This window comes from Paenibacillus sp. NPDC058071 (assembly GCF_042885235.1).
GTDB lineage: Bacteria > Bacillota > Bacilli > Paenibacillales > Paenibacillaceae > Pristimantibacillus.
Genome location: NZ_JBHVSK010000012.1, coordinates 1 through 115,343, shown reverse-complemented (window position 1 = coordinate 115,343; position 115,343 = coordinate 1). Strand labels below are relative to the sequence as shown.

The following is a 115,343-nucleotide window of genomic DNA, read 5'->3' as shown; positions in this document are numbered from 1 at the left end:
AAGGGAGTTTACCGAGACGGTCACTCGGCTCTGGGATACGTGGGAGGACGGTGCGCTTGTAATCGATCGCGAAGCGGGTGTTTTTGCCGACGATTCAAAGGTTCGGGAGACTGAGTTCAGGGGACATTGGTACGGGACAAAAGGGACGCTTAACGTTCCCCGGCCGCCGCAAGGCTATCCCGTACTGATCCAGGCTGGCTCTTCAGAGCCGGGGCAGTCGTTTGCGGCAGAGTTTGGTGAAGTCATTTTCACGGCGCAGCAGTCGCTTGAGGCGGCTCAATCGTTTTATCGAAGCGTAAAAAGCAGGCTGGCCGCTTTCGGCAGATCGCCGGACAGCTTGAAAATTATGCCCGGCTTGTCGCCGGTCATCGCCGAGACCGAGGAAGAGGCGCAGCGGAAATACCGGGAGCTGCAAGAGCTGATTCCGCCGAGTATGGTCGTTGGCGCGCTGTCGGGCATGCTGCAGTTCGACCTATCCGGCTATCCGATCGACGGCCAACTGCCTGATATTCCGGACCCAGTAGAGGCATCAAATGGCATGAAGAGCCGTGTACAGCTCGTCATGGACATGGCGCGTAAGGATAGACTGTCGATCTTAGAGCTGGGCAGACGGTTAATCGGCGCTCGCGGCCATATGCAGTTCATCGGCACGTACGAGCAACTGGCTGACTTTATACAGCATTGGTTTGAAGAGTACGGCTGTGACGGCTTCAACATTATGCCGCCCGTGCTGCCGGGAGACTTAACGGAGTTTGTCGATCATGTCATTCCGATTTTGCAGCAGCGCGGCTTGTTCCGCAAGGAGTACGAGGGCAGCACGCTTCGCGAGCATCTCGGCTTGGAAAGGCCGGGTCTCGGCCATTTCCAAGCGGGCGCAGCGAAAGCTGCAACCGGCGGAGCTGAAGCGGCGACTGTCGCAGCAGCGGTTGAGGGAGAAGCAGCGGCAGATACGCTGCCTACCGGAGTGTAGGGTGTGAAGCAGCAGATATGTTGCTTATGTGGTGCAGAATGTGAAGTGGCAGGTATGTTGCATTACGGTGTGTAGGATGTGCAGCGGCAGGTATGTTGCTTTTACGTTTCTTAATACAAGGGCGGACAGTTATAATACGTCAACCAACCTATCACGTATGCTGCTAAGTACGCTGGGCGGAAAAGTGCAGCGCCGGAACTCCGAGCTATCAGTTGCAGATACTTTCATATCTCGCGCGCTGGTAAGAGGTAGCTAGACTATGAGCCAAGAGAGTGCTTGGAAGCAGATATGTAGCCTTGCGTGTGAATGTGCAGAAATCTGTGGCTTAGCGGATACACGGTGCGCAGGCACGTGTGTAATAGTTGTTACTCAAGAAAAACAGTCAATCCCGCGTAATCGAGGGGGTGACTGTTTTTTTTATTCGTTTAACCTTGTGTACTCTATCTTAAATGTCTCCATGCAAAGTAATAACTGCTTTTTTGCAGTTATTACTTTGCAATCGGCACATATCTGTCCATATAACTGCAAAAAGGCAGTTATTGGGCTGCTCATCGCCACATGAAGAGGGATTTTAAGGAAATAACTGCAATTTAGCATTTATTCTGCTCAACTGAACCATATAGGCTCCCAATAACTGCGAAAAGGCAGTTATTCTTCTCAGTCGCATATGTTTTGCCCCGCAACTAACTATCGTTCTGCTAACTTTACTGACTACCGCCCCTGTTTCTCCTCAACCTGCCAATTATCACTGCTGATTGGGTGGGAGTGCGTATTGGTGAATAGAAAAACTGCCCTCGGATACGCTATGAATGGAAAAGGAGGGGATGGCAAATGACTGATTCTACAGGTGAATTCGTATCGAAAGTAAAAGATACGCAAAACAAGCAACAAGCAAATAAAGAGCGGTATGGAAAAGGCAAACCTGCGGGTAAGCTGGTCAATAAGCAGCATACAAATAATCCATAAAAGAGAGGGCTGGCGGACGACTTGCTTGCCATATGGCAGTGGGGTAGTCGGCGGCCCTCAGCTTTTTCAATCGAACATTTCTAAGCATTGACAATTACAAATTAAAGCGTCATTATATACATATGAACAATTGCTCATATATTGAATATATTAAAACAAAACAATCACTTTTTGGGATACAACTGGTGTACGGGAGGCGGAGACACAATGAACGATAAAAGGAATAAAGATGACCTTTCCAGCGATCACGCAAGGGGTACGGCGAAGCAACAAGGGAGCGGTCATTCCTGCGAAGGCGGCCATGGCAATGATTCACACGGCCATGACCACGCCCACAATCACAGCGACTCTCATGATCACAACCACGATCAGGGTCACGGACATCATCACGGCCACGACCACGGTCATTTAGGGCATCATCATTACGATACAAAGGGCAATAAAACGGGGTTAATTATAGCGTTAATTATTACTTCCGGTATTATGATCCTGGAGTTTTTCGGAGGATTAATTACGAATAGCTTGGCACTGTTATCGGATTCCGGTCATATGCTGAGCGACGCCAGCGCGCTCGCACTGAGCCTAGTGGCAATCTGGTTTGCCTCGCGTCCGGCGTCGCCGAACAAAACATACGGTTTCTACCGTTTTGAAATATTGGCAGCGTTATTTAACGGCATTACTTTATTTGTTATCGCCGGTTTTATCGTATGGGAGGCCATTGGCCGCTTCTTCGATCCACCGGCTGTATCGAGCCTGTCGATGATGGTCATTGCGTTCATCGGCTTGCTGGCGAACCTGGCAAGCGCTTGGGCGCTTATGCGCAAAGGAGACGTTCACGGCAACCTGAACGTGCGCAGTGCTTACTTGCATGTCATCGGAGATGCGCTTGGCTCAGTTGGTGCGGTAGTGGCCGGACTGCTCATCTACCTTTTCAATTGGAATATCGCCGATCCGATCATTTCCGTCGTTGTCGCCTTGCTGATTTTGCGCAGCGCATGGGGCGTCATTAAGCATACGCTTCATATTTTGATGGAGGGGACGCCGACTGCTGTCGATCAGCAGGAAGTGAAGAAGACGCTGAGTGAAATCGAAGGCGTCGTCGACGTGCATGACTTGCACATTTGGACAATTACGTCAGGTCTCGATTCGTTAAGCTGCCATCTGCTGGTCTCCGAGGGAACGAATTGCCAAGAGGTGCTTCAGCAGGCTATTCGCCGCATCGAGGAACGGTTCAAAATCCAACATTCGACGATTCAAGTGGAAAGCTCCATCATTCGGCACATGGAACTAAAAGTTTGATAACCGCACTTCCCATTCAAAAAGGACCGTTCGCTGCGCATCAAATGCGGCGAACGGCCTTTATTGATTTATGCCTCACTGTTAGGCTTGCTTCTGCCCAAAAGCCGGCGATTTAAGTACATTTTATTGATTAATGTAACGTTCGAAAATAGATCCGAAGTCCTTCACTTTAAACTGTCTATGCGTGTCGGAAAGCCAAGCGAAAGCCGATTTGTTCAAGCGGTCGAATGAATCGGCAATGTCGAAATCGCCTTTATGCGCATGACTGAGCGTCGAGGAGGCGAGCTCCAAGCTTTGTCGCGCATAGCCGAGTTTTGTCTCATTGTCGTACGTTATCTCTGAAATTTTCACTAATGCTTTATAAAGGTCCTTGACCTGCTCTAGAAACTTTTTGTTCACGTCGATCGAGAATACCGAATCGCCGATCGAAAACTTAATTTCGACGTCAAGATCGACCGTTCCCGCCGTTTCTAGTGAGACGTTCGTGATGCGGTGTGTACCGTAAGGGTAGCGGCGCAACGTTCTTTTCTTGCTGATGGCGCTGGTTCCGTCCAGGTGTATGAAGGCTTGGTTGGTGAAGCAGTATTCATCCGATTTGGACTTGATGAGAAAATAAATTTTCTCGTTGTCCTCGTGCATGACGTAGTCGTCGGAATCGACTTTGTTGTAATTTTCCGGCGTAATGACGGCGCCAATATCGCTGATGCCCAGCAGATCAGCCGCTACTTTTCCGAACATGATAACCAGCCCTCTCCCATAAATAAATGAAATTCCAGTACCATTATATAGGCTTTAAACAAATATATTCAATCCTTATTTCTTCTGGTTTCGCGATAAAACGGCATATTTCGCATACATCTCAGCCAATCGAAGCAAGTTGACTGGCCGCCCTCCCTCGCTGTACACTTTGTTCAAAATCGGACCGAAGGGGAAGATGACGCTTGGCGCTCTTATATATCGAGGATGACAAAGAAATTGGCGGCTTTGTGCAGCGGCTTTTACAGGACAAGGGCTTCGAAGTCGTTTGGCTGATGAACGGTGAACAGGCCGTCGAAGAGGCGGGAAATTGTGAATTGGCGATTCTAGACGTCATGCTGCCGGGACTGGATGGCTTTACGGTCGGGCAAAAGCTGAAAAAGGCGTTTCCGTCCCTGCCGATTTTAATGCTTACTGCAAGGACCGGAATCGAAGATAAGCTTCATGGCCTGCAGTTTGCCGACGATTATTTGACGAAGCCCTTCCATCCGGACGAGCTGGCGGCAAGAGTAGAGGTATTGCTCCGCCGTTTCGACGTGCATGCTGCTTCCACGCCTCTGTCGATCAAGCATCTTCTCGTGTACGAGAAGGAAAATCGAATTGTGGATCGCCGGACCAAAGAGGAAGTGGCGCTGACAGGCAAGCAATTTCAAATTTTCAGCTATCTGGTGCGCCATCTCGGACATATTCTGACGAAAGAACAAATCTATGAGGCAGTCTGGAACGAGCCGTACATAGAGGGTGATAAAACGCTGATGGTTCACATCCGTTATTTGCGGGAAAAGCTGGAGAAGGACCCGGCTGCCCCCGAAATCATTGAGACGGTGCGGGGCATCGGCTACAGGGTGAGAGCATGACGGACAAGGACAAGGCGAACAAGCAAAAGCACTCGGACGGGCTGCCGACCGAATCGCCGCGCAACGATTCTATCAAGCAGAAACGGAGCAGAGGCTTTTTCAAAAATCGATCATCACTCCAAACCAGATATATCTTGCTGATGCTGAGCGCGTTTCTGTTTTTGCCCTTGGTATTGTCGGGATCGGGCATTGTGTATTCGCTAACCGCGACGCTGTTTAACGGAGCCAAAGAACCGTTAAAGTACGGAGGCAAAACGGAGCTCGAAAAAGCTTGGCACCGCGAAGCGGGGGAGCTTTGGGACAGCTCTGGCGAAGAAGTCGACAATCGGTTGCGACAGCTTAAGGAGGCATATCCGGAAGCGTCGTTGTTCTGGGTAGATGACACAGGCAAGCTGCGCTTGCAGCTGGAAGGACAAGAGCGGCGGGAGGAGCCGTTGCCCGACGACTGGTCGCCTGCCGATGCGATACGCTTTATGAAATCGGGTGTAAAAGGCGATCCATTTACCGTCGTTGCGTTTATTGGCGGCTCGCAGACGATAGAAAGCTCTTTTATGGTGCTGCAAATGCCGCGCGAACTGCTGCAGAGAAGCCAGCCGGCAGGCTGGGAAACGCCGTTTTACGGGATATTCACAATCGTGATATTTGTTCTGTTCATCGTGCTCTCCCTGCTGTTCATTCGTCAACTGCGCAAACGTCTGCTGCGTCTGCAGAAAGCGATGGGGCAGAGCGGCGCCAGCGGAATTCCGAACCCCGTTGAATTAACGAGAGACGACGAGATCGGACAGCTGGAAATTTCTTTTAACCGTATGGTGGAGCAACTCGAGGATAGCGTAGCCAGGGAGAAAGAGGAAGAGGAGCTGCGCAAGCGGTTGATCGCCAATCTGTCGCATGATTTGAGGACTCCTCTTACCGTAATGGGCAGCCATTTGTACACGCTTCGCGGAGAGGAGCTGAGCGCCGAGGGGCGTGAGGCGGCTAAGCAGCTGACGGCAAAAATATCGGACATGAGCGAGCTGATTGAAAACTTGCTCTCTTATACGCTGATGACGAGCGGTAAATATCCGCTGAAGCTGGAGAAAATCGATGCTGCCAGACTTGCCAAGGAATGCGCGGCCGCCTGGTACCCGCTTTGGGAGAAGGAAGGGATTGACGCGGAGGTCGATTTGCCTGCTGGCAGGCTGATGTGGGAGATTGACCGCGAAGGCTTCAAGCGTCTATTGGACAATTTGTTTCAGAACGTCGTTCGCCATGCGGCTGCAGGCTGTTATATTGGGCTCACGGTTGAACCAACTGCGGATGGCGACATGCTCGTCATATCCGATCGCGGCCCGGGCCTCGCAGCGGCTTCTGAGCGAAGAGGGTCGGGGATCGGCCTCGCCATCGTCGATTATTTAGCACGGGAGATGGGATTGGACTGGCGTACGATATCGAACGAAGACGGCACGCGTGTCTATTTACGGCAGGCGGGAGCCAAGGTACAGCGTTGATGGAAAGAAGCCGGACTCTGGCGAGTAATAATCGCCGGAAGTCCGGCTTTTTTTAAACCAATTTTAAACTTGGCCTTTTCCTTGCTTTAACCTTCATCCGTTAACCTTAATGGCGAGGTGATGAAAATGAGCCAATGGGTCATTGAAACGAAAGCATTGAGCAAACGCTACAAAGGCCGCTTCGCCGTATCGGATTTGAATTTACGGATCGGCAAAGGTGAAATATACGGCTTTCTCGGGCCGAATGGAGCCGGTAAAACAACGACGATTCGCATGCTGCTAGGCTTAATCAAGCCTTCTTCGGGAAAGGTGGAGCTATTCGGAAGACCGCTCGCCAAAGAGAGAATTGCTCTGCTGCGAAAAGTCGGCGCGCTTGTGGAATCTCCGTCTTATTACGGTCATCTGACGGCGGTCGATAATTTGGAGGCGATCCGTAAAATCATCGATGCTCCAAAAAGCCGAATTGACGAAACGCTGCATATCGTCGGGCTGACGAAAGAGGCGCGAAGAGCGGTCAAAGGCTACTCGCTCGGCATGAAACAGCGCCTTGGCATCGCCAGCGCCCTGCTCGGAAATCCCGAGCTGCTCGTACTGGACGAGCCGACCAACGGACTCGATCCATCCGGCATTTTGGAGATTCGCGAGCTGATTAAGTCTATGCCTAAGCAGCATGGCGTTACCGTTATGATCTCCAGCCATCTGCTTGGTGAAGTCGAGCAAATGGCAAGTACGGTCGGCATCATTCGCCAAGGGAAAATCGTTTTTCAGGATACGTTCGAAAGCTTGCGCAAGCAGGCGCGCAGTACGGTTGCAATTCGCGCATCCGAGCCGTCGGAGGCGGTTCAAACGCTTCGCGGGCTCGGGTTGGATGCGGAATGCCACGAAGGCTTGATCGTCCTTAACGATGCGGTCTCCGACAGCGCAGTTGGCACAGTTGTCCGCAAGCTGGTCGAACGCAATCATGACGTCTATCGAGTCGAGGAGAGACGCAAATCATTGGAGGAGCTGTTTCTGCGCATCGTCGAAGAGGGGGGAGGGCGATGAAGTTTTGGGCCGTGCTGGCATCCGATTGGATCAAAATACGCAAGAGAGGCTTATGGCTGCTGGCTGTGCTGGGTCCGGTCGGCACGGTCGCCATGCAGGCGCTCAACTACGGCTTGCGATACGATTATTTGCTTAAGCTGTATGAGGAAGATCTATGGACAGGCTTGTTGGATAGCGTGATGATGTTCGTGCCAATCTCGTTGTATCTCGGCATTACGCTCATTTGCTCACTGCTCGCCGGCATTGAGCATCAGACGAATTCGTGGAAGCAGCTGCTGGCGCTGCCGATCGGCCGCTTCCCCGTCTATGCATCGAAGCTGACCGTCGCCTTTGCTTTGCTCTTATTTTCTTGCGTCCTGCTTGCCCTGCTTACCATAGTGCTCGGTCTTTTGCTGGGTTTTGGGGCAGATGCGATTCCTTATGCAGGCATTCTGAAGCTGAGCTTCCTGCCTTTCCTCGGGTCCTTGCCGGGCCTTGCGGTGCTGCTATGGTTTTGCCTGACTGTAAAAAATCAAGGATTGCCGATTACGTTCGGCGTCGTTTGCGCGGTGTTTGCCCTCGTTCCGAAGTTCGACTGGCTGCCGGTCAACTGGCCGGGATTCGCTTATTTTCACCCGCAAAGCGGATGGTTTGCAACCGCCGGGCTTGCAGCCGGAGTTGTCCTGTTTGCGATGGGCGCGCTCCATTTTGGACGAAAGGATGTGGAGTAGTTGATGCGTTCCTTCTATTCGTTGCTGGCGTCGGAGGGGCTGAAGCTAAGGAAGTCGCCAATTTGGCTGCTTGTGCCGATCAGCCCGTTCCTTATGCTGCTCATTGGCATGCTGATGAACTTGGACGGCATTGGGGAGGCTGACCGGGCAAGCACTGTGCTTTCTACCATGGCAATGATGCACAGCATCCTGCTGCTCCCCATCATGACGGGCGTCTGGTCGGCGTTTGTGTGCCGCTACGAGCATGGCGGAGGAGGCTGGAAGCAGCTGCTCGCCTTGCCGATTTCCCGAACGGAGCTGTATCTTGCCAAGCTTGCGGTTGTGGCGCTGCTCGTGTTGGCGGCCCAATTGCTTTTCCTTGCGGCGGCATGGCTGGTGATGATTCGGCACGGTATTGAGCCGTCTTGGAGGCTGTTGCTGGGGAGTGTTGTCGGCGGTTGGGCGGCATGTCTGCCGCTAGCTGCGCTTCAACTGGCTGTATCGACGCTATGGAGCAGCTTTGCGGCTCCGCTTGCGTTGAATGTCATGCTGGTGCTGCCCAATATGATGGTTGTTAATTCGGCGGATATTTCACCGTTTTATCCTTGGGCGCAGCCGACGCTGCTTATGATGTCGGGCGGTACCATGGACTTCGGCGGCTATACCATTCCGTATTGGCAATTGCTAACGACTGTAATTGGGAGCTTTCTCGTCTTTCTGACTGGCGGGCTAGCTTATTTCAACCGAAAGGAAATATAAAAAGAAAAAAGCTGCATGCGCTACTTCGATACAGAAGGCGCATGCAGCTTATTTTCCATTTTGCGGCTTCGCAGCAGGATGGCGGCCGAAATGAGCAAAACACCGTTGACGACGAATACCCAGCGGATTGGAATGAGTCCGCCCAGCACGCCGCCAATAACGGGTCCGAGCATAGTCGCAAGCTGAGTGGACGACTGGTTGAGGCTAAAAGCCCGGCCGCGGAACTCGCTTTCCGTTACTTTCACGATCATGGCGTTAAGCGCGGGGTATACGCCGGCGAAGAAGAGACCGTAAACGAATCGCAAGGCGCCGAACTCGCCAAAGCCGCCGACGAAAAATTGCAGCAGGTTGCCGATGCCGCCGCCCAACAAGCCGATTAGCAGCACGTTGGAGAAGCCGATCCGGCCGCCGATTTTACCCCATTGCGGAGCAGCAATCAATGTGGCGATGCCGACGGCGGAGAAAATAATGCCGGATTGCAGCGAAGCGTTGCTTCGGTCCGCTCCCAGCTCCATTACATATACCGTCAGCAGCGGCTCCAAGATCATGACGGAGAAGGTCGCGACGCCGGTAAGAACAAGCAGCGTCATAAACGTCCGATTTTCCAGCGCATGCTTCAAATCTTCCTTGACCGACGATCTTGGCGCGGAACGGTTAAACGATTGTTCCTTCGTGAAGAAGGTGGCGATTAAAGCGGAAACCAGCACGATGCCGCCGGAAAACAAAAAGGATTCCCGGTTGCCAAGCCAGTGGCTAACCAAGCCGCCAATCAACGGGCCAATAATGCCGCCGGTAGCGCTGGACGTCGCCATAATACCGAGCGCATAGCCCGTTTTTTCTTCTGGCGTGTTTGTCGCGACCATGGCGATCGCCGCTGGAATGTAGCCGGCCAGCAAGCCTTGAAAGACACGCAGTCCGAGGAACAGGTACGGATCGTGAATGAAATAAGTCATAAAGTAAAGCGCCGCCAAGCTGAAGCCGGATCGGATCAGCATGGGCTTGCGGCCATATTTATCAGCAAGCGAGCCCCAATAGGGGGCTATAAGCGCGCTGGCCAGAAATGTGATGCCGAAGGCGATGCCTGACCAAGCTTCCAGGTGCTTCTCCACGCCAAGCTCTGTATGTAGAAACAGCGGGATAAAAGGAATCGAAGTCGAGAATGCCGTGCTGCAAAAGAAGACGCCAAGCCAAAGCACGAGCAGATTTCTTTTCCAGGGAAAATCGTTCATGGTGAAGGTCACATCCTAAGTTAACGGTAGTCCGTTTCCTTCCCCATTGTAGTCCTATTGCTCCAGAATCACCATCTTTTTTCGCCCAACGCCGTTTAATGAATCAGATCGCTTTCCTTTGCCTTGCGAACGAAGCCGGCGGAGAGGCGGTTGATCGGCGCTTTTAGGAAGAGACCAATAAGCAGTGCGACAGCGGCAAATGTGATAAGCGCAAGCATGTCCATTCTCGCTACGTCCCAAAGGATGCCTCCGACCGCTTCGCGCATTAGGCTAATCGCATAGGTAAACGGCAAGAAGGGATGAATCGCTTGGAAGAACGGAAGCGCCACCTGAATCGGAAATGTGCCTCCAGAGGCTGCGAGTTGCAAGACGAGTAACACGATCGCCAGCGCTTTTCCGACGTTGCCGAACACGGATACGAGCGTGTACACAATCAGCATGAAGACAAAGCTGAGCAGCAGGCCGAACAGAACGAACGAGAGCGCGTCAGAAGCATAGGCTCCGATTAGTACGATATCGCCCGTCGTGATAAGAGCCGATTGCAGCAAAGAAGCGGTAAGGAACGTCAGGAAGCGTCCGAAATAAATGTGATGGCTGCGAAAGTTGTCTCCATCTCTTAAATGCGGGTCGGTTGACAGCAGAGACACGAGCAATAGAGCGCCAACCCATATGGACATGGTGGAGAAAAAGGGCGACATGGCGGAACCGTAATTCGGAATGGGATACAGGCGGTTTTCCTTCAACAGCACCGGCTCGGCGAAAAAGGCGCTTTCCCGCTGCGCATTATTGCGAAGCAGGTCGATAACCTCTTCGAGGCTGCCTTCCTTTTCGAGCTGGCGGATGCGCGCGGCTAAGCTGTCGATTTTCGTTTTCGCGACGGGCATTTTCTTCTCAATCTGCGTCAGAGCGTCGCGTCCGAAGCCTAGACCTTTGGAAGCGTGGCGAAGCAAGCTTTCGATGCCAGGCATATCAGCCGCCGCTTGCTGGAACAAGCGATTTGCGTTTTGCGCGGCGGTTTGGGCTTTGCCCAAGCCTTTTAAAATTTGCGGCTTCAGCTCGCTGTCGAAGCGTCCCAGCAAATCGTCAAGCACTGCGCTCGCTTTCGACGCGCCTTCCTCCAGCTTATCGAGCAGTTCCTTTGCCGGTTCCTCGCCCCGGTCTATCGCTTGGACAATCTGATCGGCCGCTTTGCGGCTGTCATCCAAGCGGGCGCTTATTTGATTCAGTTTCGTGCGAGCATCGGCAAGCCCGCTCCTGCCGGTCAGATCGGCCAGCTTGCCGAAGAGAGAAGCGGCGCTGCTGGTAATGCGAATCGCTGTTGCTAGGCGGGTGGAGAGAGCGGTCAGCGCCTTTTTCGCTTGCTCTGGATCGATGCCGCTCGTCTTCAGACCGGCAGCAATATCCGCCACAGATTTGGCCGTAGCATTGACGAGCTCCAAGTCCTGCTTAATGGATGGAGCGAGCCGGTCGAATGCCTGTGAGCTCTCAGCGAGTAAGCCGTTCACCCTCTCGGCGAGCTGCCGCCCGTCGTTGGCGAGGCTGACCGCCGTCGGCAGCGCCTCATTTGCTTTTTTGACGATTTGCTCCGCTTTACCCGCATCGTCCGACGCCGTTCGAACGGCGTCTTGCAGGTCGGGGAATAGCTCTTCCAGCTTAAATACAAGATTCCGTGTATTTTCGATCGTCGGTTTTTCTTTTTCCAGCTCGACGCCGACCTCGTTAAGCAGGCTGAAAATAGCGCCGTTCGCTGTTTTGATGAACGTGCTGCGAATTTGCTGAACAATGCCGCTGGCGCCGGACGCCGCTATTTTCGGCGAAACGGCATTTATTTTTTCATTGACGAAATATTCGATTTCGGCCTGAATTGGCTTGTCGTTCAGAACGGTTGCGATCCGGGAGGAGAAGTTGTCCGGGATGATGATGCTGGCGTAGTAATCGCCGTGCTTCACGCCCTTGAGCGCCTGCTGCTCGTCGGTGAACACCCAGCCGATTTTATCGTTACTGTGCAGCGACTCAATAATTTCCGCTCCCGCGTTCAAGGCTTGGCCGCGAATGGTCGCGCCCTTGTCATTGCTCGCGACGGCGACGGCCAAGCCGCTTGTATTGCCGTAAGGGTCCCAGGAGCCTTTTATATTAAACCAGGCGTACAGAGAAGGCAGACAGATAAGTCCCAAAATCGTAATGAGTGCCGCCCAGTTGCGGACGATTCCACTTATATCGCGTGCGTACAGTCGGAAAATAGGTTTCATGGAAGCCTCCAGCTTTGGCTGTATTTTCCGGTTAGTATTGCTGAATGACGGGCGAAAGATGCGTCGCGGGCGAAAGTGGTCCTGTGAAGTATTTGAGGAGAGCGGTATGGCGGGGGTTGTTGGGAGTAGCGTAGGTGTGTGGTTGAGGTAATCGTGTGTGAATGTTTTGATGAGAGCGGTATGGTGAGGGGGTGTCGGGAGTAGCGTAGGTGTGTGGTTAAGGTAATCGTGTGTGAATGTTTTGGTGAGAGAGGTATGGTGATGGGGTGTCGGGAGTAGCGTAGGTGTGTGGTTGAGGTAATCGTGTGAATGTTTGGTGAGAGCGGTATGGCGGGGGTTGTCGAGAGTAGCGTAAATGAGTGGTTGAGGTAATCGTGTGAACGTTTGATGAGAGAGGTATGGTGATGGGGGTGTGGAAGTTTTCGTGGGAAGGGACGACGATTGCAGGAACGAAATAACTGCAAAAATGCAGTTATTTCGTTCCTTGAAGCGGCAAATATAGAAAATAACTGCCAAAAGGCAGTTATTTTCGGCACTTCCAGCTAAATAGAGAGTTTCAGCAGGAAATAACTGCAAAAAAGCAGTTATTTCCAATTGAAGGGTTGTTACTGTGATAAATAACTGCTTTTTCGCAGTTATTTAGTGAGCGGGTGGGGGGTGTAGCACACCATACGGCGGGCGAGGTGAAGAGTGGTGTGAAATAGCTAGGCTAGGTTGCTCTTGAACAGGTAGGTCGGCGCTGCCAGGCCATGTGCAAAGCAATGGAACACTGGGCACAAAACTGCTGCTGAGTCATAAGGCAAATTGCAGCGCAGTCTAGCCGCGAAGCGTTGCGCCCCCGGCGGCTTCTCTAGCCGCGAAGCGCTGCCGCCCCCGGCGCTACTCTAGCCGCGAAGCGCTGCCGCCCCTGGCGGCTTCTCTAGCCGCGAAGCGCTGCCGCCCCGGCGGCTTCCCTACCCAACGATACCTTTATCTGCGACGTCCTCCATCTCACTATAAAGAACGGTGCGATTGCGTCCTTCGTGTTTTGCCCGATACAGCGCTTCGTCGGCGCATTTGAACAGCGTCTGAAGGTCGTTGGACGTTTTCGGATAAGAGGCGATGCCGAGCGAGACGGTAACAGGGCGGCCCATAGGCGTCGGAACCGTCTCCATTTTTCGGCGAAGCGTCTCGGCTACACGGAACGCCTGCTGTTCCGAATCGAGCGGCAGCAATAGGGTAAACTCTTCGCCGCCGAAGCGGCAACAGTAATCTTTATCCTGTTTGACGGACAGCATCGTGTCTGCAAGTAGCTTTAGCATTTCATCGCCCATCTGATGGCCGAATTCGTCATTGACGCTTTTGAAGTGGTCCAGATCCAGCACAATAATGGAAAATGGCAGATGCTGCTTATGCCAGGCGTTCATAATCTCGTCCATCATCCGCCGGTTGGAGAGACCGGTCAACGAATCGGTATGCGCTTCTTGCGTCAGCGTCTCCGTTTGCTTTTGCAGCTTGCTGAACGCCAGAGCTACGGTGCTCATCAGCTGGTTAGCTTCATAATTCCAGTACACTTTATTCGAAAACTTCATAGCTGTGCTGTCTCCCATGGATAAGCGGTACGCGTCGCGGGCCAAACGATTAAGCGGCTCCACCAACGTCCGCGAGAGCCAGAGAGTCAGCGTCAGCAGCAAGATAAGAAAAGGCGTGGAGTAAACGGCCATTTGCGTAATCATATTGCGCGAGGTCGAAATAACATAAGCTTCGGGCGTTTGCGAGACAATCCCCCAGCCAATCTCCGGAACGGGCGAAAAACCGGCGAGAAAGCTTTTTCCTTCGGAATTGATGACTCGCTGATGGCCCGCTTGGCCGTTCATTAATTTAGCAACGACGGGATTGTTCTGCACATTGTCGGCAATTCTCTTTTTCTCCGGGTGAAAAATGATCGTCCCATTGGAATCGACAACGTAATAATAAGTACCGCTGTTGTTCTTCGTTTGAACGCCCAATATATCCTGAAAAATGTTGGGTTGATGCAAATAGATCGTTCCCGCAACAAAGCCTTTATAGTTTCCGTTGCTGTCAAAAATCGGATGACTGACCATCACGAGCAGCCGCTGAGTCAAAGCGACATAAGGCTCGGAAATGTAAGGTTTGCGCGTCTCCAGCGATTCCTTAGCGGCCTTTGAGGTCAATTTCGCACCGATAATTCCTAAATTGTTAGGCGAGGTTGAGACGACGGTGCCTTGTGCATTGATAACGGCAATAGAATTAAAGTAGTGATTCGTATTCATAAAAAAATCGAGCTGTGTGAGCACCGACGCGTCCGACAGCTCGGAATCGGCCAAATAATCGGCTGTCACCCGGATACTGTCTTTCATCGATCGAATGAGAGAGTATGTAGTTTTGCTTAAGTCTCCCGCTGTAATCACATTTAGCTCGATGGTATTGGTGGTCAGAGAACTTTTTTCGGTCTGATAACCGACGATTATATTAATGAGGATTGCAATTAGAACGGAAAGGAGTACGACAAGCGAAATGATGGTAAACAGCCTAAAACCTTTGGTTGGCTTCAAAACTTTAATCATTGACGGCTCCTTTGCATAAATTACCTCTCATCTTACCATCTTTTACTGGATGTTTCGAGATGATTCTACAAATATTTCGTCAAAAATCGACTGATATTCCAGTTGCATATCAATGCCATATAAGCGAGTGGTTTGAGGAGGTTTTTCTATATGGCAAGGACCATTTCAGAAACGATAAGCTTTTTCATTTCACGGTTTAGCAGGATCCGTTTCTTCTATTTATAAAGGGGGAGAATGGGATGGCTGTCGGACCGTCTTTTTTTGCTGGAATAGGGCTTGGACATCCTGGAAAAGCGATGATACGATGATAAAAGCAGTTTATTCCTAGTGCGTTACTTAAAATAACACAAAATCTATTGACGAGATCCAAATCGTCTGATAATTTATTGATAAATAGAAATATATTATTGAATATTGATAATAAGGAGTGTAGAACATGGACAGAATTACGGCGGCCAGAGGCACTGAGCTTCGCTGCAAAGGGTGGAGACAGGAAGCGCTGCTGCGCATGCTGGAAAATGTGCTCGAGAACGGCGAAAATCAGCAGGAATTAACCGTTTATGCCGCGCTTGCAAAAGCGGCCCGCAACTGGGATTCCTATCATGCCATCGTGAATACGCTCAAATCGCTGGAGGAGGACGAAACGCTCGTCATTCAATCCGGCAAGCCGATCGGCATTATGCGTACGCACAAATACGCGCCGATTGTCGTTATGGCGAATTGCAATATTGTAGGACGCTGGGCGACCAGCGACAACTTCTATAAATATCAAGAGCAAGGCTTGATCGTATGGGGCGGATTAACGGCTGCGGCTTGGCAGTATATCGGCTCCCAAGGCGTCATTCAAGGCACCTATGAAATCTTCCAATCCATTGCGAGAATGCACTTTGGCGGCAGCTTAGCCGGCAAGTTCATCCTGACCGCCGGACTTGGCGGCATGGGCGGGGCGCAGCCTCTTGCGGGCACGATGGCCGACGCGGCCATTTTATGCGTCGAGGTAAACGAAGCAAGAATCGACAAACGCATTGAAGTAGGATACTTGCAGCGCAAAACGGCCGATTTGGACGAAGCGCTCGATTGGATTCGAGAGGCCGTTGCCAAACGTGAAAGCGTCTCCGTCGGCTTGCTCGGCAATGCAGCTGATATTTATCCGGAGCTGGTGCGGCGCGGCGTGCAGCCTGACGTCGTGACGGATCAAACTTCGGCGCATGATTTAATGTACGGTTACATTCCGAGCGGCTACAGCCTCGAAAAAGTGGCCGAAGCGCGTAAAACGGCGCCAGAACAGCTGCGTAATGACGCCGGTGCATCCATCGCAGTTGAAGTGGAAGCGATGCTGGAATTCCAGCGCAAGGGAGCGGTCGTTTTCGATAACGGCAACAACATCCGCTCGCAAGCGGTGCAGTATGGGGTGCCTAATGCGTTCGATATCGCCGTCTTCACTGAAGCGTTTCTGCGGCCGCTATTCGCACGCGCGATCGGCCCGTTCCGTTGGGTAGCTCTGAGCGGCGATGCTGAAGACATTCGCAAGATCGACCAATATATATTGAAGCATTTCAGCGACAATGAAGTGGCTGTTAACTGGATCAGCCTAGCCAACAAGTATGTTCCAGTAGAAGGACTTCCAGCGAGAATCGGATGGTTCGGGCACGGCGACCGCACGAAGCTGGCGCTGGCAGTGAATGAAATGGTGCGCTCGGGCGAGCTGAGCGGCCCGATTGCTTTCTCCCGCGACCACTTAGACGCAGGGGCGATGGCGCATCCGAATATTATGACCGAGAACATGAAGGACGGAAGCGATGCGATCTCCGACTGGCCATTGCTTAATGCGATGCTGAACTGCTCGTCGATGGCCGATCTCGTCGCCATTCATTCGGGCGGCGGCGGTTATGCCGGTTATATGACGAGCGCAGGCGTCACGCTTGTAGCAGACGGCTCGGCGGATGCCGATCTCCGTTTGAAAACGACGCTGGACAACGATACGGGGCTGGGCGTGCTGCGCTACGCGGACGCCGGCTACGAGGAATCGCTAGATGAAGTGAGCAAAAAAGGAATACGTCGAATCGATACAGATCGGAAGGGGAATGTGTAATGCGCGAGTTAACGATAAATGATGTCCGTGCGGCAGTAAGAGGAGGAGCCGTTTTTGCCGCGGGCGGCGGGGGTTGGGTCGATCACGGCCTTGAAATCGGCGGAGCGGCAGTAGGTATCGCTAAGCCGAAGCTCGTCTCGGTGGATGAGCTTCCAGACGACGCAATCATTATTACTTGTACGGCAATTGGAGCTCCGGCAGGTAACGAATGGGAAATGTGGGGAGTCGATTATATCAAAGCGGTTCAACTGCTGATGGATAACTTCGACGGTAAAGTCGTAGGCGTCATGACCCCGCAAAACGGGATGTCGAGCACGATCAACGGCTGGCTGCCGGCTGCGGCGCTAGGCCTTGTAGTCGTTGACGCAACGGGCGACATCCGGGCGCATCCGACAGGGAAGATGGGCTCGATGGGACTTGCATCCCGCCTCGACTATGAGACGATTCAGGTTGTCGTAGGCGGAAGACGGGACACAGGTTCCTACTTGGAGCTGGTTGTAAAAGGAACGCCTGCGAAAACCTCGAACATTTTGCGGACGGCTTCCGACATGTCCGGCGGTTTTATCGCATCCGCACGTCACCCGATCCCAGCTTCTTATATTAAAGAGCATGCGGCAATCGGAGGCGTTTCGATCGCGCTTGAATTGGGTTATGCAATGATTGAAGCGGAGAAGATTGGTCCGGAAGCGATTATAGAGACTGTGTGTGAGAAAACAAAAGGCAAGATTTTAGGGCGCGGAAAAGTGCTGAAAAAAGACGTACATTATTCCGGCGCATTCGATATCGGGACGATTACGATGGAAGATGGCAAGGGCGGGCAGCTGACGCTGCATGTCATGAACGAATATATGGCTGTTGACGACAAGAAAGGCAAACGGCTGACGACTTATCCGGACGTTATTACAACGTTCGAAGCGGCAACAGGTCTGCCAATCAGTGTTGGCGGCGTGCAGGAAGGAATGGAAATCGCGTTGTTAGCGATCGATAAGCAGCATGTGCCGCTTAGCTCCAGCGTTAAGGATCCGACCGTTTACCCGGAAGTTGAGGAAGCGCTGGGCATTCCGCTGGCGAAGTACGGGTTGAAAGGCATCTCGAAGTTGCGCAATAAATAATGGCATTAAAGTTGGCTTAACGGCATTAAAGTTCGCAGCTCCTATATAAAAAGCAGAGGCAAACGAATTGGAAAAGCGGCGGCCAGGATTGGGCGGTCAGCAACAAACAATAAGAAGGTGTGGCTATGGAAGGCAACGCTAACGGCGGACGAATGGATGCGGAAAATGGAACAGTGAGCCGCCATGCTATCGAGTTGAATGGGCGGCAATTGACGGTTAGAGAGCTGGAGCATATTGCTGACGGCTGCCGCGTCGTCATTGCTGAGGAGGCAATCACGCGGGTCGAGCAAGCTCATCGCTTGATACACGAGCTGGCTGCCGAAGGCGTGCCGATCTACGGCTTGAACCGCGGAGTAGGCTTAAACAAAGACCACGAAGTGACGCCGGAGATGCTGGAAACCTTCAACCGCAACCTTATTTACTCGCATAGCACTGCGGTAGAACCGAACGCATCTGAACGGGAGGTCCGAGCTATTCTGGCCGCTCGGCTGAATACGCTGTTGACCGGCGGCTCGGGCGTAAGGCCTTCCGTCGTTCTTATGTACCGCGATTTGCTGAACGCGGGCATTCACCCGGTCATTCCGCTGCGCGGTTCGGTCGGAGCGGGTGATATATCGGTGCTGTCGCATGTGGGTCTCACCATTCTCGGCGAGGGAGAGGTACTGTACAAAGGTGCGCGCATTCCGGCCCAAGAAGCGTTCCAAGACGCCCGCATTGAACCGCTGACGGAGCTGGGACCGAAGGGCGCTTTATCTATCGTCAGCTCCAACGCGCTCTCGGCCGGTACAGCCGCGCTCGTCGTTGCGGATACTTGGCGGCTCTTGAACGCCGCTGACGCCGTATTTGCTCTATCGCTCCAAGCGTTGCAGGGCTGCATCAGCCCGCTTGACGAATCGCTGTATTGCGCTAGGCCGTTCGAGGGAGCGGCTGCCAGCGCAGCCAACGTGCGCGGACTATTGAAAGGCGGGGCGCTTGCTGATATGGATCAGCGGGATAAAATTCAGGACCCGCTCAGCTTCCGCAGCGCTTGTCATGTCCATGGCGCGGCGCGTGATGCGCTCGCCTATGCCGAGAAGCAATTGCTGATTCAGTTGAACAGCTCCGACGATAATCCGTGCGTCTTGCCGGATGAGCGCAAGCTTGTGCCTTCCTCCAACTTCGATGTCACCGCATGGACGGTCGCTTTCGAAATGGTCGCCATCGCACTCAGTCATGTTTCGAAAATATCGTGCTACCGCTCGCTGCGGCTGGGCACTCCTTCTTTCACCGGACTTGGACGCTTTCTGTCGCCTGCGCCGGGGACGATTGCCTTCGGTACGATGCAAAAGACATATACGTCGCTCGACGCGGAAATCCGGCTGCTGTCCAATCCGGTATCGGCTGACTATTTCTCGTTGGCGGGCGATATGGAGGATCATGCGAACAATACGCCGCTTGTCGTCCGGAAGACGGCTGACCTGATAGACAGACTTTATTACATTCTCGGAATCGAAGCGATCCATGCCGCCCAAGCTATCGACCTGCGAGGCTCGCAGGCAGATTTGGGCACAGGCTCGGCTGAGGTGTACGAGCGGATTCGCGGCATCGTGCCGCCAATAACGGAGGACCGTCCGCTGACGCCCGACATCGCTGCCGTTCACGCATGGATTCGCCAAGGGATTTCGACAGAAGGCGGGGAATAGGCATGAGTACGCATTATGATGCAGTCATTTATGGAAATATCGTGCTGCCGGAAGGCGTCGCCTACGATTCGGCGATTGCAGTGAAGGACGGAACAGTCGTTGCCGTCGGCGGTAAGAAGGAAGCGGCTGAATGGGAAGGGCAAGCAGAACGGACGTACCGCGCCGAAGGCAGCTATGTGCTGCCGGGAGCGGTAGACGCTCACGTGCACTGCTACAGCTCGCTGGACGAAGGCTTTGAGACGGCGAGCCGCTCTGCGGCTGCAGGCGGAGTCACAACGATTATCGAAATGCCGTACGATGCGACCGGCATGGTCTGCACCCTTGACATGTTCGAGGAAAAGAAAGAGCGCCTGAACCGCGAATCGCTCGTCGATATGGCTATGCTGGTGACCATACACAAGCAGGACGGGTACGAGCATATCCGTGCTTTGGCGAATGCAGGCGCTTGCGGTTTTAAAGTATCGATGTTCAACACCGATTCTTTCCGTTTTCCGCGTATTGACGACGGTCAACTGCTCGACTCGTTCGCTGTTATTGCCGAAACCGGCTGTCCGGTTGGCGTGCATGCCGAGAACGACGAAATCGTTCGCCGATACATCGGGAAATATGAGAATGAAGGGCATGATCCCAAGTCTCATGTGCGCAGCCGGCCGAAAGTGAGCGAGTCGGTAGCCGCGCTCACCGTTATGGAGCTGGCCTACGAGACGGGAGTCAAGCTGCATTTGTACCATTGCACCTATCCCCGCATCTTTCAACTGGCGGATTACTTCCGTTCACTTGGAGCGCGGGTGACGGCGGAGACTTGTACGCATTACTTGACGCTGAGCGAGGACGATATGCCGCGCCTTGGAGCGAAGGGGAAAATCAATCCTCCGCTGCGGACGAAAGAGGACGTAGATGGATTGTGGGAACTTGCAAAAACGGGAACGATCGATATGATCACTTCCGACCATGCGCCTTGGCTGATTGAGCGAAAGTCGAATCCCGATATTTTCAAAAATTCGTCCGGCGCGCCGGGCGTCGAGCACTTGCTGCCGATCATCTATAGCGAGGGTGTAGCGAAAGGAAGATTGGCGATCAACGATTTGGTGCGGCTGCTTGCGCAGAGACCTGCCGATACGTTCGGACTCGGCCATCGCAAAGGACGGATTTCCGCCGGCTATGATGCCGATATCGTCATTCTCGATCCGGCCGTCGCATGGACGATGGACGAGAAAGACCTGCATTCCAGCGCAGGCTGGAGCGCTTATCACGGAATGGGCATGCAAGGCAAAGTAACGCATACGTTCGTACGCGGCAAGCTTGTATACGAAAACGGCGCGATCGTAGGGCAACCAGGCGACGGGCAATTTGTGAAAGCCGAGCATTCGAAATAATGAAATGAATCCCGGATTCAAGGGAGGGACAGATATGGAAAAAGAAACGGAGCCTATCCGTTTGCATCCGCAGACGGCAAGGCTGCAGACCGACATCGAGCGGCTGTCCGAGCTGGTCGACCGCGCTAAGCCCGGCTGGACGAGACGTCCGTTTACGCCGTTTTACGAACAAGGACGGCAATGGCTGACGGAGAAGATGACTGAGGCGGGGCTTGCCGTCTCGATCGATGCGGCATCGAATTTGATCGGCAGCTTGCCGGGCGTCGATCCATCTTTGCCGCCGATTATGATCGGCTCCCACACCGATACAGTAACGGGGGGCGGACGCTTCGACGGCATTATCGGCGTGCTGGCTGGAATTGAGATTGCGAGGATGCTGAAGGAGTCGGGTACAAAGCTGCGCCATCCGCTGCAAATCGTTGATTTCACTGCAGAAGAGCCGAGTGAATTCGGTATTTCCACAATCGGCAGCCGCGGCATGGTCGGAAATCTGACTGACGCGATGCTGGAGCTGCGGGACCCTGAAGGGCTGCAGCTGAAGGACGCGCTGAACCGCCAAGGCGGGAACGTCGAGTCGCTCGCGGAGCAGGCAAGGAAGCAGGGCGATGCTGCGCTCTATCTGGAGCTGCACATCGAGCAAGGGCCGGTGCTGGAACAGAGCGGTCATCGTCTGGGAGCGGTGATGGGCATCGTCGGCATTCACCGCTATCGCGCCGTTCTTGAGGGAGCGCCGAATCATGCGGGCACAACGCCGATGGGGCTTAGAAACGACGCGCTTGCCGGTTTTTGCGAGCTCGGGCTCGCTTTCGAACGGCACTGCCTGGGGCATGCGGAGAACGCAGTCGGCACGATCGGCAAGCTGACGAACGAGCCGAACGCCTCCAATGTCGTTCCGGGACTTGTCCGTTTCGATTTCGAAATTCGTTCTTTGGATCGTTCGGTTTCCGAAGCGGTTTACGCCGCTTTCAAAGAGGAGGCCCAGCAAATCGCCGAAAGGCGGGGGCTGCGTCTTCAACTCGAGCTACTGTCCAAATCGGACGCCGTTATCGTGCAGGAACAGGTGCTGCAAATGATTCGGGAAGCTTGCGAATCGGTAGCGCCCGTGAAGCTGTTGCCTAGCGGGGCTGGCCATGACGCCAATCAGCTGGCGGCTATTGCACCGATCGGCATGATCTTCGTGCCGAGTAAGGGCGGCCGGAGCCACTGCCCCGAGGAATGGACCGATTACGAGGAAGTGGCCGCCGGTACCGAAGCGTTGGCCGCCGCACTGCTTCGATTCGATGCGCAAGACTTGGCGGGCTGGCGCCATGGTTAAGCCGTCTGCGAGTGCGAGCGTAACAATCGATGGTCAAAGGCTGTGGCGTACTCTTGTTGAGCTTAGCCGTTACGGCGCTGGAGCCGAAGGGACCGGTATCACTCGCCTTTCGCTCAGCGAAGCGGAAGTGGAAGCGAGGGAAAGTATCGTCCGGCTCATGAAGGAGGCAGGGCTGACTGTTTGGGTCGACGCCGCCGGAAATCTGATCGGCCGGTTGGAAGCTTTCGAAGGCGGCGGCAATGGTGCGGATGAAGCGCCGCACTTAGAGGCGTATGCCGCGAAACGAGACGGCGCCGTCGTGACCGGGTCTCATATCGACACAGTTGTGCAGGCGGGCATGTTCGACGGAGCGCTTGGCGTGCTGGCTGGCATCGAAGCGCTGCGTACGATCCGGGAGCATGCGATCCCGCATGCGAGGCCGCTTGAAGTCGTTTGCTTTACCGACGAGGAAGGCGTACGGTTCGGGGCTGGCTACTTCGGCAGCCGGGCAATGGCCGGAGGCTGGAACGGCGAATGGCTGGAACTGCGAGATGCGGAAGGGATAACGCTGCGAGCGGCGATGGAGCGAGCCGGCCTTGATCCGTCCCGTTGCGCGGGCGCAGCGAGAACACGCGAGTCGGTGCACGCTTACGTCGAGCTTCATATCGAGCAGGGACGCGTATTGGAGGAGCTTGGAGCGCCGGTTGGCACGGCTACCGCCATATACGGGCACCGTTGGCTGGAAGCGTCGCTTAAGGGGCACGCCGATCATGCGGGCACGACGCCGATGGCGCTGCGCCGCGACGCTGCGATGGCTGCCGCCGAGTCGATGCTCGCCATTGAGCGGATTGCGCTTGCCGAGGGAGGCGTTGCGGCGGTAGGGGCGATGAGGCTCGGTCCGGGAGCGATTAACGTCATTCCGGGCGAGTCGGTTTTTACGGTTGATCTGCGCCACGAGAGGCAGGAGTCGCTCGACGCGATGGCGGTCGCCGTGCAGGATGCGATCGTGCGAACAGCCGATTCGCGGGGCGTGTCCGCCGAAATTCGCGTAATCGACGGGGCACAGCCGGTACCAACGTCCCCGCGCATTCATGCATTGATTGCTGACAGCTGCGCGGAAATCGGACTGCAAGCGAATCCTTTGATTTGCGGAGCCGGGCACGATGCCGTGGTGATGAGCGAACTGGCGGAGATCGGACTTATTCTGGTCCGGTCCAAAGACGGGCTCAGCCATCATCCGATGGAATGGAGCAGCCCTGAGGATTGCGAGGCAGGAGCCAACGTTCTCCTGCACACACTCTTAAAGCTAGCAAATGAATGATATTACACAATTCCGATTGACATGGTATGAATAACGACTGATAATGGTGGTAATTCATTATTGATATTCGATAATCAATAAGGAAGGGGGACGAATTTCAAGTGAATGTTTTCCTCGGTGCTTACAACTATATAGTCGCGAACAGCGATCGGTTTTGGGAAGCGGTCAAGGTTCATTTAAGCATCAGTTTCTACGCGCTGCTGATCGCGCTCGTCATCTGCGTGCCGCTCGGTATTTTATGCGCGAAGAAGCAGTGGCTGACCGGGACGATCATGGGACTGTTCAACTCGCTGCGGGTTATTCCCAGCTTGGCAATACTGGTTATTATTTTGCCGATTATGGGTACCGGCTTTGCGCCTGCGCTTATCGCGCTAACGCTTCTGGCTTGTCCGCCTATTCTCATTAATACGTATATGGGCTTCAGAGGCATTGAGCCTTCCATTCTGGAAGCAGCGTCTGGCCTTGGAATGAAAGAGGGCATGATGCTGCGGAAGATTGAGCTGCCGCTAGCGGCTCCTCTCATGCTGTCCGGCATTAAAACTTCCGCGGTAGAAGTGATCGCCAGCGCCACCTTGGCGGCGTTCATCGGCGGAGGCGGGCTTGGAACATTCATCATTAACGGGCTCGGCATGTACAACTTCTCCTTGCTGCTGGTCGGCGCCCTTCCGGTAGCTTTGCTTGCCATTTTATCCGAAATCGGTTTTTCCGGCATAGAAAGATTGGCAGTGAAACATCAGCGTTTATAACGCTATCCCTATTTCGAGGAAAGGGGCCTCCCAGCCGGACCAACCGGAGGAGCCCCTTTTCTAACAGGAGCTGATAAGCAATGAGCAAAGAAGCCATCAAGTTCGAGCGAGTATCCAAGACGTTTCCGAAAGCGGCCAAGCCGTCTGTCAACGAGACAAGCCTCGTCGTGCCGCAAGGCTCCTTCGTCACGATTTTGGGCGCATCGGGCTGCGGTAAGACGACTTTGCTGAAAATGGTCAATCGGATTATCGAGCCGTCATCCGGCACGATATCGGTGTTTGGCAAAGACATTCGAAGCACGCCGGTAACCGAGCTGCGCCAAAGCATCGGTTATGTTATCCAGCAGGTCGGCCTATTTCCTCATCTGACGATCGAACAAAATATTGCGACCGTACCGAACATTCTCGGCTGGGACCGCCAGAAGACGGCGGAACGGATCGATTATTTAATGGACCTGGTTCACCTTCCTGAGAATTATAAAAAAATGTATCCGCGCCAGTTGTCGGGCGGTCAGCAGCAGCGCGTCGGTATTGCACGGGCAATGGCCGGCGACCCGGCGATTTTGCTGATGGACGAGCCGTTCGGTGCGATCGATGCCATTACGCGGACGAAGCTGCAGGACGACTTCAAACAAATTCAGCGCGAGCTTGGCAAGACCGTGCTGTTCGTCACTCACGATGTAGAAGAGGCGATGAAGCTGGGAGACCGTATGATCGTCATGAACGAAGGGTCGATTCAGCAGTACGACACGCCGCTTGCGATCATGTCCGGCCCGAGCAACGATTTCGTATCGCGGCTCATTCAATCCGACGATCTGTTCCAGCGGCTGCATCTGATGAAAGCGGCAGACCACATGATCGAACTGCCGGACGGACTAGTGCCCGATTCTGTTCCACGGGTCGGAGTGGACGAGAATTTGAAGGCGATTTTGCAACTGCTGCTTCAGAGTAACGCGCCTTACGTCGCGGTGTTGGACGGCGATCAAGGTTTGGCTGGCCGTGTGACGCTCGAGCAGTTGAAGCTTGGAAACGGCAGGTGAGGTGAATGATCGAGTACTTGACTCGCTATTATGACGATTTGCTTATCTCGTTATGGGAGCACTTTTACTTAACTTTTGTATCCTTGCTTATTGCCCTGTTGATTGCGCTCCCGATTGGCTATTGGCTATCGCGCCATCGCCGCATTTCCATTCCCATACTTTCAGTGCTAGGCATTATTTATGCGATACCGAGTCTTGGGATGTTCGCCATGCTGATTCCGCTAGTCGGATTGGGCTTCAAGCCTGCGGTCATCGCATTGGTGGTGTACAGTCAGCTCATATTGGTGCGCAACGTCATCTCGGGCTTCCAGTCGATCGATCCTTCGATCATCGAGGCGGGCAAGGGAATGGGCTTCAGCCCTTGGAGGCTGTTTAGCCGGATCGAGCTGCCGCTTGCACTGCCCGTCATTATCGGGGGCATTCGCATCGCGTCGGTATCGGTCATCGGCATCGCTACAATCGCGGCGTGGATTAATGCAGGCGGATTAGGCGGCGTGTTATTCGAGGGCTTGTACCAAAACTCGCTTCCAAAAATGGTATACGGCACCTTGCTCGTGTCGCTGCTCGCTTTATCGACAAATACTTTTTTGTTAAAAATAGAAAAAATGACCTTGCGAAAAGCGCGCGGCGAACAACGAGTGTGATATAATAATCGCAAATTGAGAGCGATTATGGTTTTTTTGAGGTGCAGAGATGAATGGAACGCAAACGCTTGGACGCGCTATCGATATTTTATTTGTACTCGCGGAGTCGGGAGCGACGCTTACCGTCAGCGAAATTGCCGAGAAGGTAGGTATACCGGACAGCACGGCATACCGATTTATTCAGACATTAATTAAGAACGGATTTGTTGAGCGGAAAGGCAGAGGACAGATCGGCCTCGGGCTGCGTATTTTTGATTTGGCCCGAAGCCTGTCCCAGCAGATTGAGAAGGAATTGCTGACAATTGCCCGGCCGATTATGGAGGATTTGACGGCCTTGACCAACGAGACGACGGTACTGTTTGTTCGTTCAGGCTCAAAGGCGATTTGTATTGAAAACGTCACCAGCAAGCGCCTTGTACGGCTGTCCATCGAGAACGGACGTATACTGCCGCTGAACTCCGGCGCTTCGGGCAAAGCGCTGCTTGCTTTTGAGAGCGAAAAGGTTATTGAGGAGATGTACAAGCAATTTGCCGAGGATGGCGGAGGCGCCAGCCGTTCCGCACTGGTAAAGGAGCTGCGTAACATTCGCGACGACGGTTATTGCTTCACGCTTGGTGAAGTCGACACCGACGTCTTCGCGATCGCTGCCCCGATCTTCGATCCGCAGCAGCGGATCGTGGCGAGCTTGTCGGCTGCGGGGCCTGTTCATCGGTTGAACCGGGACGAGCTTGAGGACCTGATCGGCTACGTCAAATCTGCGGCTTCTCAAATCTCGGGCAAGCTGGGCGGACTGGTCTAGGCTGCAGAGGCCTCGATGTAAATGACAACCAGCGGATACCCTCTCTTTTCGAAGATAACGAGGTTATTCTCGGATCGTCTGTATTCACCGTTTTAAAAATGGCCTGAAAAGGCAAACAGCCGCGGCAAGCGATGAGCTTGCTGCGGCTGTTTTTTATACTGCGATGGAAACGATCGAACTAGTCGAGAACGGCGGAGATGTGCTCTTTCGTAATCGCCCAGTGGGACGTCGTCCATACTTTTTCTTTGTTTTGCACGAACAAAATTTGCGGAGAAGCGTGCGTGACCGCCGTATCCTCAGCAATTTGGTTCGAAACCGGGCGGGATTCGATTACTTTGACGAGAACGTAATCCGCATTTTCAAGCGGCTTCTCGGCCAAGTATTCGGAAAACTCGCGGTGAGCGTTGGCGCTTACCGGGCAAGTGGTGCTGTGCTTGAAAATAACGAGCGGTTGATTCTTCGAACCTTCAAACGCTTCGTTCCATTGTTCTAACGTGTCGATTTCGCGGTATTGCGCCATGTCATAAACAACTCCTTTGTCCGGCAAGATGTAAGATGCCTGCTTGTATTATATCCCTTTGCCCGGCAAAAGTCATCCGGCGGCGAGAGGGCTGACATCGTGCTGCGGCCAGAAGAAAAATGCATTAATGTCGTTAGAGGCAAGCTAAGCCCGTTAACGTCGAGTTTTATCGGTTTTTACAAGATTTTCGGGTTCATACTAAAATCAGTGCTTGACGGGAAAAGGAGAAAAAGTGGAGGGGCAGAGGGATTCTGGAGAAACGAAAGTGGTCGCTATAAAATAAAGGAATCAGGCTTTAATGGCGATCGGAAGAACCCTCTGACCCGCAGCGCTTCCCCTCATTTCAAGTCAAGAACTGATTTCGGTTTTGAGCCGAATTTTGAGTATATTCTACGTTACACAAACAGTAGCATGATGTATAATCAAATGCTGGAAGCGAACTTTATAACTATTGGATGAAGGCTTACCGCTATAATAAAAAGATTAAAGTCCGCTGTTTCGCGATGGCGAAACGGGTGAAAGGAGCTGGAACGAAAAGAAATGGAGCAACAGTCGATTATCCGGTTCGAGCATGTGACGAAGAGATACGACAGCGAAACAGTCGTATTAAAGAATGTCAGCTTTGAAATCGAAAGAGGTAAGTTTTATACGCTGCTAGGTCCGTCGGGCTGCGGGAAAACGACGATTTTACGGCTGATCGCGGGGTTCATCGAGCCTTCGGAGGGTCAAATCTATTTTAACGGCAAAGTGATTAACCGTGTTCCCGCCAACGAGCGGCAGGTGAATACCGTATTTCAGGACTACGCCCTGTTTCCGCATTTGAACGTATTCGAGAACGTGGCCTTCGGCCTGCGCATTAAAAAGCTGAAAAAACCGGCCATTGAAACGAAGGTGAAGGAAGCTCTCCGCTTCGTCAATCTGGAAGGCTACGAAAACCGCGAAATCAATGAAATGTCCGGCGGCCAGCGGCAGCGCGTCGCCATTGCGCGGGCAATCGTCAATGAGCCGGAAATTATTTTGCTGGACGAGCCTTTGTCGGCGCTCGACCTCAAGCTGCGCACCGAAATGCAGTACGAGCTGCGCGAGCTGCAGCGCCGTCTCGGCATTACGTTTATTTTCGTCACCCACGACCAAGAGGAAGCACTTGCGATGTCGGACGAGATCTTCGTGCTTAATAACGGCATAATCGAGCAAAGCGGTACGCCTAACGATATTTATGACGAGCCGATCAACCGCTTCGTAGCCGACTTCATCGGTGAGTCGAATATCGTACCGGGACGGATGGTGCAAGATTTCGAGGTGCAATTCGCCGGCAAGTCGTTCGAGTGCGTCGACCAAGGGCTCAATTCGAATGAGCCGGTCGAAATCGTGATTCGCCCGGAAGACTTGGAGATAACGTCGTTTGAGCAAGGCAAGCTGCAGGTACGCGTCGATTCGCAGCTTTTCCGCGGCGTCCATTACGAGATCAGCTCGTATGACGACGACGGCAACGAATGGCTAGTTCATTCGACGAAAAAAGCGGTTGTCGGCGAGAAAATCGGCCTCTATTTCGATCCGGAAGCGATTCACGTTATGCGATTCGGCGAGACGGAAGAGGAGTTCGACAAGCGCCTTGATGCATACAGCGATTCGGAAGGCGAAGGGGACGGGCTTAAAGTCGGGGTGGAACAACGATGAACGCAAACACGCGCAATGTCTATCTCGTGCCGTATTTGCTGTGGATCGTCTTGTTCGTCGTGGCGCCGATTTTACTCGTCGTCTACTACTCCTTTTTTAATGTAGAGGGGCAGTTCACGTTCGCCAATTACGCCAAATTTTTTACGCCTGTTTATATGAAGATGACGGTCAGCTCGTTTTGGTACGCCTTCCTTATTACAGCATTCTCGCTGTTGGTCGCGTATCCGACGGCGTATTTGCTGACGAAAACAAAGCATAAGCAGCTGTGGCTGCTGCTTATCATTTTGCCGAGCTGGATCAACCTGCTGCTGAAGGCGTATGCCTTTCTCGGCCTGTTCGGGACGTACGGCTTCGTGAATGCGGTGCTCGAATTCGTCGGCATCGGCACGCAGCAAATTCTGTTTACTGACTTCAGCTTCGTGTTTGTGTCGGTGTATATTTTCATTCCGTTTATGATTTTGCCGATTTTCAACTCGCTGGAGGAACTGAATCCGTCGCTCGTCTACGCGGCGCGGGATCTTGGCGCATCGCCGTGGACGACGTTCCGGCGCGTTGTCTTCCCGCTGACGCTGAGCGGCGTCAAATCCGGCTGCCAAGCTGTATTTATTCCGGCGCTGTCGCTCTTCATGATTACGCGGCTTATTGCCGGCAACCGGGTCATTACGCTCGGTACGGCGATCGAGCAGCATTTTCTCGTTACGCAAGATTGGGGCATGGGCGCGACGATCGCCGTCTTCCTCATTATCGCGATGGCGATCATTATGCTGCTGACGGGCAGCAGAAAGAGAGGGCTGCAGGATGACGTCAAAAAAAAAGCTGTCTAATATTTACCTGGTCGTCGTATTCGCCATTCTGTATGCGCCGATCTTCTACTTAATGTTCTACTCGTTCAACAGCGGCGGCGCGATGCGCAATTTTGAAGGCTTTACGCTGGAATGGTACGCCGAGGTGTTTGCCGATACGCGTCTCCTGATTATTGTGCTGAATACGTTCGTCATTGCTCTGCTGTCGGCGGCCATTTCGACGATTCTGGGCGTGGCGGGGGCGCTGGCGATTCATCAGGTCAGACGGTATCAGCCGAAAAACACGCTGCTGACGCTGAACAATGTGTTGATCGTAAGCCCCGACGTTATTATCGGCGCCTCGTTCTTAATCCTGTTTACCATTATCGGCATTAAGCTTGGTTTCACGTCGGTGCTGCTGTCGCATATCGCATTCAGCGTACCGATCGTTGTCATTATGGTGCTGCCAAAGTTGCAGGAGATGAGCCCGACGCTGATCGACGCGGCGCGCGATCTCGGTGCGAGCGGCTGGAATGTGCTGACGAAGGTTATCCTGCCGTTTATTAAGCCCGGTATCTTCGCGGGATTTTTTATGGCGTTAACGTATTCGCTCGACGATTTCGCAGTAACGTTCTTCGTGACCGGGAACGGCTTCTCGACCTTGTCGGTCGAAATTTATTCGAGAGCGCGGCAAGGCATTTCGCTTTCGATCAATGCGCTGTCGACTTTGATCTTCCTGTTCACGATCGTGCTCGTCATCGGCTACTACTTCATTAATCAGCGGAACAACAAGCCGTCTGCCGGAATGGAGGGACGGGGATGAAAGAGCTGGTTCGGACGTTTGCGGCCGTATTCATCGTCGCTTTCGCGCTTATGTATTTGACTGCTTATTTGAATTCAAGCCAAGGGTATTCCAGCGGCAATACGCTGACGATATACAACTGGGGCGATTATATCGATCCTGAGCTGATCGCACGATTTGAGAAGGAAACGGGTATTAAAGTCATCTATCAAACGTTTGATTCGAACGAGGCGATGATGACTAAAATCGAACAGGGCGGTACAACCTTCGACGTCAGCATTCCGTCCGAGTACGCCATTAGCAAAATGAAAGAAGAAAACTTGCTGTTGCCGCTCGATCACTCGAAGCTGCCGAACTTGAAATACATTGATCCCAGCTTTATGGATTTGTCGTTCGACCCGGGCAACATTTACTCGATTCCTTATTTCTGGGGAACGGTCGGCGTCGTATTCAACCCGGATCTGACCAATTTGAAATTTAAGAGCTGGGACGACCTATGGGATGAAAGCCTGCGCAATCAAATTTTTCTGTTGGATGGCGCTCGAGAAGTGATCGGCATGGGGCTGAATAGCTTGCATTATTCGCTCAACGACACGAACGAGGATCATCTGCGGGAAGCGACGGCTAAGCTGAGCAAGCTCACGCCGAACGTGAAGGCGATTGTCGGCGACGAGATCAAAATGCTGCTGGCCAACGAAGAGGCGGCTGTCGGACTCGTCTGGTCCGGCGATGCGTCGGAGATTATGAGCGAGAACGAGAAGCTCGATTACGTCGTGCCGGAGGAAGGCTCGAACCTGTGGTTCGATAACATGGTCATTCCGAAGACGGCGAAAAATATCGAAGGCGCGCACGCCTTCATCAACTTTATGCTCGACCCGGAAGTTGCCGCGCAAAACACCGAGTATGTTGGCTATTCAACTCCGAATGCAGAGGCGCTTGCCTTCTTGCCGGAGGAGATTGCCGGTGACGAGCGGTTTTATCCAAGCAAAGAACTGACCGAGAAGCTGGAAGTGTACGAGAATTTGGGAAAAAGAATGCTCTCGCACTATAATGAGCTTTTCCTCGAGTTTAAAATGCATCGCAAATAAAAAGAAGCGCCCCGAAGCGTCGACGAAGACAACGCAGCCGTTCCCGGCTAGTAATACCGTTGTTTCCGTCGGTCGGCATTGGGGCGCTTTTCCGATTTGGGGAAAGTGGTGAGTTTCCTTTTTTTTTCATCTGTCGCCTCGCAACTTTATAGACGGCTTAAATAGGGGTATGATAGATAGATATCATGCAATTTGACCTTACGGAAGGATTGGGGAGAAGCGGGATGGAAAGCGAATTATTAACCGGATTGCTGAAACTGATCTTAATTAACGTGCTGCTGAGCGGCGACAACGCGGTCGTCATCGCGCTCGCCAGCCGCAACTTGCCGGCCCACCAACAGAAGAAGGCGACGATATGGGGCGGAGCGGGCGCGGTCGTACTGCGTATTGGACTCACCTTCGTTGCGGTTTGGATTTTAAAAATACCGTTTGTGCAGGTTGTTGGCGGTCTATTGTTATTGTACATAGCGGTGAAGCTGCTGTTGGACGATAAAGGGTCAGAGGGCGTAAAATCGAGCGTAACGCTTGGCGGGGCGATTAAAACGATCATCATCGCCGACCTCGTCATGAGTCTCGACAACGTGCTGGCAGTGGCTGGCGCGGCGCAAGGCAATGTAGGGCTGATTATTATCGGGCTTGCTATCAGCATTCCGTTAATCGTATGGGGCAGCCAGCTATTGATGAAAGTGATGGAGAAGCTTCCGATCATCGTTTGGGCGGGTGCTGCGTTGCTTGGTTATACGGCCGGAGAAATGATGGAAAGCGACAAGGGCATTGGGTACTTGTTCGAACTCCCATTCCAAGGCGGCCATTATGTCGTGCCGATCTTGCTGGCTGGGTTGGTCGTTGTGCTCGGCCTTGTTCTTCGGCATCGGGCGTCTGCGCGGCATACGCCGCAAAATCCGTAAGGAAAATATTCGTTGAAAAACGTTTTAGCGAACAGACACATATATGCTTGGCAAAAAGAGATGTCAGCCTCCAATCTATCGGTAAGAAAAGGTAAACCGTCTCATGCGGCGAATACAATGAGCATGAGGCGGGAGCTTTCCAAGAGGCTGTCCTGCAACCGACATGGATCAGAGAGGAGACGGTTTCGGGTGAAGGTGAAATGTCCTTGGTGTCATGAGGAAGTGGAGCTGGACCGGCGAGGCTGCTGTCCGGAATGCAAAAACGAAGTGGGACAGGAACATATCGCAGAACAGATGGAAGGGGAAGAGGCTGGGGCGCAGGAGCGCGCATACACGCTGGAGCATTCCGGTGATGCGATCGGCTTCATCGAATCCCGGTTTTCATGCCTGAAATGCGGCGGAGAAAGCTGCGAAGCGAGAGAGGTGGCGATGACCGGCACCGGCCTGAGCAAGCTGTTCGATATCCAGCATAACCACTATATTTTTGCGACCTGCATCAATTGTGGTTTTGTGGAGGTTTACGACCCCAATCGGATGACGGGCAGGAAGCAGGGGACGGGCGGTACGGCGCTGGATATGTTTTTTGGATAACGCATGCGCTGGGACATTTGCATGCGGAGTTGACGGCGACAGCCGCCGCCGTGAATCGGCGGGGGCTGTTTTTTTAACTGGAAATGGTTATGCTGTTGAAAGAGTGATTTTCATTAGAAGCAAGGAGCGATACATACATGGCTGAACTTCATTTGACGCTTCATACCGATAAATATCAAATTAATATGATGTATGCCCATTGGAAGAACGGAACGGCGAACCGGAAAGCGGTGTTCGAAGCATACTTCCGCAAGCTGCCGTTCGGAAACGGCTATGCGGTCTTTGCCGGGCTAGAGCGGATCGTTCATTATATACAAGGGCTTCGCTTTGGCGAAGAGGAGCTTCGTTATTTAGCCGAGCAGGAGGAGCAGTATGAACCGGCTTTTTTGGAGCTTCTACGGCAATTCAAGTTTGGAGGCAGCCTGTACGCGGTCGAGGAAGGACAGATCGTTTTCCCGAACGAGCCGCTTATCCGTGTAGAAGGCACAATTTTCGAAACGCAGCTCGTCGAGACCGCACTGCTTAATTTTATGAACTACCAAACGCTGATTGCGACCAAAGCATCACGAATCGCTCAAGTGGCGGAAGGCGATGTGCTGCTGGAATTCGGCACGCGCAGGGCTCAAGAAGCAGATGCGGCTGTTTGGGGGGCGCGAGCGGCTTATATTGCAGGCTTCCACGCCACGTCGAATATGCTGGCCGGAATGCGTTTCGGCATCCCGACGAAAGGAACGCACGCCCATTCGTGGGTGCAGGACCATGATACGGAGGAAGAGGCGTTCATGAAATACGCTCAAGCTCTTCCCGACCAGGTAACGCTGCTGGTGGATACGTACGATACGCTGAAGAGCGGGGTCGAGAATGCGATCAAGACAGCTCGCTGGCTGGACAGCATCGGCAAGAAGATGGGAGCGATCCGGCTCGACAGCGGCGATCTCGCGTATTTGTCCAAGCAGGCCCGCAAGCGGCTCGACGCGGCCGGTTTTCCAGAGGTGAAGATCGTTGCCTCGAACGACCTCGACGAGACGCTTATTTTCAACCTGAAGGCGCAGGGCGCGAAGATTGATACGTGGGGCGTCGGTACCCAGCTTATTACAGCAGCCGACCAGCCGTCGCTCGGCGGTGTATACAAGCTGACCGCCCGCGAGCGCGATGGCGAGCTTGTGCCGGTCATTAAGCTGTCGAACAACCCGGAGAAGGTGACGGCGCCGGGCAAAAAGAGCGTCTACCGAATTGTAAACCGGAACACAGGCCTTGCGGAAGCGGACTACCTCTCGCTAGACAACGAGGACGATGATCCTAACGGCAGACGATTGAAGCTGTTCGATCCGGTCCATCCCTACATTTACAGGTACGTGAGCGATTACGAGGCCGTTCCTCTGCTTCGCCCGATATTCGAGCAGGGACAACTCGTATACGAGCTTCCGGACCTGGATCGCATTCGCGCCTATCATCGCGAGCAGCTGTCGCGAATGAGCCCGGAGGTGCAGCGCAAGCTGAATCCAGAGCTGTATCCCGTACATCTGAGCGAAAAGGCGTGGCAGTTGAAGATGGATTTGATTAAGAGCTATCAGAAGGACTAACGGAGTAGGTGAGGTGTTGGCGCGGGTGGTAGCTAGCAAGGGAGTAGGGAAGCAGTGTGGGCGTGGCACGAGTGGCAGGCGACAGCTCAGCGTGCATGCGTTGGCGCAGGCGGCAGTTAGCAAAGAAGTAGCGTAGTGGCGTGGGCGGCAGTTAGTAAGTAGTAGTGAAGGCCGCAGCGGCAGGCTACAGCTAGCTGAGAATTGCTGCTGCCCTGCAGCGTTGCCTCAGTTTTGGAGAAACCCTCGTCATCTTAATATGGCGAGGGTTTCTTTTGTATTATTAAGCCAGAACTACACCTGGGATGAAATATGTATGATTTTTCGCATATAATCAGGGCGATTTCGGCATTAGGGCAAATTATATACGATATTTCATATATAATTTGGTCGAAACTCCACATAGGAGTAAAATATGTATGATTTTTCGCATATAATCAGCCCGATTTCGGTTTTGGGGCGAATTATATACGATATTTCGTATATAATCCGGTCTAAACTCCACAGGATGAAATCGATGCTTCTCCACTTGAGCGCAAAATATATATGATATTTCATCTCCAACATAAAATCAGCTTAACTGAAAAGGAGAGAAAGTGGAGGGGCAGAGGGATTCTGGAGAAACGATAGTGGTCGCTTTTAAAGCCAGATTTCTACCGAAACGATTAATAAAATAAAGGAATCAGGCTTTAATGGCGATCGGAAGAACCCTCTGACCCGCAACGCTTCTTCTAACTTCAAGTCCGTGTTAATTCCTTTCACGTATGACCGCTAGCCCTGCGTAATCCGTTTGCGGTACTCTCGCGCCGAAATGCCTTCAAGCCTAACGAAGCAGGCGGCGAAATAAGCGGCATGATTGAAGCCGACCGCCTCGGCGATGAAGGAAATCGGATGGTCCGTTTGAAGCAGGAGCAGCTTGGCTTGATCGATTCGAAATCGGTTCAAATAATCGATTGGCGAGCAGCCGAATTGCTTGCGCATGCATCGCGCGATATAGACCGGGTGGAAGTTGATGCTCTCGCCCAGCGCTTGCAAGGTGACGGATTCCTTATAATGCTCTCGCAAATAAGTGGCCGCCCGCTCGGCGCAGAGAGCTGCAGGAGACGTCCGCTGCGCGTCGGATTCCGCTGACAGCTGCTCGAGTACTTGCTGGAACAGCTGCTGCTGCCGCCAGCCGACCTCCGACTGATGGTTGTTCCGATCCATCTCCGACAGCTGCTCGATGGCGACGAACAGCTTGGCCGGCTGTGCAAGCGTCATGGCCTGAGGAATTTGCTTAATGAACGTTTGCAGCGTGAAAGCCCCGGCGTCCAGTCCATGTCCATATTCTCCGATAGCGTGCCGCAGCCTTTGAGGAGCATTCTCTTCCGTCGTCCATTCACCGCTCGTTTGAAAGTGCATCCAGTAATAACAGGTTCGTTCAGCGCTTGCCCGAGTCGCAAAATGATGTGAATCAGGCCGGAGGATAAGTGTTTGACCCGGGCCAACGTCGAAGGAACGGTTTTCCTCAGTAATATGAAGGCATCCCTCGGACACTGTGAGAAGGTCGAAGACGCCGATATTTCGGCGGTTCGTATGCTTGAAGCCGGGCGCTGCATCGACAAAGCCGCTTGCCATGTAGAATGGTACGGGCGGTATGACAAAGCGCAGTATTGTCATGGACAAGCTCTCCTTTCACGGTGTGAAATGAAGGTTGGAATCGTTAAAGTTTGAGTTGTGAATGTGAAACATCAGCCCCAGTATAGCATCTATAATTTGTTATGGCGAATAGACGCCGACAAGAAGCTAATACAGAAATTATAGAGACGAGGAAGCCGATGGAGGCTTCTCGCCGGCAATGACGCCGGCTTATGCTTAGGAGGTTGGGAATCATGAACTCGCAACCGCGGGAAAAATCATTTACGCTATGGATGCTGGCTTGGCCAATCTTTTTGGAGCTGCTGCTGCAATTTCTGCTCGGGGCGGCCGATACACTGATGGTCAGCCGCATATCCGATGATGCGGTAGCCGTCGTCGGTTTTTCAAACCAGCTGTTCATGGCAATTACGACGCTTTTTGTCGCTGTATCAAGCGGTGCAGGCATTCTCATTGCGCAGCGGATCGGTTCGCGTAACAACGAGGAGGCGCGAACGATCGCTGTTATTTCGGTGAAGGCGAGCGTTATCATCGGCTTGCCGCTGAGTATTTTGCTGTTTGCCGCGCCGGAACCGATCGCCGCGATGCTCCAACTGCCCAACGAGCTGTTGCCGCTGGCGCGCATTTATATATCGATCGTCGGAGGCGGCATGGTTCTGACTGCCGTCATGTCTACGCTCAGTACGGCGATTCGTAATACCGGCAATACAAAAGGTCCGATGTACACGGCTATTGCAATGAACATCATTCATATTGTGTTGAATTACGGTTTTATTTTCGGAAAGCTCGGACTGCCCGAATGGGGACTAACAGGCGTCGCGCTATCGACCGTTATTAGCCGGCTGCTGGCGACCGTTGTTCTGTTTGTTATGTTCCATAGCTCGTTTGAGCGGAAAATCTATTGGTCGAACTATCGAATGTCCGACAGCAAGCTAATGAAGGAAGTGCTGAAGATCGGCTGGCCGCTTGCGGTGAGTATGTCGGCGTGGGTGTTCACGCAGCTGCTTATTTTCAGCTACATTGCGATGATAGGCTCCAATGAACTGGCGGCTCGCACCTATATGAACACGCTGGAATCGTTCTGCTTCCTGCTTGGACAGTCGATTGCGATGGCGCTGCAAATTCAGGTCGCCCATCGTTTCGGAGCAGGGCAGCTGGATGCGGCGTACAAAGGCGTTTATCGGGCGCATTGGTTCGCTCAGATGATTGTGGTCGTCAATGCCTTCCTTATCTATTTGTTTGGAGGGCAACTGCTTGGCATTTTTACAAAAGATCAAACGATTATTGAGCTTGGCGTTTCACTTCTAGGATTGAACCTGCTGCTGCAGCCGGGTAAAATGCTGAATATGGCGTTCGGCAATTCATTAAATTCGGTCGGCGATACGAAATATGTAATGTGGATATCGCTTTCCGTGTCGTCTATCGTTGCAGGGGTTATGCCGTATATCGTCGGCATCCAACTCGGATGGGGCTTGGTCGGCATTTACGTCTGCATGGTAGCCGACGAATACATCCGCGGCGCACTCGTGCTGATTCGCTGGCGGGGCCAAAAGGCGCTGCGCGGCAAACATCGCCAGCGCACGGCGGATGGCGCCTCAAAAGCGAAGGCGCTTGGTCATAGCTAAGCCAGCCGACCGACCACACTAATTAACGAACAAAGGAGGTTCTATACATGGTATTATTGAACGAGAAAATAAAAGCATCGGAGCTGCTGCTGACTGGCTTGAACGGAGAGAAGCTGGGCATCGTCTCCCGGGAGGAGGCGCTTGCGTTGGCGAAAGAGAATAAAGCCGATCTGATCTGTGATTCGCTGATGAGCAGTCCGCCGCCTTGCCGCTTGGTTGCGAGAGGCATGGCGAAGCAGCAAGCTAGCCAGCAGAAGCGAGAGGAGAAGCTGAAGGAGCAGCCTTTGAAGGTCAAGGAGCTGCGGCTCGGCATCGACATCGAGCAGCATGATTACGATACAAAGCTGAGGCAAGCCGCCAACCTGCTTGCCTCAGGCAACAGCGTCTTGCTATCGGTGAGGCTGAGCGGCAAGGAAGGCCCGCGGGCCAAGGAACTGCTGGAGCGGCTGTGCGCCGATCTCGCCGCCTCCGGACGAAAGCAGACGGGCATTCAAGTAAGCGGCAAGCAGGCGGCCGTGGAAGTCCGTCCAAATTTCGATTGACAGGGATGAATACGTTAGATATCCTTTTAATTGAAAATGATTATCAATAAAAAGGAGATTATTATGCTTCGCAAGTTTTTCAGCTACTATAAACCATACCGCAAGCTGTTCTTTCTCGATTTTTCGAGCGCTGTCGTACTTGCGATACTGGAACTGATGTTTCCGCTTGCGGTCAGCTACGTGATCGACACGCTGCTGCCGCAGGAGAATTGGCCTTATATCATCGTCGCCTGCTCCGTGCTGCTGATCGTTTATGTCATCAATACGCTGCTGCAGTATGTCGTCACGTATTGGGGTCATATGCTCGGCATCAACATTGAAACGGATATGCGCAAAAAGCTGTTCGAGCATGTACAGAAACTCAGCTTCCGTTATTTTGACAATACGAAGACGGGGCACCTGATCTCGCGTTTGACCAACGATTTGTTCGAAATCGGAGAAGTCGCGCATCACGGACCGGAGGATATGTTTATTGCCGTCATGACGCTGATCGGTGCATTCGGTATAATGGCGTTCATCAATTTGGAATTGACGCTCCTTACGTTTGTCATCGTGCCGATTATTATTTGGCTCGTATTGTTCTTTAACAAGAAGATGACGAAGGCTTCGGATCGGCTGTTCGGGGCTATGGCCGACTTTAACGCCCGGGTCGAAGATACGGTCGGCGGCATTCGCGTCGTGCAAGCTTTCTCTAACGAGAAGCACGAGAACGAGTTGTTTGCCAAAGACAATCGCGCTTTCCGCGCGGCTAAGCTAATATCGTATAAAATTATCGGCATGAACTCTTCGATTACGTACATGCTGATGCGGTTTGTTACACTGTTCGTACTGCTCTGCGGCACCTGGTTCGTAATCAAATACGATATGCGATACGGTGAATTCGTCGCTTTCGTGTTGATGACAAATATTTTCTTCAAGCCGATTGAGAAAATTAATGCCGTGATCGAGAGCTATCCGAAAGGCATTGCCGGCTTCAAGCGGTTCACCAAATTAATGGAGACCGCTCCTGATGTGGCCGATTCGCCGAATGCGATTGAAGTGGACCGCCTCTACGGCAACATTCGCTATTCCAAAGTAACATTCGGTTATGAAGGAGAAGCAAAAGTGCTTAAAGGCATCGACCTGAACATTCGCAAAGGCGAGACTGTCGCTTTCGTCGGTCCTTCCGGCGCGGGTAAAACGACGCTATGCAGCCTGTTGCCTCGCTTCTACGAAGTGGATGAAGGAAGCATCAGCATCGACGGCCATGATATTCGCGATCTGAAGCTGGAATCGTTGCGTAGACAGATCGGCATCGTGCAACAGGACGTCTTCCTGTTTGCGGGCACGATTCGTGACAATATTGCTTACGGCAAGCTTGGATCGTCCGACGCTGATATTATGGAGGCAGCACGCAGAGCGCATCTGGAGGCGTTTATCGCCGCTCAGCCTAACGGCCTTGATACGGTTATCGGTGAACGGGGCGTGAAGCTGTCGGGCGGGCAGAAACAGCGGATGGCGATTGCTCGGATGTTCTTGAAGAATCCGCCGATCCTCATCTTGGACGAAGCAACTTCGGCGCTCGACACGGAGACGGAAGCAGCGATTCAGCAATCGCTGTCTGAGCTGTCGGCAGGCCGAACAACGCTGGTTATCGCCCACAGGCTGGCGACGATTAAAAACGCCGACCGGATTATCGTTGTTACCGAGGAAGGCATCAGCGAGGAAGGCAAGCACGAGGAATTGATCGCGACCGGCGGCATTTATAGCCGTCTGCATCAAGCGCAGTTCGGGAAAGGCTGAGCCGCGTAGCGAACACTGCATCATAGGGCGTAAAAAAAAGGCGTTGCGGAAATTTTTCCGCAGCGCCTTTTTTCAAGACGAGCTTGCTTGTTCAGTTGCTTGTTCGGTCGCCGTTTCAGTCGCTTTCTCTGCAGGCCGTTTCCGCTCGAAACGGAATAGTTTATTCAAGCCTTTATACACGAGCTTCGATTCCTTGGTCAGAAGCGGACCAAGTATGGCGAGAATGAGCACGTACAATGCGGCGAACGGCTGAATAATTTCCAGCAGGCCGCCTGTTTTGCCGAGGTTGGCCATAATGATCGAGAATTCGCCGCGAGAGACGATCGTAAGCCCGATGTTGGACGAGGCTTTCGGAGAAAGTCCGGCGCTGCGGCCGGCGAGCATCCCGGCGACGAAGTTGCCGATCAGCGTAAGGATGACGGCGCCGATGGATAGCCAAACCGCTCCGCCTAAAGCAAACGGATCGATTGTCAGGCCAAAGCTGAAGAAGAATACCGCTCCGAAAAAATCGCGAAACGGCAAGATGAGATGCTCGATCCGCTTCAGGTGCTCGGTTTCTGCGAGAACGAGGCCGACGAGTAAGGCGCCGATCGCTTCCGCCACATGAATCGTTTCAGAAAAGCCCGCCACGAAGAACAGGCAGCCGAAGACAAGCAGCAGGAACACTTCGTTATTTCGAATGTTGAACATTTTGTTGAGAAGCGGAACGATTTTGCGCCCGATCACGATAAACGACAGCATGAAGCCTAAAGCGTATGCAGCGGACAGCAGAACGCCGCCAAGAGAGTTAGCTCCGCTTAGTACGAGGCCGGAGAGAATGGAGATATAGACAGCAAGAAAAATGTCCTCGAACATAATAATGCCAAGAATCATCTCGGTCTCCGAATTGGCAGTACGTTTCAAATCGACGAGCACTTTAGCGACAATGGCGCTGGAGGAGATCGTTGTGATACCGGCTATAATGAGCATTTCCTCGAGCGGAAAGCCGGTGACCCAGCCGTAAGCGAGACCGAGAGTGAAGTTGATTAAAATATAGATGGTGCCGCCAATCACAATCGATTTGCCGGATTTGATCAAGCGGCCAACGGAAAACTCAAGCCCGAGATAGAAGAGCAGGAACAGTACGCCGATTCTGCCGAGGAAATCGATGAAAGGGGCGCTTTCGATAAAACGGAAGTCGAGAATGCCGAATTTAGGTGCGTGCGGCCCGACGGCCATCCCGATGAGAATATAGAACGGGATGACCGAAAAGCGCAGCTTTGCGGAAAGGAGCCCGACTAAGGCAAGCAGGATAACGGCAAGACCAATTTCCAGCACCAAGTGATCCATAATTATACGCTCCCGTTAGAAAGGAGATGTTTTAGCTTCTTTAGATGCTGGCGTTCGCCAGCCACAATGAGAGTCGTATCCGCTTTGAAAATATAGTCGGGGCCAGGGTTAATATGTTTTTTCTCTTTTTCTACTACGGCGATAATGGTTGTGCCCGTTTTTTGACGGATATTTGCTTGGCCAATTGTTTTGCCGATGCATCTGGAACCATGCTCCACCTTATACCATTCGATCGTCAAGTCATCCAGCGCCACTTCGATCGTCTCCAGCGCTTTCGGCTTATAGGTTATACCGCCGATAATAGCCGCAATATGACGGGCTTCGTCGTCGTCCAGAGACACCATGGATATGCTGTCGTCCGGATCCTCATAGTCGAAGTGGTACAGCTCGCGTCTTCCGTCGTCGTGGATGATGATGACAAATTTGTCGCCGCCTCTTGTCTGCAACTGATATTTACGTCCAATGCCCGGTAAATCCGTTTCTCTAATATCCATGCCAGCACTCCTATTCTGCACGCTTATAGTATTTATATAAAGGATTCCGGCATAGATGCCATAAATATGGCCTAACTATAGCTGGAAAATGTCATCATCTATCGAACATTCATTGACGGTTGCTTTCAAACCGATATAAAATCTAAGGAATAAATAGAGATGTAATAGGAGGAGAGAAACAGATGAGTTCTACGGTTAAACAAATTTCTCCTTTGGTGGAGGCGCTCGGTTTGAAGCCTCATCCCGAAGGCGGATGGTATAAGGAAATATGGAAGGCTTCGTTCGAAATTCCGCAGCAAGTGCTAGGGGCTCCTTATAACGGTCCGAGATTTGCCGCTTCGTCCATTTACTACTTACTGCATCCGGAAGAAATCTCCGATTGGCATACCGTTCATTCGGACGAGCTATGGCTGTGGCACTCGGGCAGCCCGATTGCGCTGACGCTGGGCGGTACCGGAGATAAACCGGAGAAGCGCGAAGAAATTATTCTCGGCGGAGACATTCTGAACGGTCAGCAGCCGCAAGCGCTGGTGCCCGGTGCGGAATGGCAAATGACGCGTCCGCTGGGCGACGAGCCGGTGCTGGTATCCTGCGTCGTTGCTCCGGGCTTTCACTATGACGATTTCAGACTGATCGGCAAATAAGAGGACGGCGGAGCCGGTCCGAGACGCAGCGCATCTTTGGAAAACGATGTTCAAGCGGCCCGGTCCGGCTTCGTTTTTTATGTCCATAAATAGGGCGGCGAGATCGGCCGATTTGTCTGAATTGACTGTAAAGTTTGACAAATGGCCCTTTTTCGATTTAGACTGTTAGTACGCTTAATTTTCGGCTATGCGCCGGAAAGCGGGGGAACCAAACGCAAGTGGGGCGAATAAATTCCGCATATCGTGTATGCAGAGTTTTAGGGTGACCATCTACCCGAGTCCGTCAGCTAACCTCGTCAGCAGTGGATGGGTCAAATTCAAGTTTATTTTTATTTTGTGACCCCTACAGATAGATTCGTATGGGTTTTTTTGCGTTTCTTGGACCCCCCACTGGTGGAGCGTGCACCACAAATTCTGTTTGAAGGAGGAGTTTGTATGCCGCAGCCAAAGTACATCATCGATCTTGACCGCATTGCATCCATACCGAGCGAGGAGCGTCAGAAGCTGAAGCCGATTACGGATAAGTTCGCGTTTCGCGTTAACGACTACTATTTAAGCCTGATTGATTGGGACGATCCCAACGATCCGATCCGCAGACTCGTCATCCCGAATGAGGGCGAACTGCTCGAATACGGCAAATGGGACGCTTCCGACGAGGAAGCCAATTATGTCGTACCGGGGTGCCAGCATAAATACGGGACGACCGCACTGCTCATCGTCTCCGAAGTATGCGGCGCTTACTGCCGATATTGCTTCCGTAAGCGGCTGTTCCGCAACGACGTGAAGGAAGCCGTTTCGAATGTAGAGCCAGGACTCGCTTACATCGCCGAGCACCCCGAAATCAATAACGTATTGCTGACCGGGGGAGACAGTCTTATCCTCGGTACTCCCAAACTAAGAAGCATTATCGAGCAGCTTAGAGCGATCGATCATGTGAAGATTATCCGATTAGGCTCCAAAATCCCCGTATTCAACCCGATGCGCATTTATGAGGACGAAGCCTTGCTTGATTTGATCCGCACTTATTCCACCGTAGAGAAACGCATTTATGTCATGGCGCACATTAATCACCCTAGAGAAATTACGGCCGAAGCGTGCAAAGCGTTCAACGCGCTGCATGAGGCCGGCGCGATCGTCGTCAACCAAACGCCGATTATTAAAGGCATTAACGACGATCCCAAGGTGCTGGCGGAGCTGCTCGACCGGCTGTCATGGGCTGGCGTAACGCCGTATTACTTCTTTATCAACCGCCCGGTAGCGGGCAACTCGGATTTCGTCGTACCGCTCAAGCGGGCTTACGAGATAGTAGAAGAAGCCAAGGCGCTTACTTCAGGTCTCGGCAAGCGGGTCAGGCTGTCCATGAGCCACGCTTCGGGGAAAATCGAAATCCTTGCTATTGAAGATGGCAAAGCGTATTTAAAGTACCATCAGTCGAAGTATGGCCATTACGGCCGCTTTATGATGCTGGATTGCCCGGAAGATGCCGCCTGGTTTGACGATTTACCAGGCAGCGAACAGTATTGGAAACCGGTGCATGAAGCTACATTGGTGTAACAGCATTTAACGTAAGCGAATAATGGGAATGGGACTGTCAGGGCGATAAGCGGCAACGTGAATCGCAGCGGACGGTCCCTTTTTTGCCGTATTCCATAGACAGAAGGGATGCCCGACAGTATGATTGGCAGTATACGGCGTGGAACGGAGCGCCGATTCCAGAAGGAAAGTCGAAGGGATCCTACATCATGCGCGAGTCCTTATGGACCAAAAATTTTATTTTGCTTACCTGCTCCAACCTGTTCTTGTTTCTAGCTATCGAGATGCTTCTGCCTACCTTGCCTGTTTTTGCGGCCGAACAAGGAAGCAGCGAATCGCAAATCGGCTTGCTGCTCGGATGTTTCACGTTTGCCGCCGTACTGGCAAGACCGCTTACCGGCATTGGCGTCCGCCGATTCGGGAAGAAGGGTCTGCTGTTAATCGGCGTTGCCATCTGCTTCGTTGGAATGGCGGGCTATTACATGGCCGCTACGCTGACGGCGCTGCTCCTGCTGCGCTTTGTACACGGCATCGGCTTCGGGCTGTCGACTACACAGTACGGCACCGTTATTTCGGACGTTGTCCCAGCGTCGCGAAGAGGAGAAGGGATGGGGTTCTTTGCAACCGGCAACGCGATCGCGTTCTCCTTGGGTCCTTTTCTAGGCATATGGTTAATGGAGCAATACGGGTATTCGGTTCTGTTTGCGACGGGGGCTGCCATATTGCTGGCGACGCTGGCGCTAACCACTTTCTTCCGCCAACCGAAGGCATCGCCGGACGTCAAGCTGCATGCATCTGCAGCTTCGCAAGGAAAGCCGCATTGGCTTAGCAGCGCAGTAGAGAAGAAGGCATTGTTCCCTTCCTTGCTGGGCATGCTGGTCGGTGTCTCTTTCGGAGGCATGCTCAGTTTTATTACGTTGTTCGGCATCGAGAAGGGGATTTCCAACATCGGATACTTTTTCCTGGTTGTCGCTATATGTGAAGTGCTTATACGCTTTGTTAGCGGTCCGTTGTTCGATCGGAAGGGCCGGATTTGGGTGCTGTTCCCGTCTGCTGTCTTTTGCTTGATCGGCTGCGTCGTTCTGTTCCTTGCCGACTCGGTAGAAATCCTGCTGCTCGCCGGCGTGTTCTATGGCTTTGGCTTCGGAGCTTTGTTCCCGGCGCTGCAGGCTTGGGTTATTAACCGCGTCGAGCCGGAACGGAGAGGGGCGGCTACAGCAACCTATTACAACTTTTTCGATATCGGCATCGGACTGGGCGCGATCATGCTCGGCTTCGTCGCCTCGGTAACCGGATATGCGACGATGTTTTTGTTTTCCGGCATATTTTTCGTCGCCTACATCGTCTTGTACTTATACTATGAGTGGAAGTATGCGAGCGGTGGCAAGAGAACGGCTAACATTGCCGAATAAGCTTGTACTAGAATACGAAAACGGAAAAAGATTGCCCGCTGTCCGAGAAGGCCTAGCAGAGTCCTCCAACTGTCGGAGGTGCAGCAGTTTTAGGGACTACATGAGAAATATGTATGAAATTTCATATATAATTTCTCAAAAATCGGGATTTCGGACGATTATAGTCGAAAAACCATATATAATCGACGATTTTGCTCAAAATACGCAAATTATGTATGAAATTTAATATACATTGAAATACGCGGCTCAAAAAGAAACCCGCCGTTATTGAAACCGACGAGTTCTTCTCAACCGCCTGAAGCGGCCATATAGATTTTTCGCGCGCTTCTTCCAGCGCACGTTATGGCGCCGAAGGCGCCGTGCGTCGAGACACAGCACGATGGCGCCGATCGCACACCATCCGTCGCTTCAGGTTGGCGACAGTCTGAGGGGCTGTTCCTAAGTCACTAAGAAGACTTTTGAAACAGCCCCTTTGTCATGCCGCAAGCTAAGTCTTTCTTAGGACGGCAGCTTAATGATTTGACCCGGATAGATCAGGTTCGGGTTGACGATACCGTTCAGATCGCGCAGCGTCTGCCACGTCGTGCCGAATGTTTTGGCAATCGTCCAGAGCGTGTCGCCTTTCTTCACTACGTAAGCCTGAACGGCCGACTTTGGTTCGGACTTCGGCTCTGGCTGCTGTATCGGCTGCGGCTCCAGCCGCGTCACTGGGCCAACTGTCGTCGGCTCTGGCTGTGGCTGCGGGCTTAGTTGCGGTCCAGGATGAGGCTTGGTTGACGCCGGTGCGGTCTCCACAGTAATACGGCGTTCCACTTTCGGTTCGGAGTCGCCGAGTTTCTCGAGATAGGTGATTAACGCCTCGTCCAGCGAGCCGTACATGCCGGCTTGCGGGTATTTGCCGAACATCGTATATTCGTCGCCTCCAGCCGCCATGAAATCGTTGGTGGCGACGACGTAGCTCGCGTTCTCGTCCAGCAGCTTGCCGCCGATAGTAACCGAGTGGACCCGCGCTCCCTTTTCTTTCGACGGATCGATTTTGAAGGCGATACCGGATACTTGCGGGAAAGCGCCCTTCGGATTCGGATAATCGGACACGCCATTTTCCAGAGCCGCTTTCACGTCGGCGCCCTTCACGTTCAAGGTAACGATTTGATTGCCGAACGGAAGCACGGTGATGATCGCGCCTTTCGTAATGACGCCCTGCTCAATCGAGGCGCGGATGCCTCCCCCGTTTGTGACGGCGATATTGGCTCCTGACGCGCTGCGCAATGCGTCTGCAATCAGGCTGCCTAGATTGGTTTCACTGGTTCGAACCAGCTCTCTGGATCCTTCTAGTTTCACGGCCGTTTCGCCGACCTTCTGCGACAGAATCGCTTCCTGGCTTTTCTGAATGGAGGAGACGAGCTCTGCGACGGCAGCGTTCGGAGCGATATCGGCCGCTTTTTTCTGATCAACAAGCGCGGCTTGCTTCTTTACTACTTTGCCGCCGTCATACCACAGATCGACGACTCCCGCATATTTTGTATATTCGCCCGCGCTGACAAGCAGAGTGCCATTGCCTGCCGTAATGCCGTTCTCCAATACCGTGTGGCTGTGGCCGTCGATGAAGACGTCGATGCCGGGCACTGCGTCCAGCACCTTCAGGCTCGTATTGGCGCTCGACTGGTCTTGTCCGAGATGGCCGACCGCAACGATAATATCGGCTTTTCCTTTCAACGCTTGGACGATTGCTTTCGCTTCTTTGACAGGATCGGTGAAGATTAAGCCCTTCACATTATTCGGATGCGTTTTGAACGATGTCTCCGGCGTTGTCAGACCGAAAATGCCAACTTTTACGCCGTCTATTTCCTTAACGATGTAGGGGTCGAACAATAGATGGTTGTCCTTCGCTATACGGATGTTGCCGCTGAGCAGCGGGTATTTCATTTGCTGCTGCAGCTCCAGCAGGCGTTCGTAGCCGTAATTGAATTCGTGATTGCCTGGCACGACTGCGTCGTAGCCGATCTGGTTCATAACCTGCACGACGCTTTCTCCCGTTACGAGTGTAGCGAAGGTCGTGCCGTGCACCGCATCACCGGCGTCGATAACGAGCGTGTTCGGATTCGTCGCGCGATAGCTGTCAATAATGCCCGCAAGCTTGGCATAGCCCATTTCGCCGCCGCTTCCTTCCACCGACCTTGCGTGCGTGTCGTTCGTATGCACAATCGTAATATGCTTATTTGCTGGCGGAGCGTCCGAATCGGCTGCTGCAGCGGCTTCGGCAGCCAAGAAGAGCAGCGTTATGGCAAGAACGAAGGATAACAGCCATTTCAATCGGTTAAGCGACAAGGAACATCCCCCTCTACCCCAAAATTTGTAAACTAAAATGTTTATTCTACGGATTCGGGCGTTATTCCTTTTAATAAAGTTTAAATCTTCAGAAAATTAGTAGAGTGGGGGAGAAAGTTTGACAGGCTTAGCGTATGATTCGCGATTGGAGTCTATACGCAAGAAGAATACTGGAGTAAAAAAGGGCGGCATAAAGCGCTTGGCTTCATACCGCCCATCCGTGGGGGCAATTCTTTCTTAGGCGTATTAATAGCCTAATAACATTAAACGTTCATGCCGTTAACCGTTGCCTTCACCAAAGCGATGAATCTCGGGCGCGCTTCCGCGGCTACCCGCACCACCTGCTCGTGGGTGAGCGGCTCAAGCTCTTCGCCGATCGCCATATCGGTAATGCAAGTCAGTCCGACCGTCCGAACGCCGCAATAGTTGGCGGCGATCACTTCGGGCGCTGTCGACATCCCGACGGCGTCGGCTCCCCATGAGGCCAGCATTTTCAGCTCGGCTGGAGTGCAGTAGGTTGGCCCGGAGATGCTGACGTACACGCCTTGCTGCAGCTTGATGCCAAGTTCCTCCGCTTTAGAAGCGGCGAGCGCACGGAACTCCTTATCGTATGCGGAAGACATATCCGGAAAGCGCGGGCCAAGCTCAGGGATATTGGCTCCGATCAGCGGATTGCTGCCGGTATAGTTGATATGGTCGGTAATGAGCATCAAGTCGCCCGCGGCGAAACCGCGTTTCATCCCGCCCGCCGCATTCGTGACGAGCAGAGCGTCGATGCCAAGCCGTTTCATAACGTAGACAGGGAAAACGACTTCCTTCATCGTATAGCCTTCGTAGTAGTGGAAACGCCCTTTCATGACGAGCACCGTTTTGTTTTCCAGACGTCCGACAACGAGTTCGCCGGAATGGCCTTCGACGGTAGATACCGGGAAATGCGGGATGTCGCCGTAAGGAATTACGATCGGATCTTGAACCTCGTCGGCCATGACGCCCAGCCCGGAACCGAGAATCAAGCCCACTTGCGGAACGGCTGCTATCTTGCTGCGGATATAGGCGGCAGCTTCATCGATTTTCGCTAATAATTGGTCCATGGTCACAGAGCCTCCTGTTTAAAGGGTAACGCTTCCGTATCATCATACCGCAACCGGCATTCAAATGGAAAGGTTGACGTCCGTCGCCTTCGAGGATGATCATGGCATCCAGTTGTCGATAGCGGAGGCTGCTCGTATAATAGTTACAGCGATAGATCATGGCTGCTGAACAGACGAGCCTATCCTGCTGCTAAACAGCAAACGACGATTCATAATGAACCCGTAAAAATAAAGAACTAGTTGTTCCGGCAACCTGGGATGGACCCGGCCGGATGATCACGAAGGAGGAACAAACGATGAATGAACAACGTTTTTCGGCCGAGCAGGTGGCGGCCGCAATCGATCATACCGCTTTGAAAGCGGAAACGACGAAAGAGGAGATCGCGAAGCTGTGCGCGGAGGCGAAGGCGCATAAATTCGCCACCGTATGCGTCAATCCGGGCTGGGTTTCTTTATCGGCCGAGCTGCTTAAAGACTCGGGTGTCGGCGTGACGACGGTGATTGGCTTCCCGCTTGGCGCGACGACGACGTTCGCGAAAGCTGCGGAGACGAAGGAAGCAATTGATAACGGAGCGACCGAGGTCGATATGGTGCTGAACGTCGGTCTACTGAAGTCGGGTGACTTAGCGGGTGTTCGGCGCGACGTCGAAGGCGTTGTCGCCGCCTCGTCGGGCCGTGCGGTCGTGAAGGTTATTTTAGAGACGGGCCTGTTAACTGACGACGAGAAGGTGACGGCTTGCGAAATTTGCAAGGCGGCAGGAGCGGATTACGTCAAGACATCGACCGGTTTCGGAAAAGGCGGTGCGACGGAGGAGGATATCGCGCTAATGCGCAGGACGGTCGGCCCGGACATGGGCGTGAAAGCGTCCGGCGGCGTTCGCGATATGGCGACGGCGCAGCGGATGCTTGCCGCCGGAGCCTCTCGCATCGGCGCGAGCTCGAGTGTTGCGATCGTATCTGGGGGACAAGGCGAAGGATATTGAACGCATGAGGTTGAAGGAAATGGGGATTGACCGGCATCTTGCCGCAAGCTATCCTTGTTAAAGGTACAGTCGGCTCTGACGGGCCGGCTTTTTTGTTTTTTGGCTCAAACGTTAGATGAGAGGATGATTGGCCGGATCGCCGCATAGCGGCGGTGATCGGACGTTGTATATAGGAAAGTGCAAATTGATTAACTCGAGGTGAAGGATGCAAAAGAAAATACCTTGGCTCAGCCAGTGGACCGTTAATGCGAAGGCGAACGTGCTCGCCGGCATGACGGCAACGCTGGCGCTGGTGCCGGACTCGTTGGCCTTCTCGTTTATGGCCGGCGTTCCGCCCGTTGTAGGCATTTACGCTTCAATCTGTATTTTGCTCGTCGTTACGTTTCTCGGCGGCCGTCCGGGAATGATCTCTGCGGCAGCGGGATCGATGGCCGTACTCATGCTCTCGCTCGTGCACGAGCATGGCATTCAATATTTGTTCGCGGCTACAGTGCTGACCGGTATTATTCAATTTCTAATGGGCGTATTCAAGTTGGGCAAGCTGATGCGCTTCGTGCCCCAAGGGGTGTTGACCGGCTTCATTAACGCGCTGGCGATATTAATCTTTATGTCGCAGCTTCGCTACTTCACAGGCGAATCTTGGCTAATGTATGTTCTCGTAGCGGCAACGCTAGGTATCATTTATTTTCTGCCGAGATACTTCAAAGCGATTCCGTCGCCGCTCGTTGCGGTAGCGGTATTGACGCTCGCTGTGTGGGCGACGGGAATGCCCGGCGTGACCCGCATCGGCGACATTGCGGCAATCGACGCTTCGCTGCCCGCTTTTCTCATTCCAGACATTCCGTTCAGTTGGGAAACACTGCTCATTATTTTGCCTTATTCCTTATCGCTTGCGGTTGTCGGTTATACGGAAACGATGCTTACCCATAATCTGCTTGACGAGATGACGGGGGAGCGGACCGATAAAAATAAAGAAATGAGAGGTCAAGGCGTCGCTAACGTCGTATCCGGCTTTTTCGGCGGCATGGCTGGCTGCGCGCTTGTGGCGGAGTCGGTGCTGAATGTGAAGACGGGAGGGCGCAACCGGCTGTCGACGCTCGTCGCAGCGCTGTTTCTGCTGGCGCTGACTGTGCTGTTCGGAGATTTGCTGGCGCTCATTCCAATGGCAGCGTTAGTCGGCATTATGCTGATGGTATGTGTTGCGGTATTTGATTGGAAATCGGTGTTTCGCTTGAAGAGCGTGCCGGCCTCCGAGACCGTTGTCATGCTCGTAACGGTTGCGGCGGTGTTGGCTACGCATGATCTGGCTGTAGGGGTCATCGCAGGAGTATTGGTAAGCTTCGTCTGGTTTGTCGTTAAAGCTTCGCGGTTGCAAATCCACAGCGAATGGAATGGAACGACGAGGACGTATCAGGTGCAGGGGCAGCTGTTCTTCGCGTCCGCACAGACGCTGGAAGAGCGGATTGAGCTCGATTGCGCGGCCGAGGCGGTACGCCTCGACCTGACGAAATCGAAAGTGTGGGATCATACGGCGTCGCTTGCGCTGGACAAGACAGTCGAAAGCTTACAGCGCAATGGCAAGCGGGTGAGCGTCCTGCGTGCTTCGGACGCTTCAGCAGGCGCTATCGGTCGCAGCTGATCGTCATGTTGGCGTGCAGCGTATCTCCCGGTTGAACGAGGACAAGCTCATCCTTGCGCTGAAGCTCGTTGTTCATCGCCATCCATGGCTCGACGCAGACGAAAGGCTTGCCTTCGACCGACCATACAACGACGTATTTGAACACGTCGTCGTAGCTCAAGCGGACGCGTGCGCCTCCGTCGACGGGGAACGAGACTTCGCTCGTTTTCGGATCAAGCAGCGTCACTGATTCAACGAGGCCTGTTAAATCGATTGTGCCGTTAAAAGGCTTTTCTACGAAGTCGTTGTAGTCGAGGTAGCGGGTTGCATCGATCTCGTAGGAAAGCTTTTTCGATTCGGAGCGGAAATAAGGGTGGAAACCTGCATAGAAAGGCATCGCTTTTTCAGCCGAATGGTTGCGATATTGCTGGCGAATGTGAAACTCTCCATTCTTCAGCGCGTAAGTGAAGATAAGCTCGAAATTAAACGGATAGGAGCGTTTCGTTTCTTCGTTTGCGCGCAGACCGATTGTAATGGACGCTTCGCCGTCGGTGCCGGTGCCAAGTACTTCCCAGACCGATGTGCGGGCTACGCCGTGATTGGCCATCTCATAGGTTTGTCCGTCCCATTCGTAAGAGCGGTTCTCCAGCTGGCCGCTGATCGGGAACAGGATCGGATTGCCGCCGCGGATGTTAGCAGTCGGATTCTCGAACGTTTCCTGGTCGAGATAGAACAGCTCGAGGCCGTTCAATTGGCAGCCGATGACGATGCCGCCCCTTTCCGGACAAACGCGTACGAGAGAGTCGGTGTCCTTCTCTGTCAGCTCGTAAATCGTATATTTTTCAACGATGCTGTTGACTTCGTATGGATGCATGATTGGATTCCTCCGTTAGGTTCGTTTTGCGCGCAAAAAACGGTACAAGCCCCTTTGCCGCTTCTTTTGAATTTTACCATAGTTTATTTATCCGTCGTCATCAAAAAAAAGAAACCCGAGCCGCTTGTCCAAAGCGGTTCGGGTTTCCGAATACGTCGATTACTTAGCCGCTGGCGCGTCTTTTTTCTCGAGCGTATTTGTAATTTTAGCTTCATCCTGAATCTTCTGCATCCATGACATCGATAGCTCGCCGATTTTGTTGTTAACGAGCATTTGATGAATTTCTTCTTTTTTCTCTTCGAAGGTTGGGTTCGTCGCCGCTTTTTCTTCCGTTTTCTTTACGATATGGAAGCCGGCATCGGTCTTAATTACGTCGCTCACTTCGTTGAGCTTCAGTGCGAAAGCAGCATTCTCGAAATCTTCGAGACCGGTCATGCCTTTCGAAATAAAGCCGAGGTCGCCGCCATTAGGGCCGGAATTTGTATCGATCGATTTCTCTTTGGCAATCGCCGCGAAATCGCCGCCTTCTTGCAGCTGCTTCACAATATCTGAAGCGTCCTGCTCCGCACCGACAAGAATATGCGAGATGCGGATTTGATCCGGCGTCGCGAAGGATGCTTTATTTTCGTCGTAATAATTTTTCACTTCTTCATCGGATACCGTTGCTTGCGGCTCCAAAATTTTACGAATCAGCACTTGCGAATACGCGTCTTGGCGAAGCTCGTCCATCGTAATGCCATTCTGGTTGAGCGCGTTTTGCAGCGCTTCGGCGGAACCGAACGTTTTCGTCAGTTCTTCGATTTCGGCGTCGATATCGGCTTCTGTCGCAGATACGCCTGCTTTGTCGCCTGCTTGTGCGATCAGCTCTTTCTTGATAAGGCCGTCAAGCGCCGCCGGACCGTTAGCGCGTGCCAGTTCATCATACAGCTGGTCTTTCCAAATATTTTTGCCGTTGACGATCGCTACCGCTTCGTTGCTGCCGCCGAACGGAGGCTTGATGAGGACGATGACGAGCACGATAGCGAGCACGGCCGAGATCGCCATCCATGCTTTGCTACCGCCTTTGGCGTTTACGGGAGCTGGAGCCGCCGGCTGAGCAACGGCTGCGGTTGCCGCTTCCTGCTCGGCTTCATTCTGCTCGCGGACAGCCGCTTCTTCCGTCACTGCTTCCTCACTCGTATATTTTTCCAGTTCGATGCTTGTGTTTTCCGTGTTGTCTGCGTTGTCGGATTGCTCATTGATTGCAGCGTCGTTCTGTTCTTGCTCTCTTTTGCGCTGCTCATCTTTGTTTTCCATTGTTCAAATGAACTCCCTTCGCGATTACGTTCCTTATTTGACAATCTTCACCTACTATAACAAAACATTTTGCTAAAAACCTTAATCTAAAATAAAAATATGTTGCATCCTGCCCGATTTCGTATAATTGTATAGATATAACACGAAAAAAGGCAAATTGCGGCAGCCAGTATTCGGCAGAACGGAGGGACCTTATGGAGGCGCTGGTAGGAGACTATAATAAGTGGATTGTGCTGCTTTCCTTCGTTATTGCGATGCTTGCTTCGTATTCGGCGCTGCATCTCGTCTTTAAAATATCGAACACAAAGGGAAAGGCGCGGCAAGGCTGGATGGCGGCCAGCGCTTTTGTGATGGGCAGCGGAATATGGACGATGCATTTCGTCGGCATGATCGCTTTTCATATCGGCATTCCGGTGACCTACGATGTCCCGATCACGCTTCTATCGATTTTGGCGGCTATTTTTGCTTCCTATATTGCATTCTATTTAACGATGTCAAAGAAGGCCGGCAAATGGACGCTGGCGGGCGGGGGCATCGCGATGGGCCTCGGAATTGCTACGATGCACTACACCGGGATGGCTTCGATGCGTTCCCCCGGCATGGTCGTTACCTACGATCCGTTGTGGCGGGCGATGTCCGTTGTGATTGCGATTATCGTAGCTTATGCCGCTTTGTTTTTGTTCATAAAGTTTCGCGCGGTGAAGGGCTCGGGGTGGCCGAAATGGGCTGCCTCGGCTTTGATGGGACTGGCGATTGGCGGGATGCACTATTCCGGTATGCGCGCGTCTGAATTTTGGTGCGGTGACGATGTTTCACTTACCCTGATGGACAGTGCGCCGCTTAATTTGTTTTTGCTGATCGGCGTTTCGTTGGCTATTCTGCTCATTATGCTCGTGACGTGGGGGGCCATATACTTTGATCGTACCGTATTGGAGAGAATGGCGTTCAGCGATCCGTTAACGGGGCTCTCAAACCGTCATGCGATGAATCGTTATTTCGAGGACGCGTTGGATGGAGGGGCGGTTACGTCAAACGCCGTCTTCTTTCTTGATTTGGACCAATTTAAAATAATTAACGATACGCTGGGCCACGATGTCGGCGATTTGCTCGTACAGGCTGCTGCCGAGAGGCTGCTGGCATTCAAAGACGAGAGCTCGGAAGTGTTCAGGCTGGGCGGCGACGAATTTCTGTTCGTCATTCAGCATATGGATGAACAAAGCGCGGCGGAGCTGGCGGAGAAAATGCTGGAGAGCATCCGTCAGCCGTATATGTTAGAAGGCAACGAGCTGTACATAACGGGCAGTATCGGCATTAGCTTTTCTCCACAGCACGGCGTCACCCGTTCGGCGCTGCTGATGGCGGCCGATACGGCGATGTACCAAGCGAAGAAACAAGGCAAGAACCAATATTGCATTTATAACGATGAGTTGGACAAGCAGTCGACCCGCAGAATGGAACTGGAGAAGGATTTGCAGACGGCGCTTGTGCATGAGCAATTCGTTATTCATTATCAGCCCAAGTGGGATGCGGACACGAGCCGTCCGGTCGGCTTCGAAGCGTTGCTGCGATGGAATCACCCTTCTCTCGGCATGATATCGCCGGATGAATTTATACCGATTGCCGAGGAAACGGGCGCCATTATCGCCATAACCCGGTGGGTGCTGGAGAAGGCGGCTATCGACTGCGTCTCCTGGAACGTCAAGTGGAGGGAGAAACTGCCGGGCGGGGATGAGCTTGGCGTGTCGGTCAATTTGTCGGTAAAAGTATTCGACAGTAAAAATCTTCACGATATGGTGCTGACGTCTTTGAGTCGTTCGGGTCTTGCGCCTAGCCTGTTGGAGCTGGAAATAACGGAATCGATCGTTATGCACAATCTGGAAGACGTCACGCAGCAGCTTGGTCAGTTGAGAGAGCTGGGCATCATTATTTCAATGGACGATTTCGGCTCCGGCTATTCCTCGCTCGGTTCGATCGATAAAATTCCGTTTCATACGATTAAGATCGACAAGCTGTTTATGGAGCAAAGTGATTCGGCCGTGAAGCGGGCGGTCGTACAGACGATTGTCGTTCTTGCGCAGCAGCTGAATCTGGGCATCATCGCGGAAGGCGTAGAGACGCAGCAGCAGATCGCTTTTCTGAAGGAAACGGGCTGCAATATTATGCAAGGCTTCTACTTTAGCAGGCCGATGCCGAAAGAGCAGCTGGAAGGGTGGCTGAGCGGCGCCGTGGAAGCGGCTGCGGCCGCACAATCGGCAGCGTCGGCTCAAACGGTAAACCTGTAGACGAGGCGGACCATCGAAAACCGGATAATCGGGTTTCTTATGCGCACGATTAAACTTTAAATGAGCGTTGGAGGTGCCGTCTTGCAGACGAGTAAGAAGGCCGTTTATGGAAAGCTGGCGGCAGGGTTGTCGCTGCCGCTGCTCGTTTACCTAGGATTGCGGCTGTCGCCTTTGGACATTGTGTTGCACTCGCCGCAAGGACATTTCTATATCGTCAGCATCGTTTCGGCACTCTCGCTGGCGTTGGCGGTTGCGATCGGCTTCGCCGGAATCCGGCTGCGCAATCAGAAAATCAGCTTCATATCGCTCTCTTATGTGTCGCTAGCCGCGTTGTTTTTGCTGCATGGCTTATCTACGCCCGGACAGCTTAACCATCATTCCTCCGTTTCCTCGAATGCTGCGCAAATTAGCATTCTGTTGGCTGTCGTCTGGCTCTGGTTGTCCTCAATGTCGTCGGACCGGCCTTGGATTCGATGGCTTTCCCGCTGGCTGAACTGGCTTATCCCGATTTGGTCGATCGGCATTGCGGTTATCTGTTATCTGCTGTGGCATAACAGCGATATGTTGAACGTGGTTTGGTTGAAAGAGGAGCCGGTCAAGTGGAGCATCACCGCGGCTGTTATCGGACTTAATTTATGGACCATGTTCCGGTATGGACAGACCTATCTGAAATCGCAGTTTCCGATGCAGTTGGCGATCGTCTACAGCTCCGGCTGGATGATCGCCGCGCAGCTTATTATTGTGACCGGTACGCCTTGGCAGCTGAGCTGGTGGCTTTACCACCTGCTGCTGCTCGGCTCGGTCGCCGCAATGGCCTCCGGGATCTTCCGGCAATATTTGAATACCGGTTCGATCACCTCGTCGATTCTGCAACTACTGCGAGGCGACCCGGAGGAATGGATTCGGGCCCACATGTCCCCTGCGGTGAAGGAACTGATTCGAACGACGGAGACGAGGGATGCTTACACGGCGGGGCATAATTACAGGGTCGCTCTTTACTCGCTGAGGCTTGGCGAAGAATTGGGCCTGTCCCCAAACCAACTGCGCGCAATCGCGCAAGGCGGGCTCGTCCACGATATCGGCAAGCTTGTTGTGCCAGGCGTCATCTTGAACAAGCCGGGCAAGCTGACGCAGGAGGAACGGCAAGTGATAGAAAAGCATCCGGTCACGGGCTATAACCTTTGCCGCCGTCTCGGCTTCATGCAGGAGGAGCTTGCCGTTATCCGCTCGCATCACGAACGCTGGGACGGGAGCGGTTACCCCGACCGACTGGCTGGTTACGCGATCCCTCTGCTGGCAAGAGTAACGGCTGTCGCTGATGTATACGACGCGCTGACATCTAATCGTTCGTACAGGAAGGCGATGACGCACGTAGAGGCGCTTGCTCATCTCGAAGGCGAAAGCGGCAAGCATTTCGACCCGGACTGCGTTAAAGCGATGCTGAGGCTGGCAGAGCGGCAGGAAAGCTTTTTTATCGAAACGATTCGGACTAGTACGCAATTAAAGCCGATGCAGAGCGGGACTTCCAGCATTTGATTTGTTGGCATGCTCCTAGTTACAATAGAAGAGAAGGCTACATAAGGAAGGATGATTGCAGATGGTTTATTTGCCTGCTGATGGAAGATACACAGAAATGAAGTATAACCGGGTTGGCCGGAGCGGCTTGAAGCTGCCCGCTGTTTCTCTCGGACTTTGGCATAACTTTGGCGGCGTTGACCGCATCGAGAACGGTCGGGCGATGGTTCGCAGAGCGTTCGATCTGGGCATTACCCATTTTGACCTTGCAAACAACTATGGTCCACCGCCGGGTTCGGCTGAGGAAATGTTCGGACAAATTTTGAAGCAGGACTTGGCGGCATACCGCGATGAGCTGATTATTTCGACTAAGGCCGGTTATTATATGTGGGAAGGTCCTTACGGCGAATGGGGCTCGCGCAAATATTTGATCTCCAGTCTCGATCAGAGCTTGAAGCGGATGGGACTCGACTATGTCGATATTTTCTACCATCACCGTCCAGATCCAGATACGCCGCTGGAAGAAACGATGGCCGCTCTCGACCATATCGTTCGGCAGGGCAAAGCGCTGTACGTTGGCTTGTCCAACTATTCGGCTGAGCAGACGGCGGAAGCTTCCGCAATTCTGAAAAAACTCGGCACGCCGTGCCTGATCCATCAGCCGTCTTACTCCATGTTTAATCGCTGGATTGAAGACGGCTTGCAAGATGTGCTGGACCAAGACGGAATCGGCTCGATCGTCTTCTCGCCGCTTTCGGGCGGTCAATTGACGAACCGTTACTTGAATGGCATTCCGTCCGATTCGCGCGCCGGCGGCCCAAGCGTCTTCTTGAACGCGGACCAATTGACAGAGGAGAAGCTGTCGAAAATCCGCCGCTTGAACGAAATCGCCAGCGACCGCGGACAATCGCTCGCGCAGATGGCGCTTGCATGGGTGCTGCGCGGCGGTCGAGTCACTTCAGCGCTGATCGGCGCAAGCCGGGTGGAGCAAATCGACGATAACGTTGCGGCGCTTAACGGCCTGCAATTTTCGCCGGACGAGCTGCAAGCGATCGAAGACATTCTCGCGTAAACGGACTTCTTAAATGGAAAAGGCCTAGACCAGTCGGCTGCGACTGCTGTCTAGGCCTTTTTGCGTGGATCGATGTGTCTGATTAAGCTGTGGACTATATTGTAATTGCTAGATTCATTGCCTATAATGATAGGAAAATATAGTAATTAAACAAAGGTTGATCGGAAACGTGGACAATAAAATCGTAGATGTCGCCAAACGCGCAGGGGTTTCGCCGGCCACCGTATCCAGGGTGCTGAATGACAGTCCTCTGGTCAAGGGACCGACGAAGGCGAAGGTGCTGGCGGCGATTAAAGAGCTGGATTATTATCCGAACGCCGCTGCTAAAAATCTTCGCTCCCAGCGGACGATGACGCTTGGCGTCATCGTGCCGGATATTAATGTTTCTTACTTCGCGGAAATCATTAAAGGCATCGAAAATATGGCTTATGCTCGCAAGTATCAAGTGCTGATATGCGATTCTGACAACAAGCCGGAAAAGGAGCAGGAATATTTGAGTCTGCTGCCTAACCGCGCCGTTGACGCAATGATTCTCGTGACACCGATGCTGGACAATGAGGTTATTTGCGAATATGCAGACAAGGGGTATACGATCGGGATGATCGGTAAAACCGTCAGCCATGACCGTATTCCAGTCTGCAAAACGAACAACGTCAAGTTTTCCAACCAGGCGGTCGCTCATCTGATCGATCAAGGGCATCGCGAAGTTGCTTTTATCGGAGGGTTTCGCGATTCCTTCGAAAGCTACGAACGATTGGAAGGGTATATGCAGGCGTTGAAGGAGCGCCGAATTCCGTTTCGTCCGGAGCTGATCGACAACGGCGATTTTCATGAAGCGGGCGGCTACGATGCTATTATGAGGCTGCTGGACAAAAGCTCGCCCTTTACTGCCGTCTACACAGCGAACGACGAAATGGCGCTTGGCGTTTATCGTGCCTGCAAGGAAAAAGGCTTGCGTATTCCGGACGACCTGGCTGTCGTCGGGGTTGATAATAACCGCGTCTCCCGATATGTTCTTCCGCCGCTCAGTACGGTCGAGCAACCGAAATATGCGATGGGAGCGCTTATGGCAGAGAAGCTAATCGATCAACTGACTGAAAACCAGTTTGCCGGCCACCGGCAATTCGTGATCGATTCAGAGCTCATTACTCGCGCTTCTTCGATGAAGCCGAAGCGTTGAGCTTGTCGCAACTGAAGCAAGAGGTTAGCCTACGCCCTCATACATAGTTGGAATGGAAAGGAGCGGGTCGGATTCCGCGGCGGACTGTTCGGTCCGCCGCTAGAAACGGCTCCGCTCTTTTGTTTGCAAGGGAGTCCTGAGCGGAATGCTCTAATTGCGACGTTCTCGTTTGCCGAAATAGTATACAGTAGTCAGGGAAGGGGAACTTTCGCCTTGAATAAAATGTCGCTGAGGACCAAAGGGCTGTTGATTATCGTTTTAATCTCTTTCGTTCCTTTGTTTATGACCGGAGTAAGCAATTATTTGGCTGTCCGGCACGAAGTGGTCGAGACGGCGAAGGACAAGGCGGCCAGCCAATTGAAGAGCAATGCGAGCCAGCTCGCTTCCTGGCTGGCGATTCGGCGGGCGGAGGTGCTCGTCATGAGCCGGACGGACGTTGTCCGTTTCGGAGAAGAGGCCGATCGGTTACGCTACTTCCATAACGAGATGGTTCGGTCAGGCTTTACTTACCAGTCGATCGGATTTATTAGACCGGACGGCACGGCCATTGGCACCGGCAGCACTCCTCAATATATGGGAGGGCACGACTTTTTTCGGCGGGCGATGAACGGCGGCGTTGTGATGACCGATCCGATCTCATTCGCGCTAGGTGAGGAAGCGCAGGCATATATTGCTGTGCCGGTAATCGCCGATAACAATCAAACGGTGGGTGTTGTGTACGCTTCGCTGTCTATGTCTGTATTAGAACCGTTTTTACGGTTAGGGACAACCATAACCGATGCCGTCACTTTTCGTCTATATAACGAGCAAGGGAAAGTACTGTTTACGACCTCTCGTTCGGAATCGCGTGAGAGCGAACGATTCGACGGCTACTTTGACGAGCAATCGGGTGTGGAGGTAGTCAGCCAAAACGAAGTTCATTTCATTTTCTATGAGAAGGTCGATAATGCGACTGGCTGGCGGTTTGCGCTGGAAATACCGGAATCCCGTTTGAACGTCGGTTTGCAAAACGTGTTCTGGCGTACGTTTCTGACCATTGCGCTCGCTGAGGCGGCGATTGTTTTGTCGTTCTTTATATTTTTCGCAGGTATTGTCCGCAGGCTGGAATCGATTCTTGCCGTGACGGAGCAGGCTGCGGACGGCCGCTTCGACGCGGAGCATTTGAATGAAACGCCGGGTGACGAGGTCGGTTTGCTGGCTTCTTCCGTGAACGGGATGATGGAGCATTTGAAAGGCATGTTCGGCCGTCTTGAAGCGATTATTAATCAGAACCAGTATGCGTTTATCGTGCTGGATGAGCTTTATCGAGTCAGTTATATGAATAAAGCGGCAGAGGAACTGATCGGCTATACGTCCGAAGAGCTGGTCGGGCATGCTACTCCGCTCGTGTTCATGGATATGGAAGAAATCGAGAAAGAAGCGATCGAGCTGTCGGAACGGTTGGGACGGACGGTTCAGCCGGGCCTCGAAGTGTTTCACGAGCTGCGTCTGGAGAAGTTTTATTACGAGCGGGAGTGGACGTTCATCCATAAAGACGGTACCCGCATTCCTGTGCGCCACAGCTCGAACGGCCTGCTTGACCAGAATGGCCGTTTCAACGGCGTGGTCGGCATGGCCTACAATATTTCGGAGCATTTGCAGATCGAGAAGGCGCGCAATCGGCTGCAGGACATCGTAGAGTCGGCGCAGGACTTGATCGCTTCAGTCGATCACCGGGGGAGCATCATTTATATGAACGCTGCGGGCCATCGTATGCTTGGGAATGAGCCTGGCGGCGGAAAGGCAAGAATCTGGCATTATATGCGTCCGGAAAAATATCGCGAGCTTGTGGCCGGCACTCGCATTGCCGAGGTGCAGGGCTACTGGGAAGGCGATACGGAGTTTCGCAGGCGCGACGGCGAGAATGTACATGTCTCGATGGTTATCGTCGCTCACCGGAACAAGCGTACAGGAGAGCAATATTTCTCGAGCATCGCTCGCGATATAACGGAACAAAAGCACATTCAAGATGAGCTGATGCGAGCGACACAGGTTGCCGAAGAAGCGAACGAGGCAAAAAGCGCCTTCCTTGCCTTGATGAGCCATGAAATTCGTACGCCGTTGAACGGCATTATCGGACTGGCTCAGCTAATGCGCCGAACCGAATTAAGCGGATCGCAAAGAGAATACATGGACAAAATGTCCACCTCCTCGCAAACGCTGCTCCGCCTGATCAACGATATTCTCGATTTTTCCAAAATCGAAGCGGGCAAAATCGAGACGGAAAGATTGGCGTTCCAGCCGGAAGAGCTGCTCGGGCGCTTAACTGACCAGCTCAGCGTGTTCATGGGCGGGAAGGAACAGTTTGAATTTATTGTCGACTCGCCCGCCGATCTGCCAGCTACGCTAGCCGGCGATCCGCTTCGCTTGGAGCAGGTGCTGCTGAATCTGTGTATGAATGCGATTAAATTCACGTCTCGCGGACGCGTCATTCTGAAGCTAGAGCTGCTGGAACAAAAGAAGGAAACCGTTCTGCTTCTTTTTACCGTCAAAGATACTGGTATCGGCATGACGCAAGAACAGTTGGAGAAGCTGTTCGTTCCGTTCACGCAGGCGGACGGCTCGACGACTCGCAAATACGGAGGCTCCGGGCTTGGTCTCGTCATTTCTAAATCGCTTGTCGAAGCGATGGGAGGAAGTATTACAGTCACAAGCAAGCCGGGGCAGGGCAGTTCGTTCAGCTTTGCGCTTTGCTTGCCCGTGCTTTCTCCATCCGTAATCGAGCAGTTGATTGTCGATGATCCATGGAAGGGCCAGCCGGTCTGGATCGTTGAGGATAACGATGGCATGCGGCAATATTGGTCGGAGACGATCGAATCGTTCCAGCTAACGCCCGTTCTGTTCTCGTCTTGGAAAAAAGCGCTGGCGCGCTTGCGTAGAATCGGCGACGGAGCTAAACCGAAGCTTGTGCTGCTCGATATGGAAATGCCCGACATGTACGGCAACGAAACCTGGATCGAATTCCGCAAGGCGGCGGAGGCCGCCGGCGTGAAGACGGCGGTGGTGACGACGACTTTTGGCCGCGACGAAGTGCTGCAAATGCCGGATGAGCTGCGGCCGGCAGCGCTGCTGACGAAGCCGGTTACCCGAATGTCGATGTTCCGGGCGTTGTCCGGTGCATTGGATGACAAAGGCACTCGCGTTAGCGTGGACGCTGCTATGGGTGAAGTTGCGTCCGGATCGGAGGAGCTGCTGGCTGCCAAGGCGCGCATTCTGCTTGCGGAAGACAATACGATCAATCAATTAGTTGCGATGGAAATGCTGAAGGAATACGGCTTCGAAATTGGTCTCGCCGAGAACGGAAAGGAAGCGCTGCTCAAGCTGGAGCAGGACAAATGGGATATGGTGCTGATGGATATTCATATGCCGGAGATGGATGGGATGGAGGCGACGACCCGTATCCGCTCTGATGCGCGGTACGATCGGCTGCCGATTATTGCTGTGACGGCCAATACGCTGCGGTCCGACCACGAGCGCTATTTGCGTCTCGGCATGAACGCAGTCGTCACAAAGCCGATCGACCCGGAGCAGCTTTATGCGTCTATTACCGCCTTGCTAGGCAAGCCCGCCGTTCTGCCTCTTAAGCGGCCAGCCGATAAGAACGGCGGCGCCGTCGCTTCCGATGAACCGGCGCTGCCTGTGGTTCCGGGTATGGACATGGCCGCAGCTTTGGCGAGGGTAAGCGGCAAGCGGGTCATTCTGTTGCATATGCTGGAGCAATTCGAGTCTAACTACGAAAATTTCGCCGATAAGCTCATTACCCATCTGGAAAATGGCGAGACAACCGCGGCTAAGCGGATGCTGCATACATTGAAAGGAGCTTCCAGCCATTTGTCAGCGAGTGAGATTGCGGCGGCAGCGGGCGCTTTGGAGGAAATCGTATCGGCTGCTCCGCTGAACGAGAGAGTTTGGAGGAGCGGGGCGGCGAAGCTGAAAGAGAAGCTGGCCGAAATGATTGGGGCGCTGCGCAGCTGAAAATAGGAGAAATAGGGCCGGGTGCGAAAACCAGTTCGACAGATTTCCCCTAACAATTTTCTAACAATATATTGTTCTCCCTATCAGGGATATTGTATATTATGGATATATAACGATATTCGACAGAAATCTCCAGTCCCATAAGGGGTGGCCCATGTACAAAGTGTTAGTAATCGAAGATGACGTCATGATGAGCGACATGCTATCCATGTACTTGTCTGAAGAGGGCTACGAGGTGAGGCAGGCGGAGCTTGCCGAGGAAGGACTGCGATTAGCGCAGGAATTCAATCCGGATGTCGTACTGCTTGATCTTATTTTGCCCGATCGAGATGGAATGGAAGTTTGCGCGCTTATTCGAGACAAGTCGAACGTACCTATTATGATCCTGTCGATGAAAAGCGAGGTTTCTGAGCGGGTTCAAGCGCTCAAGGTCGGAGCGGACGATTATATGTGCAAGCCTTTCAGCATGCATGAAATGACCGCTAGAGTGGAAGCGTTAATCCGCCGCTCGCAGCTGACAGCGCCGGAAACGGATAGCGGCAAAGAGGCGGAGGAAGACGGGAAGAATCTGATTCAGCTCGATCTCGAGCGTCGTTTGCTGCTCGTTCGAGGCAAACTAGTAGAGACGACATTTTCCGAATACGAGATTATGAAACTGTTCCTTGCCTATCCAGGCAAAGTATTCAGCAGGGAAGAACTCATTAATGCCATTCGCGGATTCGATTCTTTCGTTACCGATCGTGCCATCGACGTTCATATTGTCAATTTGCGCAAAAAAATCGAGCATAATCCAAAGGAACCACGACTGATTCGGACCGTATGGGGCTTCGGCTACAAGTATACGGCCGACTATTCCGAATCGAACGATAGTCAATGAGGGTGCTCAAGTGACCGTTTTGCCTAGGCGAAACGGTCTTTTTTAATTTTAACTGGCATTACGCCGGTGAAACTGGAATTGTTTTATAGAAATCTAACATTATTCTGAATGACAGCACTGCACTTTCCTAATATTTATATGGGAAAATAGTCGCATAAGTTATTGAGGCGTAAGGGATGGTGAACCGAAGTGCATGCAGTCATCGGCCTTGCTGATCGAAAAGAGGCAATGCTCCGACTAGAGCTGGCAATTAGTGATGCACGCGTTAACGGAAAGCAGTTTGTTGTAGTCAAGGTTCAATTTAAACCGTTTTATCGGATGAACGAGGTCAATGGAGAAGAATACTGCGCTCGTGTGCTGCGTAAAATCGAAGAACGTTTGGCGGGAACGGGGCTGGGCCGTAAGCCGTCGCTCGTTTGTAGGATGGGCAACAACGATTTACTGACCGGATATGCAATCGGTATGGACAGCAAGCAGGAAGAATGCGGCTTAATTGCTGAGGCATTGAAGCATGCGATTGAAACGCCTGTCAACGAAGAAGGACAGGAACTGACCTTGAGGGCCTCGCTGGGCGCTGCCGTATATCCGCAGGACGGGAGAACAAGCGAGCAACTGATGAACCGGGCCGAATCCGCGCTTGGAAAGTCGGAGGAAGAAGGGCTAGGCATCGTGTTCTATTCGCCGGAGGATACAGAGCAAATCAATCGATGGATGAAGATTGAAGCTGCAATACGGCCGGCTTTATACGAAAGACATTTCCATCTGAGCTATCAGCCGATCTATCGCTCCGCGGATGGCAAGCTGCGGGGATTCGAGGCGCTGATCCGCTGGCAGCACGAGGAACTGGGGGCAATTGATCCTTCGGAGTTTATGCCAATTGCGGAGCAAAACGGAATGGTGGTCCCGATCGGAGAATGGGTTATTCGCGAAGCCTGTAAGCTGCTGACAGAGATGAATCAGTACGGACAATCCGATTTGGTCATATCGATCAATATTTCGCATTTGCAGCTGCAAGATCCGTTCTTTGGCAAAATGATTGCCAATATATTGGCGGAGACGGGACTTGCACCTTCGTCGATAGAGCTGGATATTAAAGAGAGTGCGCTGAGTCCTGCATCGGCGCTGCCGATGGAGACACTCACGTTCCTTCGAGCTCAGGGGATACGAATTATGCTGGATGATTTCGGCGTCAGCGGCTCGTCGCTGACCCACTTGAAGCAGCTTCCGATTAACGGACTGAAGGTTAGTAAAGTATTCATCCAACATATCGATATGCCGGGTGTTGAGCGACATATTGTGGAAATGCTGCTTGGCCTGGCGCAGAAGCTGGGACTGGAAACGATCGCTTGCGGTGTGGAATACAAGGAGCAATACGACCTGCTGGTAAGCTGGGGCTGCGATTATGTGCAAGGCTATTTGCTCGGCAAACCGATGCAGCCGGACGTGATGGATCTGCCGGCGATGCGCCCGGAGAACAGGCCGCGGCATTAAGAATGCAAAGCTTTTGTTAGGCTTACCCAGCCAATTCAGGCTTGCGGACTGCATAGAGAAAACTACAACCGTCTGAACTGCAAGCCTTTCCTATAAATGTTAGCAAGATATGAAGAAAGCCCGACCGAGGATTAGTTCCCGGCCGGGCTTTCTTCGTTTCAGGAAGGACGACTTCGGCAGTCGTCCGATTTATTTGATATCGCATACGTTTGGGCAGCGCCGCTATCACACGATTCTGTTGGTTAGCTGACTTCTAAATAGAGCTTTGTGCCGTCATTGTATTGAAAAATCGCAACGTCACGGACGACTTCGACTTTGGAGATGCGTTTCCATTTTTTTCGGAAATCAAAGTTGAATTCCATCTCCAGCAATTTATGATTAAACTGCTCAACCAAGGTCGTTTGTTCGCTAGGGAAATAGACGGGAACGGAACGATTTTTGAAGGTAATGATTTTCATCATGACTGGATGCGCCTCCGATGGATCGTTTTTTTCCATTCTACCCCGAACCTTTTAGCCCGTTATGAATCAGCCGTCAGAATAATGTTTAGTTTGCTAATACATTTCTAACAAACTGGTTTATGAGCTGGAGTGGCTGTAATATTTCTTTTTGTAGTGCCCGTGTCCGTGATGTCCGTGTCCGTTTGGATATTGAGGCGGCGGATAGTGCTTCTTTTTATAGTTGCTGCTGCTGTGCGAATGGTAACCTTGCCCGTACCCGTGGCCATGTCCATATCCTTGCCCGTAACCTTGGCCGTGCCCGTGATGCTTGCGGCCGGTGACGGAATGGAGTACGCGGTTAAGCAAATGTTTGAACATACGATTTACCTCCTTTTTTGTAGGATTAGTATTAGTACGGCGTCTTTCGCTGCTGGTTCCAGTACAACCGGCTGAAACGTTCGACTTGGGCGGACGTATCGTATGGAAGGCGGAGGAGGCGGACGGATGCTAAAGCGATGGACGGAAAAATGGCGGAGAATGCGGGAATCTTGGCTCGATTATCCGCTTCAAGAAGGCAGCTTGCGAGCGGGCGGCCGCTATCGCATTGAGCGGTTTGCGGGCATGGGCAGCTATGGCGTTGCCTACAAGGCGGTCGAGCTCGCCACCGGCAGAACTGTTCTTATGAAATGGAATAAGCCGAGCAAAGGAGACTTGGGGCTGACGCTGCTGCGCCGGGAGCATGCCGTGATGCGCAAGCTGGACCATCCGCAAATTCCGAAGGCGCTTGCTTACGTCGAGGAAGGGAAGAATGAAGCGATTGTCATGGAGTTTATCGAAGGGCGTTCGCTGGAAGAGGAAGTAATGGGCGTCGGACGCGTCCTTACGGAGCGGGAAGCGCTGCTCGCTCTACTCAGCGTGATGCGTCCGCTTGGTTATTTGCATGAAGCAGGCTGCGTTCATTTGGACGTCAGGTTGCCGAACGTATTGGTGCTCGGCGGAGATCTGTACTTGATCGACTTCGGCTTGGCTCGCGCGACGGGCGAACAACTGCCGGAAGCGCTGTTGGCTGCGCTTGGCGAGAATTCCGGAGACATTGGCGGCGTTGATGAAGAAGTACAAGGCCGAATAAGCTGGCGGAAGGCGCGGATGGATATGCGACGGCCCGAGCCGTCCAGTGATTTGCAGGCTGCAGGGCATTTGTTTCTGTATCTGATGTACTCCGGCTACGAGGATAAGGAAGGCCAAGAGGAACGGGGCTGGGAGGAAGAGCTGGAGCTTCGTCCTGAGGTTCGAAATCTCATTCGCAGGATGCTGGGGTCCGAGTCGGCGGAGGGAAGCGCAGCGCCGCTAACGGCGTTGCGCTGCGCCAAGGAGCTGGAGGCGCTCCTCAGCGAATAAGCACCGTTAACGGCACCACGCTGTGCCGAGGAACTGGAGGTGCTCCCCAGCGAATAAGCACCGCTAACGGCGCTGCGCTGTGCCGATTAGCTGGAGGCACTCCTCAGCGAATAAGCACCGGTAACGGCGCTGCGCTGTGCCGATTAGCTGGAGGCACTCCTCAGCGAATAAGCACCCAGTCAACTGCCGCGATTAAAGCCAGATGCAGCGGATAAAAGCTGCGCCACATGAAGCGCGGGACACGAATGCGATCGGCGGACTGAAGCAGCATTGGCGTATAGACCAGCACCATGGTGGCGAATAGGCTGTACAGCTGGATATCCCAGCCTTTGTAGAACAGAAAGGCGACGTTCAGGACGAGATGGAGCGGCAGCATCCATTTTGGCGCCCCGTAACGGTAAATAAGGACAAGGAGCGGCAGGTAAGCGCCGTAACTCGCCGGAACGGCTTCGACAAGCAGAATGGCGGCCAGTGAGGCGGCCAATTGCAGAGGAGCTTTCCCTTTCAGCTTGTCCAACGCCCACAGCATCAGCAAGCAAACGAAGAGCGTGCCTACCGTATTAAGCTCCATCTCGCGGAACGCAAGCGAGTACGGAATTTGCGAGATCGCGGCTATCGCTAGCATGCGACCGAGGTAACGATTCACATCGCGGGTACGCGTATAGCCTAGCACGAGAGCGTAGGCGTAGAACGGCAAAGCCAGCCTGCCGATGACACGCCACGTCGAATCGTCCGGAAACCAGACGACGCCGATATGGTCGAGCAGCATGGAGAGCATTGCAATCAATTGCATCGTCATTCCTCCGTCGGCGAGTTTAACATTAGTATATCATACGGTAAATTCATGAGCCGAAGGGCGGGAGCAGCTTTGTGAAACAGGTGCGCGGTGGAGGAGATAGGCAAGGGGAGTAACCACGAACAACAAACCACGAGCAAGAAGCTTGACTTTTTCGTAAAGCCTTTGTAAGATATAAGAGTCATGCTGATGTAGCTCAGGGGTAGAGCAACGCACTCGTAATGCGTAGGCCGGGGGTTCAATTCCCTTCATCAGCACCATGTATAGCCTATAATGCGCGATTTCCGGAAGTAACGGAAATCGCGTTTTTTGTTATTGCGGCGGCAAAAGGGGTGGCGATAAACAAAACTTTTGCTGTCGCGGGCGCCGTATGTCAGAACGCAGCATGATGTGGTAGGGCTAGTGCAACTTTTATCGGGCTCAGCATGGCGGGAACTTTTGCATACGTGCCGAGAAATAACTGCGTTTATGCAGCTATTTCTTGGCACAAGGCCATGTTTTAAAGGAATAAGTGCAGAAAAGCCGTTATTTCGGTCTCGGCTCGGCGAAAGGAAGGATTCCACTTCCCAATAACTGCATTTTAGCAGTTATTGCTTGCAGCGGGGGTTAGTTGAGCGGAATTAACGTCCGAATCGCAGTTATTGCTGTTGGAGTCGAAGTTTTGATAGACCATACGAAGGTGATGAGTGGACTCAACTCAGCAAAGTAGTGCGAGTGCTCGAAGTCCGGTTTACTTGCAGCAGTAGGGACTAGCGCTTCCCGTCATTTCAAGTCATGCACTGATTTCGGTTTTGAGCCATAAAAAGACCTCGAATTCCAGTAAAGTGGAAAGCGAGGTCCTTTTCCTCAAATAAATTCTGTTATGGGCGGGGCTCAAAATCATAAATCGACTTTTGGGAAAGCCCCTGCTCGTACTTTATAGCTTCTCGTTTATTGAATCGTTCCGCAAACAATGCGATTGCCGGAGTTGCCAGCAGGATCGGTCGTATAATCGTCCGCTTTCTCGTGAATAACGAGAGCTGTTCCGCCTGGCTGCAGCAGCGAATTTGGTTCGTTGCGATGCAGCGTAACGTTTTTCGTTATAATTTCCGTCTCAACCGTTCCGTTCTTGGCCGACTCGATATTGGGCAGATCGCCTAAGTGGAACCCTTTTGGATTTTTGAAGCCGTGCTCCTTCGCGGTCGGGTTGAAATGCGGACCGGCCGATTCGAAAGCAGGCGGCTCGCATTTGCCGACGTTATGGAAGTGGATGCCGTGCGCGCCCTTAGACAGTCCTTTCGCTTTCAAGCGGATGTGAACCCCGTCTTCCTGCTCCGTCAATACCGCATCGCCAACCGCATCGCCTTTCGTATTAATCAAATTTACTTTGACCTCTACCTTTTCATGATGAGCCGGTTCGCTAGGCGTGGCGCCTGCGGTTCCGGGCAACAGCGTCGATGCCGTCAGCAGGCCGATTGCGCCCCAAGCCAATAATTGTTTCATAGCTCCTCCTACCTTAGTCTGTCATTCGCGCATAGGTTTTCCATTCCCCCGTCAAATATACATGAAGGCGAATTTTCATAGAGGATAAAATCCGCTCCCCGGCAAACTGCCTTCCGCCAGATCCACCCCTTGTTTGGCGGGGCTTTGCAGATGTGCGAACGAAGCGCTCTTCTTGTCCACTCTCTAAACGTTGCGGCTGTATATAATGTGCTATACCAATCGGGAGGAGGAAAAAGAGTGTCTGCCAAAAGTAAATTGACGTTTGCGAATGTGAAAACGATGCAACGGCCAAAGAAACAGGCTCGAATTTCGTCCGGCTGCGCATGCGAGAAGGAGGAGCGGAAGCATTGCGATCACAAGGATAGAGCTGTGGAAGCGGTGCAGGATGCTGGCAAGGAATTGAGCGAGCTGTTCGGTCAGCTGAAATGTGAAGAGACGGCGGAGAGGCTCGTGCGTGCGATCCGCTGCCGCGACGCGCGCACGATTCAGAAGATCATCGGCTGCGACTGTCGCGTCGTTCATTTCTTCTGTACGCATAACTCCGACTGCGTCAAAATATGCTGCTTTTTCGGAAGAAGAGGGGAAGTGTCCGTCTCTTTCGATATTTGCATTAAGCGTAAATTCGATTGCTGCCGCGGAGGATGGTAAGGCATTTATCTTGGAACGGTCCCGCTCGGCCCGGTAAGGCCGTACTATGTGACTCTTGATGCGTTGCGCCTCGAATAAATTGCGGAATGATTGAGATCTTGGCTAGACTCGCCATGCACGACAGGACGGCCGCCTGCATACTATGAATCGGTATTCTACAGGCCATTGAACTAACGGGAGGCGAGGACATGCCCATTATTCCTAATTTTCCGCAAGCGCTGCTCCGGGAGCATCAAATTTGGCATCATGATCATCACGTTACGCCGGGGACGACCCCGCCTGTCGGCTTCGGCGAACAGTTTCTGAGGTTCCATCGCGATTTTATTAACCGGGTCTACGTCTGGTACGAGCGGCAAGGCTACGATCCCCGTTATATTGCGCCGTGGGACGGCATACCCGAAGCGATCCGCCGCTCGCCTTGCCACAATGAAGCGGCGGCTAACCGGATTATTAACAATCCCCGCTCTTTCCCCACGCTCGATCAGTACGGGCGTTTCATGGAAGGGAGCGGTGTCCACGGCTGCATTCATGCAGCTTCAGCCCGCATCTTCCGTGAGCCGGAGATCGACAACTTCGATTTGGCCCCGAGACAGACCGTATTTTACAATATTCACGGTATGATCGACGGCTGGTACCGCAATTGGGAGGCCGCTTGGGGGCTCCGGCCGTCCGCTCGCCAGAGCGGTAAACGCTAGTTATACGGCATCCGGCAGGTACCGAGAATGAGTCTGCCGGAAGGAACGAAAAAGACGCTTTCCCCTGCAATTGTTTAGCAGGCGGAAAGCATCTTTTTGTGCATGCCCTCTTTGTAGCCTTTCTTCTCTTGTAGCGCACACAGAGTAGAAACACAACGGTCTCTCAGGTCAGGGCGGCGTTTTACGTACAGGAACGAAGTGCGCGCATAATGCCTGCATAGTATCCTGGCTCCCGCGGGATGAAATCTTTGACCATCACAGTGCGCCTCACTGAAATCGGCGTATTCGGATCAGTCAGCTCGATTCCTTCCACGGGCAGTTCAGGCAGCGCCCCTTCGAACAGCAAGATCAGTTTCTCTAAATCGGCTTCATAGACGCCTGCCACTTCTTCAGGCTGCAGCTTAAGAGCGGCAAGCGGAACGTCGCAAATTAAACCGAATACATGACTTACCTCACGGTCGATGAAAGCTATGCCTCGCACGGAACCGACAGCCTCCTCCCGTACTTCGCCAAGCGGGATCAGCTGCTCGAACGAAGCCGATACGCCAAGTTCTTCTTCAAGCTCCCGAACGGCATCCTGCAGCGTCTCGCCGGCCGTTAGATGTCCGGCCGCCGTAATATCGTAATGACCGGGGTGCGTGTCCTTGTTATCGGCGCGCAGCTGGAAACGGACGAAGCGGCGGTCGCCCTCCCGCCGGGTGAGCCAGCAGTGGAACGATCGGTGCCAGTAGCCTTTTTCATGCGTCTCCTTGCGTGTAGCGATTCCAATTGGATTCATCGCATCGTCGTAAATATCGAAATATTCTTCCGCCATTCGTTCAAACACTCCGTTTCTGGCCTGCCTTCAGCTTCAGGGCGCTAGGCGCTGGCCCGTTCACCATCGAGCTCCGAGGTGCAGTGCTTGCATTTTGTCGCTTTAATTGGCACTTGCGATAAGCAATACGGGCACTCCTTCTCGGTTTTCTCCTCGGCCGCCGCTTCCTGTTCAGGGCGAATACGGCGAAGTACGTTGATGAACTTGACGAGGAAGAAGATACAAGCGGCGACGATCAGGAAATCGATCATCACGTTAATAAACTGCCCGTAAGCGATAACCGCAACGCCGTTGTCGGTAGCTTCCTTCAACGTATGAACGGTTTTGCCTTTTTCCAGCAGGCCTTCCGTCTTAACGGGATCAAGATTAATGAACAAATTCTTGAAATCGGCGCCGCCCAGTATTCGGCCGATCGGAGGCATAATGATATCGTTGACGAGCGAGGTGACGATTTTGCCGAATGCCGCACCGATAATAACGCCGACAGCGAGATCGATCACGTTGCCTTTAATGGCAAATTCTTTGAATTCCTGAATAATTTTCATGGCAAACTCTCCTTTTGCTACTAGTATAGCCGTAAATCTATGAATCTACTCTACTGTTCTTGCATTATTATGATACAAAATTGTAAAAAATAATAGCCGTTTTTACAATTGTGAAACAGGTTAAGAAGAGGATTTTCTCCCTTATCGTCGAATTCCATCTTCTAGAAAATTGTTTATATACGGGGAGTACTATGAGCCATTTTACAATATCGGGCAATCTCTATTTCAATCTCTTGTCCCTGATGATTATAGGCTTTGCTTCATATACGATGTTCAGCATGTCGAGCCATCTCAGCTCGAAGCCTCTGTTTCCGGTTATTAACTGGCTGACGGGCGGGGCTGCTGTCTTCGTATTGGGTTTGTGGGCGATGCATGTCGTGTCGCTTCTGGGCTCCAATTTTTTAGTTGTGCTCGATTTTTCCGTGTTCTACGCTTTGTTCGGCTGCTCCGTGTTTACTTATGCCGGCATTTATATGCAAAGAAGCCGCTTGCCGAAATCCGCTAAGCTTGCCTTCGGCAGTTTCTTCGTCACCATCGGGGCTGCATTGCTGCATTACATTTCGATGCTGGCGGGCGGAGTAAGCGCCGTTTCCATTCATTGGGGGATCGGGATTGCTGGTATTCTAATCACTTTCTTTGGTTGCCTATTCTCCTTTTTCCTTATTATGCGTAAAAAAGGGCATTATCGGTTTTGGGCGAGCTGCGTACTGGCCACGGCGCTGATGTCGACGCATCTGCTTGCGATGAACGCGTTGGTGGTGGAGCAGGATCATGTACTGACAACCGATCTGCTCAACCATTACATGATGCTGCTCGGCTTTATTCTAGGCATCGCTATGCTGCTTATCTGTAGCTTTGCTTTTACGACTTGGCGCACTTCCCGCAAATACAAGATGATGAATACGCAGTATAAGCTGCTTGTAGAGAACTCGATGGATACGATCGCAATTATAAGCGACAAACGATGGCACTATATGAACGCCGCCGGCTTGAAAATGTTTGAAGCGGAGCGCAAAGAAGATTTGATCGGAAAATCGATTTTCGATGTGCTGGATGAAAAGCATCACTGGGTCGCCGAGCTGTGGCAGCGAGATCGTCAGGACGAGGAAGAAACGGGGAGCGTACCGATTGAGCTGGAATGGAGAACGGTCAAAGGCGGTCGTCTTTATACGGAGCTGGTGTGGACAAGTGTTCATCTGGAGGGCAGATACGAGGATCAGGTCATTATCCGCGACATCTCGGAACGTAAAAAGAACGAAGAACTGCTTATCAATTCCGAGAAGCTTTATATCGCAGGACAGCTTGCAGCAGGAATCGCTCATGAAATCCGCAATCCGCTTACCTCGTTGAAAGGATTTTTGCAGCTGATTTCCTCGGGGCGTACGGAAAACAAAAATTATTTTGGCATTATGAAAACGGAGCTGGTCCGCATTGAATCGATCGTCAGCGAGCTGTTGATGCTATCCAAGCCGCAAATTTACGATTTCATTCCGCTGGATATCCGAAAGGTGCTTAAAGATACGAGCATTTTGCTGGAGACAGAGGCGACGCTGCACGATATTGAAATGAAGCTGCAGCTCGGAAATGCGCCTTTATGGGTGAAGGGCGTGGAAAATCAAATGAAACAGGTATTCATTAACGTCATTAAGAACGCAATCGAAGCGATGTCTTCCGGCGGCTCGATCGAAGTGCGGGCGACGCTGGAGAACGACGGTCAGGTGGCTGTGTACATTAAGGACGAGGGGCCGGGAATGGAGAAGGAACAGTTGTCCAAAATCGGACAGCCATTCTATACGACGAAGGAGGAAGGCACCGGCCTCGGGCTGATGGTTACCTATAAAATCGTCGATAATCATCAGGGTACGATTACGGCGGATAGCGAAAAAGGGGAAGGAACGGTCTTTCGCATTCGCTTCCCATTCTATGATCCGAACCGGCTGTCAGCCGCTAATGAAACGTAATGAGGACGGCAAGACGACCGATTCCAATGGCACTTCTCCAAGCCGCTCGCCATCTCCGTAAGCTTCAATAGGATGGTTGAGAGAGGCTTCGCCTTTACCGCTTTTGACGGGGACGGGACGAAGCCGGACGGAGGCGCCTTGCAGCATCGTGACGTAGCGTAGTTTCGTATGCGCGCCTAAAAGCAGCGTAGGCAACAGAAACAGTAGTTGGAGCGTCGAACAAGAGTGTACGATGCAAATATCGAGTTTACCGTCAGCGGCGTTCGCTTCGGGGCAGATACGCAGGCCGCCGCCGTAGCTGGATGTACTGGCAATGGCCGAAAGCCAGCTTCGCTCGAAACGTTGCATGACGCCGTCGATCGTTACTTCGATCGCCGTCGGACGGTAGGCAAAAAGTGTCTGCAAGACGCCAATTACATAAGCGAACGAACCGATGCCGAGCCTGTTGCACCAGCTTTTATAAAAGGAACGGTCCACTGCGGCGGCTATCGCGGAATCGAACCCCGCCGCAACGGCCGTTATTGTAAATGACGGGCGTTGCAGCTCATCTTGATCGGCCTGCGACGAAGCGCTCGGCAGCTTAAGCTTAGTGCGGATTAAATCGATTGGCACGGCGCGCCCGTCCAGCAGCTTGCGAAGCGCCGCCAGCGGCTTGTGTGGGATACGGAAATGCCGAGCCGTATCATTGCCGGAACCGGCAGGGATGATGCCGACGGGAACGCCGCTGCCGACAAACAATGGGAGGAGGCCGTGCAGCGTGCCGTCGCCGCCGATGACGGCAATCGCATCCAGCTTGCCAGTGCCCTGCGGGCCTAGCTTTTCGAGACGGTCGGACATTTCTTTGTAAGCGTTTTCCATATTATTTAGAATAATGGCTTCATAAGCAATAGAACGGCGGTTCAGTTCGGCCTCAACAATAGACCAAGCGCGTTTGCCCCGTCCATTGCCGGCCGAAGGATTGACGGCAAACAAAAGCATAGTGGTTTCTCCTCGAGTTCGGTCTTGGTTTCACTCAGTATACGAGGGTTTGTCGAAAATTGAAACCTTAGGATCGGGCGCTCCGTACTATCAGAACGCGAACGCGAGACGAAGATCGGCGTTTATGGCATAATAAAGGCAGAAGTTAACTGTTTTAAAGGAGAAACCGCTATGACGATTGGAGCGCGGGTGCTTAAGACCGGAATGGCTGTTGCGCTGGCCATCTATTTAAGCAAGCTTTTCGGATTTCCGTCGCCGCTGTTGACGGCGGTCGCGGCAATATTGACGATACAGCCTTCGATCTATCGTTCCTGGCAGCAGGTGCTCGATCAGTTGCAAACGAACGTGCTCGGAGCAGCCATAGCGATCGGAGCGATGAGGCTGTTCGGGGAAACGCCGATTGCCGTCGGACTGGTATGCATCATTGTTATTTTAGTCAGTATTAGGCTGAAGATGGAATCGACGATTGGCGTGACGCTGGTCACCGTTGTCGCCGTAATGGAAGCCCACGGGCAAGGATTGGACGTTGCGATCGATCGCTTTCTGATGGTACTGGCCGGAATGGGAGCGGCTTTTGTCGTCAATGTGGCCGTATTTCCGCCTCGACCGAGAAAGCAATTTACGGAACAGGTGCATACCGCTTATCATCAGCTTTCACTGCTCATGCGGACGGCTATTTCCAACGAGATGAAAGAGCAGGTGTACCGGAAAGAGAAAGAAGCGCTGCATACGACGCTCCGCAAGCTGGAAGACCGCTATGTACTGTTCGAGGAAGAGCGCAAAGTGCTGGCGAGAGCCAAGTCGAGCCATGCTCGCCAACTGCTGCTGTCCAAGCAGATGATTAAAGCTTTGCAGAAGGGCGCCGACTTGCTGGAGTCGGTGGAGGAGCATTATTTCGCCTCTCCAGGGGCGGAGGAATGGGCGGAGCGGCTTGACCGGCAAATGGAGGAGCTGACCAAGTATCACGAATCGATCTTGCTCAAGCTGGAGAACAAGATGAAGCCTGGAGCCGAGATCGAACCTGAGGAAGAAGGGGAAAGCCGCCTCGTCGGCGAGCTGACCGATTACTTGCGCACCGATCCGGACGAACATAAACGGCTAGTGTTTGTTGCTTCGAGCATGTTCGAATATGCTTACCATTTGCGCCGTCTGGAAAAGATCGTCGATATGGTACAGCAGCGCGATGCTGCCACCTCATCCAAACGGACCGGAGACAGCGAGGAGAAGAAGCGGGAGAACGGCTTGCTTGGCAACGAATGACGTAGGACGAATAACGAATGACGAATGACGAATGACGAATGACGAATGACGAATGAGAAAAAAGACAACCCGGAAGCCCGAAAGACAGGGCGGGTTGTCTTTTTTGTTTAAGTTTCTGTTTTACGGCTGCCTTTGTGGCGGCGCGGATGCTGCATATGAGCTTCCGGATCGTCGTCACGGTCTTTCGGAATGAGGCGCGGGTCGGTGCGGCCTTCATGGTGATTGTCGAAGTCGAGCTCCACAAGCTCCCACTCGGTTGTGCCGAGCTGCGGATCGGCGGGAAAAACATCTCCCCGATCGAGCTTCTCGACGCGATCCCATTCGTTTTTGTAAACGCCGTCGACCGCCACATTTTCGCCGGTAATGGGATTCATCTCATTATGTTCACGTTCTTGGTCCTGCTGGCTCATCGCGTTCGTCCTTTCCATCCCTTAGCTTATAATCCATGCTTCGGTACTGCCGCCCGATCGGCATCCGACTGCTGCTCGCTGGCCTGCTGCTTGCCGCTGCCGCTCCGGTCCGCCCGCGATTGTGCGGCGCTCGCGGCTTTTTGTTTCTGAGACGGTTGCTCGCCTGACAATCGACATTCCTCCTCTCGGTTGCATAGGTGCTCCAACAGTTTTCCACAAAAGGAAGGAATGTATGAGCGGACGTTCGGCGATTTGGACTGCTTCGTCCAAGCGAGAAAAGGCTTGCGATTAAAGCAATCGCAAGCCGCAGGCAGGACAATGAATATGACGTTCGGTAACGGTTTCTTCACAAGCCGGACACGGCTCGGTGAACGGTTCAGCGTGCGGAGCCGTCTCCGCCGCTGCGCTTGTGCCGGCTTCTCCATCTGCCGGATGCTGCCCCGGACGAAGATGAGCGGGCGTTGCGAACAGCGCCTCGACCATTTCTTTGAGTTCCTTATACTTATCCGTTCGTCATGATGCGGATAAGGATGATCATCGCGCCGAGCAGGAGACCGACGCATAGAAGAGCGATCGTCGTCGCGATCGCCCCGAATCCCCATGTCGAGAGAAGGGGCATCGATGCCGACACTCCTTCCGCTGGCTAATTGTTAATTTGATAGCGCGCCTCCAGCCGTTTTCCCCCGATCCACATCAGCGCAATCACGCCAATCGTCACGAATATGCGCCAGGGCTCGTCCCGGAAGCTGGAAATATCGAAGCTAAGCAAGGAAATGCTTAGAATCATGACCGCTTTGCCAAGCACGGTGGCAATCATGAAGGTGCGGGTCGGTACGGAGCTGAGCCCGGATACGATATTAATGAGCGACGATGGCGAGAACGGGAAGCAGGCAAGCAGGAACAACGGCGTAAAGCCTTTGCGGTCGATCCAGTTGAAAAATCGCTCCGAGCGGGGAAAGCGTCGTTCGATTTTGCCTTTTACGTTATGGCCGAGCTTGCGGCATATTAAAAAGACGCATAAAGCTCCTGTCGATACGCCGATCCAGGAAAACAAAAAGCCGAGCCAAAGTCCGAAAATATTGGCGTTAGCCGCAACAATTACGATCAGCGGCAGAAAAGGCAGAAACGCTTCCAGCAGCGGCAAGGCTATGCCGGGCAGCGGCCCGAATTCACGAAAGCTTTCCAGCGTCCGTTGTACTTTCTCAAGGTCGATCCCTTGGATAGCGATCAACCATTCTTGCATAATCCCCATTAACATGTCATCCCCGATTCGCCCGGCAACGGGCATCTACTCATTTTTGCGCGGCGAGGCCTCCCTTCCAGGCTCGCATTGGAAGCATTAGATAGAGGAGGCCGATCAGTCCGAACAATACGGCGCTGATCCACACGACTGAAGGCTCTCCTAGACGGGAGGCGATCACGCCGCCCGCTACTGGACCGATCATGACGCCGATTCCTTCGATCGTGGAAAGTAAGCCCCAGCCAAGGCCCTCTTGTTTAGGCGGTACGTAAGTAGCCAGCAAAGCATTCCAACTAGGCAGAATGGCGGAATAGGAAATTCCTAGCGCCATAGCAATGATTAAACAATACCAGAATGGAAGCGCCCATGCCAACGTATAAAGGCCAAAAGCGAAAAAAGCAAAGCCAAGCACGAGAAACCACTTGTTACCGCCGAGCTTGTCCGACAATCGTCCCATCGGGATGAGGCCGATCGCGGCGAACAGTCCCCCCACTGTTAACAGCAGTGAATAGGATGCTCCGGTAATGCCCAAGTGCTTCTCAGCAAAGCTTGGCAAAATCGGAACGAGCATACTTGCGCCGGTCGTTTGTAGAATCATGCCAGGCAGCAGCAGTCGCATTTGCTTCAATTGCGAGCCGAGGGCTTCGAACTGAGCGCGCATCGGGATCGGCTTGAGCGAGGTTGCCTTTTTGCCGTTTAGGAAGAGTGACAGAAGCCATCCTCCAGCCGACATTCCGACCAATAAGTAATAAGTCGCGTTCAGGGAGTGATCGAGTAAAATATTGCAGACGATCGGACCCGAGCCGAGCCCGACAAACCAAACGGTGTATAGAAAGCCCATTTGCGTGGCCCGCTGATCGGCGGTCACTTTCGTCAGGCACACAATCCAGATCGGAGACATGCCGATGCCGTACAAGGCGGCTGCCGTTATGAACAGCCATGGCGTATAGGCGATCTGAAATAACGCAACGCCGCCGAGCGAGACGAGCAGACCAATCTGCACGACGAACCGAACCGAGAATCGATCGAGCAGGTAGCCGATAGCCATTTTTAATACAGTATCGGTTAAATAGTGAGCGGTAATCGCAATGCCGATAATGTCCAGCGAGAGGCCAAGCGTTTTCTGCCCGTAGATCGGCATGAGGCTGACGAGAACCGCACCGCGCACAAATTCGACGAGAAACAAAATAACGGAGATGAGCAGCATCTCCGGGCCGAACCAAGGGATTGCAAAACGTTTCAGTTTCACAGAAAATAAGCTCCTTTTCCAGCACAAACTTTAAATCAGCGCTTTGCTTGAAGGGAGCGGGAGCGCTGCGGGGGGAGGGTTCTTCTTCCGGTCGCTGTAAAAGCCTGATTCCTGAGACCACTATCGTTCTCCAGAGTCCTCTGCCCCTTCGATTTACTCCCCTTTTCCGTCAAGCACTGATGTAAGTTTGAGCTCTGTATTCAGAAAAAAGCCTCAGAGAGGCTTACAAAGTCGAAAACAAGCCTGTATCCGCTGCTTCGAGACGGGTTAAAATGTCGCGGGCGATGTAGTCCGCCGAAGCGTCGCTGCGCTGCAAACGGCCAACCGCCTCCCGGCATTTGCGAAGCTGCTCCGGATTGGCCAGCAATTCGAGGAGGCCGGCCAGCAGCTGTTCCGGCTTGGAGCTGATGAATGCGGCGCCTTTCGATTGCAGGTAAAAGGCATTTTGCCGTTCTTGACCGGGAACGGGCCGGTGAATAAACATGGGAAGTCCGGCGGCGATCGCTTCGGACAGCGTAATGCCGCCAGGCTTCGTTACTAGTACGGTCGCGACAGCCATCAACTCGTATATTTGCTCGACATAGCCGAACAGCTTCAACCGGGAGGCTTGCGGATGGGAGGCGAGGTACGCTTCCACAGAATAGACAAGCTCAGCGTTGCGGCCGCATACGAGTACGACCTGAACGTCGCCGTCCTGCTCCAGCAGGCGGCGGCAAAGCTTTTTAATATCGGGCATGACGCCATGGGCTCCGGCCATAATCAGAATGATCGGCTTGTTTGGCTGCAGGCCGAATTTGCGATACAGCTCTGGAGAAGGCGCAATGCCATGGAAACCGCTTTTCAGCGGAATGCCGCTTGCTTCTACTCGGTTCGCGCGGATGCCAAGCCTGCCAAGCTCTTGCTTCATGTCTTCCGTTGCTACGTAATAGCGGTCAATATTGGGATGAACCCATCTGCGATGAAGGTCGAAATCGGTAACGACCGCATAGGAAGGCAGATCGTTCACGAGCCGCTTCCGCTTGCCATTGCGCTTCTGCATAGTAGGCAGCGCAAACAACGGAAACGTATGGATGACGGCATCCGGCTTTTCTTTTGCCAGCAGCCTGCGGATCGTATCCCTTCCAAGGGAGTGCAGAAGGCCGCCAAATAGCGAGTTATGCTTCATAGGGCGAGTTGCCTCATACATCCATCCGTACAGGAGGGGCAGCCGCGAATAGCTTTTCAAATAAAATCGTTTCGTCATTTCGTTCAGCCAAGGATGCGATTCCGCCATAAGGTCGATCATCATCGTTTGCGCTGCGCCGTTCTTCTCCAGCGAGTCGCGAATCGCTCTTGCCGCTTGCAAATGGCCTTCGCCGTATGAGGCGTACAGAATAACGATTTTCGGGTTGCGGCACTGTCCATTTTGGGCCATGAAGGCACCTCCTGCGGCCATTATAACGGCCGAATGTAAAGCGGCTGTCATTTGAAAAGATAAGAAATCGTAATTTTGGTTCTGATTTATTATTTTTGTATAATGAGGGTTGTATCCAACCTTTTTTGGAGAGGTGAGTAGAAGATGGAGTATACGTATTTGGGACAGTCGGGCTTGAAGGTTAGCCGTCTCTGTCTGGGGACGATGAATTTCGGCGTGGATACGGACGAGAAGGAGTCTTTTCGTATTCTAGACGCAGCGCTTGATGCTGGCATTAATTTTATCGATACGGCCAATATTTATGGCTGGGGAGAAAACTCCGGCCGCACGGAAGAAATTATCGGACGGTGGTTTGCCCTAGGAGGCGGCCGACGTGAACGAACCGTGCTCGCTACCAAAGTATACGGCGACATGCACCAGTCTTATGACGGTCCGAACGGCGAGCCGGGATTGTCCGCCTATAAAATTCGCCGCCATCTCGAAGGATCGCTGAAAAGGCTGCAAACCGATCATATCGAGCTGTATCAAATGCATCATGTCGACCGCTCCGTTCAATGGCGCGAGCTGTGGCCAGCGTTCGAAACCGCCGCTCAGCAAGGGAAAATCGGCTATGTGGGCTCAAGCAATTTTGCAGGGTGGGACATTGCGGTGGCGCAAGGGGAAGCGAAGGCAAGAGGCTCGCTCGGACTTGTATCGGAGCAGCATAAATATAATTTACTGTGCAGGCTGCCGGAACTTGAGGTGCTGCCGGCATCGAAAGCTTTAGGCTTGGGGGTTATTCCTTGGAGTCCGCTGGACGGCGGCTTGCTTGCGGGCAATCACCGGCGCGGCGCTGCTGGACGGAGAAGCGGGGACAATAAGCGGCTGGAGAAGCATCGTGCGCAATTGGACGCGTACGGAAAGCTTTGCGATGAGCTGGGCGAACCGGAAGACCTGGTGTCGCTTGCATGGCTGCTGGCGAATCCGGCTGTTACGGCGCCGATAATCGGGGTACGCACGCTGGAGCAATTGAAACGCTCGCTTCGTGCGGTGGATATTAAGCTGGACGAGCAGACGCTCGCCCGGATCGACGAGATATTCCCGGGACCGGGCGGCGATGCTCCTAAAGCTTACGCTTGGTAACTTGGAGGGAAAGGGGCAGATAAGCGGCGGGCAAGCGGGTGTCGCTTATCCGCATCCTCTCAGATTAATAGATTAAACAGAACAGGGTCTTTGTTCAGCTCGACGAAATGAATGCTTTTCTTCGTCATGCGTTCGATTAACGGCGCATAGTCGTCGCGATGCTTCAGCTCAATGCCGACGAGCGACGGGCCGTTGTCCTTATTGTGCTTCTTCGTATATTCGAAGCGGGTAATATCGTCGTTCGGGCCAAGCACGTCGTCGAGAAACTCTCTTAACGCTCCGGCGCGCTGCGGGAAGCTCAGCATGAAGTAATGCTTAAGCCCTTCATAGATTAACGAGCGCTCTTTAATCTCCTGCATGCGATCGACGTCGTTGTTGCCGCCGCTGATTACGCAGACGACCGTTTTACCTGCGATTTCATCGCGAAGCTGCTCTAGCGCGGCAATCGGCACAGCTCCGGCAGGCTCGGCAACGATGGCATTCTCGTTGTACAGATCGAGCAGCGTCGTGCACACTTTGCCTTCGGGCACAGTTATCACATCGTCGAGCAATTCGCGGCAGAGCGCGAAAGTGAGATCGCCGACGCGTTTGACTGCCGCGCCGTCGACGAATTTGTCGATTTGCTCAAGCGGAAGCACTTCGCCTGCGTCAAGCGATTCACGCAGCGAAGGCGCGCCTTCCGGCTCGACGCCGATCACCTTCGTGGAAGGCGACACTGCTTTCGTGTAGGAGGCGACGCCTGCTGCAAGACCGCCGCCGCCGACGGTCACGATGACATAATCCGGAACGGTTTCGGCTGATTCCATAATTTCTTGGCCGACGGTGCCGTTGCCGGCAATGATTTTCGGATCATCGAACGGATGAACGAACGTCATGCCGCTCCGGTGGCTTTCGGCTACCGCTTCAGCGTAGGCGTCGTCGAACGTGTCGCCCGTCAGGATGACCTCGACGAAGTTACCGCCGAAGAAGCCGACTTGGCTCACCTTTTGCCGCGGCGTCGTGCTTGGCATATAGATTTTGCCGGGAACTCCGAGCGCTTGGCAGGAGTAAGCGACACCTTGGGCGTGATTACCCGCGCTTGCGCAAATAACGCCTTGGGCCAGCTGCTCGGATGAAAGCGAGCGCATCAAATGATAGGCTCCGCGAATTTTAAAGGAACGAACGATTTGCAAATCCTCGCGTTTCAGCAAAACATTGCAGCCGTAGCGCTCCGAGAGCACACGGTTATACTGCAGAGGCGTGCGGGTAATGACGTCTTTCAAATGCATTTGGGCGTGTACGATTTCTTCAAGCCCGATTTTAGGAGAATAAGACGATTGAAATTCCATGTGTTTCACCTCTCGAATAAGTAACTCGTTGCAAGTTCAAATAATCTGTTAAACATCACTCATAAATCCTATCACGAAGGCAAAGCTCGAATGATTCATTATAGCATCATGCGCTTGAACGTGCAGAGTTTTTCATGGCGGATTGGGCTGCCTGTTGAAGGCGCTAGGCGTTCTGAAGCGGCTCGATACCGGCGGCCGGACGCCAGTTGCCTGCTTTAGAAGGACTGAAGGACGTATCACAACGTCTTTTAGGGGAGGAGAGATACGGTATGCGAAAAGCGTTCAAAAGGCTAGTCATCACCTTGGTCGTGCTGGCTGCGTTGATTGCGGGAGGCGGCTTGTGGCTGATGTCCTATGTAGCCCCGGACGAGCAGCTTAATTTGAGTTACGAGCCGATCGATCTGAAGGAAAAGGCGCTCAGCATGGTCAAACGGTTGTCGCCCGAGCTCGTGCTGACCGAGTCCGATATAAATAACCTGATCAAGATGCAGTTAAGAGGAGGAGACTCTGAAGGACTGCCTCCGGACGTTCGGCTGGACGGCGTTCGTTTCGAGCTGGACGGGGACAGGCTGCTCGCTCATTTAAATGTGACGTACAAGGACCGGTTTCCTGCGGGGCTGCTAGCGTCGTACAAGCTGGAATGGAAGGAGCCTAACCTGATCGTCACGCCGGTTGAGTTGAAGCTCAAAGGCTATGAGCTGTCCACGGCCAGTATGGAGCGCTATATGATCCCGCTCGACATTGGCGAGCAAGCACTGGTAAGAATCGGCGACATTCGCTTTGACCAGAATAGCATCGCGATTCGTTTGCAGATGCAGTTGTAGCTGTAGCTGTAGCTGTGAGGAGTGGCGATTGGGGATTATCTTGGAGGAGCGTGCGTGCTGTAATCTGTAGCTGTGTTGTGGGGGAGTGGGCGTGCTGTAATCTGTAACTGTGTTGTGGGGGAGAGCGGTGCGTCCGAGAGAATGGCGTTCCGCATTTGTAGGAGTGGCTATTCTGAGATAGAGAGGCATGTTAGCGTTCCACTTGCAGGAGTGACCTTGTTTCATATAGAGGTATGCATGGCTACACTCCTCTCGGGGGATCATCCCTGCCGCTGCTTGCGCTAGAACCAGCTTATCTACTCTTCGTCGTAGTTAAATGTGCGTAGTTGCAGGGTTTTCGGAAGTAGAAAAAGTAAATTGTGTTGCCAATAACTGCTGAAATGCAGTTATTTTTTTGTTTTTAAAGGATATATACGAAATAAATGCATTTTGGCAGTTATTTTCGCGCGTATGCCCCTTCAAGCACCCGCTGTGCTCAGAATAACTGCGATTCTGCATTTATTTCTAATAAAAGGGATTTTGCGGGCGAAATAACTGCGTTTTTGCAGTTATTCAACCAGTTATTCTTATTTAGGCTGTTCCAGATGCTAGATCTTTCGCTCGTTCTGGCTTAGCGCTAATGATCGCAGAAAAATGGTGAAGTTTATCAATGGACGTAAGGAATTGGCGATAGTGAAATGAGATTTTATTACCTTTCGTTGACATTATAGTTGAGAATGGTTATCATATATACGAAAGTGATAATCATTATCAATTAAATGATGAGTCCATTGTCGTTGATATATAGCGTAGGCTGGAGGGTTGGACTTGGGACTTTTATTTGAGATGGTCGTGAAAAAGAGGCAATCTGCTCGAATCAAGTTTGCTTTGCAACAATCGAAATGGGAAGGTCCGGAAGCGAACGACCACCGCCATACATCCAAATACATCGAGCCGGGAACCGCTAGGCAAATATCGGAGTCCCGATTGTCCGGTCAGAGTATGGAGGGAGAATATGCTTCCTCTTCTGTCGAAGGAGATAACGGAGTCATGCTGCGCTATTCCGGGAGAACGCAGAAGGAGGGAGTACAACTATGAGAGAGAGCCAAGGAGAGAAATACGAGAAGCTGCCATTAGGACAGGCCGCGTGGGCAGAACAGAACGAGTTGGTTGAGCAATGCGAGCCAGATAAGAAGGCGGGTCAAACGGAGCAAGGTTGGTTGGCAGAGCAAAGTGATCTTGCTGACCAAACCCAAGCGGCAGAGCAAAGCGATCTTGCTAGTCAAGCCCAGCAGATCCAGCAAATTGGTCAGGCGGGTCAAGCAAGCGGTCAGGTTGACCAAGCTCAATCGGCACAGCAGAGCAGTCAGGCGGGTCAAGCCCAAGCGGCGCAGCAAAGCGGTCAGGCGGGTCAAGCTCAAGAGGCGCAGCAAAGTGGTCAGGCTGGTCAAGCACAAGCGGCACAGCAAAGTGATCAAGCGGGTCAAGCCCAAGCGGCGCAGCAAAGCGGTCAGGCGGGTCAAGCTCAAGAGGCGCAGCAAAGCGGTCAGGTTGACCAAGCTCAATCGGAACAGCAGAGCAGTGAGGTTGACCAACAGCAGAGCAGTCAGACTGGTCAAGCTCAGCAAATGCAGCAAAGCGATCAGGCTGGTCAAGCCCAAGTAGCACAGGAAAGCGATCTTGTTAGCCAGCCTCAGCAGGCACAGCCTGCCGTTCAAGCAGAGCAAGCCGAGCAGGCCCAGCAGGCTGGGCAAAGAGAAGAACCGGGCAGGCCTTGGAACTGGCTGCTCTTTCCCTTTTCATCTGTGAAAACATACGGCGATACGACCTACGCGGCTTCGGTGGGGCATGGCATCTATGAGATAAACGGAGCGGGGCGCTGGGAGCCGTTGAACGACGGATTGCCAGAACATTTTACGGTCAACCGGCTTCAGCAGCACAGCGGTCTTGTTCACGCTTGTACAAGCGAGGGGCTGTATGTGTTGGATGAGGAGGGCTGGTCTGAGACCGGATTGGCCGTACCTTGCTATCAATACCGGCTGCTAGGCGGCACGGGGTACGCGGCGACGGAATACGGGCTCTGGTCGCATTGGCGCGGACATTGGACGAAAGAGGCTTGCTCGGACAAGCGGGTTTACGATTTTCTGAATTTGCCGCAGTATATCGTCGTTGGTCATGAGAGCGGCATTTCGTTGTACGACCGGTTTATGGACGATTGGGCGGAATTTGAGTTAAACCGTGCGGTGACAAGCCTTGCCGTTTATCGAGGACATTTGCTTGGCTCAAGCAATAAGGGCGAGCTGTTGGTCGGAGACAAAAAAGGACGATTCGATCGAATCCGGTTTGGGCGTCATTTTATTTTTTCGCTATGCACTCACGGTTCGGATATTTACGTATGCACAGATCATGGACTATTCAAGCTTGGCTGGATCAATGAACGGCTCATGCTGCTTTCTATCAAGCTAGGCTTCCCCGTCACCGATGTCGATTGGAATGGTCAGAGCGAGACGCTGGTCCTTGCTACGCTTTTCCAAGGCGTCCAAACAGTTGAAATGCAAACCCTGTAATTACTTTTTTGGTTAAAAACACATAGCTATGCTTCAAACGTTAGAGACCGCGTTCATCCAACGGCATCCGGAAAAGGTATGCCATGGAAGAACGCGGTTTTATCGTAGATGAACATCTGTTTCAACTCTATTTTTCGTCAGGATCGGATTCTTTTCGGGCGATGTAGACAAAGGGCGACGAGATTATGTAACATGGCAATAGATTGATAGAAAAAGATTGGCACATCTTGTATTTTTGCATACGTACACACCAATCTTCATAGGGAGAGATTTACAGTGCCAGAGGAATTGTTATTGACCTTTCGTTCGCCGCCGCTACCTTTTTTCGTCGAATCGAACCGGAGGGAGTATCCTGTCGGCTACGAGCATCCAAGCCGGGCCAATATCGGAGTTTTTGATCTTCTATTCGTCCAGAAGGGCGTACTTTATATCGAGGAAGAGCAGAACCGGTGGACGTTGCATCCGGGCGACGTGCTTGTTTTGAGGCCAGACCGGGGCCATGGTTCTTTTCAGCCTTGCAATGAGGAGACGGTGTTCGACTGGGTGCAGTTTCAGACGGTCGGAGCCTGGGAGGAAACGGCGGGCAACCATACCGGCTCGTTGCGGGGCGACTACTATACATATGCAATACGTTTGCCAAAACATATGCATCTTTCTTTCACGGATGAAGCAAAGCAAGTATTCACTCAACTGCATGAGGCGGCCCAAAGTTCTTCGCACGGCGCGTTCTGGGAACGGCAGCAGCGGTTTCTTCATTTGCTTCAAATGCTGGATGAGGGCTGGCGCTCGGATGCTGCTAGAGCTGGCGTGTCGGTTGCCGAAAGGGCTGCGGCCTATTTGAAAATGAATTACCGTAATGTCGTTTCGAATACGATGTTGAGCGAGGCGCTGCAGCTTCATATCAATTACATCACGCGGTGCATGACGGAAGTATTCGACTGCACGCCGCAGCAGTATTTGCTTTATTATCGTCTCGATCAAGCGAAGCTGTTGCTTATCAAAACAGACTGGCCGATCGCCCGGATCGCGGAGGAAACGGGGTTCCGGCAGACGCCGCATTTTTCAAGATTGTTTGCCGCTCAGACGGGAATGCCCCCATTGAAGTTCCGCAAACGTTTTACGCAATAAGGGCAGGTTGAAGGCCACTCATCAGTCTGGAAAATAAATGAATAACAACCCCTGCAAAAGGCGAATACTGGATGCGTAGGAAGCTTGACGCTCAGGTAATGGCTTGTTTGCGAAAAGGGGGTTCGACAGAATGATAGAGCGTTATTCTATTACGGCCGATATTGGCGATATGGTGGAAGCTTTTCAAGTGCAAAAGTTGATTCATTGTTATACAAACCGCTTCAATGTGGCTCCGACGCAGACGGTCTCAATCGTTATGCACGATAAGCTGGGGACGCGCGTCATGCACGATGCCAGGTGGGGGTTATTCCCGTTCTGGGCAAAGGATTCGATTAACGCGGATTATTCGGGACTGACGGGTAAACGTTTTTTTGACCGGATGCTGAGAAAGCAGCGGTGCGTCGTGCCATGCAGCGGTTTTTTTGGCTGGCAAAAGCCGGACTCCGAGAAAGAGCCTCGGGCGATGCATATCGTGGTGCCTCATCAGCGGTTGTTTGGCATTGCGGGCATTTATGACGAGTGGCGCAATTACAGCGGCAAGCTGGTTCGGGCTTTTACGATGATTACGGCGCCGTCTTCGGGCGCGATGTCGCAGTGGCAGCCACAGGTGCCGATTATTCTTGACGAGGACGGCCTGGAGGACTGGCTCAATCCGACAATAACCGAGTTTCGCTCGCTGCGTAAGCATCTGGAACCGCTGGAGTCCTATCGGATGCGCGCGTATCCGGTCACAAACGCGGTAGGCGACGAAGCTTACGAATCGCCAGACTGCATTAGAGAAATCCGGCTTCCAGATTTCGCGTAAGGCGGAACGAGGCTGAAATAGGAACGGCAGTAACGGCAGTAACGGCAGTGTCCAATTAAGGGCGTTGCCGTTTTTTCTTGTTTCTTTGATGGCGGGGGAGCAGATGCGGATTTTGGCGCAAGTGTCGAGGAAGGCGGTCCGGAAGGCGAGCTGTAAGGAGGCTTGTAAGACGGAAAACCGTCTTACAGGCGGGAAAAAGGGCTGGAAGGAAATCTGTAAGCCGGAAAACCGTCTTACAGACGGGAAAAAGGGCCGGAAGGAGGCCTGTAAGGCGGAAAACCGTCTTACAGACGGGAAAAAGGGCTGAAAGGAGGTCTGTAAGGCGGAAAACCGTCTTACAGACGGGAAAAAGGGCTGAAAGGAGTTCTGTAAGCCGGAAAACCGTCTTACAGACAGGAAAAAGGGCTGGAAGGCGATCTGTAAGGCGATCTGTAAGGCGGAAAACCGTCTTACAGACGGTAAACAGGGCCGAAAGGAGGTCCGTAAGACGAAAAATCGTCTTACAGACGGAAAAATGACTGGAAGTAGCTCTGTAAGGCTCAAAAGCGACTTACAGGCGGGAAAAAGGGTTGGAAGTAGCTCTGTAAGGCTCGAAAGCGCCTTACAGGCGGGAAAAATGGCCGGAAGTAGTTCTGTAAGGCTCGAAAGCGCCTTATAGGCGGGGGAAATGGCTGGAAGTAGCTCTGTAAGGCTCGAAAGCGCCTTACAGGCGGGGGAAATGGCTGGAAGTAGCTCTGTAAGGCTCGAAAGCGCCTTACAGGCGGGAAAAATGGCCGGAAGTAGCTCTGTAAGGCTCGAAAGCGCCTTACAGGAGGACAGAGAGAACAAGTAGGAGACTAGATCCGAGTGCTATAGTGTCTAATGGTGGGATTGCGGGAACATGACGGGTATAAGCTGGGACTTGCTATAAAGCACAACGTTTAACCCAACTAACTAATTTAGTAACGAGCAACGAGTAAGGAATAACGAGCAACGAGTAATGAGTAACGGAGCAGTGAGCAGCCAGCAATGAGTAGCGAACAATGAGCAACGACAACGAACAACGAACAACGAACAACGAACAACGAACAACCAACAACCAACAACCAACAACCAACAACCAACAAAGCAACTAGTAACCAATACAAAAGAGCCTCCAGACCGCAGTAGAGGGCAATGCCACAAGATAGCGGTTTGGAGGCTCTATTTTTCTTCTGTTTGACCACGTGAAAACTTCGTTATGCCCCGATTGTGGGCAGCGTCCTTCGCAGTTCGTCGGTGAGGAGCGGAACGATTTCGAACAAGTCGCCGACGATGCCGTAGTCGGCGACTCCGAAAATCGGGGCATCGGCGTCTTTATTAATGGCGACGATTACTTTCGATTGGCTCATGCCCGCCAAGTGCTGGATGGCGCCGCTGATGCCGCAGGCAATATAAAGCTGCGGCGTGACCACTTTGCCGGTTTGGCCGATTTGCAGACCGTAGCCGCAATAGCCCGCGTCGCAGGCGCCGCGTGAAGCGCCGACCGCTCCGCCGAGCACGTCCGCCAGCGCTTGCAGCGGCTCGAAGCCGGCCGCGCTATGCACGCCGCGGCCGCCGGACACGACGACGTCGGCTTCGGCCAAGTCGATCCGTCCGCCTGCCCGGCGCACGAGCGAGCGTACGGCGGTGTATAGCGGCGGAACTGTAAACGGCAGCGGCCGCACAGAACCGCTTCTGCCGCTGCCGAGTTCATCCGCCGGCGGCAGGTTGTTCGGGCGGATTGTGACGACGCGCAGCCCACCGCCCGGAGCAAAGCTGCGCCGCTCGAACGCCTTGCCCGCATAGAGAGGGCGAGTAAACAAGCCGGCATCGCTGCCATCTCCTTCGATAGCGACCACATCGGCGATGTGGCCGCCTTCGCGAGCTGCTGCCAGCCTAGGCGCAAGCTCGCGGCCTGCGGCAGTATGGCCGAGCAGCACCGTTTCCGGCTGTGCAGCGTCCACTGCTGCTTGCAAAGCGGCTAGGTAAGCTTCGGGGACAAAGGAGCTCAGCGCCGGGTCCTCTGCGACAAGGACGACGTTGGCCCCGTGCTCGATTAGCGCATTGGCAGCGCCAGAAGGAATGCCGCTTCCGGCAAGCAAGGCGTGCACTTCACCATCGTCGCCCGCTAAACGGCGAGCTGCTCCCAGCGCCTCCAAAGCTACGCGGCGCAGGGAACCGTCCCGGCATTCCGCCCAGATAAGCACTGTTTTTGTCATGTAGGATAAAGCCTCCTTTCATTTCTGAAAAAAGCGGCTAATTGTTCAAGCCAAACCAACACTCAAAGTTTGATGGAAGCAGAAACGGAGACGGAGAGCAACCGGGCGAGCTCGGCCGCTTGTTCCGAGGGCGTTCCGGACAATCGTATTCCCGCAGCACGCGGGGCGGGAGCGAATAGCTCGGCGCGTACAGTCTTGGCAGCTTTCCGCTCATCCGGCAAACTGGCAAGCTCGTCTGCCGCAACCCGAGTGAGCGGCTTCTTCTTGGCCTTCATAATGCCGGGAAGCGACGGGTATCGGGGCTCGTTGAGCCCTTGCTGAGCAGTGACGAGTGCAGGCAGCGGAATGGCCACCGTCTCATTATCCCCTTCGACGTCCCGCTCGACGATGGCATAAAACGCCGCTCCCTCGGCGGCAATTGCCCCTGATGCCGAGGCATCGGCCTGTCCCGAGATTTCCAGTTTTACGGCGGAAGCCGCATGCGGCAAGCCCAGTATTTCAGCAACCTGCAAAGCAACACTACCAGACCCGCTGTCCACCGCGAACAGCCCGGCAAGCAGCAAATCCGGCGCAAAAGGGCTGATGAGCTCGCTTAGCGCGGCCGCCAATGCAGAACTATCCTCCGCTGCCAGTCCGTCAGCCTCCAGCCGAACGGCTTCGTCAGCCCCCATTGCCAGTGCAGTGCGGAGCGCTTCCTCGCTTCTTTCCGTCCCGCAGGCGACGACTCGCACATGTCCGCCGTGCGTCTCCCGCTGGCGGAGCGCTTCCTCCAGGGCGTATTCGTCATACGGATTGATGACGAGCTTCGCTTCCTTGTCAGAAATGCCGGTAGGCGTTACGACGATTTTTTCTTCCGTATCAAAGGTTTGCTTGAGCAGAACGACAATTTGCAGCATTCCGATTCATCCCTCCTCAAGTTTTCCGTAGCGAACGCATGTCTCGCAGGAAGGTATTTATCCCACAGGCAGATGCGTCTGAAGATGCCGTAGAAAATCCCAAAAACCCAAAAACCCCGAAAATCTCGAAAATCTCGAAAATCTCGAAAATCTCGAAAATCTCGAAAATCTCGAAAATCTCGAAAATCTCGAAAATCTCGAAAATCTCGAAAACCCCGAAAATCCCAAAAGTCTCGAAAATCCCAAAAGTCTCGAAAATCCCAAAAACCCCGAAACCCCGAAACCCCGAAACCCCCGAAAACCCCTTACCTTACCCTAAAAGATACGAGCATCAAGACTTCGATAAGCGCTCACGCTGCCCTACAGGGCATACAGGCAAGCTGATCTTTTGCCCCCCGCATAAAACGTCAGGCGCAGCCCCCATAATTGCGCATGCAGGCTCGGCTTAAAAATCAATCATCAGTGCTACGATATGAGCGAAAAAACGCAAATAGACCGTCCTCCCGAACAGCCGCGGCGGCATGTTCGCTCCTGCCTCGTCATATACATGGAGCACCGCGTGCTTTTCCTCTTGAGCGACAAAGGCGGAGTGGAGCTGCTCCGAACCGGAGCTGAATCTGCCCAATCCAGTCAGCACCAGCGCTAGACGCGCTGTATTGATGATCGATTCGTGCAGTCAGCCAGTCAGCCAAATGCACCGAAATCGGCGCATGGAATCAGAGCTAGCTACTCCATCCAGTCCGTGTCGGAAGCGCTGTTCGAGGGGAGAGGTACGCCCAAAATTGAAAGCGTTTTAAAGCTTGTCCAAAACCGAGGAAAGGAGGGGGAAACATGCCGCTTGCCTTGAACGGGTTGATGGAGCACGCGGCGTATGCCGCCAGATGGACTTTCTTTGCCGCAGCGGTATTGCTGGCGGTTTATACGTTTGCCGCCGTTATCCTGCGGAGAGTCGGATACATAAAGCTGGGAAGGCCGCCGATTATCGGCGACAGGCCAAAACGTCCAGCAAAGCCGCCGCCCCGGGCGGACGGCAGCTTTGCTGGGCAGGTGTTCGGCCACCGCAAGCTGCTGCAGGATTGGCGGAGCGGCCTCACGCATTTGATTTATTTTTATGGCTTCATTCACTTGCAATTCGGGGCAATCGATCTGATCTGGAAGCATTTAAGCGGAACGCCAATCCCGTTTCCAGCTTATTCGGCTTTCGCCTGGGGTCAGGAATTGACCGTATCGCTGGTGCTGATTGCTATTCTGTATGGTGCTTTTCGAAGGTATGTGGAGAGGCTGCCGCGCTTAAAAAGAGGCTGGAAGCCGTCACTCGTTCTCTGGTTCATCGGCAGTTTAATGCTTAGCGTCCTGCTGACACTCACGTTCGAGCGGCTTGCCGTCGGTAGCGGGAGTGCTGCCGTCAGCGGAACTGAGGCAGTCCATCACACGGTGGACGCGGCTTATGCCCCGGTAACGGCTCCGTTAGCTTCTATTCTAGGGGAGCTTGGCGTAAAAGAAGGCGGATTCGCTGCAATTGCCGGTTACGAATTGTTCTGGTGGCTCCATCTTCTCCTATTGCTGTCCTTTTTGGTATATGTGCCGCAGTCGAAGCATTTTCATCTCATCACGGCTCCGGTCAATTTGCTGCTGCGCCGGAGAACACCGCCGGGACGTCTGGCGCCGCTTGATCTGGAGGACGAGGAAGCGGAGACGTTCGGCGTCGGCAAGATCGAGCATTTTACGCAAAAACAGCTCGTCGACCTCTATGCCTGCGTCGAATGCGGACGATGCACGAACGTGTGCCCCGCTTCGAATACAGGCAAGCTGCTGTCGCCGATGCATCTGATTGTGAAGCTGCGCGATCATTTGACCGAGAAAGGGACTTCCGTTACCGCAAAGTCGCCGTGGATTCCGGCAGGCGTATTCGGCAAAGCAGGAGCGGTGCATACGATGGGGGTGACGCTTCCCGTCTGGGAGGACGGCTTCGACAACGGAACGGCTGCGGGCGGACTGACGACGATCGCGCCGACGATGGCCGCACAGGCGCAGGCTTGGAGCGTGCGGCAAGGGGCAAAGGCAGAGGAGCTGGAACTGATCGGCGACGTGATGGCGGAGGAGGAGCTGTGGGCTTGCACGACTTGCCGCAACTGCGAGGAGATATGCCCTGTCGGCAACGAGCATGTGGATAAAATCATCGACATGCGCCGTTACCTGGTGCTGATGGAAGGAAGGCTTCCGGCCGACGGGCAGCGGGCGCTGCAAAACATCGAGCGGCAAAGCAATCCTTGGGGCTTGCCGCGAATGGAGCGGGCAGCCTGGATCGATGATTGCGAAGCGAAAACCGGCGTTCGGGTCAAGACGATGCAGGAGCTCCGTAAGCAGGGGACAGGCGAAAAGCCGGAGCTGCTGCTATGGGCAGGATCGATGGGTGCCTACGACGCACGGAGCAGGCGCGTTCTGTACGATGTCGTGAGGCTGCTGGATCGGGCGGGCATCTCCTTCGCCACGCTCGGGACGGAAGAGCGCAGCTCGGGCGATACGGCGAGAAGGATCGGCAACGAAATGCTTTTTCAAGAGCTGTGCCGCGAAAATGTCGCCACACTGCGAAAATACGCCATTACCCGCATCGTAACCGTGTGCCCGCATACGTACAACGCGTTCAAAAACGAATATCCCGACTTTGGCCTGCCGCAGGAAGTAACGGTCGAGCATCATTCCGAGCTGCTGGCTAGACTGCTCAAGGAAGGTCGGCTTGCTCCGCGCTACCCGGTGGATGAGAAAGTAACCTACCACGACTCCTGTTACTTGGGGCGATACAACGGTGTGTACGATGCTCCGCGTCAAGTGCTGGCGGCTATTCCCGGCGTTAGTCTGACGGAGATGGAGCGTTCGCGGAAAACGGGCATGTGCTGCGGAGCTGGCGGCGGGCTGATGTGGATGGAGGAAAACAGCGGCGTCAGAGTCAACAAGGCAAGAACGGCTCAGGCGCTGGAGACAAAGGCTTCGGTAATTGGGTCGGCTTGCCCATATTGTTTGACCATGATGGAGGACGGCTTGAAAATGTTGGACGCAGCAGAGCGTACAGCCGCCAAGGACATTGCGGAGCTGCTGGCTGCGAGCGTATTCGGTCCGGCACCTGCTGCCGGTCATAAGACGGAACAATCGCATACAGGAATGTGAAGATTGATGTCTTGTTTATAAAAAAGAGGGGGATATGCCTATGTCGAACAATCCCGCTAAAAACCGAGCGGCCGTCATTGGCTCCGGCGTCATGGGAGCCGGAATTGCTGCGCATCTCGCAAACGCGGGTTTTCGGGTGCTGCTGCTGGACATCGTGCCGCCGTCGCTGACGGATGATGAGGAACGAAAGGGGCTTACCCTCACGCATCCTGAGGTGCGGAACCGGTTGTCGCGCACCGCTCTGCAACGGCTTGTTAAGGCGCAGCCGGCGGCGCTGTACGATACGGCGCTGGCGGCCCGAATTACGCCGGGCAACCTGGAGGATCATTTGTCCGAGCTGGCGGAGGTCGAATGGATCGTGGAGGCGGTCGTGGAGAAGCTGGCGGTTAAGCAGGAGGTGCTCGCCGCTATCGAGTCGGTCTGGCGGCCGGGAACGCTGGTTAGCACCAATACGTCGGGCTTATCTGTAGCGGAGATGACGAAGGGGCGAAGCGAGGCGTTTCGGCGTCATTTTGCGGCTACGCACTTCTTTAATCCGCCTAGGTACATGAAGCTGGTAGAGGTTGTTGCGTCAGCTGATACGGCGCCGAAAACAATCGAGCGGCTTACTGAACTTTGCGAGAAAAGACTGGGTAAGGGCGTGGTCGCAGCCAAGGATACGCCAAATTTTATCGCCAACCGGATCGGCACCTATGGCATGCTCGTGACGCTGGAGGAGGTGCTGCGTTTCGGCCTGACCGTCGAGGAGGCGGACGCGCTCACTGGCCCAGCGATGGGCCGGCCAAAGACAGCAACGTTCCGGATGCTTGATCTGGTTGGACTCGATACGCTGCTTCATGTGGTCGACAATGTGCGCGATCGAAGCAGCGATCCTGCGGAGCAGGCCGCATTCACTAGGCCTGAGCTGCTCGAAAGGCTGGTAGCAGACGGTCGGCTCGGCGAGAAATCGGGCGGTGGATTTTACCGGAAAGTAAGGAACACCAAGGGCGGAAGCGACATCGAAGCATTGGACCTGCTAACGCTCGGGTACGCGCCGCGCAAGCAAGTCAGTTCCACTGTCCTCGATGCGGCTAAAGCGGCCAAAGGAGCGGGAGCTAAGGCGAAGGCGCTGCTCGGAGCGGAGCCCGGCAACCGGTACTCGCAATTCGCATGGAGGACAATTAAGAGAACGCTGCTCTATTCGGCTGGGCTTGTTGGCGTGATCGCCGATTCGATCGTCGACATCGACCGGGCGATGAAATGGGGTTTCAACTGGGAGCTTGGCCCGTTCGAGCTGTGGGACGCCATTGGACTGGAAGCCTCGGTCGCTCGCATACGAGAAGATGGCGACGATGTGCCGGAATGGGTAACGGCTTGGCTGGAAGCGGGGCGGAAAAGCTTTTATATCACACAAAAAGCTGGCGAGGACGATGAAGAGAACGGCTCTATCGTGTCGAAGCGCTTCTACGCCTCGAATGGCGAATATGCGGAGGAGCGAGTCGGGGCTGACGACATATCACTGGTTGCGCTGAAGGATGCAGGGCGAACAGTGCTGCGCACAGGGGGGGCGAGCTTGATCGATTTGGGCGACGACGTCGCTTGTCTGGAGTTCCACTCGCCGAACAATGCGATCGGCGGCGATATTTTGTCGGCGATTCGGCAAAGCGCGGAGGAAGTAAGCCGCAACTGGCGGGGGCTGGTCATTGCCAACGAAGGGAGAAACTTTTGCGTTGGCGCGAATCTTGTGTTGCTCCTCATGGAAGCGCAAAACGGCGATTGGGACGAAGTCGAAGACATTATCCGGTTGTTCCAGTCGAGCATGCTGGCGATCAAACAGTTGGATCGGCCGGTCGTCGCCGCGCCGCACCGGATGACGCTCGGCGGCGGGGTGGAGGCTTGCCTACCTGCGGATCAAATTATTTTTTCGCCGGAAACGTACTTTGGGCTGGTGGAGACGGGAGTCGGACTAATTCCCGCCGGAGGAGGCTCGAAGGAAGCGGCGGTGCTGGCGGCAGAACGGGCGGCGGGGGGAGAGCTTCAGCCGCATCTGAACGCCTTGTTCGAGACGATAGCGCTTGCAAAAACGTCGACCAGCGGCTTCGACGTTGCGAAGCTCGGGCTGAAACGCCCGCAGGACCGCGCCATCATGCGCCAGGATTCCCGCATTGCAGAAGCGAAGCGGGCCGTGCTTGAGCTGGACCGTGCGGGTTATGCCGCGCCGCAGGAAAAGCGGGTTCGGGTAGCCGGCCGGGAAGGGAAGGCAGTACTGCAAGTGGGGGTGCAGGGCATGCTGCTCGGCGGCCAGATTAGTAGGCACGACGCACTCATCGGGACGAAGCTGGCGCATGTGGTGGCTGGCGGCGACGCTGCTCCGGGCGCGGAGGTGAGCGAGCAATATTTGCTTGATCTGGAATGCGAGGCGTTTCTTAGCCTCTGCGGCGAGCGCAAAACGCAGGAACGGATGAGCCATATGTTGTCTACGGGCAAGCCGCTGCGCAACTAAGCGGTAGTCTTGTTAGAAGGAGTGTTCGAGCCATCTATTATGCGGCGTAGACCGGAAGTTTAGCTGCATGAATAAAGCAAGGGGGAGACCGTGATGGGCAATCGATTTGGCCGTGATGAGGATCGGGACGCGGTGATCGTGTCGGCGGTGCGAACGGCCGTAGGCAAAGCGAAGAAGGGCGGGTTCGCCGATACACGAGCGGAGGACTTGGGCAAAGCGGTCATTCATGCCGCGCTGGAAAGAACGCCAGGGCTGGCAAGAGAGGAGGTCGAGGACGTTATCCTCGGCTGTGCGATGCCCGAAGGCGAGCAAGGGTTGAACTTTGCGAGAGTCATATCTCTGTATGCGGGGCTGCCGGTTACGACCCCTGCGGTGACGGTTAACCGATTTTGCGCTTCCGGCCTGCAGGCTATCGCCTACGCTGCGGAGCGTATTCGGCTTGGGGAGGCGGAAGTGATCGTGGCAGGGGGCGTAGAGAGCATGAGCCACGTGCCGATGAGCGGCTTCAAGCTGTCGCCTCATCCAAGCATCGTCGATACGATGCCGGAAGTGTATATGGGAATGGGCCATACCGCCGAGGAAGTGGCGAGACGGTACGGCGTCAGCCGGGCGGCCCAGGATGCATTCGCAGCAGCCAGCCATCAGAAGGCGGCAGAAGCGATTCGAAGCGGTCGATTTAAAGATGAGATTGTGCCCGTGACCGCGCGCCGATCCGGTGTAAACGAAGCGGGGCGGCCGTGGGAAAGCACCGCTGTCATCGATACGGACGAAGGAGTGAGGTCGGAGACAACGCCGGAGACGCTAGCTCCTCTGAAGCCGAGCTTCGCCCGCGAAGGCACGGTAACAGCGGGCAATTCTTCGCAAATGAGCGACGGGGCCGCAGCCGTCGTCGTCATGAGCCGCGCGAAAGCGAGGCGGCTGGGGCTAGAACCGCTGGCCGTATTCCGGGCTTATAGCGTAGCCGGGGTGGCGCCGGAGGTGATGGGCATCGGGCCGATTGAGGCGATTCCGAGCGTGCTGTCCAAGTCTGGGCTCGAATTGTCTGAGGTGGATCTGTTTGAAATCAACGAAGCATTTGCTGCGCAATGCGTGCCGGTCGTTGAAGAGCTCGGCATTGACCCGGAGCGGGTTAACGTAAACGGAGGAGCCATCGCGCTTGGACACCCGCTTGGCTGTACCGGTGCGAAGCTGTCGGTTTCGCTGATCCACGAGCTTAGGCGGCGCGGCGGCGGTCTAGGCATCGTATCGATGTGCGTTGGAGGAGGCATGGGCGCGGCGGGCGTTTTTGAAGTATATTCGGCAGCTACGGAAGGAGAAGATCGGCAATGACGACGGAAACGATACGATTCGGCGGCCGTTTTGTCATCGAGGATTCATCGCCGGAGACAACGGCATCGCCGGAGGATTTTAACGAGGAGCAGCTGATGATGGCGCGGGCGGCGGCGGAGTTTGCGGATGGGGAGATTGTTCCGCACGACGAACAGCTCGAAGGGCTCGACTATGGACTGACCGTTAAGCTGATGCGGCAAGCGGGAGAGCTGGGGCTGCTCGGAGCCGATGTGCCCGAAGCGTACGGCGGGCTTGGACTTGATAAGGTAAGTACGACGCTATTGTCGGAAACGTTGGCGCGAGCTTCGTCTTTCGCGTTGTCGGTCGGAGCGCATACGGGAATCGGTACGCTGCCGATTGTTTTTTTCGGAACGCCTGCACAGAAGCGAAAGTACTTGCCAAGGCTGGCGACCGGCGAGCTGATCGCTGCCTATTGCTTGACGGAACCGGCATCCGGCTCGGATGCGCTGGGCGCTAAAACGACGGCAAAGCTGTCCGAGGACGGCACCCATTATATTTTGAACGGCTCAAAGCTTTATATCACAAACGCGGGCTTCGCCGACGTATTTATTGTATACGCGAAGGTCGACGGCGAAGCGTTCACCGCTTTTATCGTAGAACGGAACACGCCTGGCTTCAGCGTTGGGCCGGAAGAGCACAAGATGGGGATTAAGGGATCGTCGACTTGTCCGCTCTATTTCGAGGATGTCGCCGTTCCGGTCGAGCAGGTGCTGGGGGAAATCGGGAAAGGGCATCAGATTGCGTTCAATATTTTGAACATCGGGAGATTCAAGCTGGGGGCGGGCTGTCTTGGGGCGGCCAAGGAAACGATCGAGCTCGCGTCCAAGTATGCGAACACCCGGCAGCAGTTCGGACGCGCAATCTCCTCGTATCCGCTGATCGGAGCGAAGCTGGCCGACATGAATATTCGGACCTATGTGATAGAGAGCATGGTTTACCGAACGGCGGGCTGGATCGATGCGAATTTGCAGACGATGGAAGCGGCGGCCGATTCGCCGGACGCAGGCAAGCTGGCGGCGAAGGCTATTGGCGAGTACGCCATCGAATGCTCGATGGTGAAAGTGTTTGCTTCGGAAGGGCTCGATTTTGTCGCGGACGAAGGGGTGCAAATTCACGGCGGGTACGGCTACATTCGCGAGTACAAGGTGGAGCGGATCTACCGAGATTCGCGGATCAACCGGATTTTTGAAGGAACGAATGAAATTAACCGGATGCTCATACCGGGTACGCTGCTCAAGAAAGCGCTGAAAGGCGAATTGCCGCTGTTTGAAAAAGCGCAGGCGCTGCAAGCGGAGCTGCTCCAACCGATGCCGCTTCCGAGTTTCGCTGAACCGTTGGACAGGGAAGCGTACCGGATCAAGCAGGCGAAAAAAGCGTTTCTCGCGATTGGCGGCTTGGCAGTGCAGAAGCTGGGGACGCGAATCGAGCAGGAACAGGAGGTGCTTTGCGTCCTGTCCGATATGATGATTCAGCTGTTCGCGGCGGAAAGCGCGCTTTTGCGAGCTCGTAAAATAACAGCCGGAGGTTCTGCCGAAAAGGCGGCGAATGCGATCCAGATGACGGAAGTGTTCGTGCAGGAAGCGATGGATCGGATTGAATCGCATGCGAAGCTGGGTATAGCGGCGTTGGAAAAGGGCGACGGGCAGCAAATGCAGCTATCGGTATTGAAAAAGCTGATGCGCGCGCCGGCAGTCGATACAATCGCCATCAAGCGGGAGATCGCCGCCCGGATTATTGCAGGGGAGCACTATATCGTATAGGAGGGGAACGCTCTATGGATCCGTTCAAACCGGAACAACCGCTTGTACCCGAAGATCGGCGGGAGCAGGCCGAGGCTTCGCCTCGTGACGGCTCGCCGCCCCCCCATGCAGAGGAGCGATCGGTCTCCTCGCAGCAGACAGCGTCTATTTCTGCGCTGTCCGAGTCTTTGAGCGAGGCTGCGTCATCCGGCAGTGAACCTGATTCCGGCGAGACTGCGCCGGACGGGATTGCTTCGGTTGCAGCCGAAGATATAGGGAATACAGGAAATCCCGTCATTGAGGAAGAAGGGGCTTCAACGCTGCCAGAGCAGACAGCTGCGAATGTGGAGCCATTGGTTGTGGAGCAGCCTGCTGTCGTGGACGAAGTGACAGCGGGAGAAAATAGCGCCGAACTGGCCGTTGAGGCAGAGGTGCTTGAAGTGTCAGGGGAAGTGGATGCTGAGCCTTTACAGGCAGGGGGCAATGAGGAAGCATTTGTTGAGCCGGCAGCTGAGCCCGCGGAGTTAGCTGGCGATACGGTAACGCAGGCTGCAACTGAAGAAGTGCCTGCAAGTGCGGAAGCTGAGCAGCCGCAGGCTGTAGGTGTGGAGGAAGCTTCTGCAAATGAGGAAGCCGGGCTAACTGAGGCGGCAGAAGAAGAGAAAGCGCCCGCGAGGACTGAAGCCGAGCTGGTTCTAGTTGCAGGGGTGACAGACGCCGAGTTGCAACAGGCAACAACCGAAGAGGAAGCGTCAGCAGATACGGAAGCCGAGCTTCCGCAGGCTTTAGCTGGGGTGGGAGAGTCGGTGAAGATCGAAGTTGAGTTGGTTCAGGTTGCAGTTGAGGAGAAAGCCGAAACGCAACGGACAACAGCCGAAGAGGAAACACCACAAGATGCGGAAGCTGATCATCTACGAGCTGTAAGTAAGGAGGAAGCATCTGCGAGGATTGAAGCCGAGTCGGTTCAGGTTACAGCGGAGGTGGCAGCCGAACCGCCACAGGCAATAGCCGATGAGGAAGCGTCAGCAGAAACAGAAGCCGAGTTAACACAGGCTGTAGGCGAGGAAGAATTACCTGCGGAGGCCGAGAACGAGCCGGTTGCAGTGGATACAGAAGCCGCACCGCCACAGGCAACAGCCGAGGAAGAAGCGTCAGCCGAGGCAAAGGTTGAAACCGAGTCCCCACCGGCAGCGACCGAGGAAGAAGCACCAGCCGAAGCAAAGTCTGAGGCTGAGCCGTCACAAGCTCCGGCCCCAGCCCAGCAACCGGCCGCAGCGTTTTCTGCTTCGCCCGACGCCGAGCCGCATCCAGCACTACCTAAGAAACCTTGGCTCCAACATTACCCGCCGGAGGTGCCGGCTGCGCTGGATTACCCGGAGCATAGCATTTTTCACTTCCTGACGAGGGCGGCGGAGCGATATCCGAATCAGGAAGCGATTCATTTTCTCGGCAAATCGATCAGCTATCGAGCGTTGTACCAAGATGTATGCCGAATGGCGCACGGCTTGGCCGGACTTGGAATACGCAAGGGGGAGCGGGTCGCGATTATGCTGCCCAACTGCCCGCAGGCAGTGACGGCTTATTTCGCTGTGCTGTCGATTGGCGGCATAGCCGTGCAAACTAACCCGCTATATGTTGAAAGAGAACTAGAATATCAGCTCGCGGACAGCGGAGCGGTTGCCATCATTACGGTCGATTTGCTCTATCCACGGCTGTCGCGCGTGCGTGGAGAGCAGCCGGAGGCCGGTCCGACGCCGCAGCTGCGTCATGTTATCGTGACGTCGATCAAGGACGGGCTGCCGTTCCCAAAAAATTTGCTCTATCCAATCAAGCAGCGCAGGGAAGGCTTTCGCGCTGAAATTCCATTCGGCCGTCTTGGAGTGGTTGCCTATCGCAGGCTGCTGGCAGGCCAATCTATTTTGCCGCCAGTTACGGAGACGCAGGCTGACGATCTGGCGCTGCTGCAATATACGGGCGGAACGACCGGTACGCCGAAGGGCGTCATGCTGACGCATCGCAACTTGGTTGCAAATACGGTACAGACGTCGGCGTGGTGCTATAAAGCGAAGGAAGGCGTGGAGAAATTTTTGGCAGCGCTGCCGCTCTTCCATGTATTCGGCTTGACGGTGCTGATGAACATGGCGGTAATGAAGGCAGGCTCTCTTATTTTGCTGCCCAAATTCGAAGCGGAAGCGGTGCTGCATACAATCGGCAAGCTAAAGCCGACGATTTTTCCAGGTGCTCCTACCATGTATGTGGCGTTAATTCATCATCGGGCGGCCGATTCGATCGATTTGTCGTCCATTGAAGTGTGCATCAGCGGCTCGGCGGCTCTCCCGCTTGAGGTACAAGACCGGTTCGAGGCGTTAACGGGCGGCAAGCTGATCGAGGGCTATGGCTTGACTGAATCTTCGCCGGTCACCCACGCTAATCCGATATGGGGCAAGCGTAAAATCGGCACCATTGGATTACCTTTCCCCGATACGGAGGCCGCTATCATGAGCCCGGATGGGAAGCTGCTACCGCCCGGACAGATTGGCGAGCTGGTGCTACGGGGGCCGCAAGTGATGACAGGCTACTGGAACCATCCGGAGGAAACTGCGTATGCGTTAAGAGAAGGCTGGCTTCATACAGGCGACTTGGCTTCGATGGACGAGGAAGGCTACTTCACGATTGTCGATCGCATGAAGGATGTTATTATTGCGGGAGGATTTAACATTTATCCCCGCGAAGTAGAAGAGGTACTGTTTGAACATCCTGCTGTCGTGGAGGCTGCGGCCATCGGCGTCAAGGACGCTTACCGAGGTGAAACGGTCAAGGCGTTTATTGTGCTAAAAGAAGGGCTGCAGGTGAGCGAAGAAGAGCTTGATCGCTGGTGCAGGGAGCGGCTGGCCGCGTTCAAGGTTCCGCATCTGTACGAATTCCGCAGCAGCCTGCCAAAAACGATGGTGGGCAAAGTGCTGAAGCGCAAGCTGACGGAAGAGACCGAGCCGGAGCCGGCTGCGAAACGATAAGATCATGCAAAGGCGGTGTTGCGCTAATGTCGCATGAGGAAACCGAAACCGTTCGACAGCCGGAAGCTGGGCGAAGGAATGCCGCCGAATATTTGGAGCGGCTCTCCGAGGAAGCGCAGGCTTCGTTCTGGGGCGATCTCGGCTGCGAGGTGATTCGAGCGGAAGCGGGCAGAGCGGTGATCGGCTTAATGGCCGAACGGCGCCACATGAATTTGATCGGCATCGTGCACGGCGGCGTTCTTATGTCGATGCTCGATAATGCGATGGGACTTGCGGTGATGCTGTCGTGTACGGAAGAGAAAACTGTTACTGCCCACATGAATACTCACTTTTTGGAAAATGCTAAGAGCGGAAGGATCATCTGCGAAGCAGAAATCATGCATCGTATCGGAAGAACGATCACGTTGCAAGCTTCGGTTAAAGATGAGGAAGGCCGATTAATCGCATGGGGCAGCGGCGCTTATCGTATTTTATCTAAATCAGGTGCAAACGGCGTAGGATAGCTTCTTTTTTCAATGTGATAACGGACTTGTTGAGATAGGTTGTTGAATGTTTTGTGAACGACTGAATTCGATTTCAAAAAAGCCGATAAAAATAATAGGGAAAGGAGGCGGAGATATGGTCGCCAGTTGGATTACTATACTCGTATTAGCGTTCGGAATCTTGGTTGCTGCTGTCGGAGTGACTGCCTTTTTGCGTATGCATAACAAGGAAAAAGGAGTTGCCTCGTCCAGAGCTGCCGTAAATATCCCGCCTCCGGCTAAAGGGCCGTCTGCAAGCCATGAAGAAGAACATCGAAACGTTGACGGCTTTTACGAAAAAAAGTAAATGCCGCTGGAAATAAATTGCATGCTTTTATATTCGAATCGAAAATGTTATAATAGTAAGAAAAATGCAAACATTAAGACTCATTCACTATGGAGTTGCCTGCACCGATGGGGGTTCTTGCGGTGTAAGAGCCGCATCCGTTCTCGGATTTTGTTGTTTAGGACGACCATCCAACGTATAGGGGAGGAGATTTCATGGCGAAGCATAGCCAGAATGAAGTCAAGGAAAGCCTGAAGGAACTTACGAGAATTTTTCAGCCAAAGGACCCGCGGAAATTTGTTCGCGATTATATCCGTAAGTACCGGATTACCGGTGGCTACGAGGATGAGTTGACGATGTTGGTTGAGGATGAGATGGATAAGTTGAACTCCTCTGTGGGTTGATGGTTGCAGTCAAACTTCATAATGTTACCAGCTTTGCGTCCGTGATGTTACGGAGTGCAAAGCTTTTTTGTATTTGTTCAATATTCGGACGCGACCCCGCGTAATGTTCGGCCTTTTCTCCGAATAGGGTGAAACAGAGGAGGGATACCTAACATGACGCTTATACTGAAATCCAAAAACGAGATGAAATCAATTCGAAGGGCTGGACAAATTTTGTCCGCCTGCCACAAAGCGATCGCAAGACGAATTTCCCCCGGCGTGACGACGTTTGAAATCGACCGCTTCGCCGAACGCTTTCTGCTGGATAACGGCGCCGTCCTTGCTCAAAAAGGCGAAAAAGGTTACCCGTATACGATTAGCGCGTCGGTGAACGAGGTCGTCTACTATGGTTTCCCAGATAGGGCTCCGTTATCGCAGGGCGATGTCGTCACGATTGAAGTTGCGGCTGAAGTAAACGGAGCAAGGGCGATTTCGGCATGGACATACGCCATTGGCGTCCCGGCCAAAGAGGCTGCCCATTTGCTTAAGACAGCTAAGCTGGCGTTGAATCGCGGCGTAATGGAAGCAAAGCCCGGAAATCGGCTGAGCGATATTGTTAGGGCGATACAGCAGTCCGCGGAGGAGACCGGTTACCGCGTTGCCGCCGATTTTGTCCGCCACGGTGCGAGCGCATGGCTTCATGATATCGGCCTGGAGGGAGAGAAAGGAGCGACCGGATTGGAGTCGAAACTGCGGGAAGGTATGATCGTGACGATTGGACCGATTTTGACGGCTGGCGTACCAAGCGTGCTGATTGCCCCGGACGGCAGGGCCGCGCGGACGATTGACGGGAGCTTGACGGCGCAATTTGAGCATACGGTTGCCGTTACCGGTGAGGGTCCGGTCATTTTGACGAAATAAACAGTTTGCGGAAGAGGCCGTGCGTTCGCAACTCAACGCGCGGCCAGGCACGCTTTTTACATAATCTTAAAGAACAATTTAACAGTGGACAAATAATCGCTTCTTACACTTGAGGGAATCCAACCCTTAGTCAGGAGTGATTCGATTTTGAAAAGCACGGTAAAAAAAACGACGGCTGTCTTGCTGGCAGCACAGCTTGCTCTTGGAACATTCGCGGGGAGTATCGTTACGGCAGCCCCAGGCCCTGATCTCACGGCCGGTACGCCATACTTGCCGAACGGGCAATACAATACAGACGTTCCGCATATTTTGATTCACCAGGTGTACGGGTCGGGCTTGACGTCGGCATCCGATGCTTTCTCCTCGCACGGCTTTATTGAGCTGTTTAATCCAACGGACAGCGACATCGATTTGAGCGGCTGGGCGCTGCACTATGCTGACCGCGGCAACAAGGAAAAGACGGGTCCGACCGGCGATTGGCAGAAGCTCAATCTGCAAGGCGAGATCAAAGCGAAGTCCTCCTATTTGGTAAGAGCCCGTGCCACTGGCACAGTCGGCGCTAGGGTCGATTTGACGTCGAAGAAGGATTTGGATTGGGATACGCGGTTTATCAACAATAAAGGGATGAAAGTCGTCCTGACGAGCAATCAGTTGGATATCTCTAACCAAGTGAAAAATCCGTTTGAGACGATGGTGCCCGGTTATGTCGATATGATCGGCACGGGCAGCAACGACGAAGGCAGTGATATTGACGGTTATGAATCGGACTATCCAACCGGTTCGGCAGAAGGCACGTCGAAGAAAAAATCGATTCGCCGCGTCGATTTCAAAGACACTGACCACAACAAAGCGGATTTCAAACAGGTGGATTACGAAGCGGTCACGAATGCCGAGCTAGCCGTACTTAGCCCGAAAGCGGGCTCCGATGGCGCATGGGCGGTACAGCCCGATCCGCTGGCGATTCAAACGGCATCGCTGCCGAACGCCTATACCGATCAAGCATACCAGACTTCTATTGTCGCGAAAGGCGGAAAAGCGCCATATACCTACGAGGCGAACGGACTCCCTCAAGGACTCAGCATGACGACGGATGGGGTCATTAGCGGAACGCCGAGAACGGCTGAGACTGGTGTTAAAGTTAACGTTACAGTAACGGACAGCACGTATCCAACCGCATGGACCGCTTCCCAGAGCCTGACGTTGAACGTGCAGGCATTCCGCCCAAATATTGACGATACGCTGGCGATCACGAAGATCGGCGGGTACTCGGTCGGAAGTACAAACGCCGATGGAGGCGTGGCGGAAATTGTGAAGTTTAACAAAGATAACGGGAAATTTTATCTCGTTAATGGTTCGGCCAACCCGCCGACCCTCGATATTGTAAGCCTTGGCAACGGCAAGGGCGATCTGCAAAAGGAAAAGAGCGTGTTCGTCCGCGATTTGGCGGAAACGAACGGCAGCTTTACGTTTGGCGATTTGACGAGTGTTGATGTAAACACGGCGACAAAACGAATTTACGTTGCAGTGCAAGAGAATGATCGGAAGAAGGCTGGTAAAATTTTAGCGCTGGACTACTCCGGCAATTTGGTGACCGAATATGCGGCTGGCGTTCAGCCGGATATGATTAAATCGACGCCTGACGGCAGATACGTGATGACGGCGGATGAAGCCGAGCCGAACAACGGAGTCGACGACCCGCCGGGCAGCGTAACAATCGTTGACACGCAATTGGGTACGAGCGTCCAGGTGTATTTCGACGACGAATCGGTAATCAGCGACAATGTTCATATCCGGGGAGCGGTAGATCCGGCGGACGGGATGATTAAAGGCAAAGGCACCAAAGCGGATGCTTATTATGATCTGGAGCCGGAATATATTGCGCTCTCTGCGGATTATAAAAAGGCTTACGTCAGCTTGCAAGAAAACAATGCGATTGCGACGATCGATATCGCTTCGAAAAAAGTGCTGTCGGTCGATGGACTCGGATTCAAAGATTTTAATGCCGCCGCAAATGCCCTCGATGTACGGGAAGACGGGGCTGTGCTGCTGGAAAATGTGCCGTTCAAAGGAGTTTATATGCCGGACGGCATCGCTACTCACCAAATTAACGGCAAAACCTATTTGTTCACGGCGAATGAAGGGGATGCAACCGAGTGGCCGAACCGTGTAAATATTAGCACGATAGGAAAATTGAAAGGACAGCTCGACCCGGCTTCCGAAGCTTATGCTTTCTTGAACGGCAAGGATCAGTACAATGCCGTTGAAGTGTTGGCGGACATGGGTAATGACGGCATTTACATGCTGGGCGGCAGATCGTTCTCAATCTGGGATACAGATACGATGGAACAGGTCTACGACAGTGGAAACGACTTTGAAACGATTACCGGCCAGCGTTTGCCGGCGTTTTTCAACGCCAGCCATAGCAAGGTGGCCATAGACGACCGCAGTACGAAGAAAGGTCCGGAGCCGGAGGATATTAAAACCGGCGAGGTGGGCAACCATGTCTTTGCTTTTGTCGGTCTCGAGAGAGTTGGCGGGATTATGACCTATGACGTGACTGATCCGGCGTCGCCTGCCTTCGTAAACTACACGAATACGCGGGAGTTTCTCAACAGCCAAGGAAAAGTGAATTTGGATACGGACACGGGACCGGAAGGACTTGAGTTCATTTCGGCAGCGGACAGCCCGACTGGATTGCCATTGCTGCTGGTTGCATTCGAGGTAGGCGGCAAAGTGGCTGTCTATCAATTGGAGACGACAAAAGTGACGCTCGATCGCACTGCGCTTTCTCTCGCGGCAGGTGGAACGTCCACTAAGCTGAATGCTGTCGTCGAGCCGATTAAAGGCGGAGCAGCGACAGTAACCTGGTCCAGTTCGGACGCATCTGTTGCCGCAGTTGATGCGGATGGCACGGTTCGTCCGCTGAAAGAGGGCAAAACGGTCATCAAAGCGATTAGCTCCGATGGGTACGGCAGCGCGGAAGCAGTCGTGACCGTTGCTGCTGCTCCGGGCGGTGGCGGCACGCCGACACCGACGCCAACACCGTCAGCAACACCGACACCGACGCCGTCGCCAGGCTCGACACCGACACCGACGCCATCGTCGACACCAGGGTCAGGCTCGACGCCTACACCATCGACGCCGGCACCGTCTGCAACGCCGAAGCCAACAGCTACACCGTCGACAACACCAGCGCCAACGCAATCGCCTGTACCGTCATCGACACCGAAGCCGACTGCGTCGCCTGGACAAGGCGGCTCGAGCTTTACCGACGTTAACGGCCATTGGGCGAAGGACGCTATCGGCAAGCTGGCAGCGGCAGGCATTCTCCAAGGACAGCCGGACGGCAGCTTTAAGCCGGATAACCGGATGACGCGGGCAGAGTATATGGCAGTTCTGTATAGATTGATTGGACTGCAAGGAAGCACTGCACCAGGAAGCGGCTTCAAAGATGTACCGGCAGGCGCTTGGTACAGCGTCTATGTGAATGCTTTGACATCGGAAGGCATTGCAGGCGGCTTCTCGGACGGAAGCTTCCGTCCGAATAAAGAGCTTACGCGCGAGGAAGCTTTCGTCCTCCTGTACCGCGCAGTGAAGGATCAGCTGCCTTCCGGCGGCAGCAAGCAGCCATTCACCGACAATGGAGATATTTCGGGTTGGGCGCGCGAAGCCATTGAGGCACTAGCTCAAGCGGGAATTATTCAAGGCGGTTCGGATGGCAAGCTGAATCCGAAGAAGACGATCACGCGAGCGGAAATTGCGAAGATCGCGGCTTATTTTGTGAAGTAGGCAAGAGGGGTTGCCGTTTTAAAGAAGCAGCACGGAACGAAGGGGCTTTTGATAGCGAGAAAAACATCCCGTTTCACGGTTTAATGTGGAGCGGGATGTTTTTTTGCATATAAACAGATGGTTCTCTAAGATCAGACTGAGCTGACCCGCCTAACTCTACTGGTTGCACGCATGCCTTCGGTTAATCTGATAATGATCGCTGTCGCAGTATTTATTCGACGAGGGTCGACCGCCGAAGTGTGATCGAGCGCCGTCGTAGTATCGAGAGGTACGCGTGGTGCGGGAATAAGGGAAAGTAACTGTATTCTTGGTACATTCTCCTAGCGTGCGCCTAACTTTGGTGTGCATGCCGCAGAGGCAGTTATCAATAACTGCTTTATTGCAGTTATTTCCTCGACTTTGAGCGGAACAGAGGAGAATAACTGCTTTTTTGCAGTTATTTCAAGCTTCTAGTTGCCTGATGCAATGTATCAAGAAAAATAACTGCCATATTGCAGTTATTTCCTCGGATTTGACCGGAGCAGGGGAGAATAACTGCTTATTTGCAGTTATTTCAAGCTTCAGGTTGCCTGATGCAATGTATCAAGAATAATAACTGCTTTATTGCAGTTATTTCCTCGGATTTGACCGGAACAGGGAAGAATAACTGCTTTTTTGCAGTTATTTCAAGCATTCACCTGCCGTTTGCGTTCACACCATAGGCAATAACTGCTTTATTGCAGTTATTGCCTCGCTTCTCACGGGAAGTAGGGAGAATAACTGCCTTTTAGCATCTATTCCATGAAGACAGCTGGGTTTCGTACAAGAAGCGGAGACGCTATTTATGCGCCCGACCGAGGAAATTAGAGGCTTCTTGCCGAGCTAACTTTGTTTTTAGAGGTACGGTATTGATTAGCGGCTCTCGAATCTGACACAATGGAATCATACAAACCAATTTTGCTAACGACTCAAGCTGGAGGCACAGGTCTTCCTGAATGCGGATTTGATAGTTGAAATCGAAACCGAGAATGCAAAAGTATCGGTTAAACCGCTGCCAGAAAAAAATAATAAAGGAAGTGAATCCAATGCCATTAGATGCTTTTACGAAGAAACGGATTGAGAAAATTATGGACGAGTATGCAGGATCAAAATTCCCTAAACATTTAAGCAATCAGATAAGGATCAGCTATAAAATCAGAGGAAACAACGTTACTCTTTGTGAAGAAAGGCCAGCGTACATAGGCGATGGTTGGACACAGCTTGATGTCGCTCAGTTCCGATTGGCAGACTCCAAATGGTTGGTGTACTGGAGAGATAGTAAGGATAAATGGCATCTAATTGAAGATATCGAACCAAGCGAGGATTTTCAAAAACAATTAGCAATCGTTGACAAAAACGAAATAGGGATATTTTGGTATTGAAGCGTAGGATTGGCTCTTGACGATCCGATTAATGCCGGTTTATCTTAAATGCATCATTCGTTTGTCCAAATGATTCATATAGATGTCCGAATTACACATGTTCGATCGGGGCACAAACTGCTATACTAACCTCATTGGGAATGATTATCATTATAAATAAAGGGGTAATAGCATGAAGAAGTTCCGTTCCTTTCGGCTAGCAATTCTTATCATGGCCGTAGGGTTAGTTCTAGCGGCTTGTGGAAATTCGGGCAGCAATGAAGGCAGCAATAAGGGCAGCAATCAAGGCGGCGAGAACGCGCCAGCCGAGACGAAAGCAGAAACCCGTATGTGGACCGACGGCATCGGCCGCGAAGTGGAGATTCCCGTTAAACCGCAGCGTATTATTACGACGCAATATTTGCCGGAAATGCTGGCTCTCGATGTGAAGCCAATCGGCGCGGCTAAACACTTGCTGACAAACTTTGCATCTGTGGAAGGTAAAATCGATGGTGTCGAAGATTTGGGCTCCGTTAACGAGTTTAATGTGGAAAAAGCCCTTGTATTAAATCCAGATCTTATCATAGCAATGGAAGGCAATGATGAGCTCATCAGCAAGCTGAGCAAGATCGCGCCGACTGTCGTTGTGAAGTGGGATCAAAAAGATGCGTTTGAACATTTGAAGGATACGGCCGATGTGCTGGGTATTCCTGAAAAAGCAGAGAAATGGATTGCTGATTACAATCAAAAAGTAGAACAAACAAAAGAAAAGCTGAAATCGGTCGTTTCCCCGGATGAAACGTTTGGCGCTGTCGTGATCGGCGGTTTTAAAGATAAGCAGCTTCGCGTCTACGCGGACCAGAATGTAGGCTATACCTTGTTCAAGGCATTGGATTTTCCAATGACAGATGCCGTTAAGAAGGAATGGGAGAAAGAAGCGCGCCCATTAGGCATGGATATCTCGATGGAAATGCTGCCGCAATTCGCTTCCGCTGACCGCCTGTTCGTCGTACAGTTCGATAACGGTCCTGAATTTTTGAAACAGGTTTTGGAAAGCAGCCTTTGGAAAGATCTCCCTGCGGTGAAAAACAACAAGGTGTATACGCTGCAAAATGCGCTTTGGTTCCCGCTGGACGTGCTTTCTCTCGATCAACAATTGGATGATGCGGTTAAATTACTGACACAGTAGCAAGCGAACGGGCTAAAGGAGTTTCTAGGTATGGTGCTGCATCATGTATATGTATGGACAGATATTTCTCTGCTAACAGAAGGGGAATATCGTTGTTCCGACTCGCCAGCGTTGCTCTTGCCGATAGGAGGCAAGGCCGGCTGGCGGGTAAACGGACAGACAACAGAAAATATGATGGCAGACGCCTATGTGCTGCCCGCTCATTCCGCAATGAGCTTCGAGAACGCTTCAGGGAATCCCTGGAGCGCTTTTCTCATTTCTTTTAAAAGCATTGCAGTAACAAATGAGGAACAACGCAGCGATACGTTGGCTGCCGATGAGGTAATGGAGCTCTATACGGCTTCACTAGGCAGCATGATCGGACTTGCAGAACAGCTCTATCAAGGTCGTGATGCTGCGAATGAAACAGAAGCGTATAAGCTGCACGCGCTTTTTCAGAAGATCATGCATTTGGCGCTGGAGGCTGTCGCGGCAAGCGAAGAGAGTGATTACGGAGCGGTTCTGGCGGTAAAGAAAAGCATTGCCCATATTCAGAATGCGTTTGCCGAGCCGATTCAATATGCTGATTTAGCGAGAAATTGCGGTCTATCCCCGAGGCACTATTCGCGAATTTTTCGGAAGCTGACGGGTATGAGTCCGGTGAATTATATTATTCAAAGCCGAATAATCGAGGCCAAGAGACTGCTAAGCACCGCTTCGGAACCTATACAGCAGGTTGCGATTAAAAGCGGGTTTAGCGATCCGTTTCATTTCAGCCGCACCTTTAAGCGCCATGTAGGGCTGTCTCCCCGGCTTTATGTCAATCTTCATAGAGAACAAAGCCGTGTTGCCGTTTCGCAGTATTTGGGCGAGCTTTTGGCGATTGGCGTTAAACCGGTAGGCGCTCCTAAGCTATTGTTGTCTGGAAAATATGTTCGTCATCTGGTGGAGGGAGTTGCTGAAACCGGCAGCACGGTGGTGAGTCCGGACATGGATCGATTGAAGGGACTGGAGCCTGATGCGATCTTTACTTTTGACGGTCACCACTACGATCAATACAGCCAAATTGCACCAACCTTGAATGTTCCATGGTCTCAGCCAGCTTTTCACCGCTTCAAGCTTATCGCCTCGCTGCTGGGAAGGGATCGTCAGGCTGACGACTGGATCCAGCGCTATGAGAGTCAGGTTCATCAAGTGCAGCGTCAGTTGAAAGAGCGGCTTGGTCAGGAGAGGACGGTTTCTTTTTGGTACATTAGAGAGTTTCCGAATAAATTCGATGTGTATTACGAGCGGGAAATGATGTACAACGATCTTGGACTGAATCCTCCGCCTGCCGTTCAGCGAGCGAAAAAAGAACAGCCGCTGCTTCCTTTTAAGCAAAGTAAGGATGTAACGGAAATGCCGCTTTACGCGGGAGACCATATGTTTGTTGTGGTGGACAGGAAAGCAAGGAAGCTGTTTGATCAGCTGCGCAAAGGACAGGTATGGCGTAATTTGCCCGCCGTGCAGGCAGGGCGCGTATACGTGATGACGACGGATTGGCTGTTTGTTGATCCTATATCAAGATTGGGACATCTTAGAGAGCTGCCAGAGATTTTGAAGGATTAACGGCACAAAACCGAAATCAGTGCATGACTATAAGTGAGGGGAAGCGCTGCGGGTCAGAGGGTTCTTCCGATCGCCATTAAAGCCTGATTCCTTTGTTTGATAGAGGTTTGGGGTAGGAATCTGGCTTTAAAAGCGACCACTATCGTTTCTCCAGAATCCCTCTGACCCTTCGCTCCACTCAACTTTTCCGTCAAGCACTGATTTTTAAGTTTGTGCCTAATTAACGAAGAGAATGTAATGAAATTGGAAAGCCAAAGGGGCTGTCCCAAAAGTCATAAAAGACTGAGGGACGCCCCTTTTTCATATTGTCAAACAAAAAGAAACCGTTTCTTGGTAAAATGGAGGTACCACCCAACCAAATACCAAAGGAGACGGTTTCTTTGTACATTCAATATACCATGGATCAACTCTACTTACCAATGGATTTAGAAGAAGACATCCCCGCCAACCACCTCGTTCGCGTGATCAATGCTGCTGTCAATCGTCTCGACGACGCCATCTTCGACGTGGCCTATCCCGGAGGCGGACGAGACAGTTATCACCCCAAGATGCTCACCAAAATTATCATATACGCCTACTCGCAGCGCATTTACTCTTCCCGTCAAATCGCCAAAGCGGTTCGTGAGAATATCATGTTCATGTGGCTCGCTGGCAGGCAACGCCCAGACTTCCGAGCCTTGAATCGGTTTCGCTCCGAACGGGTGAAAGACGTCCTGGAGACCGTCTTTACGGGTGTCCTTCAATTTCTCGCCGAGGAAAAATATGTGAAGCTCGATCATTACTTTGTCGACGGTACG

94 protein-coding genes, 1 tRNA gene and 1 riboswitch (1 of these 96 running past the window's edge) are annotated in these 115,343 nt (G+C 53.2%); of the genes, 66 read left to right on the top strand and 29 right to left on the bottom strand.

Annotated features, from left to right (window positions below):
* The 3 genes from ACFVTB_RS19585 to ACFVTB_RS19575 form a co-directional block, all read left to right on the top strand.
* A protein-coding gene (locus ACFVTB_RS19585; protein ID WP_387752799.1) for an LLM class flavin-dependent oxidoreductase crosses the window boundary here: on the top strand, positions 1-970 show its 3' portion. Its footprint begins 452 nt before the window's first position; the window shows 970 of its 1,422 coding nt (coding positions 453-1,422); its start codon lies off the left edge, out of view; the stop codon is at positions 968-970.
* Between the two features lie 831 nt (positions 971-1,801).
* Entirely contained in the window at positions 1,802-1,936 is a 135-nt protein-coding gene (locus tag ACFVTB_RS19580) for a DUF4023 family protein (protein WP_387752796.1), read from the top strand.
* A gap of 207 nt (positions 1,937-2,143) precedes the next feature.
* Positions 2,144-3,235: a cation diffusion facilitator family transporter gene (locus ACFVTB_RS19575; protein WP_387752793.1), complete on the top strand. Its 1,092-nt coding sequence runs from the start codon at positions 2,144-2,146 to the stop codon at positions 3,233-3,235.
* Positions 3,236-3,358: 123 nt separating this feature from the next.
* On the opposite strand, the gene ACFVTB_RS19570 is transcribed toward ACFVTB_RS19575, so the two are convergent.
* Positions 3,359-3,973, bottom strand: coding sequence for a PH domain-containing protein (locus ACFVTB_RS19570; RefSeq protein ID WP_387752790.1), 615 nt, complete (start codon positions 3,971-3,973; stop codon positions 3,359-3,361).
* Between the two features lie 203 nt (positions 3,974-4,176).
* Here ACFVTB_RS19570 and ACFVTB_RS19565 point away from each other — a divergent pair, with 203 nt between their 5' ends.
* The 5 genes from ACFVTB_RS19565 to ACFVTB_RS19545 all read left to right on the top strand — a co-directional run bounded on the left by ACFVTB_RS19565 (position 4,177) and on the right by ACFVTB_RS19545 (position 8,827).
* The gene (locus tag ACFVTB_RS19565; RefSeq protein ID WP_387752787.1) at positions 4,177-4,848 is read left to right on the top strand and encodes a response regulator transcription factor; all 672 of its coding nucleotides are present in this window, start codon (positions 4,177-4,179) and stop codon (positions 4,846-4,848) included.
* Positions 4,845-6,335 carry a HAMP domain-containing sensor histidine kinase gene (locus tag ACFVTB_RS19560; protein ID WP_387752784.1) on the top strand — a complete coding sequence of 497 codons (1,491 nt, stop codon included), beginning with the start codon at positions 4,845-4,847 and terminating at the stop codon, positions 6,333-6,335. Before ACFVTB_RS19565 ends, ACFVTB_RS19560 begins: the two co-directional genes overlap by 4 nt.
* Before the next feature lie 126 nt (positions 6,336-6,461).
* Entirely contained in the window at positions 6,462-7,379 is a 918-nt protein-coding gene (locus ACFVTB_RS19555) for an ABC transporter ATP-binding protein (RefSeq protein ID WP_387752782.1), read from the top strand.
* Positions 7,376-8,089, top strand: a complete 714-nt coding sequence (locus ACFVTB_RS19550; protein ID WP_387752780.1) for an ABC transporter permease — start codon at positions 7,376-7,378, stop codon at positions 8,087-8,089. Before ACFVTB_RS19555 ends, ACFVTB_RS19550 begins: the two co-directional genes overlap by 4 nt.
* A 3-nt stretch (positions 8,090-8,092) precedes the next feature.
* Positions 8,093-8,827: an ABC transporter permease gene (locus tag ACFVTB_RS19545; protein WP_387752899.1), complete on the top strand. Its 735-nt coding sequence runs from the start codon at positions 8,093-8,095 to the stop codon at positions 8,825-8,827.
* A 20-nt stretch (positions 8,828-8,847) separates the two neighbouring features.
* On the opposite strand, the gene ACFVTB_RS19540 is transcribed toward ACFVTB_RS19545, so the two are convergent.
* From ACFVTB_RS19540 to ACFVTB_RS19530, 3 genes are all read right to left on the bottom strand, one after another.
* Positions 8,848-10,056 (bottom strand): MFS transporter, encoded by a 1,209-nt coding sequence (locus ACFVTB_RS19540; protein WP_387752778.1) that lies wholly within the window; start codon positions 10,054-10,056, stop codon positions 8,848-8,850.
* Between the two features lie 95 nt (positions 10,057-10,151).
* A complete protein-coding gene (locus ACFVTB_RS19535; protein WP_387752775.1) occupies positions 10,152-12,305 on the bottom strand; it encodes a YhgE/Pip family protein in 2,154 nt (717 codons plus the stop codon).
* A gap of 953 nt (positions 12,306-13,258) precedes the next feature.
* Entirely contained in the window at positions 13,259-14,872 is a 1,614-nt protein-coding gene (locus ACFVTB_RS19530; RefSeq protein WP_387752773.1) for a sensor domain-containing diguanylate cyclase, read from the bottom strand.
* 436 nt (positions 14,873-15,308) lie between these two features.
* Between ACFVTB_RS19530 and ACFVTB_RS19525 the strand changes: the two genes are divergently transcribed.
* From ACFVTB_RS19525 to ACFVTB_RS19480, 10 genes are all read left to right on the top strand, one after another.
* A complete protein-coding gene (locus ACFVTB_RS19525) occupies positions 15,309-16,964 on the top strand; it encodes a thiourocanate hydratase (RefSeq protein ID WP_387752770.1) in 1,656 nt (551 codons plus the stop codon).
* Positions 16,964-18,076, top strand: a complete 1,113-nt coding sequence (locus ACFVTB_RS19520) for a thiohydantoin desulfurase (protein ID WP_387752767.1) — start codon at positions 16,964-16,966, stop codon at positions 18,074-18,076. The genes ACFVTB_RS19525 and ACFVTB_RS19520 overlap by 1 nt, the downstream gene beginning before the upstream one ends.
* Positions 18,077-18,201: 125 nt before the next feature.
* Positions 18,202-19,758, top strand: coding sequence for an HAL/PAL/TAL family ammonia-lyase (locus ACFVTB_RS19515; RefSeq protein WP_387752764.1), 1,557 nt, complete (start codon positions 18,202-18,204; stop codon positions 19,756-19,758).
* Positions 19,759-19,760: 2 nt separating this feature from the next.
* On the top strand, positions 19,761-21,134 hold the full coding sequence (locus tag ACFVTB_RS19510) for a dihydroorotase (RefSeq protein ID WP_387752762.1): 1,374 nt from the start codon (positions 19,761-19,763) through the stop codon (positions 21,132-21,134).
* A gap of 34 nt (positions 21,135-21,168) precedes the next feature.
* The gene (locus ACFVTB_RS19505; RefSeq protein ID WP_387752759.1) at positions 21,169-22,449 is read left to right on the top strand and encodes a Zn-dependent hydrolase; all 1,281 of its coding nucleotides are present in this window, start codon (positions 21,169-21,171) and stop codon (positions 22,447-22,449) included.
* Complete coding sequence (locus ACFVTB_RS19500) at positions 22,442-23,749, top strand: Zn-dependent hydrolase (protein ID WP_387752757.1); 1,308 nt, start codon at positions 22,442-22,444, stop codon at positions 23,747-23,749. Before ACFVTB_RS19505 ends, ACFVTB_RS19500 begins: the two co-directional genes overlap by 8 nt.
* A gap of 101 nt (positions 23,750-23,850) precedes the next feature.
* Positions 23,851-24,495 carry an ABC transporter permease gene (locus ACFVTB_RS19495; protein WP_387752755.1) on the top strand — a complete coding sequence of 215 codons (645 nt, stop codon included), beginning with the start codon at positions 23,851-23,853 and terminating at the stop codon, positions 24,493-24,495.
* An 80-nt stretch (positions 24,496-24,575) separates the two neighbouring features.
* On the top strand, positions 24,576-25,535 hold the full coding sequence (locus ACFVTB_RS19490; RefSeq protein WP_387752752.1) for an ABC transporter ATP-binding protein: 960 nt from the start codon (positions 24,576-24,578) through the stop codon (positions 25,533-25,535).
* 5 nt (positions 25,536-25,540) lie between these two features.
* Complete coding sequence (locus tag ACFVTB_RS19485; protein WP_387752750.1) at positions 25,541-26,179, top strand: ABC transporter permease; 639 nt, start codon at positions 25,541-25,543, stop codon at positions 26,177-26,179.
* Between the two features lie 49 nt (positions 26,180-26,228).
* Positions 26,229-26,978, top strand: coding sequence for an IclR family transcriptional regulator (locus tag ACFVTB_RS19480; RefSeq protein WP_387752747.1), 750 nt, complete (start codon positions 26,229-26,231; stop codon positions 26,976-26,978).
* Between the two features lie 178 nt (positions 26,979-27,156).
* Here the strand turns inward: ACFVTB_RS19480 and ytxJ are convergent, their stop codons facing one another.
* Positions 27,157-27,498: a bacillithiol system redox-active protein YtxJ gene (gene ytxJ, locus ACFVTB_RS19475; RefSeq protein ID WP_387752745.1), complete on the bottom strand. Its 342-nt coding sequence runs from the start codon at positions 27,496-27,498 to the stop codon at positions 27,157-27,159.
* Between the two features lie 540 nt (positions 27,499-28,038).
* Between ytxJ and ACFVTB_RS19470 the strand changes: the two genes are divergently transcribed.
* From ACFVTB_RS19470 to ACFVTB_RS19440, 7 genes are all read left to right on the top strand, one after another.
* Positions 28,039-29,175 carry an ABC transporter ATP-binding protein gene (locus tag ACFVTB_RS19470; RefSeq protein WP_387752742.1) on the top strand — a complete coding sequence of 379 codons (1,137 nt, stop codon included), beginning with the start codon at positions 28,039-28,041 and terminating at the stop codon, positions 29,173-29,175.
* A complete protein-coding gene (locus tag ACFVTB_RS19465; protein WP_387752740.1) occupies positions 29,172-29,999 on the top strand; it encodes an ABC transporter permease in 828 nt (275 codons plus the stop codon). Before ACFVTB_RS19470 ends, ACFVTB_RS19465 begins: the two co-directional genes overlap by 4 nt.
* Positions 29,974-30,780: an ABC transporter permease gene (locus tag ACFVTB_RS19460; RefSeq protein WP_387752737.1), complete on the top strand. Its 807-nt coding sequence runs from the start codon at positions 29,974-29,976 to the stop codon at positions 30,778-30,780. Before ACFVTB_RS19465 ends, ACFVTB_RS19460 begins: the two co-directional genes overlap by 26 nt.
* Positions 30,777-31,847: an ABC transporter substrate-binding protein gene (locus ACFVTB_RS19455; RefSeq protein ID WP_387752734.1), complete on the top strand. Its 1,071-nt coding sequence runs from the start codon at positions 30,777-30,779 to the stop codon at positions 31,845-31,847. Before ACFVTB_RS19460 ends, ACFVTB_RS19455 begins: the two co-directional genes overlap by 4 nt.
* Before the next feature lie 224 nt (positions 31,848-32,071).
* The gene (locus ACFVTB_RS19450; RefSeq protein WP_387752731.1) at positions 32,072-32,755 is read left to right on the top strand and encodes a TerC family protein; all 684 of its coding nucleotides are present in this window, start codon (positions 32,072-32,074) and stop codon (positions 32,753-32,755) included.
* A 189-nt stretch (positions 32,756-32,944) separates the two neighbouring features.
* Positions 32,945-33,346 (top strand): zinc ribbon domain-containing protein, encoded by a 402-nt coding sequence (locus tag ACFVTB_RS19445; protein WP_387752729.1) that lies wholly within the window; start codon positions 32,945-32,947, stop codon positions 33,344-33,346.
* A gap of 137 nt (positions 33,347-33,483) precedes the next feature.
* Positions 33,484-34,929, top strand: a complete 1,446-nt coding sequence (locus ACFVTB_RS19440) for a nicotinate phosphoribosyltransferase (protein WP_387752727.1) — start codon at positions 33,484-33,486, stop codon at positions 34,927-34,929.
* Positions 34,930-35,697: 768 nt separating this feature from the next.
* Here the strand turns inward: ACFVTB_RS19440 and ACFVTB_RS19435 are convergent.
* The gene (locus tag ACFVTB_RS19435; protein WP_387752724.1) at positions 35,698-36,585 is read right to left on the bottom strand and encodes a helix-turn-helix domain-containing protein; all 888 of its coding nucleotides are present in this window, start codon (positions 36,583-36,585) and stop codon (positions 35,698-35,700) included.
* A gap of 212 nt (positions 36,586-36,797) precedes the next feature.
* On the opposite strand from ACFVTB_RS19435, the gene ACFVTB_RS19430 reads away from it, so the two are divergent.
* The 3 genes from ACFVTB_RS19430 (at position 36,798) to ACFVTB_RS19420 (ending at position 40,510) form a co-directional block, all read left to right on the top strand.
* Positions 36,798-38,186, top strand: coding sequence for an MATE family efflux transporter (locus tag ACFVTB_RS19430; RefSeq protein WP_387752722.1), 1,389 nt, complete (start codon positions 36,798-36,800; stop codon positions 38,184-38,186).
* Positions 38,187-38,233: 47 nt separating this feature from the next.
* Positions 38,234-38,728 carry a translation initiation factor IF-3 gene (infC, locus tag ACFVTB_RS19425; protein WP_387752719.1) on the top strand — a complete coding sequence of 165 codons (495 nt, stop codon included), beginning with the start codon at positions 38,234-38,236 and terminating at the stop codon, positions 38,726-38,728.
* A 63-nt stretch (positions 38,729-38,791) separates the two neighbouring features.
* The gene (locus tag ACFVTB_RS19420; protein ID WP_387752716.1) at positions 38,792-40,510 is read left to right on the top strand and encodes an ABC transporter ATP-binding protein; all 1,719 of its coding nucleotides are present in this window, start codon (positions 38,792-38,794) and stop codon (positions 40,508-40,510) included.
* Positions 40,511-40,582: 72 nt separating this feature from the next.
* Here the strand turns inward: ACFVTB_RS19420 and ACFVTB_RS19415 are convergent, their stop codons facing one another.
* A complete protein-coding gene (locus ACFVTB_RS19415) occupies positions 40,583-41,839 on the bottom strand; it encodes a cation:proton antiporter (RefSeq protein WP_387752713.1) in 1,257 nt (418 codons plus the stop codon).
* A gap of 2 nt (positions 41,840-41,841) precedes the next feature.
* Positions 41,842-42,333 carry a cation:proton antiporter regulatory subunit gene (locus ACFVTB_RS19410; protein WP_387752710.1) on the bottom strand — a complete coding sequence of 164 codons (492 nt, stop codon included), beginning with the start codon at positions 42,331-42,333 and terminating at the stop codon, positions 41,842-41,844.
* Between the two features lie 182 nt (positions 42,334-42,515).
* Between ACFVTB_RS19410 and ACFVTB_RS19405 the strand changes: the two genes are divergently transcribed.
* The 3 genes from ACFVTB_RS19405 to ACFVTB_RS19395 all read left to right on the top strand — a co-directional run bounded on the left by ACFVTB_RS19405 (position 42,516) and on the right by ACFVTB_RS19395 (position 45,922).
* On the top strand, positions 42,516-42,977 hold the full coding sequence (locus ACFVTB_RS19405; RefSeq protein WP_387752708.1) for a cupin domain-containing protein: 462 nt from the start codon (positions 42,516-42,518) through the stop codon (positions 42,975-42,977).
* A gap of 161 nt (positions 42,978-43,138) precedes the next feature.
* Positions 43,139-43,294: riboswitch (cyclic di-AMP (ydaO/yuaA leader) on the top strand.
* Positions 43,295-43,412: 118 nt separating this feature from the next.
* Positions 43,413-44,531: a KamA family radical SAM protein gene (locus ACFVTB_RS19400; protein ID WP_387752705.1), complete on the top strand. Its 1,119-nt coding sequence runs from the start codon at positions 43,413-43,415 to the stop codon at positions 44,529-44,531.
* Between the two features lie 188 nt (positions 44,532-44,719).
* Positions 44,720-45,922, top strand: coding sequence for an MFS transporter (locus tag ACFVTB_RS19395; RefSeq protein ID WP_387752702.1), 1,203 nt, complete (start codon positions 44,720-44,722; stop codon positions 45,920-45,922).
* 498 nt (positions 45,923-46,420) lie between these two features.
* On the opposite strand, the gene ACFVTB_RS19390 is transcribed toward ACFVTB_RS19395, so the two are convergent.
* Positions 46,421-48,250 carry a 5'-nucleotidase C-terminal domain-containing protein gene (locus ACFVTB_RS19390; protein ID WP_387752699.1) on the bottom strand — a complete coding sequence of 610 codons (1,830 nt, stop codon included), beginning with the start codon at positions 48,248-48,250 and terminating at the stop codon, positions 46,421-46,423.
* Between the two features lie 263 nt (positions 48,251-48,513).
* A complete protein-coding gene (locus tag ACFVTB_RS19385) occupies positions 48,514-49,341 on the bottom strand; it encodes a purine-nucleoside phosphorylase (protein ID WP_387752697.1) in 828 nt (275 codons plus the stop codon).
* Between the two features lie 296 nt (positions 49,342-49,637).
* Between ACFVTB_RS19385 and deoC the strand changes: the two genes are divergently transcribed.
* Together deoC and ACFVTB_RS19375 are read left to right on the top strand one after the other, a co-directional pair.
* A complete protein-coding gene (gene deoC / locus ACFVTB_RS19380; RefSeq protein ID WP_387752694.1) occupies positions 49,638-50,324 on the top strand; it encodes a deoxyribose-phosphate aldolase in 687 nt (228 codons plus the stop codon).
* Positions 50,325-50,529: 205 nt separating this feature from the next.
* Positions 50,530-51,963 (top strand): SulP family inorganic anion transporter, encoded by a 1,434-nt coding sequence (locus ACFVTB_RS19375; protein ID WP_387752691.1) that lies wholly within the window; start codon positions 50,530-50,532, stop codon positions 51,961-51,963.
* On the opposite strand, the gene ACFVTB_RS19370 is transcribed toward ACFVTB_RS19375, so the two are convergent.
* The gene (locus tag ACFVTB_RS19370; RefSeq protein WP_387752689.1) at positions 51,947-52,816 is read right to left on the bottom strand and encodes an aldose epimerase family protein; all 870 of its coding nucleotides are present in this window, start codon (positions 52,814-52,816) and stop codon (positions 51,947-51,949) included. The genes ACFVTB_RS19375 and ACFVTB_RS19370 overlap by 17 nt on opposite strands.
* Before the next feature lie 159 nt (positions 52,817-52,975).
* Complete coding sequence (locus ACFVTB_RS19365; RefSeq protein WP_387752686.1) at positions 52,976-54,112, bottom strand: foldase protein PrsA; 1,137 nt, start codon at positions 54,110-54,112, stop codon at positions 52,976-52,978.
* A 194-nt stretch (positions 54,113-54,306) separates the two neighbouring features.
* On the opposite strand from ACFVTB_RS19365, the gene ACFVTB_RS19360 reads away from it, so the two are divergent.
* From ACFVTB_RS19360 to ACFVTB_RS19330, 7 genes are all read left to right on the top strand, one after another.
* Entirely contained in the window at positions 54,307-56,394 is a 2,088-nt protein-coding gene (locus ACFVTB_RS19360; RefSeq protein ID WP_387752684.1) for a bifunctional diguanylate cyclase/phosphodiesterase, read from the top strand.
* A gap of 81 nt (positions 56,395-56,475) precedes the next feature.
* Positions 56,476-57,930: an HD-GYP domain-containing protein gene (locus ACFVTB_RS19355; protein WP_387752681.1), complete on the top strand. Its 1,455-nt coding sequence runs from the start codon at positions 56,476-56,478 to the stop codon at positions 57,928-57,930.
* 61 nt (positions 57,931-57,991) lie between these two features.
* Positions 57,992-58,981: an L-glyceraldehyde 3-phosphate reductase gene (gene mgrA / locus ACFVTB_RS19350; RefSeq protein ID WP_387752678.1), complete on the top strand. Its 990-nt coding sequence runs from the start codon at positions 57,992-57,994 to the stop codon at positions 58,979-58,981.
* A 169-nt stretch (positions 58,982-59,150) separates the two neighbouring features.
* Positions 59,151-60,161: a LacI family DNA-binding transcriptional regulator gene (locus ACFVTB_RS19345; RefSeq protein WP_387752675.1), complete on the top strand. Its 1,011-nt coding sequence runs from the start codon at positions 59,151-59,153 to the stop codon at positions 60,159-60,161.
* A gap of 222 nt (positions 60,162-60,383) precedes the next feature.
* Entirely contained in the window at positions 60,384-64,175 is a 3,792-nt protein-coding gene (locus ACFVTB_RS19340) for a response regulator (protein WP_387752897.1), read from the top strand.
* A gap of 154 nt (positions 64,176-64,329) precedes the next feature.
* The gene (locus ACFVTB_RS19335; protein ID WP_387752673.1) at positions 64,330-65,052 is read left to right on the top strand and encodes a response regulator transcription factor; all 723 of its coding nucleotides are present in this window, start codon (positions 64,330-64,332) and stop codon (positions 65,050-65,052) included.
* 189 nt (positions 65,053-65,241) lie between these two features.
* The gene (locus ACFVTB_RS19330) at positions 65,242-66,543 is read left to right on the top strand and encodes a putative bifunctional diguanylate cyclase/phosphodiesterase (RefSeq protein ID WP_387752671.1); all 1,302 of its coding nucleotides are present in this window, start codon (positions 65,242-65,244) and stop codon (positions 66,541-66,543) included.
* A 242-nt stretch (positions 66,544-66,785) separates the two neighbouring features.
* Here the strand turns inward: ACFVTB_RS19330 and ACFVTB_RS19325 are convergent, their stop codons facing one another.
* Complete coding sequence (locus ACFVTB_RS19325; protein ID WP_387752669.1) at positions 66,786-67,004, bottom strand: hypothetical protein; 219 nt, start codon at positions 67,002-67,004, stop codon at positions 66,786-66,788.
* A 117-nt stretch (positions 67,005-67,121) separates the two neighbouring features.
* The gene (locus ACFVTB_RS19320; RefSeq protein ID WP_387752666.1) at positions 67,122-67,361 is read right to left on the bottom strand and encodes a hypothetical protein; all 240 of its coding nucleotides are present in this window, start codon (positions 67,359-67,361) and stop codon (positions 67,122-67,124) included.
* A gap of 126 nt (positions 67,362-67,487) precedes the next feature.
* Between ACFVTB_RS19320 and ACFVTB_RS19315 the strand changes: the two genes are divergently transcribed.
* Entirely contained in the window at positions 67,488-68,381 is an 894-nt protein-coding gene (locus ACFVTB_RS19315) for a serine/threonine protein kinase (protein ID WP_387752664.1), read from the top strand.
* Positions 68,382-68,541: 160 nt separating this feature from the next.
* Here ACFVTB_RS19315 and ACFVTB_RS19310 read toward each other — a convergent pair whose 3' ends face one another.
* The gene (locus ACFVTB_RS19310) at positions 68,542-69,174 is read right to left on the bottom strand and encodes a TraX family protein (RefSeq protein WP_387752661.1); all 633 of its coding nucleotides are present in this window, start codon (positions 69,172-69,174) and stop codon (positions 68,542-68,544) included.
* Positions 69,175-69,362: 188 nt separating this feature from the next.
* Here ACFVTB_RS19310 and ACFVTB_RS19305 point away from each other — a divergent pair.
* Positions 69,363-69,437 (top strand) — tRNA-Thr (locus tag ACFVTB_RS19305).
* A gap of 670 nt (positions 69,438-70,107) precedes the next feature.
* On the opposite strand, the gene ACFVTB_RS19300 is transcribed toward ACFVTB_RS19305, so the two are convergent.
* Positions 70,108-70,659: a superoxide dismutase family protein gene (locus ACFVTB_RS19300; RefSeq protein WP_387752659.1), complete on the bottom strand. Its 552-nt coding sequence runs from the start codon at positions 70,657-70,659 to the stop codon at positions 70,108-70,110.
* A gap of 237 nt (positions 70,660-70,896) precedes the next feature.
* Between ACFVTB_RS19300 and ACFVTB_RS19295 the strand changes: the two genes are divergently transcribed.
* Positions 70,897-71,307, top strand: coding sequence for a hypothetical protein (locus ACFVTB_RS19295; RefSeq protein WP_387752656.1), 411 nt, complete (start codon positions 70,897-70,899; stop codon positions 71,305-71,307).
* A 188-nt stretch (positions 71,308-71,495) separates the two neighbouring features.
* Positions 71,496-72,002, top strand: a complete 507-nt coding sequence (locus ACFVTB_RS19290; protein ID WP_387752653.1) for a hypothetical protein — start codon at positions 71,496-71,498, stop codon at positions 72,000-72,002.
* Between the two features lie 181 nt (positions 72,003-72,183).
* Here ACFVTB_RS19290 and ACFVTB_RS19285 read toward each other — a convergent pair whose 3' ends face one another.
* Positions 72,184-72,816, bottom strand: coding sequence for an NUDIX hydrolase (locus ACFVTB_RS19285; RefSeq protein WP_387752651.1), 633 nt, complete (start codon positions 72,814-72,816; stop codon positions 72,184-72,186).
* 44 nt (positions 72,817-72,860) lie between these two features.
* A complete protein-coding gene (gene mscL / locus ACFVTB_RS19280; protein ID WP_387752648.1) occupies positions 72,861-73,361 on the bottom strand; it encodes a large conductance mechanosensitive channel protein MscL in 501 nt (166 codons plus the stop codon).
* Between the two features lie 191 nt (positions 73,362-73,552).
* Here mscL and ACFVTB_RS19275 point away from each other — a divergent pair, with 191 nt between their 5' ends.
* The gene (locus ACFVTB_RS19275) at positions 73,553-75,322 is read left to right on the top strand and encodes an ATP-binding protein (RefSeq protein ID WP_387752645.1); all 1,770 of its coding nucleotides are present in this window, start codon (positions 73,553-73,555) and stop codon (positions 75,320-75,322) included.
* On the opposite strand, the gene ACFVTB_RS19270 is transcribed toward ACFVTB_RS19275, so the two are convergent.
* Positions 75,302-76,300, bottom strand: coding sequence for a diacylglycerol/lipid kinase family protein (locus ACFVTB_RS19270; RefSeq protein ID WP_387752642.1), 999 nt, complete (start codon positions 76,298-76,300; stop codon positions 75,302-75,304). The two genes, ACFVTB_RS19275 and ACFVTB_RS19270, sit on opposite strands and share 21 nt — an antisense overlap.
* Positions 76,301-76,471: 171 nt before the next feature.
* Here ACFVTB_RS19270 and ACFVTB_RS19265 point away from each other — a divergent pair, with 171 nt between their 5' ends.
* Positions 76,472-77,560, top strand: coding sequence for an FUSC family protein (locus ACFVTB_RS19265; RefSeq protein ID WP_387752640.1), 1,089 nt, complete (start codon positions 76,472-76,474; stop codon positions 77,558-77,560).
* 107 nt (positions 77,561-77,667) lie between these two features.
* Here the strand turns inward: ACFVTB_RS19265 and ACFVTB_RS19260 are convergent, their stop codons facing one another.
* The 6 genes from ACFVTB_RS19260 to ACFVTB_RS19235 form a co-directional block, all read right to left on the bottom strand.
* Entirely contained in the window at positions 77,668-77,988 is a 321-nt protein-coding gene (locus ACFVTB_RS19260; protein WP_387752637.1) for a transposase, read from the bottom strand.
* A gap of 8 nt (positions 77,989-77,996) precedes the next feature.
* Entirely contained in the window at positions 77,997-78,140 is a 144-nt protein-coding gene (locus ACFVTB_RS19255; protein WP_387752634.1) for a hypothetical protein, read from the bottom strand.
* Positions 78,141-78,258: 118 nt separating this feature from the next.
* Positions 78,259-78,453: a hypothetical protein gene (locus ACFVTB_RS19250; RefSeq protein ID WP_387752632.1), complete on the bottom strand. Its 195-nt coding sequence runs from the start codon at positions 78,451-78,453 to the stop codon at positions 78,259-78,261.
* Between the two features lie 160 nt (positions 78,454-78,613).
* Positions 78,614-79,222, bottom strand: a complete 609-nt coding sequence (locus tag ACFVTB_RS19245; protein ID WP_387752629.1) for a TVP38/TMEM64 family protein — start codon at positions 79,220-79,222, stop codon at positions 78,614-78,616.
* Positions 79,223-79,262: 40 nt separating this feature from the next.
* Complete coding sequence (locus ACFVTB_RS19240; RefSeq protein WP_483875117.1) at positions 79,263-80,459, bottom strand: MFS transporter; 1,197 nt, start codon at positions 80,457-80,459, stop codon at positions 79,263-79,265.
* 223 nt (positions 80,460-80,682) lie between these two features.
* A complete protein-coding gene (locus tag ACFVTB_RS19235) occupies positions 80,683-81,873 on the bottom strand; it encodes an MGDG synthase family glycosyltransferase (RefSeq protein ID WP_387752626.1) in 1,191 nt (396 codons plus the stop codon).
* A gap of 144 nt (positions 81,874-82,017) precedes the next feature.
* On the opposite strand from ACFVTB_RS19235, the gene ACFVTB_RS19230 reads away from it, so the two are divergent.
* The gene (locus ACFVTB_RS19230) at positions 82,018-82,995 is read left to right on the top strand and encodes an aldo/keto reductase (protein ID WP_387752624.1); all 978 of its coding nucleotides are present in this window, start codon (positions 82,018-82,020) and stop codon (positions 82,993-82,995) included.
* Positions 82,996-83,054: 59 nt separating this feature from the next.
* Here ACFVTB_RS19230 and ilvA read toward each other — a convergent pair whose 3' ends face one another.
* Positions 83,055-84,323: a threonine ammonia-lyase IlvA gene (ilvA, locus tag ACFVTB_RS19225; protein ID WP_387752622.1), complete on the bottom strand. Its 1,269-nt coding sequence runs from the start codon at positions 84,321-84,323 to the stop codon at positions 83,055-83,057.
* A gap of 269 nt (positions 84,324-84,592) precedes the next feature.
* Here ilvA and ACFVTB_RS19220 point away from each other — a divergent pair, with 269 nt between their 5' ends.
* The 5 genes from ACFVTB_RS19220 (at position 84,593) to ACFVTB_RS19200 (ending at position 89,626) form a co-directional block, all read left to right on the top strand.
* On the top strand, positions 84,593-85,147 hold the full coding sequence (locus tag ACFVTB_RS19220) for a hypothetical protein (RefSeq protein ID WP_387752620.1): 555 nt from the start codon (positions 84,593-84,595) through the stop codon (positions 85,145-85,147).
* Positions 85,148-85,954: 807 nt separating this feature from the next.
* Complete coding sequence (locus ACFVTB_RS19215) at positions 85,955-86,224, top strand: hypothetical protein (protein ID WP_387752617.1); 270 nt, start codon at positions 85,955-85,957, stop codon at positions 86,222-86,224.
* On the top strand, positions 86,221-87,693 hold the full coding sequence (locus tag ACFVTB_RS19210; protein WP_387752614.1) for a hypothetical protein: 1,473 nt from the start codon (positions 86,221-86,223) through the stop codon (positions 87,691-87,693). The genes ACFVTB_RS19215 and ACFVTB_RS19210 overlap by 4 nt, the downstream gene beginning before the upstream one ends.
* A 276-nt stretch (positions 87,694-87,969) precedes the next feature.
* Positions 87,970-88,821 carry a helix-turn-helix transcriptional regulator gene (locus ACFVTB_RS19205; protein ID WP_387752612.1) on the top strand — a complete coding sequence of 284 codons (852 nt, stop codon included), beginning with the start codon at positions 87,970-87,972 and terminating at the stop codon, positions 88,819-88,821.
* A 130-nt stretch (positions 88,822-88,951) separates the two neighbouring features.
* Positions 88,952-89,626 (top strand): SOS response-associated peptidase, encoded by a 675-nt coding sequence (locus ACFVTB_RS19200; RefSeq protein ID WP_387752609.1) that lies wholly within the window; start codon positions 88,952-88,954, stop codon positions 89,624-89,626.
* Between the two features lie 1,217 nt (positions 89,627-90,843).
* Here the strand turns inward: ACFVTB_RS19200 and ACFVTB_RS19195 are convergent.
* From ACFVTB_RS19195 to ACFVTB_RS19185, 3 genes are all read right to left on the bottom strand, one after another.
* Positions 90,844-91,845, bottom strand: coding sequence for an electron transfer flavoprotein subunit alpha/FixB family protein (locus ACFVTB_RS19195; protein ID WP_387752606.1), 1,002 nt, complete (start codon positions 91,843-91,845; stop codon positions 90,844-90,846).
* A gap of 62 nt (positions 91,846-91,907) precedes the next feature.
* Positions 91,908-92,738, bottom strand: coding sequence for an electron transfer flavoprotein subunit beta/FixA family protein (locus ACFVTB_RS19190; protein ID WP_387752891.1), 831 nt, complete (start codon positions 92,736-92,738; stop codon positions 91,908-91,910).
* A gap of 448 nt (positions 92,739-93,186) precedes the next feature.
* Positions 93,187-93,366 (bottom strand): hypothetical protein, encoded by a 180-nt coding sequence (locus tag ACFVTB_RS19185; protein ID WP_387752603.1) that lies wholly within the window; start codon positions 93,364-93,366, stop codon positions 93,187-93,189.
* Positions 93,367-93,572: 206 nt separating this feature from the next.
* On the opposite strand from ACFVTB_RS19185, the gene ACFVTB_RS19180 reads away from it, so the two are divergent.
* The 14 genes from ACFVTB_RS19180 to ACFVTB_RS19115 all read left to right on the top strand — a co-directional run.
* Positions 93,573-95,906, top strand: coding sequence for a (Fe-S)-binding protein (locus ACFVTB_RS19180; RefSeq protein WP_387752601.1), 2,334 nt, complete (start codon positions 93,573-93,575; stop codon positions 95,904-95,906).
* A gap of 40 nt (positions 95,907-95,946) precedes the next feature.
* The gene (locus ACFVTB_RS19175) at positions 95,947-98,388 is read left to right on the top strand and encodes a 3-hydroxyacyl-CoA dehydrogenase/enoyl-CoA hydratase family protein (RefSeq protein ID WP_387752598.1); all 2,442 of its coding nucleotides are present in this window, start codon (positions 95,947-95,949) and stop codon (positions 98,386-98,388) included.
* 93 nt (positions 98,389-98,481) lie between these two features.
* Positions 98,482-99,717: an acetyl-CoA C-acyltransferase gene (locus ACFVTB_RS19170; protein WP_387752595.1), complete on the top strand. Its 1,236-nt coding sequence runs from the start codon at positions 98,482-98,484 to the stop codon at positions 99,715-99,717.
* Entirely contained in the window at positions 99,714-101,498 is a 1,785-nt protein-coding gene (locus ACFVTB_RS19165; protein WP_387752592.1) for an acyl-CoA dehydrogenase family protein, read from the top strand. Before ACFVTB_RS19170 ends, ACFVTB_RS19165 begins: the two co-directional genes overlap by 4 nt.
* A 1,331-nt stretch (positions 101,499-102,829) precedes the next feature.
* A complete protein-coding gene (locus ACFVTB_RS19160; RefSeq protein WP_387752888.1) occupies positions 102,830-104,491 on the top strand; it encodes a long-chain-fatty-acid--CoA ligase in 1,662 nt (553 codons plus the stop codon).
* A 26-nt stretch (positions 104,492-104,517) separates the two neighbouring features.
* The gene (locus tag ACFVTB_RS19155) at positions 104,518-104,994 is read left to right on the top strand and encodes a PaaI family thioesterase (RefSeq protein WP_387752589.1); all 477 of its coding nucleotides are present in this window, start codon (positions 104,518-104,520) and stop codon (positions 104,992-104,994) included.
* Positions 104,995-105,109: 115 nt separating this feature from the next.
* Entirely contained in the window at positions 105,110-105,319 is a 210-nt protein-coding gene (locus tag ACFVTB_RS19150; protein ID WP_387752586.1) for a hypothetical protein, read from the top strand.
* 194 nt (positions 105,320-105,513) lie between these two features.
* A complete protein-coding gene (locus ACFVTB_RS19145) occupies positions 105,514-105,702 on the top strand; it encodes a hypothetical protein (RefSeq protein WP_042168109.1) in 189 nt (62 codons plus the stop codon).
* Positions 105,703-105,855: 153 nt separating this feature from the next.
* The gene (map, locus tag ACFVTB_RS19140) at positions 105,856-106,602 is read left to right on the top strand and encodes a type I methionyl aminopeptidase (protein ID WP_387752584.1); all 747 of its coding nucleotides are present in this window, start codon (positions 105,856-105,858) and stop codon (positions 106,600-106,602) included.
* A 147-nt stretch (positions 106,603-106,749) separates the two neighbouring features.
* Positions 106,750-110,391 (top strand): choice-of-anchor I family protein, encoded by a 3,642-nt coding sequence (locus tag ACFVTB_RS19135; protein ID WP_387752581.1) that lies wholly within the window; start codon positions 106,750-106,752, stop codon positions 110,389-110,391.
* Between the two features lie 1,064 nt (positions 110,392-111,455).
* Positions 111,456-111,791 carry a DUF3024 domain-containing protein gene (locus ACFVTB_RS19130; RefSeq protein WP_387752578.1) on the top strand — a complete coding sequence of 112 codons (336 nt, stop codon included), beginning with the start codon at positions 111,456-111,458 and terminating at the stop codon, positions 111,789-111,791.
* Positions 111,792-111,963: 172 nt separating this feature from the next.
* Positions 111,964-112,959: an ABC transporter substrate-binding protein gene (locus ACFVTB_RS19125; RefSeq protein ID WP_387752576.1), complete on the top strand. Its 996-nt coding sequence runs from the start codon at positions 111,964-111,966 to the stop codon at positions 112,957-112,959.
* A gap of 30 nt (positions 112,960-112,989) precedes the next feature.
* Positions 112,990-114,546: a helix-turn-helix domain-containing protein gene (locus ACFVTB_RS19120; protein ID WP_387752574.1), complete on the top strand. Its 1,557-nt coding sequence runs from the start codon at positions 112,990-112,992 to the stop codon at positions 114,544-114,546.
* A gap of 380 nt (positions 114,547-114,926) precedes the next feature.
* Positions 114,927-115,343, top strand: a 417-nt coding sequence (locus ACFVTB_RS19115) for a transposase (protein ID WP_483875116.1), incomplete at its 3' end; no start/stop codon positions are given.

Coding starts and splice junctions, on each gene's coding strand:
- ACFVTB_RS19580 (WP_387752796.1), top strand. CDS start 1,802: ATGACTGATTCTACAGGTGAATTCGTATCGAAAGTAAAAGATACGCAA.
- ACFVTB_RS19575 (WP_387752793.1), top strand. CDS start 2,144: ATGAACGATAAAAGGAATAAAGATGACCTTTCCAGCGATCACGCAAGG.
- ACFVTB_RS19570 (WP_387752790.1), bottom strand. CDS start 3,973: ATGTTCGGAAAAGTAGCGGCTGATCTGCTGGGCATCAGCGATATTGGC.
- ACFVTB_RS19560 (WP_387752784.1), top strand. CDS start 4,845: ATGACGGACAAGGACAAGGCGAACAAGCAAAAGCACTCGGACGGGCTG.
- ACFVTB_RS19555 (WP_387752782.1), top strand. CDS start 6,462: ATGAGCCAATGGGTCATTGAAACGAAAGCATTGAGCAAACGCTACAAA.
- ACFVTB_RS19550 (WP_387752780.1), top strand. CDS start 7,376: ATGAAGTTTTGGGCCGTGCTGGCATCCGATTGGATCAAAATACGCAAG.
- ACFVTB_RS19545 (WP_387752899.1), top strand. CDS start 8,093: ATGCGTTCCTTCTATTCGTTGCTGGCGTCGGAGGGGCTGAAGCTAAGG.
- ACFVTB_RS19540 (WP_387752778.1), bottom strand. CDS start 10,056: ATGAACGATTTTCCCTGGAAAAGAAATCTGCTCGTGCTTTGGCTTGGC.
- ACFVTB_RS19535 (WP_387752775.1), bottom strand. CDS start 12,305: ATGAAACCTATTTTCCGACTGTACGCACGCGATATAAGTGGAATCGTC.
- ACFVTB_RS19530 (WP_387752773.1), bottom strand. CDS start 14,872: ATGATTAAAGTTTTGAAGCCAACCAAAGGTTTTAGGCTGTTTACCATC.
- ACFVTB_RS19525 (WP_387752770.1), top strand. CDS start 15,309: ATGGACAGAATTACGGCGGCCAGAGGCACTGAGCTTCGCTGCAAAGGG.
- ACFVTB_RS19520 (WP_387752767.1), top strand. CDS start 16,964: ATGCGCGAGTTAACGATAAATGATGTCCGTGCGGCAGTAAGAGGAGGA.
- ACFVTB_RS19515 (WP_387752764.1), top strand. CDS start 18,202: ATGGAAGGCAACGCTAACGGCGGACGAATGGATGCGGAAAATGGAACA.
- ACFVTB_RS19510 (WP_387752762.1), top strand. CDS start 19,761: ATGAGTACGCATTATGATGCAGTCATTTATGGAAATATCGTGCTGCCG.
- ACFVTB_RS19505 (WP_387752759.1), top strand. CDS start 21,169: ATGGAAAAAGAAACGGAGCCTATCCGTTTGCATCCGCAGACGGCAAGG.
- ACFVTB_RS19500 (WP_387752757.1), top strand. CDS start 22,442: ATGGTTAAGCCGTCTGCGAGTGCGAGCGTAACAATCGATGGTCAAAGG.
- ACFVTB_RS19490 (WP_387752752.1), top strand. CDS start 24,576: ATGAGCAAAGAAGCCATCAAGTTCGAGCGAGTATCCAAGACGTTTCCG.
- ACFVTB_RS19485 (WP_387752750.1), top strand. CDS start 25,541: ATGATCGAGTACTTGACTCGCTATTATGACGATTTGCTTATCTCGTTA.
- ACFVTB_RS19480 (WP_387752747.1), top strand. CDS start 26,229: ATGAATGGAACGCAAACGCTTGGACGCGCTATCGATATTTTATTTGTA.
- ytxJ (WP_387752745.1), bottom strand. CDS start 27,498: ATGGCGCAATACCGCGAAATCGACACGTTAGAACAATGGAACGAAGCG.
- ACFVTB_RS19470 (WP_387752742.1), top strand. CDS start 28,039: ATGGAGCAACAGTCGATTATCCGGTTCGAGCATGTGACGAAGAGATAC.
- ACFVTB_RS19465 (WP_387752740.1), top strand. CDS start 29,172: ATGAACGCAAACACGCGCAATGTCTATCTCGTGCCGTATTTGCTGTGG.
- ACFVTB_RS19460 (WP_387752737.1), top strand. CDS start 29,974: ATGACGTCAAAAAAAAAGCTGTCTAATATTTACCTGGTCGTCGTATTC.
- ACFVTB_RS19455 (WP_387752734.1), top strand. CDS start 30,777: ATGAAAGAGCTGGTTCGGACGTTTGCGGCCGTATTCATCGTCGCTTTC.
- ACFVTB_RS19450 (WP_387752731.1), top strand. CDS start 32,072: ATGGAAAGCGAATTATTAACCGGATTGCTGAAACTGATCTTAATTAAC.
- ACFVTB_RS19440 (WP_387752727.1), top strand. CDS start 33,484: ATGGCTGAACTTCATTTGACGCTTCATACCGATAAATATCAAATTAAT.
- ACFVTB_RS19435 (WP_387752724.1), bottom strand. CDS start 36,585: ATGACAATACTGCGCTTTGTCATACCGCCCGTACCATTCTACATGGCA.
- ACFVTB_RS19430 (WP_387752722.1), top strand. CDS start 36,798: ATGAACTCGCAACCGCGGGAAAAATCATTTACGCTATGGATGCTGGCT.
- infC (WP_387752719.1), top strand. CDS start 38,234: ATGGTATTATTGAACGAGAAAATAAAAGCATCGGAGCTGCTGCTGACT.
- ACFVTB_RS19420 (WP_387752716.1), top strand. CDS start 38,792: ATGCTTCGCAAGTTTTTCAGCTACTATAAACCATACCGCAAGCTGTTC.
- ACFVTB_RS19415 (WP_387752713.1), bottom strand. CDS start 41,839: ATGGATCACTTGGTGCTGGAAATTGGTCTTGCCGTTATCCTGCTTGCC.
- ACFVTB_RS19410 (WP_387752710.1), bottom strand. CDS start 42,333: ATGGATATTAGAGAAACGGATTTACCGGGCATTGGACGTAAATATCAG.
- ACFVTB_RS19405 (WP_387752708.1), top strand. CDS start 42,516: ATGAGTTCTACGGTTAAACAAATTTCTCCTTTGGTGGAGGCGCTCGGT.
- ACFVTB_RS19400 (WP_387752705.1), top strand. CDS start 43,413: ATGCCGCAGCCAAAGTACATCATCGATCTTGACCGCATTGCATCCATA.
- ACFVTB_RS19395 (WP_387752702.1), top strand. CDS start 44,720: ATGCGCGAGTCCTTATGGACCAAAAATTTTATTTTGCTTACCTGCTCC.
- ACFVTB_RS19385 (WP_387752697.1), bottom strand. CDS start 49,341: ATGGACCAATTATTAGCGAAAATCGATGAAGCTGCCGCCTATATCCGC.
- deoC (WP_387752694.1), top strand. CDS start 49,638: ATGAATGAACAACGTTTTTCGGCCGAGCAGGTGGCGGCCGCAATCGAT.
- ACFVTB_RS19375 (WP_387752691.1), top strand. CDS start 50,530: ATGCAAAAGAAAATACCTTGGCTCAGCCAGTGGACCGTTAATGCGAAG.
- ACFVTB_RS19370 (WP_387752689.1), bottom strand. CDS start 52,816: ATGCATCCATACGAAGTCAACAGCATCGTTGAAAAATATACGATTTAC.
- ACFVTB_RS19365 (WP_387752686.1), bottom strand. CDS start 54,112: ATGGAAAACAAAGATGAGCAGCGCAAAAGAGAGCAAGAACAGAACGAC.
- ACFVTB_RS19360 (WP_387752684.1), top strand. CDS start 54,307: ATGGAGGCGCTGGTAGGAGACTATAATAAGTGGATTGTGCTGCTTTCC.
- mgrA (WP_387752678.1), top strand. CDS start 57,992: ATGGTTTATTTGCCTGCTGATGGAAGATACACAGAAATGAAGTATAAC.
- ACFVTB_RS19340 (WP_387752897.1), top strand. CDS start 60,384: ATGTCGCTGAGGACCAAAGGGCTGTTGATTATCGTTTTAATCTCTTTC.
- ACFVTB_RS19335 (WP_387752673.1), top strand. CDS start 64,330: ATGTACAAAGTGTTAGTAATCGAAGATGACGTCATGATGAGCGACATG.
- ACFVTB_RS19325 (WP_387752669.1), bottom strand. CDS start 67,004: ATGATGAAAATCATTACCTTCAAAAATCGTTCCGTTCCCGTCTATTTC.
- ACFVTB_RS19320 (WP_387752666.1), bottom strand. CDS start 67,361: ATGTTCAAACATTTGCTTAACCGCGTACTCCATTCCGTCACCGGCCGC.
- ACFVTB_RS19315 (WP_387752664.1), top strand. CDS start 67,488: ATGCTAAAGCGATGGACGGAAAAATGGCGGAGAATGCGGGAATCTTGG.
- ACFVTB_RS19310 (WP_387752661.1), bottom strand. CDS start 69,174: ATGCAATTGATTGCAATGCTCTCCATGCTGCTCGACCATATCGGCGTC.
- ACFVTB_RS19300 (WP_387752659.1), bottom strand. CDS start 70,659: ATGAAACAATTATTGGCTTGGGGCGCAATCGGCCTGCTGACGGCATCG.
- ACFVTB_RS19290 (WP_387752653.1), top strand. CDS start 71,496: ATGCCCATTATTCCTAATTTTCCGCAAGCGCTGCTCCGGGAGCATCAA.
- ACFVTB_RS19285 (WP_387752651.1), bottom strand. CDS start 72,816: ATGGCGGAAGAATATTTCGATATTTACGACGATGCGATGAATCCAATT.
- mscL (WP_387752648.1), bottom strand. CDS start 73,361: ATGAAAATTATTCAGGAATTCAAAGAATTTGCCATTAAAGGCAACGTG.
- ACFVTB_RS19275 (WP_387752645.1), top strand. CDS start 73,553: ATGAGCCATTTTACAATATCGGGCAATCTCTATTTCAATCTCTTGTCC.
- ACFVTB_RS19270 (WP_387752642.1), bottom strand. CDS start 76,300: ATGCTTTTGTTTGCCGTCAATCCTTCGGCCGGCAATGGACGGGGCAAA.
- ACFVTB_RS19265 (WP_387752640.1), top strand. CDS start 76,472: ATGACGATTGGAGCGCGGGTGCTTAAGACCGGAATGGCTGTTGCGCTG.
- ACFVTB_RS19260 (WP_387752637.1), bottom strand. CDS start 77,988: ATGGAAAGGACGAACGCGATGAGCCAGCAGGACCAAGAACGTGAACAT.
- ACFVTB_RS19250 (WP_387752632.1), bottom strand. CDS start 78,453: ATGGTCGAGGCGCTGTTCGCAACGCCCGCTCATCTTCGTCCGGGGCAG.
- ACFVTB_RS19245 (WP_387752629.1), bottom strand. CDS start 79,222: ATGGGGATTATGCAAGAATGGTTGATCGCTATCCAAGGGATCGACCTT.
- ACFVTB_RS19235 (WP_387752626.1), bottom strand. CDS start 81,873: ATGGCCCAAAATGGACAGTGCCGCAACCCGAAAATCGTTATTCTGTAC.
- ACFVTB_RS19230 (WP_387752624.1), top strand. CDS start 82,018: ATGGAGTATACGTATTTGGGACAGTCGGGCTTGAAGGTTAGCCGTCTC.
- ilvA (WP_387752622.1), bottom strand. CDS start 84,323: ATGGAATTTCAATCGTCTTATTCTCCTAAAATCGGGCTTGAAGAAATC.
- ACFVTB_RS19220 (WP_387752620.1), top strand. CDS start 84,593: ATGCGAAAAGCGTTCAAAAGGCTAGTCATCACCTTGGTCGTGCTGGCT.
- ACFVTB_RS19210 (WP_387752614.1), top strand. CDS start 86,221: ATGAGAGAGAGCCAAGGAGAGAAATACGAGAAGCTGCCATTAGGACAG.
- ACFVTB_RS19200 (WP_387752609.1), top strand. CDS start 88,952: ATGATAGAGCGTTATTCTATTACGGCCGATATTGGCGATATGGTGGAA.
- ACFVTB_RS19195 (WP_387752606.1), bottom strand. CDS start 91,845: ATGACAAAAACAGTGCTTATCTGGGCGGAATGCCGGGACGGTTCCCTG.
- ACFVTB_RS19180 (WP_387752601.1), top strand. CDS start 93,573: ATGCCGCTTGCCTTGAACGGGTTGATGGAGCACGCGGCGTATGCCGCC.
- ACFVTB_RS19175 (WP_387752598.1), top strand. CDS start 95,947: ATGTCGAACAATCCCGCTAAAAACCGAGCGGCCGTCATTGGCTCCGGC.
- ACFVTB_RS19170 (WP_387752595.1), top strand. CDS start 98,482: ATGGGCAATCGATTTGGCCGTGATGAGGATCGGGACGCGGTGATCGTG.
- ACFVTB_RS19165 (WP_387752592.1), top strand. CDS start 99,714: ATGACGACGGAAACGATACGATTCGGCGGCCGTTTTGTCATCGAGGAT.
- ACFVTB_RS19155 (WP_387752589.1), top strand. CDS start 104,518: ATGTCGCATGAGGAAACCGAAACCGTTCGACAGCCGGAAGCTGGGCGA.
- ACFVTB_RS19150 (WP_387752586.1), top strand. CDS start 105,110: ATGGTCGCCAGTTGGATTACTATACTCGTATTAGCGTTCGGAATCTTG.
- ACFVTB_RS19145 (WP_042168109.1), top strand. CDS start 105,514: ATGGCGAAGCATAGCCAGAATGAAGTCAAGGAAAGCCTGAAGGAACTT.
- map (WP_387752584.1), top strand. CDS start 105,856: ATGACGCTTATACTGAAATCCAAAAACGAGATGAAATCAATTCGAAGG.
- ACFVTB_RS19130 (WP_387752578.1), top strand. CDS start 111,456: ATGCCATTAGATGCTTTTACGAAGAAACGGATTGAGAAAATTATGGAC.
- ACFVTB_RS19125 (WP_387752576.1), top strand. CDS start 111,964: ATGAAGAAGTTCCGTTCCTTTCGGCTAGCAATTCTTATCATGGCCGTA.
- ACFVTB_RS19120 (WP_387752574.1), top strand. CDS start 112,990: ATGGTGCTGCATCATGTATATGTATGGACAGATATTTCTCTGCTAACA.